The sequence below is a fragment of the Sphingomonas oleivorans genome (genome assembly GCF_003050615.1).
GTDB lineage: Bacteria > Pseudomonadota > Alphaproteobacteria > Sphingomonadales > Sphingomonadaceae > Sphingomonas_H > Sphingomonas_H oleivorans.
In genome coordinates this window covers 1-115,343 of record NZ_NWBU01000017.1, presented here as the reverse complement: position 1 = coordinate 115,343, position 115,343 = coordinate 1, and the positions used below count along the sequence as shown (strand labels likewise).

102 protein-coding genes, 1 tRNA gene and 5 pseudogenes (1 of these 108 running past the window's edge) are annotated in these 115,343 nt (G+C 64.5%); 45 read left to right on the top strand and 63 right to left on the bottom strand.

The window, feature by feature from the left end; all coding sequences use genetic code 11:
• On the top strand, positions 1-1,678 hold the 3' portion of the coding sequence (gene ptsP / locus CLG96_RS16955; RefSeq protein ID WP_107969756.1) for a phosphoenolpyruvate--protein phosphotransferase. The gene continues 812 nt to the left of window position 1, outside the view; 1,678 of the gene's 2,490 nt are visible here — the last part of the coding sequence; its start codon lies off the left edge, out of view; it ends in the stop codon at positions 1,676-1,678.
• The gene (nagE, locus tag CLG96_RS16950) at positions 1,678-3,399 is read left to right on the top strand and encodes an N-acetylglucosamine-specific PTS transporter subunit IIBC (protein ID WP_107969754.1); all 1,722 of its coding nucleotides are present in this window, start codon (positions 1,678-1,680) and stop codon (positions 3,397-3,399) included. Before ptsP ends, nagE begins: the two co-directional genes overlap by 1 nt.
• Before the next feature lie 64 nt (positions 3,400-3,463).
• Here the strand turns inward: nagE and CLG96_RS16945 are convergent, their stop codons facing one another.
• Positions 3,464-4,537 carry an aldo/keto reductase gene (locus CLG96_RS16945; RefSeq protein ID WP_107969879.1) on the bottom strand — a complete coding sequence of 358 codons (1,074 nt, stop codon included), beginning with the start codon at positions 4,535-4,537 and terminating at the stop codon, positions 3,464-3,466.
• A gap of 96 nt (positions 4,538-4,633) precedes the next feature.
• On the opposite strand from CLG96_RS16945, the gene CLG96_RS16940 reads away from it, so the two are divergent.
• Positions 4,634-5,536, top strand: coding sequence for a LysR family transcriptional regulator (locus CLG96_RS16940; RefSeq protein ID WP_107969752.1), 903 nt, complete (start codon positions 4,634-4,636; stop codon positions 5,534-5,536).
• A 363-nt stretch (positions 5,537-5,899) separates the two neighbouring features.
• Here the strand turns inward: CLG96_RS16940 and CLG96_RS16935 are convergent, their stop codons facing one another.
• From CLG96_RS16935 to CLG96_RS16925, 3 genes are all read right to left on the bottom strand, one after another.
• Positions 5,900-6,544 (bottom strand): response regulator transcription factor, encoded by a 645-nt coding sequence (locus tag CLG96_RS16935; RefSeq protein WP_107969750.1) that lies wholly within the window; start codon positions 6,542-6,544, stop codon positions 5,900-5,902.
• Between the two features lie 300 nt (positions 6,545-6,844).
• Complete coding sequence (locus CLG96_RS16930) at positions 6,845-8,218, bottom strand: glutamate--cysteine ligase (protein ID WP_107969748.1); 1,374 nt, start codon at positions 8,216-8,218, stop codon at positions 6,845-6,847.
• Positions 8,219-8,296: 78 nt separating this feature from the next.
• Positions 8,297-9,052, bottom strand: a complete 756-nt coding sequence (locus tag CLG96_RS16925; protein ID WP_107969746.1) for a 16S rRNA (uracil(1498)-N(3))-methyltransferase — start codon at positions 9,050-9,052, stop codon at positions 8,297-8,299.
• Positions 9,053-9,123: 71 nt separating this feature from the next.
• Between CLG96_RS16925 and ubiA the strand changes: the two genes are divergently transcribed.
• From ubiA to CLG96_RS16900, 5 genes are all read left to right on the top strand, one after another.
• The gene (gene ubiA, locus CLG96_RS16920) at positions 9,124-10,038 is read left to right on the top strand and encodes a 4-hydroxybenzoate octaprenyltransferase (RefSeq protein ID WP_107969744.1); all 915 of its coding nucleotides are present in this window, start codon (positions 9,124-9,126) and stop codon (positions 10,036-10,038) included.
• Positions 10,039-10,085: 47 nt separating this feature from the next.
• The gene (locus tag CLG96_RS16915; RefSeq protein ID WP_107969742.1) at positions 10,086-11,432 is read left to right on the top strand and encodes a TldD/PmbA family protein; all 1,347 of its coding nucleotides are present in this window, start codon (positions 10,086-10,088) and stop codon (positions 11,430-11,432) included.
• A complete protein-coding gene (locus tag CLG96_RS16910) occupies positions 11,425-12,210 on the top strand; it encodes a 3'(2'),5'-bisphosphate nucleotidase CysQ (RefSeq protein ID WP_107969740.1) in 786 nt (261 codons plus the stop codon). Before CLG96_RS16915 ends, CLG96_RS16910 begins: the two co-directional genes overlap by 8 nt.
• Positions 12,211-12,292: 82 nt before the next feature.
• Positions 12,293-12,676: a hypothetical protein gene (locus CLG96_RS16905; RefSeq protein WP_133175416.1), complete on the top strand. Its 384-nt coding sequence runs from the start codon at positions 12,293-12,295 to the stop codon at positions 12,674-12,676.
• Positions 12,677-12,909: 233 nt separating this feature from the next.
• A complete protein-coding gene (locus CLG96_RS16900; RefSeq protein WP_107969736.1) occupies positions 12,910-13,239 on the top strand; it encodes an HIRAN domain-containing protein in 330 nt (109 codons plus the stop codon).
• A 15-nt stretch (positions 13,240-13,254) separates the two neighbouring features.
• Here CLG96_RS16900 and CLG96_RS16895 read toward each other — a convergent pair whose 3' ends face one another.
• The 3 genes from CLG96_RS16895 to CLG96_RS16885 form a co-directional block, all read right to left on the bottom strand.
• Positions 13,255-13,671, bottom strand: a complete 417-nt coding sequence (locus CLG96_RS16895; RefSeq protein WP_107969734.1) for a protein tyrosine phosphatase family protein — start codon at positions 13,669-13,671, stop codon at positions 13,255-13,257.
• A gap of 101 nt (positions 13,672-13,772) precedes the next feature.
• Positions 13,773-15,533, bottom strand: a complete 1,761-nt coding sequence (gene recQ, locus CLG96_RS16890; RefSeq protein ID WP_107969732.1) for a DNA helicase RecQ — start codon at positions 15,531-15,533, stop codon at positions 13,773-13,775.
• 54 nt (positions 15,534-15,587) lie between these two features.
• Positions 15,588-17,396: an ABCB family ABC transporter ATP-binding protein/permease gene (locus CLG96_RS16885; protein WP_107969731.1), complete on the bottom strand. Its 1,809-nt coding sequence runs from the start codon at positions 17,394-17,396 to the stop codon at positions 15,588-15,590.
• A gap of 114 nt (positions 17,397-17,510) precedes the next feature.
• Between CLG96_RS16885 and CLG96_RS16880 the strand changes: the two genes are divergently transcribed.
• Positions 17,511-17,792, top strand: coding sequence for a hypothetical protein (locus CLG96_RS16880; protein WP_207796734.1), 282 nt, complete (start codon positions 17,511-17,513; stop codon positions 17,790-17,792).
• A gap of 52 nt (positions 17,793-17,844) precedes the next feature.
• Positions 17,845-18,705, top strand: coding sequence for an SDR family oxidoreductase (locus tag CLG96_RS16875; RefSeq protein ID WP_107969729.1), 861 nt, complete (start codon positions 17,845-17,847; stop codon positions 18,703-18,705).
• A gap of 34 nt (positions 18,706-18,739) precedes the next feature.
• On the opposite strand, the gene CLG96_RS16870 is transcribed toward CLG96_RS16875, so the two are convergent.
• The 6 genes from CLG96_RS16870 to argH are packed head-to-tail and all read right to left on the bottom strand — an operon-like array spanning position 18,740 to position 24,287.
• Positions 18,740-19,726: a zinc transporter ZntB gene (locus CLG96_RS16870; protein WP_107969727.1), complete on the bottom strand. Its 987-nt coding sequence runs from the start codon at positions 19,724-19,726 to the stop codon at positions 18,740-18,742.
• On the bottom strand, positions 19,723-20,487 hold the full coding sequence (locus CLG96_RS16865) for a precorrin-2 dehydrogenase/sirohydrochlorin ferrochelatase family protein (protein WP_243395843.1): 765 nt from the start codon (positions 20,485-20,487) through the stop codon (positions 19,723-19,725). Before CLG96_RS16865 ends, CLG96_RS16870 begins: the two co-directional genes overlap by 4 nt.
• Positions 20,488-20,521: 34 nt before the next feature.
• Positions 20,522-21,388, bottom strand: a complete 867-nt coding sequence (galU, locus tag CLG96_RS16860; protein WP_107969722.1) for a UTP--glucose-1-phosphate uridylyltransferase GalU — start codon at positions 21,386-21,388, stop codon at positions 20,522-20,524.
• Positions 21,385-22,659: a diaminopimelate decarboxylase gene (lysA, locus tag CLG96_RS16855; protein ID WP_107969720.1), complete on the bottom strand. Its 1,275-nt coding sequence runs from the start codon at positions 22,657-22,659 to the stop codon at positions 21,385-21,387. The genes galU and lysA overlap by 4 nt, the downstream gene beginning before the upstream one ends.
• A gap of 15 nt (positions 22,660-22,674) precedes the next feature.
• On the bottom strand, positions 22,675-22,914 hold the full coding sequence (locus CLG96_RS16850; protein ID WP_107969719.1) for a hypothetical protein: 240 nt from the start codon (positions 22,912-22,914) through the stop codon (positions 22,675-22,677).
• The gene (gene argH, locus CLG96_RS16845) at positions 22,911-24,287 is read right to left on the bottom strand and encodes an argininosuccinate lyase (protein WP_107969717.1); all 1,377 of its coding nucleotides are present in this window, start codon (positions 24,285-24,287) and stop codon (positions 22,911-22,913) included. Before argH ends, CLG96_RS16850 begins: the two co-directional genes overlap by 4 nt.
• A gap of 16 nt (positions 24,288-24,303) precedes the next feature.
• On the opposite strand from argH, the gene CLG96_RS16840 reads away from it, so the two are divergent.
• The 4 genes from CLG96_RS16840 to msrA are packed head-to-tail and all read left to right on the top strand — an operon-like array spanning position 24,304 to position 28,688.
• Positions 24,304-24,897 (top strand): TlpA family protein disulfide reductase, encoded by a 594-nt coding sequence (locus CLG96_RS16840; protein WP_243395842.1) that lies wholly within the window; start codon positions 24,304-24,306, stop codon positions 24,895-24,897.
• Positions 24,898-24,903: 6 nt separating this feature from the next.
• The gene (gene pabB, locus CLG96_RS16835; protein WP_107969715.1) at positions 24,904-26,691 is read left to right on the top strand and encodes an aminodeoxychorismate synthase component I; all 1,788 of its coding nucleotides are present in this window, start codon (positions 24,904-24,906) and stop codon (positions 26,689-26,691) included.
• Between the two features lie 37 nt (positions 26,692-26,728).
• The gene (locus CLG96_RS16830; protein ID WP_107969713.1) at positions 26,729-27,931 is read left to right on the top strand and encodes a pyridoxal phosphate-dependent aminotransferase; all 1,203 of its coding nucleotides are present in this window, start codon (positions 26,729-26,731) and stop codon (positions 27,929-27,931) included.
• 58 nt (positions 27,932-27,989) lie between these two features.
• On the top strand, positions 27,990-28,688 hold the full coding sequence (gene msrA, locus CLG96_RS16825) for a peptide-methionine (S)-S-oxide reductase MsrA (RefSeq protein WP_107969875.1): 699 nt from the start codon (positions 27,990-27,992) through the stop codon (positions 28,686-28,688).
• A 173-nt stretch (positions 28,689-28,861) separates the two neighbouring features.
• On the opposite strand, the gene CLG96_RS16820 is transcribed toward msrA, so the two are convergent.
• The 5 genes from CLG96_RS16820 to lptF form a co-directional block, all read right to left on the bottom strand.
• Complete coding sequence (locus CLG96_RS16820) at positions 28,862-30,022, bottom strand: N-acetyltransferase (protein WP_107969711.1); 1,161 nt, start codon at positions 30,020-30,022, stop codon at positions 28,862-28,864.
• A gap of 10 nt (positions 30,023-30,032) precedes the next feature.
• A complete protein-coding gene (locus CLG96_RS16815) occupies positions 30,033-30,740 on the bottom strand; it encodes a sterol desaturase family protein (protein WP_107969873.1) in 708 nt (235 codons plus the stop codon).
• A gap of 175 nt (positions 30,741-30,915) precedes the next feature.
• Positions 30,916-32,463: a polysaccharide biosynthesis protein gene (locus tag CLG96_RS16810; protein WP_243395841.1), complete on the bottom strand. Its 1,548-nt coding sequence runs from the start codon at positions 32,461-32,463 to the stop codon at positions 30,916-30,918.
• On the bottom strand, positions 32,460-33,554 hold the full coding sequence (gene lptG / locus CLG96_RS16805; protein WP_107969710.1) for an LPS export ABC transporter permease LptG: 1,095 nt from the start codon (positions 33,552-33,554) through the stop codon (positions 32,460-32,462). The genes CLG96_RS16810 and lptG overlap by 4 nt, the downstream gene beginning before the upstream one ends.
• A gap of 145 nt (positions 33,555-33,699) precedes the next feature.
• Positions 33,700-34,875, bottom strand: a complete 1,176-nt coding sequence (lptF, locus tag CLG96_RS16800) for an LPS export ABC transporter permease LptF (protein ID WP_243395840.1) — start codon at positions 34,873-34,875, stop codon at positions 33,700-33,702.
• Positions 34,876-35,025: 150 nt separating this feature from the next.
• On the opposite strand from lptF, the gene CLG96_RS16795 reads away from it, so the two are divergent.
• From CLG96_RS16795 to CLG96_RS16785, 3 genes are all read left to right on the top strand, one after another.
• Positions 35,026-35,553 carry a DUF2141 domain-containing protein gene (locus CLG96_RS16795; RefSeq protein WP_107969706.1) on the top strand — a complete coding sequence of 176 codons (528 nt, stop codon included), beginning with the start codon at positions 35,026-35,028 and terminating at the stop codon, positions 35,551-35,553.
• Positions 35,554-35,555: 2 nt separating this feature from the next.
• Positions 35,556-36,527, top strand: coding sequence for a diacylglycerol/lipid kinase family protein (locus CLG96_RS16790; RefSeq protein ID WP_107969704.1), 972 nt, complete (start codon positions 35,556-35,558; stop codon positions 36,525-36,527).
• Between the two features lie 113 nt (positions 36,528-36,640).
• Positions 36,641-37,576, top strand: a complete 936-nt coding sequence (locus CLG96_RS16785; protein ID WP_107969869.1) for a hypothetical protein — start codon at positions 36,641-36,643, stop codon at positions 37,574-37,576.
• A gap of 93 nt (positions 37,577-37,669) precedes the next feature.
• On the opposite strand, the gene CLG96_RS16780 is transcribed toward CLG96_RS16785, so the two are convergent.
• The 9 genes from CLG96_RS16780 to rplU all read right to left on the bottom strand — a co-directional run bounded on the left by CLG96_RS16780 (position 37,670) and on the right by rplU (position 45,823).
• Positions 37,670-39,637, bottom strand: coding sequence for an ATP-binding protein (locus tag CLG96_RS16780; protein WP_243395839.1), 1,968 nt, complete (start codon positions 39,635-39,637; stop codon positions 37,670-37,672).
• Positions 39,638-39,755: 118 nt separating this feature from the next.
• A complete protein-coding gene (gene spt / locus CLG96_RS16775) occupies positions 39,756-40,958 on the bottom strand; it encodes a serine palmitoyltransferase (protein ID WP_107969700.1) in 1,203 nt (400 codons plus the stop codon).
• Between the two features lie 9 nt (positions 40,959-40,967).
• The gene (locus CLG96_RS16770; protein WP_107969698.1) at positions 40,968-41,210 is read right to left on the bottom strand and encodes an acyl carrier protein; all 243 of its coding nucleotides are present in this window, start codon (positions 41,208-41,210) and stop codon (positions 40,968-40,970) included.
• 70 nt (positions 41,211-41,280) lie between these two features.
• The gene (locus tag CLG96_RS16765; protein ID WP_107969696.1) at positions 41,281-42,198 is read right to left on the bottom strand and encodes an NAD-dependent epimerase/dehydratase family protein; all 918 of its coding nucleotides are present in this window, start codon (positions 42,196-42,198) and stop codon (positions 41,281-41,283) included.
• 11 nt (positions 42,199-42,209) lie between these two features.
• On the bottom strand, positions 42,210-43,337 hold the full coding sequence (proB, locus tag CLG96_RS16760) for a glutamate 5-kinase (protein WP_107969867.1): 1,128 nt from the start codon (positions 43,335-43,337) through the stop codon (positions 42,210-42,212).
• Positions 43,338-43,365: 28 nt separating this feature from the next.
• On the bottom strand, positions 43,366-44,406 hold the full coding sequence (gene obgE / locus CLG96_RS16755) for a GTPase ObgE (RefSeq protein ID WP_107969694.1): 1,041 nt from the start codon (positions 44,404-44,406) through the stop codon (positions 43,366-43,368).
• Positions 44,407-44,467: 61 nt separating this feature from the next.
• Complete coding sequence (locus CLG96_RS16750; protein ID WP_107969692.1) at positions 44,468-45,025, bottom strand: GNAT family N-acetyltransferase; 558 nt, start codon at positions 45,023-45,025, stop codon at positions 44,468-44,470.
• 185 nt (positions 45,026-45,210) lie between these two features.
• Positions 45,211-45,480, bottom strand: coding sequence for a 50S ribosomal protein L27 (rpmA, locus tag CLG96_RS16745; protein ID WP_107969689.1), 270 nt, complete (start codon positions 45,478-45,480; stop codon positions 45,211-45,213).
• Between the two features lie 25 nt (positions 45,481-45,505).
• A complete protein-coding gene (gene rplU, locus CLG96_RS16740; protein ID WP_107969687.1) occupies positions 45,506-45,823 on the bottom strand; it encodes a 50S ribosomal protein L21 in 318 nt (105 codons plus the stop codon).
• Between the two features lie 531 nt (positions 45,824-46,354).
• Here rplU and CLG96_RS16735 point away from each other — a divergent pair.
• The 3 genes from CLG96_RS16735 (at position 46,355) to CLG96_RS16725 (ending at position 51,236) form a co-directional block, all read left to right on the top strand.
• On the top strand, positions 46,355-47,905 hold the full coding sequence (locus CLG96_RS16735) for a flavin monoamine oxidase family protein (RefSeq protein WP_279330731.1): 1,551 nt from the start codon (positions 46,355-46,357) through the stop codon (positions 47,903-47,905).
• Positions 47,906-48,024: 119 nt separating this feature from the next.
• Positions 48,025-50,643, top strand: a complete 2,619-nt coding sequence (locus CLG96_RS16730) for a TonB-dependent receptor plug domain-containing protein (RefSeq protein WP_107969685.1) — start codon at positions 48,025-48,027, stop codon at positions 50,641-50,643.
• An 80-nt stretch (positions 50,644-50,723) separates the two neighbouring features.
• Positions 50,724-51,236, top strand: coding sequence for a RidA family protein (locus CLG96_RS16725; RefSeq protein ID WP_107969683.1), 513 nt, complete (start codon positions 50,724-50,726; stop codon positions 51,234-51,236).
• Between the two features lie 144 nt (positions 51,237-51,380).
• Here the strand turns inward: CLG96_RS16725 and hspQ are convergent, their stop codons facing one another.
• Entirely contained in the window at positions 51,381-51,758 is a 378-nt protein-coding gene (gene hspQ, locus CLG96_RS16720) for a heat shock protein HspQ (RefSeq protein ID WP_107969681.1), read from the bottom strand.
• A 126-nt stretch (positions 51,759-51,884) separates the two neighbouring features.
• Here hspQ and CLG96_RS16715 point away from each other — a divergent pair.
• From CLG96_RS16715 to CLG96_RS16705, 3 genes and pseudogenes are all read left to right on the top strand, one after another.
• Positions 51,885-51,974: transfer RNA gene (locus CLG96_RS16715), tRNA-Ser, on the top strand.
• A gap of 10 nt (positions 51,975-51,984) precedes the next feature.
• Positions 51,985-52,389: pseudogene (locus CLG96_RS16710) on the top strand (cupin domain-containing protein); the annotation flags it as partial.
• A complete protein-coding gene (locus CLG96_RS16705; RefSeq protein ID WP_243395838.1) occupies positions 52,386-52,652 on the top strand; it encodes a helix-turn-helix domain-containing protein in 267 nt (88 codons plus the stop codon). The pseudogene CLG96_RS16710 and the gene CLG96_RS16705, both read left to right, overlap by 4 nt.
• Positions 52,653-52,891: 239 nt before the next feature.
• Here the strand turns inward: CLG96_RS16705 and CLG96_RS16700 are convergent, their stop codons facing one another.
• The gene (locus CLG96_RS16700; RefSeq protein WP_107969676.1) at positions 52,892-53,713 is read right to left on the bottom strand and encodes a GNAT family N-acetyltransferase; all 822 of its coding nucleotides are present in this window, start codon (positions 53,711-53,713) and stop codon (positions 52,892-52,894) included.
• Between the two features lie 308 nt (positions 53,714-54,021).
• On the opposite strand from CLG96_RS16700, the gene CLG96_RS16695 reads away from it, so the two are divergent.
• The 3 genes from CLG96_RS16695 to CLG96_RS19475 all read left to right on the top strand — a co-directional run bounded on the left by CLG96_RS16695 (position 54,022) and on the right by CLG96_RS19475 (position 56,483).
• On the top strand, positions 54,022-55,392 hold the full coding sequence (locus tag CLG96_RS16695; protein WP_165799689.1) for an aminotransferase-like domain-containing protein: 1,371 nt from the start codon (positions 54,022-54,024) through the stop codon (positions 55,390-55,392).
• Positions 55,393-55,660: 268 nt separating this feature from the next.
• The gene (locus CLG96_RS16690; protein ID WP_107969672.1) at positions 55,661-56,089 is read left to right on the top strand and encodes a hypothetical protein; all 429 of its coding nucleotides are present in this window, start codon (positions 55,661-55,663) and stop codon (positions 56,087-56,089) included.
• 208 nt (positions 56,090-56,297) lie between these two features.
• Positions 56,298-56,483 carry a carboxymuconolactone decarboxylase family protein gene (locus tag CLG96_RS19475; RefSeq protein ID WP_207796742.1) on the top strand — a complete coding sequence of 62 codons (186 nt, stop codon included), beginning with the start codon at positions 56,298-56,300 and terminating at the stop codon, positions 56,481-56,483.
• 177 nt (positions 56,484-56,660) lie between these two features.
• Here the strand turns inward: CLG96_RS19475 and CLG96_RS19470 are convergent.
• The 4 genes and pseudogenes from CLG96_RS19470 to CLG96_RS16670 form a co-directional block, all read right to left on the bottom strand.
• Positions 56,661-56,876, bottom strand: a pseudogene (locus CLG96_RS19470) (nuclear transport factor 2 family protein); the annotation flags it as partial.
• 242 nt (positions 56,877-57,118) lie between these two features.
• Complete coding sequence (locus CLG96_RS19465; RefSeq protein ID WP_423828213.1) at positions 57,119-57,454, bottom strand: HXXEE domain-containing protein; 336 nt, start codon at positions 57,452-57,454, stop codon at positions 57,119-57,121.
• Between the two features lie 53 nt (positions 57,455-57,507).
• Positions 57,508-58,587, bottom strand: a complete 1,080-nt coding sequence (locus tag CLG96_RS16675) for an Acg family FMN-binding oxidoreductase (RefSeq protein WP_107969668.1) — start codon at positions 58,585-58,587, stop codon at positions 57,508-57,510.
• Positions 58,588-58,722: 135 nt separating this feature from the next.
• The gene (locus CLG96_RS16670; protein ID WP_341476959.1) at positions 58,723-58,848 is read right to left on the bottom strand and encodes a ClbS/DfsB family four-helix bundle protein; all 126 of its coding nucleotides are present in this window, start codon (positions 58,846-58,848) and stop codon (positions 58,723-58,725) included.
• A 405-nt stretch (positions 58,849-59,253) separates the two neighbouring features.
• Between CLG96_RS16670 and CLG96_RS19345 the strand changes: the two genes are divergently transcribed.
• The gene (locus CLG96_RS19345; RefSeq protein WP_279330727.1) at positions 59,254-59,385 is read left to right on the top strand and encodes a hypothetical protein; all 132 of its coding nucleotides are present in this window, start codon (positions 59,254-59,256) and stop codon (positions 59,383-59,385) included.
• A gap of 131 nt (positions 59,386-59,516) precedes the next feature.
• Here the strand turns inward: CLG96_RS19345 and CLG96_RS16665 are convergent, their stop codons facing one another.
• The 4 genes from CLG96_RS16665 to CLG96_RS16650 form a co-directional block, all read right to left on the bottom strand.
• Positions 59,517-63,071 (bottom strand): molybdopterin cofactor-binding domain-containing protein, encoded by a 3,555-nt coding sequence (locus CLG96_RS16665; RefSeq protein ID WP_107969667.1) that lies wholly within the window; start codon positions 63,069-63,071, stop codon positions 59,517-59,519.
• Positions 63,068-63,565, bottom strand: a complete 498-nt coding sequence (locus CLG96_RS16660) for a (2Fe-2S)-binding protein (RefSeq protein WP_107969665.1) — start codon at positions 63,563-63,565, stop codon at positions 63,068-63,070. Before CLG96_RS16660 ends, CLG96_RS16665 begins: the two co-directional genes overlap by 4 nt.
• 102 nt (positions 63,566-63,667) lie before the next feature.
• Entirely contained in the window at positions 63,668-64,309 is a 642-nt protein-coding gene (locus CLG96_RS16655) for an isochorismatase family protein (protein ID WP_107969663.1), read from the bottom strand.
• Positions 64,306-65,352: a 2,5-dihydroxypyridine 5,6-dioxygenase NicX family protein gene (locus tag CLG96_RS16650; RefSeq protein ID WP_107969661.1), complete on the bottom strand. Its 1,047-nt coding sequence runs from the start codon at positions 65,350-65,352 to the stop codon at positions 64,306-64,308. The genes CLG96_RS16655 and CLG96_RS16650 overlap by 4 nt, the downstream gene beginning before the upstream one ends.
• Before the next feature lie 170 nt (positions 65,353-65,522).
• Between CLG96_RS16650 and CLG96_RS16645 the strand changes: the two genes are divergently transcribed.
• From CLG96_RS16645 to CLG96_RS16585, 13 genes are all read left to right on the top strand, one after another.
• A complete protein-coding gene (locus CLG96_RS16645) occupies positions 65,523-66,275 on the top strand; it encodes a maleate cis-trans isomerase family protein (RefSeq protein WP_107969659.1) in 753 nt (250 codons plus the stop codon).
• 14 nt (positions 66,276-66,289) lie between these two features.
• Complete coding sequence (locus CLG96_RS16640; RefSeq protein WP_107969657.1) at positions 66,290-67,090, top strand: alpha/beta fold hydrolase; 801 nt, start codon at positions 66,290-66,292, stop codon at positions 67,088-67,090.
• Between the two features lie 67 nt (positions 67,091-67,157).
• Complete coding sequence (locus CLG96_RS16635) at positions 67,158-68,294, top strand: FAD-dependent monooxygenase (protein ID WP_107969654.1); 1,137 nt, start codon at positions 67,158-67,160, stop codon at positions 68,292-68,294.
• A 177-nt stretch (positions 68,295-68,471) separates the two neighbouring features.
• Complete coding sequence (locus CLG96_RS16630; protein ID WP_207796731.1) at positions 68,472-68,885, top strand: MarR family winged helix-turn-helix transcriptional regulator; 414 nt, start codon at positions 68,472-68,474, stop codon at positions 68,883-68,885.
• A gap of 720 nt (positions 68,886-69,605) precedes the next feature.
• Positions 69,606-71,912 carry a TonB-dependent receptor gene (locus CLG96_RS16625; RefSeq protein WP_107969650.1) on the top strand — a complete coding sequence of 769 codons (2,307 nt, stop codon included), beginning with the start codon at positions 69,606-69,608 and terminating at the stop codon, positions 71,910-71,912.
• 111 nt (positions 71,913-72,023) lie between these two features.
• The gene (locus tag CLG96_RS16620) at positions 72,024-73,325 is read left to right on the top strand and encodes an MFS transporter (RefSeq protein ID WP_243395837.1); all 1,302 of its coding nucleotides are present in this window, start codon (positions 72,024-72,026) and stop codon (positions 73,323-73,325) included.
• Between the two features lie 11 nt (positions 73,326-73,336).
• Complete coding sequence (locus CLG96_RS16615; RefSeq protein ID WP_165799688.1) at positions 73,337-75,004, top strand: tannase/feruloyl esterase family alpha/beta hydrolase; 1,668 nt, start codon at positions 73,337-73,339, stop codon at positions 75,002-75,004.
• Between the two features lie 193 nt (positions 75,005-75,197).
• Positions 75,198-75,533: a hypothetical protein gene (locus CLG96_RS18855; RefSeq protein ID WP_165799687.1), complete on the top strand. Its 336-nt coding sequence runs from the start codon at positions 75,198-75,200 to the stop codon at positions 75,531-75,533.
• A gap of 265 nt (positions 75,534-75,798) precedes the next feature.
• On the top strand, positions 75,799-76,782 hold the full coding sequence (locus CLG96_RS16605) for an AraC family transcriptional regulator (protein ID WP_107969642.1): 984 nt from the start codon (positions 75,799-75,801) through the stop codon (positions 76,780-76,782).
• Positions 76,783-76,941: 159 nt separating this feature from the next.
• A complete protein-coding gene (locus tag CLG96_RS16600; RefSeq protein WP_107969863.1) occupies positions 76,942-79,314 on the top strand; it encodes a beta-glucosidase in 2,373 nt (790 codons plus the stop codon).
• 10 nt (positions 79,315-79,324) lie between these two features.
• The gene (locus tag CLG96_RS16595) at positions 79,325-80,692 is read left to right on the top strand and encodes an MFS transporter (RefSeq protein WP_107969640.1); all 1,368 of its coding nucleotides are present in this window, start codon (positions 79,325-79,327) and stop codon (positions 80,690-80,692) included.
• A 225-nt stretch (positions 80,693-80,917) separates the two neighbouring features.
• On the top strand, positions 80,918-83,098 hold the full coding sequence (locus CLG96_RS16590) for a TonB-dependent receptor (protein WP_165799686.1): 2,181 nt from the start codon (positions 80,918-80,920) through the stop codon (positions 83,096-83,098).
• A gap of 265 nt (positions 83,099-83,363) precedes the next feature.
• The gene (locus tag CLG96_RS16585; protein WP_133175414.1) at positions 83,364-83,633 is read left to right on the top strand and encodes a ParB N-terminal domain-containing protein; all 270 of its coding nucleotides are present in this window, start codon (positions 83,364-83,366) and stop codon (positions 83,631-83,633) included.
• A gap of 146 nt (positions 83,634-83,779) precedes the next feature.
• Here the strand turns inward: CLG96_RS16585 and CLG96_RS16580 are convergent, their stop codons facing one another.
• Entirely contained in the window at positions 83,780-84,394 is a 615-nt protein-coding gene (locus CLG96_RS16580; protein WP_107969634.1) for a hypothetical protein, read from the bottom strand.
• On the opposite strand from CLG96_RS16580, the gene CLG96_RS16575 reads away from it, so the two are divergent.
• Positions 84,393-84,608 (top strand): hypothetical protein, encoded by a 216-nt coding sequence (locus tag CLG96_RS16575; protein WP_107969632.1) that lies wholly within the window; start codon positions 84,393-84,395, stop codon positions 84,606-84,608. The two genes, CLG96_RS16580 and CLG96_RS16575, sit on opposite strands and share 2 nt — an antisense overlap.
• Positions 84,609-84,978: 370 nt before the next feature.
• Here CLG96_RS16575 and CLG96_RS16570 read toward each other — a convergent pair whose 3' ends face one another.
• The 13 genes and pseudogenes from CLG96_RS16570 to CLG96_RS16510 all read right to left on the bottom strand — a co-directional run.
• Positions 84,979-85,695 carry a class II aldolase/adducin family protein gene (locus tag CLG96_RS16570; protein WP_107969630.1) on the bottom strand — a complete coding sequence of 239 codons (717 nt, stop codon included), beginning with the start codon at positions 85,693-85,695 and terminating at the stop codon, positions 84,979-84,981.
• 26 nt (positions 85,696-85,721) lie between these two features.
• On the bottom strand, positions 85,722-86,879 hold the full coding sequence (locus tag CLG96_RS16565) for an LLM class flavin-dependent oxidoreductase (protein WP_107969628.1): 1,158 nt from the start codon (positions 86,877-86,879) through the stop codon (positions 85,722-85,724).
• Positions 86,880-86,893: 14 nt separating this feature from the next.
• Complete coding sequence (locus CLG96_RS16560; protein ID WP_107969625.1) at positions 86,894-87,835, bottom strand: LLM class flavin-dependent oxidoreductase; 942 nt, start codon at positions 87,833-87,835, stop codon at positions 86,894-86,896.
• Positions 87,832-88,440, bottom strand: a complete 609-nt coding sequence (locus CLG96_RS16555) for a nitroreductase family protein (RefSeq protein ID WP_107969623.1) — start codon at positions 88,438-88,440, stop codon at positions 87,832-87,834. Before CLG96_RS16555 ends, CLG96_RS16560 begins: the two co-directional genes overlap by 4 nt.
• Positions 88,440-89,288: an ABC transporter ATP-binding protein gene (locus CLG96_RS16550; RefSeq protein ID WP_107969621.1), complete on the bottom strand. Its 849-nt coding sequence runs from the start codon at positions 89,286-89,288 to the stop codon at positions 88,440-88,442. Before CLG96_RS16550 ends, CLG96_RS16555 begins: the two co-directional genes overlap by 1 nt.
• A 14-nt stretch (positions 89,289-89,302) precedes the next feature.
• Positions 89,303-90,082, bottom strand: coding sequence for an ABC transporter permease (locus tag CLG96_RS16545; RefSeq protein WP_107969862.1), 780 nt, complete (start codon positions 90,080-90,082; stop codon positions 89,303-89,305).
• The gene (locus tag CLG96_RS16540) at positions 90,079-90,840 is read right to left on the bottom strand and encodes an ABC transporter permease (protein ID WP_107969619.1); all 762 of its coding nucleotides are present in this window, start codon (positions 90,838-90,840) and stop codon (positions 90,079-90,081) included. Before CLG96_RS16540 ends, CLG96_RS16545 begins: the two co-directional genes overlap by 4 nt.
• Positions 90,837-92,015 (bottom strand): MFS transporter, encoded by a 1,179-nt coding sequence (locus tag CLG96_RS16535; protein WP_107969617.1) that lies wholly within the window; start codon positions 92,013-92,015, stop codon positions 90,837-90,839. The genes CLG96_RS16540 and CLG96_RS16535 overlap by 4 nt, the downstream gene beginning before the upstream one ends.
• Complete coding sequence (locus tag CLG96_RS16530) at positions 92,012-93,151, bottom strand: ABC transporter substrate-binding protein (protein WP_243395836.1); 1,140 nt, start codon at positions 93,149-93,151, stop codon at positions 92,012-92,014. The genes CLG96_RS16535 and CLG96_RS16530 overlap by 4 nt, the downstream gene beginning before the upstream one ends.
• 60 nt (positions 93,152-93,211) lie before the next feature.
• Entirely contained in the window at positions 93,212-94,261 is a 1,050-nt protein-coding gene (locus tag CLG96_RS16525) for an ABC transporter substrate-binding protein (RefSeq protein WP_107969613.1), read from the bottom strand.
• 11 nt (positions 94,262-94,272) lie between these two features.
• On the bottom strand, positions 94,273-96,702 hold the full coding sequence (locus CLG96_RS16520) for a TonB-dependent receptor (protein WP_107969611.1): 2,430 nt from the start codon (positions 96,700-96,702) through the stop codon (positions 94,273-94,275).
• An 88-nt stretch (positions 96,703-96,790) separates the two neighbouring features.
• Entirely contained in the window at positions 96,791-97,831 is a 1,041-nt protein-coding gene (locus CLG96_RS16515; RefSeq protein WP_107969609.1) for an ABC transporter substrate-binding protein, read from the bottom strand.
• A gap of 405 nt (positions 97,832-98,236) precedes the next feature.
• Positions 98,237-98,551 (bottom strand): annotated as a pseudogene (locus CLG96_RS16510) (IS481 family transposase); the annotation flags it as partial.
• Between the two features lie 159 nt (positions 98,552-98,710).
• On the opposite strand from CLG96_RS16510, the gene CLG96_RS16505 reads away from it, so the two are divergent.
• Complete coding sequence (locus tag CLG96_RS16505) at positions 98,711-100,009, top strand: Hsp70 family protein (protein ID WP_107969860.1); 1,299 nt, start codon at positions 98,711-98,713, stop codon at positions 100,007-100,009.
• 286 nt (positions 100,010-100,295) lie between these two features.
• Positions 100,296-101,081, top strand: a complete 786-nt coding sequence (locus CLG96_RS16500) for an energy transducer TonB (RefSeq protein WP_107969607.1) — start codon at positions 100,296-100,298, stop codon at positions 101,079-101,081.
• A 746-nt stretch (positions 101,082-101,827) separates the two neighbouring features.
• Here CLG96_RS16500 and CLG96_RS16495 read toward each other — a convergent pair.
• The 7 genes and pseudogenes from CLG96_RS16495 to CLG96_RS16465 all read right to left on the bottom strand — a co-directional run bounded on the left by CLG96_RS16495 (position 101,828) and on the right by CLG96_RS16465 (position 107,898).
• The gene (locus tag CLG96_RS16495; RefSeq protein WP_243395835.1) at positions 101,828-102,535 is read right to left on the bottom strand and encodes a hypothetical protein; all 708 of its coding nucleotides are present in this window, start codon (positions 102,533-102,535) and stop codon (positions 101,828-101,830) included.
• Between the two features lie 244 nt (positions 102,536-102,779).
• Positions 102,780-102,944, bottom strand: a pseudogene (locus tag CLG96_RS16490) (DDE-type integrase/transposase/recombinase); the annotation flags it as partial.
• Positions 102,945-103,035: 91 nt separating this feature from the next.
• Positions 103,036-103,413 (bottom strand): response regulator transcription factor, encoded by a 378-nt coding sequence (locus tag CLG96_RS16485; RefSeq protein WP_165799685.1) that lies wholly within the window; start codon positions 103,411-103,413, stop codon positions 103,036-103,038.
• A 53-nt stretch (positions 103,414-103,466) separates the two neighbouring features.
• Positions 103,467-104,105: a response regulator transcription factor gene (locus CLG96_RS16480; protein ID WP_243395834.1), complete on the bottom strand. Its 639-nt coding sequence runs from the start codon at positions 104,103-104,105 to the stop codon at positions 103,467-103,469.
• Between the two features lie 263 nt (positions 104,106-104,368).
• Positions 104,369-106,630 carry a TonB-dependent receptor gene (locus CLG96_RS16475; protein ID WP_107969602.1) on the bottom strand — a complete coding sequence of 754 codons (2,262 nt, stop codon included), beginning with the start codon at positions 106,628-106,630 and terminating at the stop codon, positions 104,369-104,371.
• A 196-nt stretch (positions 106,631-106,826) separates the two neighbouring features.
• Positions 106,827-107,183, bottom strand: a complete 357-nt coding sequence (locus tag CLG96_RS16470; RefSeq protein ID WP_133175413.1) for a hypothetical protein — start codon at positions 107,181-107,183, stop codon at positions 106,827-106,829.
• A gap of 385 nt (positions 107,184-107,568) precedes the next feature.
• Complete coding sequence (locus CLG96_RS16465; RefSeq protein ID WP_107969597.1) at positions 107,569-107,898, bottom strand: alpha/beta fold hydrolase; 330 nt, start codon at positions 107,896-107,898, stop codon at positions 107,569-107,571.
• 199 nt (positions 107,899-108,097) lie between these two features.
• Here CLG96_RS16465 and CLG96_RS16460 point away from each other — a divergent pair, with 199 nt between their 5' ends.
• Positions 108,098-109,552 carry a catalase gene (locus tag CLG96_RS16460; protein WP_107969596.1) on the top strand — a complete coding sequence of 485 codons (1,455 nt, stop codon included), beginning with the start codon at positions 108,098-108,100 and terminating at the stop codon, positions 109,550-109,552.
• A gap of 363 nt (positions 109,553-109,915) precedes the next feature.
• On the top strand, positions 109,916-110,611 hold the full coding sequence (locus CLG96_RS16455; RefSeq protein ID WP_107969593.1) for a dienelactone hydrolase family protein: 696 nt from the start codon (positions 109,916-109,918) through the stop codon (positions 110,609-110,611).
• Positions 110,612-110,806: 195 nt separating this feature from the next.
• On the opposite strand, the gene CLG96_RS16445 is transcribed toward CLG96_RS16455, so the two are convergent.
• The 5 genes and pseudogenes from CLG96_RS16445 to CLG96_RS16430 all read right to left on the bottom strand — a co-directional run.
• On the bottom strand, positions 110,807-113,308 hold the full coding sequence (locus CLG96_RS16445) for an ATP-binding protein (protein WP_165799684.1): 2,502 nt from the start codon (positions 113,306-113,308) through the stop codon (positions 110,807-110,809).
• A gap of 90 nt (positions 113,309-113,398) precedes the next feature.
• Positions 113,399-113,575, bottom strand: a complete 177-nt coding sequence (locus tag CLG96_RS18850; protein WP_165799683.1) for a response regulator — start codon at positions 113,573-113,575, stop codon at positions 113,399-113,401.
• Positions 113,576-113,674: 99 nt separating this feature from the next.
• Positions 113,675-113,913: pseudogene (locus CLG96_RS19240) on the bottom strand (IS3 family transposase); the annotation flags it as partial.
• A 290-nt stretch (positions 113,914-114,203) separates the two neighbouring features.
• On the bottom strand, positions 114,204-114,668 hold the full coding sequence (locus CLG96_RS16435; RefSeq protein WP_207796729.1) for a RidA family protein: 465 nt from the start codon (positions 114,666-114,668) through the stop codon (positions 114,204-114,206).
• Positions 114,669-114,730: 62 nt separating this feature from the next.
• Positions 114,731-115,343 (bottom strand): flavin monoamine oxidase family protein (locus CLG96_RS16430; RefSeq protein ID WP_207796728.1); only part of this gene is annotated, 613 nt, incomplete at its 5' end.

Genomic DNA, 115,343 nt, shown 5'->3' with positions numbered 1-115,343 from the left:
GTCGGCCGAAGGGCCGCGCTTCAAGGGTGTTCGCGCCGCACCGGGGCTGTCCGTAGGCCCGATCGTGCAGTTCCGCCCTGCCGATGCGGAAGTGCCCGAACAGGGCATGGGATTGACCGAGGAGACTGCCATATTGGACGCCGCAATAGCGGCGATTGGCGTGGAACTCGAAACGACCGGCGGCGGGGAAGCCGCATCGATCGCAGCCGCGCACCGGGCCTTGCTGGAAGATCCCGAACTGCGCGAGGCGGCTGCGGACTGGCTGGCCCAGGGCAAGAGCGCTGCTTTTGCGTGGCGGGCCGCGACGCGGGCGCATGCGGAAGCGATCCGCGCGACGGGCAACGCGCTTCTGATCGAGCGCATTGCCGATCTTCTCGATGTCGAGCAGCGCCTGATCGCAAGGATCTTGGGCGAGGAAGCGCCTCTCATTCCTGTCTTGCCCGAGGGCGCGATCCTGATCGCGGACGAACTTCTGCCCTCTCAATTCCTGCTGCTCGATATGTCACGGCTTGGCGGCATCGTCTCCGCACGCGGAGGGCCCACATCGCATGTCGCGATCCTTGCCGCGTCGGCCGGTGTGCCGATGCTGGTTGCGACGGGAATGGACGTGCTTCGCCTGCCGGAAGGCCGAATGGCGATCCTGGACGCGGACTCCGGCACGCTCGACGGCGATCCCGAGGCCGGGATGCTGGAACGCGCAACGGCGCAGCTTCGCGCCGATACTGCGCGCCGCGAAGCCGAGGCCGCCCGCGCGCATAGCGATTGCGTCATGGCGGACGGAAGGCGGATCGAAATCTTTGCGAACCTCGCATCCGCCGCCGACGCGGTGCGAGCCGTCGAAATGGGCGCGGAGGGCTGCGGTCTGCTGCGCACCGAATTCCTGTTCCTCGATCGAACCGAGGCGCCGTCCGAAGCGGAACAGGCCGCAGCCTATGGGAAGATCGCCGCGGCGCTCGAAGGCCGGCCGCTCATCGTCCGCACGCTCGATATCGGGGCCGACAAGCCTGTTCCCTATCTTCCCATCCATGGCGAGGAGAATCCGGCGCTCGGCCTTCGCGGCGTGCGCCTCAGCCTCCATCGGCCCGAGCTTCTCGCCGCGCAGTTCCGGGCGATCCTGTCGGCCGTGCCGATGCATCAGTGCCGGATCATGGTGCCGATGATCGTCGATCGTGACGAGTTGCGTGCCGTCCGCGCGATTTTCGACGATGCCGCGAAAGCGATGGGGATCAGCGCGAAAGTGCCGTTCGGCGTGATGATCGAGACGCCATCGGCGGCGCTTCTGGCGGATAGCATCGCTGCGGAGGCCGATTTCCTTTCCATCGGCACCAACGACCTGACCCAATATGCGCTTGCCGCCGACCGCGGCAATCCCGCCTTGGCGGCAAAGATCGATCCGCTGCACCCGGCGGTGCTCCGTCTGATCGCGCAGACGGGCATTGGTGCGGCGGCGCATGGCCGTTGGGTCGGCGTTTGCGGCGGACTGGCTTCGGATCCGGCGGCCGCTCCTGTCCTGATCGGGCTTGGCGTGACCGAATTGTCGGCCCCGCCCAGCGTCATCGCTTCGCTCAAGGCGAAGGTCCGGACCCTTAGGCTTGAACATTGCCGGGCCGTGGCCGAGCGCGCGCTCGCCGCCGCATCGGCGGATGAGGTTCGCGCGCTTCTGAAGGGGGATTTCTGATGCGCCTGCCGCTCGACAGGCTTCAGCCGCTCGGTCGCGCGCTGATGCTTCCCATTGCGGTGCTGCCCGTCGCGGCATTGCTGCTGCGGCTCGGCCAGCCGGATCTGCTGGGGCTTCCCTTCGTCGCCGCGGCGGGGGGCGCAATATTCTCGAATCTTGGAATCCTGTTCGCGATCGGGGTCGCCGTGGGCCTCGCCCGGGAAAATCATGGCGCAGCGGGGCTTGCCGGCGCGGTTGCCTATTTTGTCGCGATCGAAGGGGCCAAGGCGCTGATGACTGTGCCGGCGGAGGCGATTGACGGCTTCGCGGGCAAGGTGGCGCAGGATCTTGCAAGTTCGGCGTGGAAGGCACGGGAACTAGGCAAGCTGAGCGTCCCGTGCGGCATCCTGTCGGGGCTCGTTTCCGGCTGGCTCTATAATCGCTATGCGACGATCAAGGTGCCCGAATATCTCGCCTTCTTCGGCGGGCGGCGTTTCGTTCCCATTGCGGCGGGGTTCGCCGGCATTGGCGGTGCCCTGATTTTCGGTTTGGGCTTTCCTGTCCTCGAAACCGCAATCGATGGTCTCAGCCATTGGGTGGTGGAGGCCGGCAGCGTCGGATTGTTCCTCTATGGCGCGCTCAACCGGCTTTTGATCGTCACTGGGCTTCATCACATACTCAACAATATCGCATGGTTCATCCTGGGCGATTTTCATGGCGCGACCGGCGACCTCAACCGCTTCTTCGCCGGTGATCCTGCGGCAGGCGCGTTCATGTCGGGCTTCTTTCCGATCATGATGTTCGGCCTTCCCGCCGCATGTTTCGCGATCTACCGCACCGCACTGCCTGAGCGGCGCAAGGCCGTGGGCGGGCAGCTGCTCAGTCTGGCGCTGACCTCGTTCCTCACCGGCGTGACCGAGCCGATCGAGTTCGCCTTCATGTTCCTGGCGCCGTTGCTCTATGCCGTGCATGCGGCGCTGACCGGCCTGTCCATGGTAATCATGGATGCGCTGGGGGTGCGGCTCGGCTTTGGTTTTTCGGCGGGGCTGTTCGATTATCTGCTCAATTTCGGGCTGGCGACGCAGCCCTGGCTGCTGTTGCCGATCGGCGCCGCTTACTCCGCCCTTTATTATGCGGTCTTCAGATTCTGCATCGTTCGTTTCGATCTCAAGACACCCGGCCGCGAGACGGCCAGCCCGGCTTTTCCGGTCAAGTCGGCTGTCGCCGGCAATCGCGCGGATGGACTTGTCGCAGCCTTGGGCGGAGCCGCGAACATCAAGACCGTGGATGCGTGCACGACCAGGTTGCGACTGGAACTGGTCGACAATAAGGCTACCGACGATCTGGCGCTGAAGGAACTGGGCGCGCGGGGCATCGTCCGTCCCGGTCCCGGAAAATTGCAGGTCGTGCTCGGCCCGATCGCCGACCATGTGGCGGGCGAGATCCGACAGCGGCTTGCTGAGGGCAAGGCTGCAGCGCCATCGATCGACGATTCCATCCATGCGGTGCTGCGAGCGCTCGGGGGCGCGGACAATATCGGGGATTGGCACGTTCGGGCGGGCAGGCTCAGCGTCACGATAAAGGATCCCGCGCTTGGCGACCCGGGTTCGCTTGCAAAGGCAGCACCCCGCGGCGCGATCTTCTTGTCGCCAAGCCGAGCCCATCTGTTGGTCGGGCCATTGTCGGAACCCTTCGTTGCCTGCCTGTCGGCCCTGTGTGGCCACGCAGTGAAACAGGCTTGAAGGCAAGTAAAACCGAGCCTGTCAGCGCTGGCGGCTCCACGAGCCGCGTCATTCGGGAGGGCATTCAACGTCTCGCCGCGATCTTCATGTCGCCAAACATGACGTTTCGTGTCGTTGCCCGCGACAGGAATTCATGTGGAAAGCCGAGGTCGATCGCGCTCGCTTCAGAAAGGCGTGTACGCTGATCTTCGGTCAGGACCACATCAAGGGCGCAGAGATTATCCTCGAGCTGCTCCAACGTCCGCACCCCCATGATCGGGGCTACGACCGCATGGTCCAGGAGCGTCCAGGCGAGCGCCACTTGCGACGGCGTCCTGCCAAGTTCGGCAGCCACCTCCCTGACGACGTCCGCGATCGCGAGGCCCCGTTCGGTCAACGCGCCATTGGCGACGGCAAAATCCTTGCGGGTGCCTGCTCCGACGGGGGCGCTTCTGCCTTGATCGAGGTCTGCCTGCCTGTACTTGCCCGCCAACACACCGCTCGCGAGGGGCGACCAAGGGATCACGCCAAGCCCCAACTCGCGCGCCATGGGGATCAGGTCGCGCTCCACCGTGCGCTCGAGGAGGTTATATTCGATCTGGAGCGCGATCAGCGGCGACCAGCCGCGTAGCTCGGCGATCGCCTGCATGCGCGAAACCTGCCATGCGGGCGTGTCCGAGATGCCGACATAGAGCAGTTTGCCCCCACGCACGAGATCATCCATCGCGCGCAGCACTTCCTCGACCGGCGTCGTGAAGTCCCAGGCATGAAGATAGAGCAGATCAATATAGTCGGTCTTCAGCCGGGCGAGGCTCTCCTCGACCGAGCGGATCATGCTCTTGCGATGATTGCCGCCCGAATTGGGATCACCGGATCGGGAGGGGAGCGTGTATTTGGTCGCGAGTACAAGCTGCTCGCGCCGCCCCTCGGCGAACGCCCCGATGAACCGCTCGGACGTTCCATCCGTATAGCGGTTCGCCGTATCGATGAAGTTGCCGCCGCGATCGACATAGGCGTCGAAGATGCGGCGGGCCTCGCTTTTGTCCGCGCCCCAGCCCCAGTCGGTCCCGAAGGTCATCGTGCCGAGCGCCATGGGCGAGACTCGCAGGCCGGAGCGACCCAGAAGGCGGTAGGATTCCAGGGATAGGATATTGGTCATTGCCATCTCCTGCTGTCGTCGGCGGTAAGATGGCCTTCGTGATTTCATGTGATAATGCGATATTATCCAAATAATCTATTCAGGAAATAGGGCATAATGCGCGGGAGTGACTATGCGGAGCTCCGGGCCTTCGCGGCCATCGTCGAACATGGCAGTTTCGTGCGCGCCGCAGCGCATTTGGGCATTTCAGCATCCGCGCTCAGTCAGACGATCCGGGGGTTGGAGGAGCGCCTCGGGGTCAGGCTTCTCAACCGCACCACCCGCAGCGTAGCGCCAAGCGAGGCGGGCGCGAGATTCCTGACCCGCCTGTTGCCCGCGCTCGCCGATCTCGACGCGGCGGTTGCTGACGTCACCGCGCTGCGCGATACGCCTGCGGGGCTTCTGCGGATCAACGCCACGCGCCTTGCCGCCATCCACTATCTCGCGCCGCTGATCGGCCCGTTTCTCGAAGCCTATCCCGATATCACGTTCGACATCGTCGCCGACGACCGGCTGGTCGATATCGTGACCGGCGGCTTCGATGCTGGCGTGCGGCTGGGCGAGAGGCTCGAGAAGGATATGGTCGCCGTGAAGCTCAGCGGGGAGCTGGAGATGATGGTCGTGGCCGCACCTTCCTATCTGGAACGCTTCGGAACGCCCGGTTCGCCCCGTGACCTGCAGCACCATCAGTGCCTGAACTATCGCTGGCCCACCGATTTGAGCATCTACCGATGGGAGTTCGAGAGCGGCGGCGAGAGGCTGGAAGCCGCGGTGGAAGGGCCTCTGGTCGTCAACGAACCGGACATTCTGATCCGCGTCGCTCTGGATGGCGTCGGCATTGCCTATCTCTTCGAACATCAGGTCCGGGACCTGATCGCGGACGGCAAGCTGGTGCACCTGCTGAAAGACTGGTCGCCAGCCTTCCCCGGCTTCTATCTCTATTATCCGAGCCGCCGGCAGATGGCGCCGCCGTTGCGCGCCTTCCTGGACTTTATCGGGACGATGCCTGCCGGCCGATAGATGCCGGGAAGCGGCCAAGCCGTCGCCTCGTTTGCGGCTCATTCGATCTTTGGAAAGAAGAGCTGCTTCCGCCAGCATGGCCTGGAACGCGAAAGGGACGGAACCCATACCAAGATATGGGTATGTGCTACCCTCGTAGAATAGGAAGATGCGGATGGCGGGTGCATAAGGAAGGCACGGACGGATCGTTCCCCCCAACCGTCTGATCGATGCATTCTCCCCGCTGAATGCGTCATCGAGCGGGCCGGCACGCCCCCCCTGGCCGGCCCGCTCCCTTCCTATCGGCCTATGCCCATTTCGGATGGCTGGACTCCATCGAAAGCAACGTGGCGCCGGCTTGCACCTTCCGGGCGTATATTGGAATCATAGGGCTGCGTGACGATCGATGCTGCCGTCGGGCTTGAGCTTGAGCGCTTCGGCCATGCGGACGAGATCGGCGAGCGAGCGCGCGCCCATCTTGCGCATGGCATGGCCGCGATGGATCTTCACCGTGATCTCGCTGAGCGCCAGTTCGCCCGCGACCTGCTTGTTCATCCTGCCGGCCGTGACGAGCGCCATCACCTGCCGCTCGCGCGGGGACAGGGTTTCGAACAAGCCGATGAGATCGGCCGCACCGATCTCCGCCGCGCGGCGGATGCGATCGCGCTCGACCGCGGTGGCGACGGCATCGAGCATGTCCTGATCGCGGAAGGGCTTGGTGAGGAAATCGACTGCGCCGGCTTTCATGCCCCTGACCGTCATCGGAATATCGCCATGGCCAGTCATCAGGATGATCGGGATATGGATGCCGGCCGCGGCGAGTTGTGCCTGGAAATCGAGCCCGCTCATCCCGGGCAGGCGGATGTCGAGGACGAGGCAGCCCGGAAGCTCGGGGCGATCCGCATCGAGGAAGCTGCGCGCCGAACCGTGGAGCCGCGTGGCGAGACCCACCGAACGGAACAGGCTGTCGAGGGAGAGCCGCAGCGATTCGTCATCGTCGACGATGTGAACGATTGCCGTATCCGTCATATATTCCCTGCTTGCCCGATGCGGCCGTGCGATGCCGTGCAGGATAGGATAGTTACGGAACCAGCACGACGATATTTCGTAAGGCGTCGCCTATATTCGGCCTATATTCGGGATGTGCGCCCGCGATGCTGGCGTGGCCGAGGCGGCATGGACAGGGTTCCCGTCGATGCGAGCCAAAAAAAAGGCCGGTCTTGCTGGGCCGGCCGAAGGGTCAGGAGAGAATGCCTGAAAGGCCCATCCTTTTTGCACCTGCGAGATGATTTGTGCAAGTGCGAAATATGGCGGTGGGAGGATGGGCGATCAGAAACTCATCTCGTCATAGACGCGGCTCACATCGCCCTGCCATTCGCCATGATAGCGATCGAGCAGCCGTTGCGCCGGTACCTTGCCCGAGGCGACAATCTCCCGCAGCGGATCGAGGAAGCCGGTTTCATTCTCGCCCGCCGGATTGAGGCGGTTGCGCGCGGCGAGGCCGGCATGGGCGATATCGAGGATGCGCGCACCGAGCTGCTGCAGCGTCCGCCCGCGCGGTCCGCGTGCTTCCAGCCCTATGCGTGGCACCTCGGCGCGGATGCGTTCATGATCCTCGATCGTCCAGTGCTTCACCTCGTCCCACGCCGCGTCCAGCGCGGAGGAATCATAGAGCAGCCCGACCCAGAAGGCGGGCAGGGCGCAGATCCGGCTCCACGGGCCGCCGTCCGCGCCGCGCATCTCGAGGAAGCTCTTGAGCCGGACCTCGGGGAATGCCGTGGAGAGATGATCGGACCAGTCGCCGAGCCGCGGCGTCTCGCCGGGCAGGACGGGCAGGCGGCCGTCCAGGAAATCGCGGAAGCTGAGGCCCGCCGCGTCGATATATTTGCCGTCGCGAAAGACGAAATACATCGGCACGTCGAGCATATAGTCGGCATAGCGTTCGTAGCCGAAGCCATCCTCGAACACGAAGGGCAGCATGCCCGTGCGATGCGGATCCGTGTCCGTCCAGACATGGCTGCGATAGGAAAGATAGCCGTTGGGCTTGCCTTCCAAGAAGGGCGAGTTGGCGAAGAGCGCGGTCGCGAGCGGCTGCAGCGCCAGGCTCACGCGGAACTTCTTCACCATGTCCGCTTCGGAGGCATAATCGAGATTGGTCTGGATGGTGCAGGTGCGCAGCATCATGTCCAGCCCCATCGTGCCGACGCGCGGCATATGATCGAGCATGATCGCATAGCGCCCCTTGGGCATGACCGGCAGCTCGTCGCGCTTCTTGTCCGGCCACATGCCGAGGCCGAGGAAGCCCAGCCCCAGCCGCTCGCCAATCTCCTTCACCTGCCCGAGATGCCGGCCCGTCTCGATGCAGGTCTGGTGGAGATTTTCGAGCGGCGCGCCCGAAAGCTCGAGCTGTCCGGCGGGCTCCAGGCTGACATTCCCGTCCGGCCCCGAAAGCGCGATGATATTGTCGCCCTCATAAACGGGTTCCCAGCCGAATTTGGTGAGCCCGATCAGAAGTGCGTGAATTCCGCCCGGCTCCTCATAGGAAGGCGCGCGATGATCCTTCGTAGAATAGACGAATTTTTCATGCTCGGTGCCGATCCGCCAGCGTTCGGCCGGCTTCTCCCCGCCCGCGAATAGCGCGATGAGCTCATCGCGCGAGGTGATCAGGGGATCTTCGCCTTGGGCGGTCGTGCGCGTGCTCATAGCGCGCCCCTTAGCGACGTGCCCCTTACTTCGCCAGTCGCTAAGTTGCCAGTCACTGAGCTGAGTTACTGGGCTGAGTCACTGGGCTGAAGGCGCGCCCCAGTCGCCGGCCGCGGCCATCCACAGGCTGACGGCGGCCGCCATCGCCGTATCGGCGCGCAGGATGCGGGGCCCGAGCGAGACGCCGACCGCTTGAGGCAAGGCCCGGATCGCCGCGCGCTCCTCCGCCGTGAAGCCGCCTTCGGGGCCGATCAGGATCGCCGCAGGCCCCGGCTTCACCGCCTCGATGAAGGGCGCGCCGCCATTTTCATCGGCGAAGATCAGCGCGCGTCCGGCCGGCCAGTCACGCAGCGCCGCATCCAGCTTGATCGGCTCATGCAGCTCCGGCAGCGCAGTGCGCCCGCATTGTTCGGCCGCCTCGATCATATGCGCGCGCAGCCGTTCGAGATTGAGCCGGTCGACGATCGTGCGCTGCGTCAGCACCGGCATCAGCCGGGCGACGCCCAGCTCGCAGGACTTCTCCGCCACCCAGTCGATGCGCCCTTTCTTGATGGGTGCTGCAAGCAGCCACAGGTCCGGCACGGCCTCGCGAGGCCTGAGATGCGCGCTGATGCCGAGCGTCACGCTGCGCTTGGCGACGTCGCGGACCTCGGCCAGCCATTCGCCGCTCACATCGTCGAACAGCTTGACCGGGGCGCCCGGCTTGAGGCGCATCACGCCGGTGAGATAATGGGCGGCGGGGCCGTCGAGCAGGATGGTCGCATCGGGGCCGAGCGGCTGATCGACGAACAGGCGGGGTGTGCTGGCGGGCGGCCAGGCGGGTGTGGCGGGCATGGCCGCCCCCTAGCAAAGAATTGCGCGCCACCCTATCCGCTCCGAAGCCCGGCCAAGGAAAGTGGAAGCGCGTGACCAATCCCGATCAGATCGTTCCCGACAGCGAGGGCCGCAGCCTCGTCGCCGCGCTCCCCTCCGCCCTCCGCCCCTATGTGCAGCTCGCCCGCTTCGATCGGCCGATCGGCGCCTGGCTGCTCTTCTGGCCGGGCGCCTGGGCGATCGCGCTGGCGAATGGCGTGGCGGAGCGATGGGATCTGCTTCTGTGGTTCGCGCTCGGCGCCGTCGCGATGCGCGGGGCGGGCTGCGTCTATAATGACATCGTCGATCGCGACCTCGATGCGCAGGTGGCGCGCACGCGCGACCGGCCGATCGCCAGCGGGCGGGTGTCGCGCAAGGCGGCATGGATCTATCTCTTGGCGCTGTGCCTCGTCGGGCTGATCGTGCTGCTGCATCTGAACGGCGTGGCGCAGATCGTGGCGCTGGCGAGCCTTGCGCTGGTTGCCGCCTATCCCTTCATGAAGCGGATCACCTGGTGGCCGCAGGCATGGCTCGGCCTCGTCTTCTCCTGGGCGGCGCTGGTCGGCTGGCCGGCGGTGACGGGGCGGATCGAGCCGCCCGTGCTGCTGCTCTATGCCGGCGCGATCTTCTGGGTGATCGGCTATGACACGATCTACGCCTTGCAGGATGTGGAGGATGATGCGCTCGCCGGCGTCAAATCCTCGGCGCGGGCGCTGGGGCGACATGTGCGCGGCGGCGTTTCGGCCTTCTATCTGCTGGCGCTGATCCTCTGGGCGGGCGCGATCTGGCTGATCCGTCCGCAGGCGCTGGCGCTCGCGGCGCTGTTGCCTGTGGCGCTGCATCTCGGCTGGCAGGTGGCGACGCTGGCGCCCGCCGATCCTTATGATCCGCTCACGAAATTCCGCTCCAATCGCTTTGCCGGAATGCTGATGTTTCTCGCTTGCCTGGTGATTGGCGGCACATCCTGATTCATTCTCCCCTTTCCCTTTACCCCGCGCGATCCTAAGTCCTGCCGATGCTTTCCGTTTCCCAAGCCGAAGCCCGTGTCTCCGATCTGGTCGCCGCCGCGCGCAAGGCCGGCGCCGATGCCGCGGACGCGCTTTATGTGATGAACGCCTCGACGCAGGTGCAGGTGCGCCTCGGCGCGCTGGAGGATGTCGAGCGTTCGGATGGCGAGGAGATCGGCCTTCGATTCTTCGTCGGGCGCCGTTCCGCCAGCGTTTCGTCGTCCGATCTGTCGCCGCAGGCGCTCGCGGCGCTGGTCGAACGGGCCGCCGCCATGGCGCGCGAGGCGCCCGAGGATGCCTATGCGGGGCTCGCGCCGGAAGAGCTGCTGCTGCGCGGCGCCATTCCGGAGATAGACGCGGATGACGGCGCCGATCCCGCGCCAGCCGAGCTGCGCGCCCGCGCGCTCGAGGCGGAGGATGCGGCGCGCGCCGTTCACGGCATCACCAACAGCGAGGGCGCCGGCGCCAGCGCCAGCCGCTCGGTGATTGCGCTCGCCACCAGCCATGGTTTTGCGAACAGCTATATGACGAGCGGCTATGGCTGCTCGGCGAGCGTGATCGCGGGCGAGGGCGGGGGCATGCAGCGCGATTATGCCTATCACTCCGCCCGCCATTTCGCCGATCTGGAGCCTTCCGCGATCATCGGCCGGCGCGCGGCGGATCGGGCCGTGGCCCGCCTCGATCCGGGCAAGCTGGCGAGCGGCGCGATGCCGGTGGTCTTCGATCCGCGCGTGGGATCGAGCCTGCTCGGCCATCTCGTCAGCGCGATCACCGGATCGGCAATCGCGCGCCGCACCAGCTTCCTGCTCGACGCGCTGGGTGAACAGATATTCGCACCCGGGATCAGAGTGCGTGACGATCCGCTCCGCCCGCGCGGCCTGCGTTCCAAGCCGCATGACGGGGAGGGGCTGCCGACCCGGCCGCTCGATATCATCGACGATGGCGTGCTGACCGGCTGGCTGCTCGAATCGGCCTCGGCGAGGCAGCTCGGCCTCCAGCCCACGGGCCATGCCACGCGCGGGATCGGCGGCCCTCCCGGCGCGGGCGTGACCAACCTCTATATGGAGGCGGGCGCGCTTTCACCCGAGGAGCTAATGGCGGATATCGGGCTCGGCCTCTATGTCACCGAGCTGATCGGCCAGGGCGTCAATGGCGTGACGGGCGATTACAGCCGGGGCGCATCGGGCTTCGTGATCCGCGATGGCCAGATCGCCGAATCGGTTGCGGAGATCACCGTCGCGGGCAATCTCAAGGAGATGTTCCGCGCACTGACCCCCGCCAATGACCTGGAATTCCGCCGCGCGATTGATGCGCCGACGCTGCGGATCGACGGGATGACCGTCGCCGGTGCGTGAAGGGCTGCTCGACGCCGTCAGCGCCATCACCGCCGAAGTCGGCCGGATGGTGCATAAGCGGTGGCGGGGCAGCTACAAGCGCTGGGAGAAGCTGCCCGGCCAGCCGGTCTGCGACGTCGATCTGGAAGCCGATGCACTGCTCCGCGAGCGGCTCGGCACGCTCGATCCGGAAGCAGGCTGGCTTTCCGAGGAGACGGCGGACAGCGCCGAGCGGCTGACGCGGGTGCGCGTCTGGGTGGTCGACCCGATCGACGGCACGCGCGATTTCGTGCGCGGACGCGAGGGCTGGGCGGTGTCGGTCGCGCTCGTCGAGGGCGGACGCCCGATCATCGGCGTGCTCGATGCGCCCGCGCGCGGCGAACATTGGCGCGCGGCGGCGGGCTGTGGGGCGAGCCGCAACGGCATTCGCCTGCACGCCTCCAGCCGCACCAAGCTTCCCGGAGCGCGCGTGCCCGCCGATGTTCTGCCGAAGGGGGATGCCGATCTGATCGCAGTCGCGAAGCCCAATTCGATCGCGCTGCGCATCGCGATGGTGGCGGCGGACGAGGCGGATCTGCTCGCAACGCTGCGCTGGGGCCATGAATGGGACATTGCCGCCGCCGCGCTGATCGCCCAGGAGGCGGGTGCCTCCGTTACCGACGCGCTCGGCCGGCCGCTGCGTTACAACAGCACCAAAGGCGAGATGTTCGGCGTGCTCGCGGCCAGCCCCGCCATCCATGCTGCCGCCGTCGCGCGGCTGGCTTCGCTCGCCGAGGAGGCGTTCGTCCGCCGGGTATGAATATTACCGCCGGGAACCGTGGGATGGGCTGGGGGTTCCACGATTCATGTTCGTCCGTCCGTTCCTGATCGTCGGATGCATCATGACCGTCGCCTCTCCGGCGGCGGGAAAGACGCTGGTCGCGGATCGGAAGTTTGATCGGAAGGCACTGGCAGCCGTCATCCTGCCTCAGCGACAGGCCATTGCTCCATCCGCCGCCCGCTATCGCACATCGGTCGCCGATCTGCCGCAGGGCGAGGTCGACAGCGCCTGGCGTCTCGAATGGGCCCGCAAGGGCGCGCTGGCGAAATTGGCCCGCCCGATCGGCTATAAAGAGCTGGCCGAATTCTATTATCGGCTGCCTCTCGGCGAGCGGATCACCTTGCAGCCCGGCATCCGCCATATCCGCCAGCGCGCGGGCCTGCGCGGGGAAAATGACGGCCGGACGGTGTTCGGCCTGGGCGCCAATTTCCGGTTGGGGCGTTAGAGATTTTCACCTGACCATGCTCGGGCGAAAGGCGCTCCGGCCGTCTCGGCCCCAACGTGTCGATATCCATCGCTCTGCCCCCCTCTCCCTTCGGAGGGGTGGGTAATTATCCTATTCGATCGGCTGTGGAACAGCGGCTTTCGGGCTCTTCCCATGGCCCTGGAATTGCGCGAACATCTTGTGGCGCATGGGCGTTTGGAGTGGGTTCATATGCTCTGGACCAGGCATTGCCGATGACCGCTTACACCGTTCCCCTCGCTGCCGGCAGCGCCGGCTTTTCGGCGGAAGGCCTCGCCCCGGGCACGCCGGTGCTGCTGGAGCGCGATCCCGGCGATTCGCGTGCCATCCGGGTGCTGACGGCCAATGGGGAGCATGTCGGGCATATCCATCCGCAGAGCGCGAAATGGATCATCGCGCGGATGGAGAAGGGCAAATATCTGAGCGCTCGAATCGCCTCCCAGGCGGTGGCGGCAGGCGATCCGCGCCGGCGCGTGCAGATAGCGATCGATACCGAGCCCGATCTGGGCGAAGGGCGCCCGTGGTGGCGACGCTTGTTCGGCTGATCGTGCTGCCCTGTCTCAGGCGGCGCCCAGATAGGGCTGGACGGGGCTGATATCATATCCCGCGCCCCGCGCCTTGGCCTGCAAGGCGGCGGGATCATCGCCCATTCTCGATCGCGCCAGCGCCCAGACGAGCGTCGAGCGCGTGCCCGAGCGGCAGAAGGCGAGCACCGGGCCGGACGTCTCCTCCAGCGCCTCGCGCATCGCCTGGACCTGGTCTTCCGAAAAGCCGGCATGGCTGATCGGGATCGCGCGGTAGCTCAGGCCCGCGGCCTTGGCGGCCGTCTCGATCTCGGCGGAGGAGGGCTGGCCGGGCTGTTCGTCGTCCGGCCGGTTGTTGATGATGGAGGTGAAGCCCTGCGCCGCCGCTTCGGCCACGTCCTCGGGCATGATCTGGCCTGCGACGGAGATAGTGTCGTCGAGCTTGCGGAACATGGGATCGTCTCCTTCTTGCGCGCCTCCTCTAGCCTCATTCCCGCGAGGGCGGGAACTCCTTAAACGCAGCGGCGGGCGCCCGCGCCAGAGCGGCGGAAAAGTCAGAAATTACGGATCACGTCGAGAAATGCCTGGCCATAGGCTTCCAGCTTGCGCGCGCCGATGCCCGACACCTGCTTCATGCCGCCCAGCGTGCGGGGCTTGAGCTCCGCCATCTCGCGCAAGGTCGCGTCGTGGAAGATCACATAGGGCGGCACGCCCTGTTCCCGGGCGAGATCGCGGCGGACCGCGCGCAGCGCATCGAACAGCGGATCGTCGGGATAATCCTGTGCCGCGCGATCCTTGCGGCGGCGCTCGCGCTTGGGCGGCAGGATGAGCATCACCTGCTCCTCGCCCTTCAATATGGGGCGTGCGGCGGGCCCGAAGGAAAGCCCGCCATATTCGTCCGCGCGCAGCGCATCGCGCGCCAGCAGCGCACGGGCGACGGGCTTGATCAGCCGCTGCTCCTCCTCGTCCGCGATGCCGAACACGGACAGGCGGTCATGGCCGAAGGAGCGGATCTTCTCCGTGTCCCGGCCGGCGAGCACATCCGCCAGATGGGTGATGCCGAAGCGCATTTCGGTGCGGAAGGCGGCGGACAGCAGCTTCTGCGCGGCCTGGGTCGCGTCGATCGAGGCGGGCGGCGTCAGGCAATTGTCGCAATTGCCGCAGCGCGCCGGCGGTTCCTCGCCGAAATGGCGCAGCAATATGGCGCGGCGGCAGTCCGGCGCCTCGACCAAGGCCGCGAGCGCGTTCAGCCGCTGGCGTTCGCCCGGCCGGCGCGCTTCCTCCATCTCCGTCTCGATCCGCCGGCGTGCGCGGGAGAAATCCTCCGCACCCCAGAAGAGATGCGCGACTGCCGGATCGCCGTCGCGGCCGGCGCGGCCGGTTTCCTGATAATAGGCCTCGATCGATCGCGGCAGGCCGGCATGGGCGACGAAGCGGACGTCGGGCTTGTCGATGCCCATGCCGAAGGCGATGGTCGCCACCATCACCATATCCTCCGAGGCGACGAAGGCTTGCTGATTGGCGGCGCGGACGGATGGATCGAGCCCGGCATGATAGGCGCGCGTCGGCCGCCCCGTCTGGCGCAGCGTCTCGGCCAGCCGCTCGGTCGCATCGCGGCTCGGTGCATAGACGATGCCCGGGCCCGGCGTCTCCGCGACGAGCGCCGAAAGCTGTCGCGGCAGCCCGTCGCGCGGCGAGATGGCGTAGCGGATGTTCGGCCGGTCGAAGCCCGCGAGGATCAGCCCGTCCTCGGGAATGCCGAGCTGGGCGAGAATGTCGGCGCGCGTATGGCGATCGGCGGTTGCGGTGAGCGCGAGGCGCGGGACATCGGGATGCGCATCGACCAGGCTGCGGAGCTGGCGATAGTCCGGCCGGAAATCATGGCCCCATTCGGAAACGCAATGCGCCTCGTCGATCGCGATCAGGCTCAGCGGCACCCGATCGAGCTGCCGGCGGAACCCTTCCATATTCGCGCGTTCGGGCGCGACATAGAGCAGGTCCAACTCGCCGTCGCGGAAACGGCGGATCGTCTCGTCGCGATTGTCGTCGGCCGAGGTCAGCGTCGCGGCCCTGATGCCCGCCGCCTCTGCCGAGCGGACCTGATCGTGCATCAGCGCGATCAGCGGCGAGATGACGAGGCCCGTGCCCGGGCGGCAGAGCGCGGGGATCTGATAGGTGAGCGACTTGCCCGCACCGGTGGGCATCACGGCCAGGCTGTGCCGCCCGGCCATGACGCGATCGATCACATCGCCCTGCCGGCCCCGGAAGGCGGCGAAGCCGAAGGTCGTGTGGAGAGCCTCTAGGGGAGTCGGCATGGGCCCCTCCCTAGAGGGAGTTTCGCGTGAATTGAACTGCGGATGGGCGACGGTTCACGCCTCTTCCATCGCCTGATCGCGCTCGAAAAGCTGGCGCGCCCACATTTCGGCATAGAGGCCGTCGGCGGCGAGCAGCTCCGCATGCGTGCCGCGCTCGACCACCCGGCCGGCCTCGAGCACGGCGATCTCGTCGGCATGGACGACCGTGGAAAGGCGGTGCGCGATGACGATCGTCGTGCGCCGTTCGGAAACCGCCTCGAGCGTGGTCTGGATATCCGCTTCGGTGCGGCTGTCGAGCGCGCTGGTGGCTTCGTCGAGGATCAGCAGAGGCGGGTTCTTGAGGAGCGTGCGGGCGATGGCGACGCGCTGCTTCTCCCCGCCCGAAAGCTTCAGTCCCCGCTCGCCCACGCGCGTGCGATAGCCTTCGGGCAGCGACATGATGAAATCATGGATCGCGGCCCCGCGCGCCGCGGCCTCTATTTCCTCCTGCGTCGCGCCGTCGCGGCCATAGCCGATATTGTAGCCGATCGTGTCGTTGAACAGCACCGTATCCTGCGGAACGATGCCGATCGCGCGCCTGAGCGAGCCCTGCGTCACCCGCCTGATATCCTGGCCGTCGATCGTGATGCGGCCGCCCGTCACTTCGTAGAAGCGGAAGAGGAGGCGTGCGAGGGTGGACTTGCCCGCGCCCGATGGCCCCACGACCGCGAGCGTCGCGCCAGCGGGAATTTCGAGATCCACGCCCTTCAATATCGGCCGTTCCGGATCATAGGCGAATTCGACATTTTCGAAGCGCACCGCGCCGCCCGCCACGGCGAGCGGCCTGGCATCGGGCGCGTCGACGACCTCGGCCTGGGTATCGACCAGCCCGAACATCGCCTCCATGTCGATCAGGCCCTGGCGGATCTCGCGATAGACCATGCCGAGAAAGTCGAGCGGCCGGAAAAGCTGGGCGAGCAGCGTGTTGACCAGCACCACGTCGCCGATCGAGAACATGCCCCGGCTCCAGCCCCATATGGTGAACGCCATCGTGCCACCCATCATCAGGTTGGTGATTAGCGACTGGCCGATGTTCATCATCGCCAGCGACGTCTCCACCTTGGTCGTGGTGTCGACCAGCCGTTCGACGGCATGGGAATAGCGCCGCTGTTCCACCTCCTCGGCGCTGAAATATTTGACCGTTTCGTAGTTCAACAGCGAATCGACGGCACGCTGGGTCGCCTCGCTATCATGTTTCGTCCAGTCGCGGCGGAGCCCAATGCGCCATTCGGTCATCCGCCGGGTGAAGGCGATATAGGCGGTCACCATCAGCACGGTCGCTGCGACCAGACCCCAGCCGAACTTCACGAAGAAGATGATGCAGACCGCCGACAGCTCGATGATCGTCGGGCCGATGTTGAAAAGGATGAAATAGAGCATCGAATCGATGCTCTTGGTGCCGCGCTCGACGATCTTGGTCAGCGCGCCCGTGCGGCGTTCCAGATGGTAGCGCAGCGACAGCGCATGGAGATGGCGGAACACCTCGACCGAGAGGCGGCGCGCCGCATCCTGCCCCACCCGTTCGAAAATGGCGTTGCGGACATTGTCGAAGAAGACGCCGCCGAAACGCGCGCCGGCATAGGCGATCACCAGCGCCATCGCGAGCAGCGCCGCCGGCTCCGCGCCGGGCGTCATCCGGTCGATCGCGCCTTTGTAGGCGAAGGGCATTGCGAGCGTCGCCGCCTTGGCCGCCACCACCAGCAGCAGCGCGATCACCACGCGCGCGCGCAACGCCGGATTGTCGGCCGGCCAGAGATAGGGAAGGAAGCGGCGGAGCGCGGTAAAGCCGGCCTTGGGCTTGGCGGGAGCAGTTTCAGGAGGCATTGCACGCCAACATAGGCGATCCCCGCTTCAGAACCAGAGCCGGAATCGCGCAGGCGCCGGAACAGGGCGCTCCATCGCACGTTGCACGCCGGACCGAACGAAAGGCTGGGGGCAATGGGGGCTGCCTTTTACGTCATGGTGATACTCGGCTGCAGCGATGCGGGCACCGCATGCCGCGATGTGCGTACGCTCGCCACGCGCTATGCGAGCCTCGATGCCTGCAAGATTGCAACATCGGCGATGCTCCTCGATCATAGCGACATCGATTATCCGGTGGTGATGGCGGAATGCCGCCCCGCTTCCGAAAGGCTGACAAGGGCCGCGCCGCGCGGATCGGCAGCGGTTTCGCGCCTCTCTTCCGTCGCACGTCCGCAACCGGCCGTCCCGCCCGGCTGAACCCCGGGGCATGAGCCGGCGTTGACCGGGCTCCAGCCACCGGGAGAGCATCATGATCGAGACCCATGCACCGGAACCGATGATCCGCGAGGATCGCCTGCCCGGCCATGAGAGCCGGCTGGAGCCGAAGCCCGAATGGATGCCACGCTATCCGGGGTCGGGGCGGCTGACAGGCAAGATCGCGATCGTCACGGGCGCGGACAGCGGCATAGGACGCGCCGTTGCGGCCCTGTTCGCGCGCGAAGGCGCGGACGTCGCCATCCTCTATCTATGCGAGCATGATGATGCGGCGGAAACCGCGCGGATCGTCGCGCTCGAAGGCCGGCGCGCAATCGCCATTGCCGGCGATGTCGGCGACAAGGCCTTTTGCGAGCGCGCCGTGGCCGAAGTGGTGCAGAAGCTCGGCGGGGTAGATATTGTCGTCAACAATGCCGGCGAGCAGCATCCCGACAAGGATATCGTCGATATCACGGAGGAGCAGCTTCGCCGGACCTTCCAGACCAACATATTCGGCATGTTCTTCATGGTGCAGGCGGCGCGGCCGTATCTGAAATCGGGTGCCGTCATCATCAATTGCACCAGCGTGACGAGCTATCAGGGCGAGAAGGAACTGCTCGATTATTCGAGCACCAAGGGCGCGATCACGGCCTTCACCCGTTCGCTCAGCCAGCAGCTGGTGGGGAAGGGCATTCGCGTCAATGCGGTCGCGCCCGGGCCCATCTGGACGCCGCTCAATCCCAGCGGCGGCGCCTCGCCCGAAAAGCTGGAAAGCTTCGGCAAGCATGTGCCGATGGGGCGTCCCGGCCAGCCCAATGAGGTGGCGCCTTCCTTCCTGTTCCTCGCCTGCGAGGATTCGAGCTATATGTCGGGGCAGGTGCTGCACCCGAACGGCGGCACGGTTGTCAACGGATGAGGCGTCAATGGATGAGGCGGCGCGGGCCCGAGCGTCAGTGCTTCACCCAGTGGGAGCGGATGAAATAGGCCGATATGGCCAGCGCGATCCCGGCGCAGAGTATCACGACGCCCCAGAAGGCCCAGCGCGCATGGGCGAAGGGAATGCCCTCCACATTCATGCCGAGCAGGCCGGTGAGGAAGGTCAGCGGCAGGAAGACCAGTGCCACGATCGCGATCAGCAGCGTGCGCGTCTCCGTCTGCTCGGCGCGCAGGTCGGTAAGCTGTTCGTGAAGGAGGGCGGATCGCTCGCGCACCGCCTCCAGCTCCTCGGCCATGCGGGCGAAGCGATCGGCTGCCTCGCGCAGATGCAGCCGATCGCCTTCCTCCAGCCAGTCGAGATTGAATTCCGCCATCCGCTCGAGCGCCTGCCGCTGTGGCGCCACGAATCGCCGATAGGCGATCGCGCGGGATCTGGCGCGGGTGATGAGCCGGCGCATTTCAAAGGCATGGCCGGGATCCAGCGACACTTCGCATTCGTCGATCAGGTCGCCCAGATCCGCCACTACGGGATCGAACCTGGCGGTGATGATCATTGCGAGATTGGCGATCAGGTCGCCGGGATCACGGATCCGGCTCGCCTCCATCCGCTCGCGCAGCTCCTCCAACCCGCCCAGCTTGCGGAAGCTGACCGAAATCGCCCGGCCCTGATCGGCCCAGAGGCGGATCGAAACGAGCGGGTCGCCGCCATTGAAGTCGAGCTCGGCCTCCCCATTCGCGGCTTCCTCCTTCAGCCCACGCAGGTTCACGAGTGCGCCCGGGCCGATATGCTCGCTGCGCGGGCGGGTCTCCGTCGCGGTCAGCGCGGAAAGCACCGTTTCGGGAAGCCGGGTATGCGCCTGCAACCAGGCGAGCGCATCTTCGCGCCGGCCATGAAAATGAAACCAGCTGAACAAAGCGGGGGCGCTGCTCCTGTCGGCCGCGCGTGCGCTGCCGGTCTGTACCCGTCCCTGTTCGTCCAGCACCAGCGTCCAGCCGGTCATGTCCGATCCCAGGCCCGATCCCAGGCGATGTCGAGCGTCAGGCCGGGGCCTGGATCGCAAGACGGCATTTCGCCTGTTATGCGTTCCGCATCGGCGCGTGCCCGGCTCAGGATCGTGCCCGGCACGTCGGCGCGATGATAGAGGCGATCGGCGCGCCCGAGTAGGCGCGCATCGCGTAGCGTAAGGTCATCCGGATCGGCGGAGCGGATGCGGATCAGCGCCCGTTCCTGTGCCGCTCCGCAACTGCCGGAGGCGATCCAGCCCGCCACATCCTCCGTCCCATGTTCCGTCAGGGGATCGAGCAGGCCGCCGGGATCGAGCGCGGCGTCGATCGCGCGGCGGCGGGCGTCCGGCTCCGGCCAGCGCGCCCGGATCGCGGCGCGCGCGGCATGGAGTGCCGCGGCGAGCCGGCCCAGCCCTGCCGGAAGCATCGCTTCGATCCGCTGGCGCAGCGCCTTGGCCAGCCCCGCCGAAGCGCCGCCCGTGCCGATCGCGATCAGCACGGGATCGCGATCGACTATCGCCGGAAGGGTGAAGTCGCAAAGCGCGGGACGATCGACCGCGTTGATCAATATGCCCCGCGCGCGCAGCCGTGCGACGGCGGCCTTTGCCGCATCCTCCTCCTCGATTGCGACGATGGCGAGCGGCGCTTCGGCTGCCTCGCCGACGATCCGCGCGCCTGCCCGCTCCAGCAGCCGCCGCTTCGCCGCCGCTGCCGTCCCGTCGCCCAGCAGGATGACGGGACGGTCGCATAATGTCACGAATATGGGCAGGCTGTGCGTGGCATCCTCCGGATCAGAGCGTCTTGATGAAGTCCCGGATCGAATCGGCGATATCGGCCCGTTCGAGCGCGAGCGCGATATTGGCCTGGATGAAGCCCGCCTTGTCGCCGCAATCATGGCGATCGCCATGGAATGTCCGCGCATGGAAGGGCTGCTCGCCGATCAGCTTGGCCATCGCGTCGGTGAGCTGGATTTCGCCGCCCGCGCCCTTTTCCTGCGAGGTGAGGATATCGAGCACCTCCGGCTGGAGGATATAGCGCCCGACGACGGCGAGCCGCGACGGGGCGGTGCCTGCCTTGGGCTTCTCGATCAGGCCCTTCACCTCGGTCACGGCGCCTTCGCTCGTGCCCGGATCGACGATGCCGTAGCGATTGGTATGTTCCTCGGGCACTTCCAGCACCGCGACGACATTCCCGCCCTTGGCCTGATGCGTCTCGACCATCTGGGCGAGGCAGGGCGAGGCGGGGTTCCAGAGCAGTTCGTCGGGCAGCAGCACCGCGAAGGGCTCGTCGCCGATCAGGTGGCGCGCGCACCATACGGCATGGCCCAGGCCCGCCATTTCCTGCTGGCGGACGAACGCCGCCTGGCCGGGCGCAAGGCGCGTTTCCGACAAGGTCGCCAATATGTCCTTCTTCGATTTTGCGACCAGATCGGTCTCGATCTCGAAGGCGCGGTCGAAATAATCCTCGATCGCGCCCTTATTGCGGCCGGTTACGAAGATCATCTTTTCGATGCCGGCCGCGAGCGCCTCATCGACGGCATATTGGATCAGCGGCCTGTCGACGACGGGCAGCATCTCCTTGGGTATGGCCTTGGTAGCTGGAAGAAATCTTGTGCCGAAACCTGCGACTGGGAAAACCGCCTTGCGTACCGGCTTCATGCTGCCTCCTCGTCTAGCCATGGCGGAAGATCGTCCGCCGCGATCAGCATTTCGATGGGTTGCCGATTACGTACTATCGCCCAATTTGTTTCAGATACCATCACTTCCGGTGTCAAGGGACGCGAATTGTACGTATTGGCCATGGTCGCGCCATAGGCGCCTGCAGTCATGAAGGCGACGAGGTCGCCCGGTTCGACTTGATCCATTGGGCGCTTCTTGGCGAAGGTGTCGCCGCTCTCGCATATGGGGCCGACTATATTGGCGGTGAAGCTGGGCCCGCGCGGCACGACCGCGCGGATATGATGCCATGCGTCATAAAGGCTGGGGCGCAGAAGATCGTTCATCGCCGCATCGACGATCACGAAGGGATCGGCGCTGCCCTGCTTCACGCGCACGACGCGGGACAAGAGGATGCCGGCATTGCCGACGATCACCCGGCCCGGCTCGAAGACGAGGCGGACATTCCATCCCGCCGTCACGTCGCGCACCATCTCGCCATAGGCGGCGGGGCTCGGCGGCAGGGGGAGGGAAGGGTCATAGGGCACGCCCAGTCCGCCGCCCAGATCGGCGGTGGTGATTTCATGCCCGTTCGCACGCAATTCGGCGATCAGCAGCCCGACCTTCTCGAACGCCGCGCGGGAAGGGGCGAGATCGGTGAGCTGGCTGCCGATATGGACCGCCACGCCCTGCACCCGCAGCCCTGGCAGGTTCCGCGCCAGTTCATAGGCAGCAAGCGCGCGATCATAGGCGACGCCGAACTTGTCCTCGGACTTGCCCGTCGAAATCTTCGCATGGGTGCCGGCATCGACATTGGGATTGATGCGGAAGGCGACGGGCGCCGTCACGCCCAGCGATGTGGCGACGGCCGACAGCATCTCCGCCTCGGGCTCGGATTCCAGATTGAACTGGCCGATGCCTTCGCGCAGCGCCAGCGCCATCTCGTCGGCGGTCTTGCCGACGCCGGAAAAGACGATCTTTTCGGCCGCAAGGCCGGCGGCCCGTGCGCGGAGCAGCTCGCCGCCCGAGACGACGTCGGCGCCCAGGCCCAGCCGGGCCAGTGTCGCCAGCACGGCGCGATTGGGATTGGCCTTCACCGCGAAGGCGATCCAGGGATCGGCCACGCCCGCAAGCGCCTCGCGAAAGACGTGGACATGGCGCTCGATCGTCGCGGTCGAATAGACGTAGACGGGGGTGCCGACTTCTTCGGCGATGAGGCTGAGCGGCACATCCTCGGCATGGAGAACGCCGTCACGAAGATCGAAATGGTCCATCTATGGTCTTGCTCGTCAGCCCGGTGGGGGAAGGTCGAAGCGGTCGTCCGGCCGCTCCTGCGATTTGGTGAGAAGTTCCTCGCTCCGCCCCGGCCGCTGGTCGGTGGGGGAGGTGAGAAGCTGGTCCACGCTCGGCGCCTGGCTGGCCATTGCCGGTTTCGGCGGAAGCGACTTGCCGGCCACGGGTTTCAGCGTCTCGCGGCTGCCACAGGCGGCGAGCAGCAAGAGCAAGGCGGCAGGGGCGAGCTTCCTCATCCATCCATCCCCAGGGCTTTGCGCGCGTCGGCGATGCGGGCGCGGACCTGTTGCGGCGCGGTGCCGCCATGGCTGCTGCGGCTGGCGACCGACGCATCGATCGAGAGCGCCTCGAACACGCGACCATCGATGCGTTCGTCTATCTCGCGCAGCTTTTCCAGCGGCAGGTCGACCAGCGCGCTATTGTGGCGCTCGGCGAGGCGGACGACGGTGCCGGTGATGTGATGCGCCTCGCGGAAGGGGATGCCGGCGACGCGGACGAGCCAGTCGGCCAGATCGGTCGCGGTGGAGAAGCCCGCCTCGGCGGCGGCGCGCATCTTCGCGGTCACGAAGCTCGTCGTCTCGACCATGCCGGTCATCGCGGCGATGGACAGGGCGAGCAGGTCATGCGCCTCGAAGACGGGGGGCTTATCGTCCTGCATGTCCTTCGAATAAGCGAGCGGCAGGCCCTTCATCGTCATGGTGAGCGAGATCATCGCGCCGGCGATCCGCCCCGAATGGCCGCGCACCAACTCGGCGGCGTCGGGATTGCGCTTCTGCGGCATGATCGACGAGCCGGTGGAATAGGCATCGGGCAGCGAGACGAAGCCATAGGGCTGGCTCGCCCAGATCACGAATTCCTCGGCGAGGCGCGACAGGTGCAGGCTGCACTGGGTAGCCGCCATCAGATAATCGAGCGCGAAATCCCGATCCGAGACGGAATCGAGCGAATTGTCCGTCGGCCGGGCGAAGCCGAGTTCGGCGGCGGTCGCATGGCGGTCGATCGGGAAGCCCGTGCCGGCAAGCGCGGCGGAACCCAGCGGGCATTCGTTGAGCCGCGCCCGGGCGTCCTGGAAACGGGAGCGGTCGCGGCGGATCATCTCATAATAGGCCATGAGATGATGGCCGAGCGTGACCGGCTGGGCGACCTGAAGATGGGTGAAGCCGGGCATGACGGCATCGGCATGATCGCCCGCGCGGGCGACGAGCGCCTTCTGGAGCGAGGCGAGGCCGGCATCGACCGCGTCGATCGCGTCGCGGACCCAGAGGCGGAAGTCGGTCGCCACCTGATCGTTGCGCGACCGGGCGGTGTGGAGACGGCCGGCGGCGGGGCCGATCAGCTCGGCGAGGCGATGTTCGGTCGCCATATGGATGTCTTCGAGGGCGAGATCCTCATTTACACCATTGGCAATATATTCGCCCTCGATCCGGTCGAGCCCGGCGAGGATGGCGGATGAGTCCGGGCCCGTCACGATCCCCTGCTTGGCGAGCATCCGGACATGCGCGCGCGAGCCGGCGAGATCCTGCTGCCAAAGTCGCTTGTCGAAGGGGATGGACGCGTTAATTTCGCGCATCACCGCAGCCGGGCCTTCAGCGAAGCGCCCGCCCCACATCGAATTGGAGTCTTCCGTGCGCGCGCTAATCCTACTTCTCCTGCCTTTGTCGCTCGTGTCGCTCGCCGCATGCGATAGGCAAAAGGCCGAACAGCCGCAAGCGCAGCCGGGCGCGGAAAAGGCACCTAAGGTAGAGAGCGGCAAGGTCGATCATGCGAAGAAGGGCGAGGCCGCGCCCGACGCCGCCTTTGCCGACGGGGACGAGGCGCCGGTGACGATCGCGAGCTTCAAGGGCAAGCCGCTGCTCGTCAATTTGTGGGCCACATGGTGCGCGCCCTGCGTCGCGGAAATGCCGACGCTCGATGCGCTGGCAGAACGCGAGGCGGGGCGCATGGGCCTGATCGTGGTCAGCCAGGACATGGAGGGTCGCCGCGCCGTGTCGCCCTTCTTCGCCAAGGCGAAGTTCCGGAATTTGAAGCCCTATCTCGACAAGGAGAATGGGCTGATGCTGGCGCTGAAGGCGGACACGTTGCCGATGACGATCCTCTATGACGCCGAGGGCCGCGAGATCTGGCGCGTGACGGGGGCGATGGACTGGACGAGCGCCAAGGCCAAGGCGCTGATCGATCAGGGGCTGGCAGGAGGGGCAGCCGCCGCGCCGGGCGTCTGACCGCCGATGATCCCGCGCGATCGCCCTTTCGTCCTGCTCGACGACGCCCGCGTCACGGCGGCGGCGCCCGCGCGGCTGTTCGTTGATCCGGCGGGAATCGTCGTGGCCCGTGCCCCCGGGGAGGTGGCGCCCGCGCTGGAGCGGCTGCGCGAGACCATAAGAGGCGGACGTCATGCCGCCGGCTGGATCGGCTATGAGGCCGGCCATGCGCTGGAGCCGAAGCTGGGCGCGCGCGCGGATGGCACGGCGGCGGACGGCGCGCCCTTATTGTGGTTCGGCTTGTTCGACCGGGTAGAGACGATCGCGGCGGACGCCGTGCCGGCGCTGCTGCCCGATCCGGCCGGGGCCTGGGCCGGGACTCCCCGTCCGCTCGTCAGCCGGACGGACTATGAGGCGGCGGTCGCCCGCATCCTGGCCTTCATCGCGGCGGGGGATATTTATCAGGCGAATCTGAGCTTCCGCGCGACGGTGCGCATCGCCGGCCACCCGCTGGCGCTCTATGCGCGCCTTCGGGCCGCGTCGCGCGCGGGATGGGGCGGGCTGATCTTCACCGGCGATCATTGGCTGCTCTCGCTTTCGCCCGAGCTGTTCTTCACGCTGGACGGCGGGCGGCTGACGACCCGGCCGATGAAGGGCACGGCGCCGCGCCTGATGGATCCGGCGGCGGATGCGGCCGCCGTCGCGGCGCTCGCCGCCGATCCCAAGCAGCGCGCCGAAAATCTGATGATCGTCGATCTGCTGCGCAACGATCTCGCCCGGGTCGCGGCGCCCGGCAGCGTATCCGTGCCGGCGCTGTTCGAGATCGAAACCTATCCGACCGTGCATCAGATGACCTCGACCGTAACGGCCGAGCTGGCCGAGGGGCATGACGCGGTGGACGTGCTGGCGGCGCTGTTTCCCTGCGGATCGGTGACGGGCGCGCCCAAGATCAGGGCGATGGAGATCATCGCCGAGACGGAAAGCTCGCCGCGCGGGGCCTATACCGGATCGATCGGCTGGCTTGCGCCGGAGGGAGGGGCGGCATTCAATGTGGCGATCCGCACGATCATGCTGCGACAGGGGGAGGATCATGGACTTATCGGTCTCGGTTCGGGAATCGTCGCCGATTCGACCGCCGCTGCGGAATGGGACGAATGCCGCGCAAAAGGGGCATTCGTGACGGCGGGGGCGCGGCCGTTCGACCTGATCGAGACGATGCGTTTCGACGCGCATGACGGGATCGTAGATCTGGAACGGCATATCGCGCGGATGAAGGCAAGCGCCTGCGCACTGGGCTTCCGCTTCGATCATCATGCGCTACGCAATGAATTGCAGGCGGCAACCTTCCGCCTGCAGGAGGATATGCGGCTGAGGATGCGCCTGTCGCCCAGCGGGGCGGTAGCGATCGAGGCGAGCCGGCTGCCCGAGCCGCCGATGGAGGAAGGGCGCGTGGCGGTGGCGATTGCGTCGCTGCCGGTCGATCGCGCCGATTTCCGGCTGCGCCACAAGACGAGCGACCGAAGCTTCTACGACGCTGCGCGGGCGGCCGGGGGCGCGTTCGAGACGTTGTTCGTCTGTCCCGAAGGCTATGTGACCGAGGGCAGCTTCACCAATGTGTTCGTCGAGCGGCGAGGGAGGCTCGTCACGCCGCCGCTGTCGCGCGGGCTGCTGCCCGGAATATTGCGCGCGCGGCTGATCGAGGAGGGGCGCGCGGTGGAAGGAGACGTCCGTCCCGATGATCTCCGTAAAGGATTCTTGCTCGGCAACGCGCTGCGCGGACTGATCCTTGCCCGGCTGGCGCAAGCGGGGCTATAGCGCGCGCCCGTAACCCATTACGGAAAGCCCTGTCCCCATGAGCCTGATCTCGGCGGCCCTGAACCGCATCTCGCCCTCGCCCACGCTTGCCATGACCAGCCGCGTGCTGGAGTTGAAGGCCAAGGGCATCGACGTGATCGGCCTTTCGGCAGGCGAGCCCGATTTCGACACGCCCGATTTCGTGAAGGAAGCGGCGATCGAGGCGATCCGGGCGGGCAAGACCAAATATACCAATGTCGACGGCACGGCCGAGCTGAAGGCGGCGGTGGCCACCAAGTTCGCGCGCGACAATGGCCTGAGCTATGCGCCGGACCAGATCAGCGTGAATGTCGGCGGCAAGCACACTTTGTTCAACGCGCTGGTGGCGACGGTCGACCCGGGCGACGAGGTGGTGATCCCCGCGCCTTATTGGGTGAGCTATCCCGACATCGTCCAGTTCGCGGGCGGCACGCCCGTGATCGTGAAGGCGGGCGCGGACCAGAATTACAAGATCCTGCCCGAGCAGCTCGACGCGGCGATCACGCCGAAGACCAAGTGGGTGCTGCTCAATTCGCCGTCCAACCCCTCGGGCGCGGCCTATACGGCAGCGGAACTGAAGGCGCTGGGCGAGGTGCTGCTGCGTCACCCGCATGTCTGGGTGATGGCGGACGATATGTATGAGCATATCGTCTATGACGATTTCGAATTCGCCACCATCGCGCAGGTGACGCCCGAGCTTTACGAACGGACGCTGACGGTGAACGGCTGTTCCAAGGCCTATTCGATGACGGGCTGGCGGATCGGCTTCGCGGGCGGGCCGACCAAGCTGATCAAGGCGATGGCCAAGCTCCAGTCGCAATCCACCTCCAATCCCTGCTCGATCGCGCAGGCGGCGGCGGTGGCGGCGCTGAGCGGTCCGCAGGATCATCTGAAGGAGCGGGCAGCGGCCTTCCAGAAGCGGCGCGACCTGGTCGTCTCGATGCTCAACCAGGTGAACGGCATTTCCTGTCCGCGTCCCGAAGGCGCCTTCTACGTCTATCCGGACGTGTCGGGGCTGATCGGCAAGACCACGCCGGGCGGAAAGCGGATCGAAAATGATGCGGACCTGATCGACTATTATCTCGACGAGGCGCGCGTGGCGGCGGTGCATGGCGCAGCCTTCGGGCTCGAGCCGGCCTTCCGGGTGAGCTATGCCACGTCGGAGGCGATCCTGACCGAAGCCTGCACCCGCATCCAGACGGCGTCGGCGGCGCTGCGCTGAACTTTCGGGCCACTGAACTTTCGGGACCCTGCCGCGCGTCCATGATAGGATGCGCGGCATGATCCGACTCCCGATACGCCTGTTCGCCGGCGGCGCGGCCATCGCGCTGTCGGCGGCTTTCTTTTTGTCCCCGTCGGTCGTTTCCGCCGAGACGGCGGTTGAGGCTCCGGCGCCGCTCGTCACCGTGTCGGCGACCGCGACGCGCGAGACGGCGATATTCGCGGGCGGCTGCTTCTGGGGCGTGCAGGGTGTCTTCCAGCATGTGAAGGGCATCACGAGCGCGGTTTCCGGCTATGCCGGCGGCACGCGGCAGGATGCATCCTATGATCGGGTGTCGGACGGCGACACCGGCCATGCCGAGGCGGTGCGCGTGACATTCGATCCGCGCGTCGTGAACTATGCCGATCTGCTGCGCATCTTCTTCTCGGTGGTGGCCGATCCGACGACGCTCAACGCGCAGGGGCCGGATCGCGGCACCCAATATCGCTCCGCTCTGTTTCCGACGAGCGCCGCGCAGGAGAAGGTGGCACGCGCCTATATCGATCAGCTCGGCAAGGCCCGGCTATGGCAGCGCCCGATCGTGACGCGGATCGAGCCGGCCCGGCCCTTCTATCCGGCCGAGGATTATCATCAGGATTATCTGACGCGCCATCCGGACGCGCCCTATATCCGGATCAACGATATGCCCAAGCTGGCGGCGCTGAAGCGGCTCTATCCGCAAAGCTGGCGGGCGGCGCCGGTATTGGTGCGGGGTTAGGGCTTTTCACCTGACCGTGCTCGCCCTGAGCCTGTCGAAGGGTGCCGAGATGCGTGTGGTCTGACGGACTCGATGCGGGCTTCGACAAGCCTGAGCGCGGTGGTGAAAGACGTTCTGGACTTTCGATCCACGCCCGTCGCCCCTGCCGAGGCAGGGGCGACGATGCGCTGGATCTACAGCGGCTTGGAATAGATGCGGTAGGTGCGGTTGATATGGCTGTCGATCGTCTCGGCGATCGAGCGCATCCCCTGATTGTCATCGAGGATCCAGCCGATCTCGCCCCGGCTCGCGCCATAATGAGCGACCGCGTCGCGGCGGATATATTCGATCATCATGAAGGCGAGCTGGCTGGCCAGCCGGCTCGCCTGGAGCCGCTTCACCACGCCCATCAGCGGCACGCGCATCGTGCGGACCTTGGGCCGGCCGGACAGGCCGCCGCGCAGCCGCCAGAGCAGCTTGACGAAGCCGAAGGGGAAGAGGCGGCCATTCAGGTCCGCCGTCATCTCGTTCAGATCCGGCAGCGTCATCATGAAGGCGACAGGCTCGCCGTCCAGCTCGGCCACGCGGATCAGATCCTCGAAGACGATCGGCTTCAGCTTCTTGCCGGCATAGGCGATTTCCGCGTCGGTGAGCGGCACATAGCCCCAATTATTGCCCCAGGCATCGTTGAGGATGCCGAGGATCAGCGCCGCTTCCGCGTCGAAGCGGCTCTTGTCCACCTTGCGGATGCGGATGCGCGCATTGCGCTCGCCCGAGGTGACGATGCGCTGGACGAGCGGCGGGAATTCGCGGCCGATGTCGAGCTCATAGGTATGGAGATCCTTGATCCCCCTATAGCCCGCGGCCTCGATCCAGGCTTCGTGGCGGGCGTCATGATGGCCCATCATCACGGTTGGCTTGTGATCATGGCCGAGCACGAGCAGGCCGGGCTCGTCCCAAATGGACAGGCTGACCGGGCCGATCGCGCGCGTCATGCCCCGGGTGCGCAGCCAATCTTCTGCGACCGCGAGCAGGGCCGCGACGGTCTCGCCATCCTCCGCCTCCAGCATGCCCCAATTGCCCGTGCCGGGGCCGCCGCCCTGCGCCTCGGGCATGTCCTGGACGAGCCGATCGACCTGCGCGGAGATGCGGCCGACGGTGCGGCCGTCCCGGCTGGCGAGGAAGAAGGCGGCCTCGGCATGGCCGAACCAGGGGTTCTTTCTCGGATCGATCAGGCCATGGACCTCGTCCTTGAGCGGCGGCACCCAGTTCGGGTCCTTCGCATTCAGGCGATAGGCGAGGTTGACGAACTCGCGACGATCGGCCCCGGATTCGACCGGGCGGACGAGGATCATGACGGCTCCGTCAGCGGCGGATGCGGGTGACGGGATGGCCGGTGGCGACGCCCCCGGACAGCCGCGCGACATGCGGATAACGCTCGGCCACCTCCGGCGTATAGCCGAGATTGAACACGGTCGGGCTCTTCTTCCGCTCGCTCACCTTCTCGTAGAGCGTGCCGAACAGCCGATCCCAGAAATAGTTGGTGATGCCGAAATTGCCCGTCTCATCATGGAAATGATGCGCCATGTGGCGGGTCTTCATCGCCAGCAGAAGCTTGTTCTTTGGCTTGTAGGAGAGATGCTGGATGCAGTGGCAGAATTCGTAGAGGCAGGTGGAGACAAGGCCCGTCGCGAAGGCCGCGCAGGCGCCGCCGAAGCCGCCGATCAGATAACCGAGCGGGGCCGTCACCAGCGCGATCGTCGGCAGCGTGGTGTGCAGCGCGCCGAACAGCACCTCGAGATGGTTCGGATCCTGATGATGATCATAATGGATGCGCTTCCACGTCGCGGCGAGGAAGGGCACCTTGAACATCCAGCGGCTGTGCAGCACCCAGCGGTGGATGCAGTACCAGGCGAGCGGATAGAAGAGGATCGCCACGCCGATCGCAGCCGCCGTATTGAGCAACGGCGCCGGGCGCCAGACATAAAAGCCGACCGAGACTGCCGCGGCGAGCAGATAGGCGATGATCGCCGGATATTGGAAATAGGCGACCACCAATTCCCTGAGCGTCATCCTGTCCAGATGATGCGAGCGGTTCCAGAAGCCGGTCTTGGCCTGCGTCGTCACGGGTAACAATCCTCAGAAAGCTCTACGGGCAATCGGTGCCCAACATATCAGCGCGCCGATATGGCACAGTGACATGAATGTGCAATGAGGCTGTTTTGGGGCCAGTTTCCGGCGGAGGCGGTCAGGCGGGGCCAAGACGGAGTTTGCGGGCCGACTTTCCGAGCGCCGCCTTGTCCTGTGGCGCGAGGCCGAGACGGGCCGAAATCCAGAGGATTATGGGCCAGGCGGCGAGCATGACGAGCCCCTCGATCCAGCGCGGCAGGGACGTGGTGGCGAGCGCCAGAAGGGCGAAGGCGGCGCAGCTCGCGAGTGCCACCAGGAACGACCGGGTGAAGGGAGCTTGAAAGGCGAACAGCCCTTCCTGCGCGCGCAACTGGGCGACCGAGAGGGCCGCGACGCTGATCTGGCCGACCGCGACGCTGAGCGCGATTCCCGTGACGGCCAATATGTCCTTGGTGAGGAGCAGCGTGGCGGCGGAGGCGGCGAGCGCGATCGCGCTGTTGAGCATGGGCAACGAGCGGCGGCCGATCACCTGCTGGATCGCGGTGGCGGGGCCGAGTGTCGCCTCGATCGCGCGCGCCGCCGTCAATATCGCCATGATCGGCAGCGCCGCCTCGCTGCCATGGGCGAAGGTGGCAAGCAACGCCGCCCCGCCGGCGACGAGTGCTGCGGCCGTGGGCGTCGCGAGCAGCATCGAGATGCGGACCGAAAAGCCGTAAAGCGCCTGGATCGTCTCCCGCTCGCCGCGCGCGGCGGCGGATGCGATGGGGGCGAGGACATAGCCCATCGTCTGGCGGACGATCTGCGGGATGCTCGCCACCTTGCGGGCAATGGCATAGAGGCCCGCCGCCGCCGCGCCCGCGGCACCGGGCGCGAGCATATTGGCGATGATGGTGGGTAGATCGCTGAATATCCGGGCGAGGATGTTTGCGGGAAGCACCGAGATGCCCGACCAGAAGAGATCGGCATAGGCGGGGCGATCGAGGCGCACGCCCATCACCTCCCTCAGATCGATGAACCGGCCGAGCAGGCGCAGCGACAGTGCGGCGGTGATCGCCAGGCTGGCGAGATGCGCGACGAGCAGGCCGAGCGTGTCGACGCCCGCCGCCCACAGGCCCCCCGCGACGATCAGCCGGGCAATCTGTTCCCAGAGCAGGCGGAGGCGGATTTCCGGGCCGAAGGCGTGGAGCGCGCGCAGCGCCGAGGTGGCGATCTCGATCGTCGCCCAGAGGGGGAGTGCCCAGGCGAACAGGCGGATCGCCGTTTCCAGCCGGGGCAGATCGCTTGCCGCGACATTGAGCAGCGGCGCGACCCGATGCGCGAGGAGCGAGGCGAGGAGCGCCGCGATCAGATTGGGCAGCACGCCGAGGATGAAGGCGCCGCGCACCGCCGCCGCGCGGGCGCGGGCATTGGCGGCCTGGGGCAGGACGCGCTGGAGCCCGCTCGTCATGCCGAGATCGAGGATATTCTCGATAAGGTTCACCAGCGACCAGAGCACCATATAGAGCCCATAGGTCGGCAGGCCGAACATCCAGGTATAGGCCGGCTGGGCGACGACCTCGATCACCGCGCCGAGCCGCGCCGCGAGCACCGAGCCGGCGCCCTTCACCGCCCGGCGGCGGGTGGCGACCGATTCGGCGCTTTCCCCGATCGCGCCTCGGCCCGTCATTCCTCGGTGCGGATCAGCACCGTCTCCCCGATCAGCAGGAACAGGCAGAAGGGCGCCCAGGCGGCGAGCAGCGGCGGATAGGCGCCGAGATTGCCCATGGCGAGCGCGAAATTATCCGCCACGAAATAGGCGAAGCCGAGCGCCATGCCGATCACCGCGCGGACGAACAACCGGCCCGAACGGGCAAGGCCGAAGCCGGCGACACCGGCGAGCAGCGGCATCAGCACCGATGAAAGCGGGCCCGACAGCTTGTGCCACAGCACGGTTTCGAGCGCACCGGTAGGCCGGCCGGCGGCCTTGAGATCGGCGATCGCGTTTCTGAGCCCGCCGAAGGAGCGGCCGTCGCCATTGACGTTGGAGAGCGTGAAGCGATCGGGCGTGACGTTGCTGGCAACGATCCGCATGGGCATCAGCGTTTCCACCCCGCGCGCGACATCGAAGCGGCGGACATTTTCGAGGCGCCAGCCACCCGGAACCTGCGTCGCCCGGTCCGAACGGACGATCGCTTCCAGCCGGCCGCCGCTGCGATCGAAATAGGTGATGCCGGCAAGCCGTGTGGCGGCTCCGCGCCCGCTGGCGGCATCGACATGGATCAGATCGTCCCCGTCGCGTACCCAGACATTGGTCTCGATCCCGCGATCGCGGGGCAGGGGGCCGTAATTGGCGTCCTGCCAGGCACTGAGCGTCGCGGTGGCGCGGCTGACGATCCGATCGTTGAAGCAGAAGGACGCGACCGCGATGCCCATGCTGGCGACGATCAGCGGGGCGAGGATCTGATGGGCGGAAATGCCCGCCGCCTTCATCGAGATGACCTCGCTATTCTGATTGAGCGTGGCAAGCGTGATGAGCGTGCCGAGCAGCACCGCGAAGGGCAGGAAGCGGGCGACGATCTGCGGCGTGCGCAGCGAGACATATTGCCAGAGCTGGGCGTCGCCATTGCCGGGAAAAGCGAGGATGTTGCCCGATTCGCCGAGCAGATCGAGCGTCATCAGCACGATGACGAGCGCCGCGAGCACGGCTGCCGTGCGGACGAGGAACATGCGCGCCATGTAGAAGGTGATGGTGCGCGAGGCGAAGAATTCGATGTTCATCGGGCGACAGACCCTGATCCGTCCTGATTGGACCGGCGCTGCTGCGGAGGCAAGGGGCCGTCGCTCTCGCGATGCGCGGTTCCGCCGGCGGAGGGAGAGAGGGGCTCCTGCCTGCGCAGGGGCAACGAAATGGAGGGGAGGTGGATCATGAGGCCTTCCGCCTGAAGCCGAGGCGGAACCAGCGGCGGATCGCCGCGCCGGCCTTGGCGGCCTGCCGTTCCAGGGCGCCGATCGGCTGGCCGCCCGGCACATGGGCGATCGTGCGGTACATCCACCAGACGAGCGCGGCGAAGGCGAAGAAGGGGACCCATAGCGCGATCAGCGGATCGACGCGGCCGAGCGCGCCGAGCGCCGCGGCATATTCGTTGATCTTGTGCTGCGTCACGATCATTACGATCGAGAGGAACACGCCGAGTGCGGAGGTGGAGCGTTTCGGCGGCACGGCGAGCGCAAGCGCGAGCAGCGGCAGCAGCAGCATCGTCGCCACCTCCACCAGCCGGAAATGGAATTCGGCGCGCAGCTCGTTGCGGAGCTTCGGCGCGGTCGATTCGCTATGGCCGGAGCGGACCAGCTCGGGGATCGTCATTTCCCGATCGGCGCCGCCACGTTCGCGGAACGCCTCCATCCGCGGCAGGTCGATCGGAAGATCATGGCCCTCGAAGCTCAGCACGCGCGGCACCTTGAAGCCCGGCGCATTATGCACCAGCACGCCATGGGTGAGGCGGAAGATGATCGTGTTGGGATCGTCCGTCGCCAGAAACTGGCCATGTTCAGCGGTGACGGCGAGCGATCTGCCGTTCGCGCGTTCGGCCATCACGAAGATGCCGGAAAGCTCGCGCCCCCGGTCGCGGCTTTCCTCCACGCGCAGCGTCATCCGCCGGCCGAGGCGGGTGAATTCGCCGACCTTGATCGAGGCGCCGAGCGCCCCCGAGCGCAGCTCGTAACGCAAACCTTCATAGGCGTAGCGCGCATAGGGCTGGACGAAGCCGACGATGGCGAGATTGAGGAGCGCGAAGCCGACCGCATAATAATAAGGCACGCGCAGCAGCCGCCGATAGCCGACGCCCACCGCCAGGAACACGTCCAGCTCGGACGAGGTGGCGAGCTTGCGGAAGGCGAGCAGGATGCCGAGCATCAGCCCGATCGGGATGCCGAGCGACAGATATTCCGGAATCAGGCTGGCGAGCATGCGCCAGACGACGCTGACCGGCCCGCCTTCGCTCGCCACGAAATCGAACAGGCGCAGCATCTTGTCCAGAATCAGCAGCATGGCTGCGATAATCAGCGTCGCCAGCAGCGGCACGGCAATCAGCCGGGCCATGTAGCGATCCGTCAGCGTGCCGAATTTCAAAATGCCGACGCCCCATGACCATGTTCTGGCCGCAATCGCGGCCGATTTAACAACGCATGGGGGAAGGTAACCGTCCGGCCATGCTGTGGCTGGGCTATAGCTTCCAGGAGTTGTCAGGTCATGTCGAAACTGATGGGTGCCCTCGCTGCCGTCCTCGCCGCGCTCGCCGCGCCGGCGGGTGCCGCGCGTGGCGCCATATTCGGGCCGCATGTGGCGGATTGCTCTCCCGAAGCGGGCAGGCCCGCCATGCTGGTGCAGGTGACGGGCTTCAAATCGCGCACCGGGCTGGTGCGGGTTCAGTCCTATGGCAATCCGAAGCGATTCTTCGAGAAGGGCGCCTGGCTGGAACGGGTCGAGATCCCGACTCCGGCGAACGGATCGGTCGAGATCTGCATGCCCGTACCGTCGAGCGGCACCTATGCCGTATCCGTCCGGCATGACGTGAATGGCAGCGGCAAATCCGACATGAAGGATGGCGGCGGCCTTTCCGGCAATCCGTCAGTGTCGCTCACCGACCTCATCTTCAAGCGCAAGCCCGATCCCGAGGAGGTGGCGGTGCATGTGGGCTCCGGCGTCGTCACCGTGCCGGTGGTGCTGAAATATGTCCAGGGCGGCTCGGTGAAGCCCATCAGAACGGCGTTTAGATAATCATGGCCAAGGTCGCGCTTCTCTCCAATCCCCGCTCCACCGGCAACCGCGCGCTGCTGCCGCGCGTGCGGAGTTTCTGCGCGGCCCATAGCGACATCTTCCATTATGAGGTGGAGAGCGTCGACCAGATCGGCACCGCGCTGAAGACGATCGCGCGGGTCAAGCCCAAGGTGCTCGTCATCAACGGCGGCGACGGCACGGTGCAGACGACCTTGACCGAAATCTATCATGGCGGCCATTTCGGCGACAATCCGCCGCCCGTGGCGGTGCTGCCCAACGGCAAGACCAACCTGATCGCGCTCGACCTGGGCGCGTCGGGCGATCCGATCGCCGCGCTCGAGCGGGTAATGGAGCTCGCCCGCAAGGGGCTTTCGGACCATATCGTGGCGCGCGAGCTGATTTCGCTGTCCAACGGCGATGCGGGCTCCAGGCCGGTGCTGGGCATGTTCCTGGGCGGCGCAGGACTGGCCGATTCGATCCTATATTGCCGGCACAAAATCTATCCGCTGGGCCTGCCCAACGGCTTTTCGCACGTGCTGACCGCGCTCGCGGTGCTGCTGTCGCTGATCTTCGGCATCCGCGCGGCCTTCCTGCCGCCGCGCCCGTCTCCGGTGAAGGTGTCGCTGATCCGCAAGGGGCAGATACAGGGGCGTTTCTCGCTGCTGATCGTGACGACGCTGCAGCGGATGCTGCTCGGATCGAGCACGGCGGCGAACGCGGCGCCCGGCGCGCTGCAGCTCATGGTGGTGGAACAGAGCCCACTGGCGCTGCTCCGCGCGCTTTTCGCAGGCCTGTTCGGCAGGCTGGGGCGGCAGAAGGTGACGGGCGTGCATGTCGCGCATGGCGACGAGATCCGCATCGAGGGCGAGCGTTCCAGCGTGATCCTGGACGGCGAGATATTCGAGGCCGGGGCGGGGCGGCCGATCGTGCTGAGACATACGCCGCCCGTGCCCTTTCTGCGGCTCGCGGCCTGACGGTCCATCCGGAAAAACCCCCAGTCCGAACCTTTTTGCGGCCACCAGACGGCTCTCCCCATTGGCGCGGGCCATGGCGGATGCTGAAACGGGCTCGGCATTATGAGCGGAATATGAGCAGCAACCCCCTCATCCCCCTGGTCGCCGAGGAACTGGCGCTACCTGTCGATCCCCGCGTGACGGAGATGGCGGCGGCGATCGCGCAGGCGCATGGGGCGGCGGCGAGCGGCGTGCTGTTCTACGGCTCCTGCCTGCGCCAGGCGGAGCTCGACGGGCTGATGCTCGATTTCTACCTGATCGTGTCGGATTATGGGCGGGCCTATAAGCGGATGTGGATGGCGGCGGCGAACCGGCTGATCCCGCCTAACGTCTTTCCCTTCGAGCATGGTGGGCTGGCAGCCAAATATGCGGTGCTGAGCGAGGCGGATTTCGCGCGGCTGGCTTCCTCGGCGACGCGCAACGTCTCGGTCTGGGCACGCTTTGCCCAGCCTTCGCGGCTCGTCTGGGCGGCGAACGAGCTGTCGCGGCGGCGGATCGTGGCAACGGTGGCCGAGGCGGCGCCGGCGCTGCTCCGCGCGGCGCGGCCCTGCCTGCCGGAAAGCGGCCGGGCGCTCGACATGTGGCGTACCGCCTTCGCACTTACCTATGGCGCGGAGCTGCGCGCGGAACGGGGCGGCCGGGCGGCCTCGATGGTCGATGCCGAGCCTGAGCGCTATGTCGCCTTCACCGCTCCCGCGCTCGCCGCCGCCGGGCTGCCGGCGCGGCTGACGCGCGACGGCATGATCCATTTCGTCGATCCGCTGAGCGACGCGCAGCGCCGCCGGGGCGCGCGGGCATGGGCGCGGCGGCGGGTGGAGGGCAAGCTGCTGACCGTGCTGCGGCTGGCCAAGGCCAGCGCGACCTTCGCCGGCGGGATCGATTATCTCGCCTGGAAGATCAACCGCCATGCCGGCACGGGCATCGCCATCCGCCCCTGGCAGCGGCGCTTTCCGCTGATCGGCGCGATCAGCCTGCTGCCGCGCCTGCTGGCGCGGGGCTCGGTGCGCTAAATTGAGGCATCGCGCTCGGGCCGAGCTTGTCGGGGGGAGCCCCAGCACCCTTCGACACGCTCAAGGGGAGCGTGGTCGGGGGCGGCTGAGGGGTCAGGCGGCACGTTCCTTGGCGGGCGCGGCGCGGGAGAGGGCGCTTGCCACGGCGGTGGCGAGCGCGTTCACGGTGAAGGGCTTGCGCAGCACGCCATGGCCGGCGAACCGCTCGGCATCGGCCGCATCGCCGACATAGCCGGTGACGAACAGCACGGAGAGGTCCGGATAGGCGGGGCCGATCGTCTGGATCAGCTCCGGGCCGGTCATGCCGGGCATCACGACGTCGGTGACGATCAGGCGGATATCGTCGCGCTCGTCGAGCATGCGGATCGCCTCTTCGGCCGAGCTGCAGGCGATGACGCGATAGCCCAGCTCCTCCAGCGCATCGCTGGTCGCCGAACGGACGCGGACATCATCCTCGACGAGCAATATGGTCTGGCCGGCGGCGGACTGGACCGCGGGGCGCGGGAGCGTGACGGGCGCGGAGGGGGTGGCCTCCTCTCCGGCATCGGCCTCGCCCCGATGGCGCGGCAGATGGATCGAGACGGTGGTGCCCTCGCCGGGTTCCGAGCGGATGAGGACATCGCCGCCCGACTGGCGCGCGAAGCCGAAAATCTGGCTGAGGCCGAGGCCCGTGCCCTTGCCGACCGGCTTGGTGGTGAAGAAGGGCTCGAACACGCGTTCCAGCACGGCAGGCGTCATGCCGCTGCCATTGTCGGTGACGGAGATGCGGACATAGTCGCCCGGCGCGAGCTCGCCTACCTTGCCGGCGCCGATCGTCTCGTTGCTCGCCTCGATAAGGAGCAGTCCTTCGCCCTCCATCGCGTCGCGCGCGTTGACGGCGAGGTTCAATATCGCATTTTCAAGCTGATAGGCATCGACCCAGACCTGCCAAAGATTGGCGGCGCGGCTGATCCGCACCTCGATCCGCTCGCCGATCGAACGGTCGATGAGGTCGGACATGCCCGCTATCAACTGGCCGGGATCGACGCCCTGGGGCAGCAGCGGCTCGGCGCGCGCGAAGGAGAGTAGCCGGCGGGTAAGCGCGGCGGCGCGGTTGGCGCCTTCCATCGCATTATCGATATGGCGGCTGACCTCCGCTGCCTCCTGCGCGACGCGCCGCTTGGCGAGATCCAGTCCGCCGAGAATGACGGCGAGCATATTGTTGAAATCATGAGCGATTCCGCCGGTAAGCTGGCCCACCGCCTCCATTTTCTGGACCTGGCGGAGCTGCTGTTCGGCCTGGGCGCGGCGCTCCTCCGCCTCGATACGGACCTTCGCCTCGGCGCGCAGCCGGGCATTCGCCTCGATCAGCTCGCTGGTGCGCGCGGCGACCGCCCATTCGAGCGTCTCGGCGCGGTCCGCCTCGGCCTGGGCGGCATCGCGCGCGGCGCGGCGGGCGGTGAGCGCCTGGGCGGTGAGCCAGCCCAGGCCGATGGCGCAGGCGACAAGGATGATGCCGAGCACCGAAAGCGTGGTCGAAAGCTTGTTGGAGCGGGCGACCGAGAAGGTGGCGACGGTCGACCGCTGGCCGAGCAGCGCGCGCTCATTATCCGCTATGTCGTGCAATATATTGTTGATGCGCGGGATGGTCTCCGACTCTCCAGCCTTGGCGAAGAGCGACAGGGCCGGCCAGCCCTGTCGGAAATTGGCGCGTGTTGCCGGCTCCGCCAGCTCCTCGCCGCGCCGGTCGTAAAGCGTCTGGAGCTGGCGAACGAGCGCGCGCTGGCCGGGATTGTCCGCAGTCAGGCTGGCGAGCCGCTCAAGCTGGCGGCCGGCGCGCTTCCATTCGTCATAATAGAGCGTGCCGGTGCGCCGATCCCCATTGATGACGAAGCGGCCGAGCGCCGCCTCCGCGCGCGCCATCGAGGAATCGAGCGCGCGCGTTATCACCATTATGTCATAGCTGTGCCGCTCGCGCGCGAGCGCATCGTCGCGCTCCCGATTGGAGAGGCCGACGAGAATGACGAGCGCGACCAGCATGATCGTGACGACAAAGGCGCCCACCGCGGCGAGAGCACGCAAGCGTGCTTCCGACCAAGGATCCCTTTCGGGCATGCCGGTGGCGTAATCCGTCATCGGAGGCGAGCTTATCCGCAAGTGAGCCGGCGGGGAAGCGCGCCTTGCCGCCCCTGCCAAGCCGTTAGGCGATGCAGCCCACGGCCTTTCCGGCCTGCTCGAACATGCCGAGTATCTCGCCGACCTGATCGTCGCTATGCTCCGCGCAAAGCGAACAGCGCAGCAGGAAGGTTCCGGCGGGCGTCGCGGGCGGGCGGGCCATGTTCACATAAAGGCCAAGCTCGAGCAGCGCCTGCCACATGCGGACCGTGGTCTCCATGTCCGGCAGCATGACCGCGATGATCGCCGATTGCGCGTTTTCGGTGCCGAGCGTAAAGCCCAGATCGCGCAGGCCCTGGTGCAGGCGCTTGCTGTTCTTCCAGAGATGCGCGCGCTTGTCGGCGGCATGCATCAGCTTGCGGATCGAGGTGGCGGCGGTCGCGACCACGCTCGGCGGCAGCGAGGCGGTGAAGACATAGGGCCGGCAGACGAGGCGCAGCACATCGAATTTCGGATGGTTGGAGACGCAGAAGCCGCCGACCGTGCCGACCGATTTGGAGAAGGTGCCGACGACGAAATCGACATCGTCCGCAACGCCCGCTTCCTCGAACACGCCCCGGCCATTCTCGCCGAAGAAGCCCATGCCATGCGCTTCGTCCACCAGCACCATCGCGCCATATTTCTTGGCGACGGCAACCATTTCCTTGAGTGGCGCGATATCGCCCAGCATCGAATAGACGCCTTCGAGCACGACCAGCTTGCCGGCATCGGCGGGCAGGCGGGCGAGGCGCTTTTCCAGATCCTCGACCGAATTGTGGCGGAAACGGACGATCTCCGCATTGCCCAGCCAGCAGCCGTCATAGATTGACGCATGGCTGTCGGCATCGAGGATGATATAGTCGCCCTTGCCGGCGATGGTGGAGATCATGCCGAGATTGGCCTGATATCCGGTCGAGAAGACCATCGCATGGTCCGTCCCGTAAAATTCCTTCAGCGCCTCCTCGCACTCCTTATGGCCCTGATAGGTACCGTTGAGGACGCGGCTGCCCGTGGTGCCGGAGCCATATTCATCGAGCGCCTTCTTGCCGGCGGCGATCACGTCCGGATCGAAGGTCATGCCCATATAATTATAGGTGCCGAGCAGGATGGTGCGCCGGCCCTGGATGACCGCTTCCGTGGGCGATGTCACCTTGTCCATGACGATCGCGAAGGGATCGCGCACGCCGGTATCGAGCAGCGCCTTGCGCTCGGCGATGAGCGCGTCGAATTTGGAGAAGAGATCGGTCATTTCAGGGATTTACGCCTTAAGCTTGGCCACGGCATCGACGAGCTGGCCGACCGTTTCGATCTCGGCCTGCATGTTCATGGTGATGAGGATATCGAATTCATCCTCGATCGCGGCGACGAAATCCATCACCGTCAGGCTGTCCCATTCCAGGTCGCCGGCGAAGGTGGTGCTGTCCGTGAGCGTGATCCCCTTCTTGTTGAAGGGTTCGACCTGCTCGGCCACCTTGGTGAAAATCTCGTCGCGTTCGCTCATAGAGGAGTTCCTTAAAAGGGCTGTACGCCGCTTGCCAAGCGATTGCGGCGGGATGGGGGCAGGAAGCGGATCAAAGCCAGCCTTCGCGGCGATACCAGTCCGCCGTGGCCTTGAGGCCATCGGGGGTGGCGATCTCCGCCCGCCATAAGGAGGCGGGCGGGCGGGCGGCATGGGTGGAAACCCAGTCGGGGTGGCAGAAATAACGTACCCGGTCGCGCGTCAGCTTGGCGCGGCCGCGGCGGACGAGCCCGTCGGCGAACGAGGCGGCGTGGAGCAGCCGCGCGGGCATGGAGAGCGGGCGCACCCGGCGGCCGATCGCTTGCCCCAGCGCAAGCGCGAAATCGCGATGGTCCCAGCCCTCGATCGTGCCGTCGTCGGGCTCATAGCTATGTCCATGGCTGGCGGGCGCGTCGATGAGATCGAGCAGCAGGCGGCAGAGATCCTCCGCCGCGATCACCGAAAAGCGGCCGGCGGGCGGGAGCGCGACGAAACCGCGCCGCGCCATGCGGAACAGCTCCAGCATCTCGCGATCGCCCGGGCCATAGACGGCGGGCGGGCGGATGATCGTCCAGTCGAGCGATCGACCGCCGCCATGTTTCAGCAATTCCTCCGAGCGCAGCTTGGACCAGCCATAGTCGGACAGGCCGGGTTCGCGCGCGGCGAGCGAGGAGACATGGATGAAGCGGCGGACGCCGGCCCCTTCGGCGGCAGCGATCATCGCTTCCGTGCCGGCGATGTTGCCGGCGGCGAATCCATGCCGGCTGGCGGCGTTGATCACGCCGGCGACATGGATCACCGCATCGGCGCCCTCAACCAGGCGGGCGAGGCTATCCGGCCGGTCGAGCGCGCCGGATATCCAGTCGAGATGGGGGGCAGGGGGCTGATCCCGGCGGGTGAGCGCGCGGATATGGTGGCCGCGCCCGATTCCCATGCGGATCAGGTGCCGGCCGACGAATCCGGTGCCGCCGGTGATGGCGATCATGGCCATTTATCGGGCCATCACAGCATGACGAGATGATCGCGATGGACCATCGCGGCGCGCGGCGCATAGCCGAGCAGATCGGCGAGCGCGTCGCTGCGCCGGCCGACGATCCTCGCGGCGTCCGCGGCATCATATTCGGACAGGCCGCGCGCGAGCAGCGTGCCGTCCGGCCCGGCAATCTCCACCACGTCGCCGCGCGCGAAGCGGCCGTCGACCGAGACCGCGCCGGCGGCGAGCAGGCTGCGCCCCTGTTCGAGCGCATGCGCGGCGCCGGCATCGACATGGATGCGGCCCTTTGCGGTGAGCCGGCCGGCGAGCCAGGCCTTGCGCGCCGAGGCGCGGCCCGAGGCGACGAAGACGGTGCTGCGCCCGCCATCGGCAAAGGCGGTAAGCGGCCGATCCTGCTTGCCCGAGACGATGGCGAGATGCGCGCCGGCCGACTGGGCGATGCGCGCAGCCTCGAGCTTCGAGACCATGCCGCCCGATCCCATGCCCGAGGCCGACCCGCCATCCGCCATGGCGCGGATGCGCGCGTCGATCCGGGTGACTTCGGGAATCAACGTAGCGGTGGGATCGGTACCGGGATTGGCGGTGTAGAGCCCATCCACGTCGGACAGCAGGATCACGCCTTGCGCGCCCGCCGCCTGCGCGATGCGTGCGGCAAGGCGATCATTGTCGCCGAAACGGATCTCCTCGGTCGCGACCGAATCATTCTCATTGATGACGGGCACGACGCCGAGCGCCAGCAGCCGATCGAGCGTGGAGGAGGCGTTGAGATAGCGACGGCGATCCTCGAGATCGTCGAGCGTCACCAATATCTGCGCGGCGGTGAGCCCCACATCGGCGAGGAGCTCGGCCCAGCAATGGGAAAGCGCGATCTGGCCGGTGGCGGCGGCGGCCTGCGCATCCTCCAGGCTTGCGCGGCCGCCCTTGGGCAGCCCCAGCCGGCGCGCGCCGAGCGCGATCGCGCCCGAGGAGACGATCGCGATCTGCTGCCCCGTGCTCACGCGCGCGGCGACATCGGCGACGACGCTCTTCAGCCAATCGCGGCGGACCTTGCCCGTCGGATCGACGAGCAACGCCGAGCCGATCTTGACGATCAGCCGATGGCAGGCGGCGGGGGCGAAGCGGGCGGATGCGGTCATGCGCGGGGCCATCCGGGTGACGGGAAGGTCAGATGGGCGACCATGGCGCTTCCTTCTCGGCCTCTGTCTCGCTTTCCTCCTCGGCCGAGCCGATCGCGTCGAGCAGCCGGTCGAGCACGGCGTCGACACCCTCGCCGGTCGCGCCGGAGAGGATCATCACCTCCGCGCCGCTCTCCTTGGCGAGCTTCTTGCGGAGCTTTTCCAGCTCCTTGGGATCGATCGCATCGGCCTTGTTGAGGCCGAGCACCTCGGGCTTTTCGACGAGGTCCGCGCCATAGGCGTCGAGCTCCTCGCGGACGATGCGATAGGCCTCGATCGGATCCTCGCCCGTCGCGTCGATCAGGTGGAGGAGGACGCGGCAGCGCTCGATATGGCCGAGGAAGCGGTCGCCGATGCCCGCGCCGTCCGCCGCACCCTCGATCAGGCCGGGAATGTCGGCGATCACGAATTCGCGACCGTGCCGGCTGGCGACGCCGAGCTGGGGACGCACGGTGGTGAAGGGATAGTCGCCGACCTTGGCCTGGGCGTTGGTGACGGCATTGATGAAGGTGGACTTGCCGGCATTGGGCAGGCCGACGAGGCCGGCGTCGGCGAGCAGCTTGAGCCGCAGCCAGACCCACATTTCCTCGGATGGCCAGCCCGTGCCATGCTGGCGGGGCGCGCGGTTGGTGGAGGTTTTGTAGCTGGCATTGCCGCGCCCGCCGTCGCCGCCGCGCAGCAGCACGATGCGCTGGCCCGGCGCGGTGAAGTCCGCCAGCACCTCCTCCTTGTCGTCGGACAGGATCTGGGTGCCGACCGGCACCTTGATGACAAGATCCTCGCCGCCCGCGCCCGTGCGGTTGGAGCCTGCGCCGCCCTTGCCGCGCGGCGCGCGGAAATGCTGGGTGTAGCGGAAGTCGATCAGCGTGTTGAGGCCGGGCACGGCCTCGAACACGATGTCGCCGCCCTTGCCGCCATTGCCGCCGTCGGGGCCGCCATATTCGATGAACTTCTCGCGCCGGAAGCTGACCGCTCCCGGGCCGCCCGCGCCGGAGCGGATGAAGATCTTTGCCTGGTCCAGAAAATGCATGGGGCGGCCCTTTAGCGGAACCGCCCCGAAAACGGAACCTGCTCGCGGAAGAGCAGGGGCCTCAGGCCGCGAGCGTCGCGCGCGCCTCCAGATTCATCGCCCGGCGCTCATAGCGCAGGCTAGGCGCGATCGCGCCGCGCGCCGTGCTATAGAGGCCGGTGGTGCGCCCGGTCGGCTGGAAGCCGAGCTTCTGCAGGACGCGGCCGGAGGCGGGATTGTCGACGAAATGGCCTGCCTCGAGCGTCGGCAGGCGCAGGCTTTCGTCTGCGAGTGCCACCACCGCGCGCGCCGCTTCGGTCGCGAATCCCAGGCCCCAATAGTCGCGCACGATCCAGTAGCCGAGTTCGGCGCCGGTTTCGGTGCGCTGCAGGCCGATTCCGCCGATCAGCTTCGGCGCGCCGTGCGTGCGCAGCCAGATCAGGAAGCGCGGAAGATCGTTCGCGGATGCGTCCGCCGGCTGGGACGCGCCGAGAAACGCCTCCGCATCCTCCAGCCGATAGGGCCAGGGCACGCGGGACAGCTTGGTGACGATCGCTTCGTCGGCGATGGCGGCCGCGAGCGCGGGTGCATCCTCGATCCAGCCGGGCCGCAGCAGCAGCCTTTCGGTTCTCGCAAACATCGGTAATCCCTCCCTCGGTTCGCGCTCGTAGCCCTTTGAATGAAAAGGGTTACAGGCGCGCGACAGAAAAATTCCGAGGGAGATTCCAAATAAAAAGGGAGCCGGGTTGCGACCCGTCTCCCTCATGATCCGCCGTGACGGATCTTCGGGTCGCCCCCTGGGCGACCCGAAAATGGGTTCGCCCGTTATTCGGCCGCTTCGGCCATAATATCGACGGACACATATTTGCGGCCGAGCTTGCCGTCGTGGAACGCCACGCGGCCGTCGACGAGCGCGAACAGCGTATGATCCTTGCCGATGCCGACATTGCGGCCCGGATAGACCTTGGTGCCGCGCTGGCGCACGATGATGTTGCCGCCGACGACGGTTTCGCCGCCGAACTTCTTGACGCCGAGGCGCCGGCCGGCCGAGTCGCGGCCGTTGCGGGATGAACCGCCTGCTTTCTTATGTGCCATGGTCCGTTACTCCTCTACGTCGCGCTCAGGCCTCGACGGCCTTCTGGTCGCCGATCGCGGTGATCTTCAGGATCGTGTGCTGCTGGCGATGGCCGTTGCGGCGGCGATAATTGTGGCGGCGGCGCTTCTTGAAGACGATGACCTTCTCGCCCTTCGCCTGCGCGATGATCTCGGCGGAGACGGTGAGGCCGGCGACCGGCTTCAGCTCCGAACCCTCGCCCGCGAGCAGCACGTCGCCCAGCGACACGGTCGAGCCCGCATCTCCGGCGATCTTCTCAACGACGATCTTGTCTCCTGCGGCAACGCGATACTGCTTGCCGCCCGTGCGCACGATAGCGAACATGGCCCTCATCACTTCTGCAAAACTGTTTTGCGCAAGGCAACAGGGCCACGGCCTCAATACCCCCGCGCGGGAAAGCCGGGCTGCTACTAGCGCCGGCTGAGTCTGTCAACCGATATGGCGGCGCGAAATGGCCGGCTTGCGGGGCCTGTGCGGGCCGATGATGCAGTCGTGCAACGATGCGGATCAATATCGCACATGCCCCGCGCCGTCCCGGCGCAGTAACAAATACGTCTTGCGCACCCGCCTCAGCGGTGTACCGTGAGCCGCATAAATGAATCGAACCCACGCAGCAGCGACGATCCAAGGGTCATCGCCGCCATGGCGCGGAAAAAGATGGTCACACGGAATATCGTAGACAGGACTGAAGAGGAGCTCCGCAGATAGTCGTCTGAAACCGTGTTGTTGAACCCATAAGCCAGATCGCTTCGAAAAGAGAGCGGCGGCAGTCACGCAGGGGGAAGTAGGTAGCCGCAATTGCGGCCATGCTTTTCGTGACGGGGGTATTGCGTGTCGGTTAGCAGAAGGCAGTTATTGAGCTTCGCAGGCGCGGTCGGCGGCTATGGGGCCGTCGTGGGCGCAATGAGCGCGATGGGCATGGATCCCATTCCGGCGGCGGCCAATGCCGAGGCGCCTTCGCTCGCGCCGGGCAGCGGAAAGGGGCGGCGCGTCGCCATATTGGGCGCGGGCATCGCCGGGCTCGTTTCCGCCTATGAACTGCGCAAGGCCGGCTATGAGGTGATCGTCCTGGAATCGCGCGACCGGGTGGGCGGGCGCAACTGGACGGTGCGGCGCGGCACGCGGATCGACTTTGCCGATGGCAGCAGCCAGAGCTGCGAATGGGACGAGGGGCTTTATTTCAACGCCGGCCCCGGCCGGATCCCCAGCCACCACAAGATCATGCACGGCTATATCCGCGAGCTGGGCGTGCCGCTCGAGGTGGAGATCAACAGCAGCCGCTCGGCCTATGTGCTGCCCAAGGATGGTGGCCCGATCCAGCTCCGCCGCCTGTTCAACGACACGCGCGGCCATGTCGCCGAGCTTTTGTCCAAATGCACCAGCCAGGGCGCGCTCGATCAGGCGCTGTCGGCGGACGACCGCAAGGCGCTGATCGACTTCATGCGCATATATGGCGATCTGGGCGCGGACGGCCGTTACACGGGCAGCTCGCGTTCGGGGTACAAGGTGCGTCCGGGGGCGGGCGATTTCGCGGGCACCAAGGTCGATCCGCTCGACCTGAAGACGCTGCTCAATCCCGTGCTCTGGGCGCCGCTGGCGTTCGAGGAAGCCGTCTTGATGCAGCCGACGATGTTCCAGCCGGTCGGCGGCATGGATCGCATCCCGCTCGCTTTCTACGAGCGGCTGAAGCCGGTGGTGCGGCTGGGCGCCCAGGTGCAGGAGATACGAAACCACTCCAATGGCGTCGAGATCGCCTATCGCGACGCGAAGAACGGCGCGGTGCAGACGATCCGTGCGGATTATGCCGTCGCCACCATCCCGCTGCCCGTGCTGCGTGCCATTCCGAACAATTTCTCCAAGCCCTTCGCGCAGGCGATGGCGGCGATCGAATATGATCATGCCGAGAAGATCGCCTGGCAGGCACCGCGCTTCTGGGAGACCGAATCCGAAGTCTATGGCGGCCTCTCCTTCATCGAGGGCGATACGTCGATCGTCTGGTATCCCAGCAGCGGCTTTAACGAGCCGCAGGGCGTGCTCGTCGGCGCATATAGCAGCGGCAAGGCCGCCGAGCGGCTGACCGCCAAGCCGCTGGCGGCGCAGTTCGCCGAATCCCGTGACGTGATCGAGCGGCTCCATCCCGGCTGCGGCAAGCTGCTCGGCCGGCCGCTTTCGGTGCAGTGGAAGAAGATACCCCATAATCTGGGGCCCTGGGCGCACATCGAGGAGGCGCAGGCCGCGCAATATGCCGCGCTCGGCCGGCCGGAGGGCCGCGTCTACCTCGCCGGCGACTATCTGAGCCATATTTCGGGCTGGCAGGAAGGCGCCGCTTCTTCGGCGCTGCGCGCGGTGTCGATGATCGGCGAGCGCGTGGCGAGCGCGGCAACGCCGCTCAGGAAAGCAGGATAAGCAGCCGCCCGTCCGCCGGGGGCGGGCGGAGCGGCACAGAAGCCCGAGGCCGCCATAATCGAGCGGCCGAAGGGACCCGACCGGGAGAGGTTTCGAGACACTCGATAAAGGGGGCAAGAATGCGATTGCGACATTATATCTCCTACGCCGCGCTGGCGGCCGCGACCTTCGCGGCAGGTCCGGCCTGGGCTCAGGCGGCCGATGCGCCGGCGAGCCCGGCAGCGAGCGAGGAAGCGCCGGCCGGCGAGATCATCGTCACGGGTACGCGTCGTACCGACCGCACCGTCACGGAATCCGCCGTGCCGATCGACGTGTTCAGCGGCGCTGCGCTCGAAACGCAGGCGTCTGGGGACATGAACCAGATTCTCAAGAATCTCGTTCCGTCCTTCAACGTCGGTCGCTTCGGTATCGCCGACGGCTCGACTTTCGTTCGTCCGCCGACGCTGCGCGGCCTGCCGCCAGATCAGACGCTCGTCCTCGTCAACGGCAAGCGCCGTCATCGCTCGGCGCTCGTGCAGCTCGGCGGCGGTTCGCTGGCTGCCGGTGCGCAGGGCCCCGACCTTGCCCAGATTCCGTCTGCCGCGATCGAGCGTATCGAGGTGCTGCGCGACGGCGCGGCCGCCCAATATGGTTCGGACGCTATTGCGGGCGTCATCAACTATGGCCTCAAGCGCAATCGCGACGGGCTTTCGCTCAATGCGCGCTTCGGCCAATATTATGAGGGCGATGGCGAGGACTATCAGCTCTCCGGCAATCTCGGCCTGCCGCTCGGCCCCGAAGGCTTTTTCAATGTCAGCGGCGAATATCTGAAGACCCGCCAGACGATCCGCAGCACGCAGCGCCCGGACGCGCTGGTGCTCGAAAACATGGGTTATGACGTCAAGGAGCCGGCGCAGATCTACGGCAATCCCGCCAGCGAGGCCTTCCGCTTCTTCGTCAACGCGGCCGTGCCGTTCGGCGAGGACGAGCTTTACTTCTTCGGCAACTATGGCGAGAGCGATCAGGCTGGCGACTTCAACTATCGCCGCCCGATTTCCGTGACCGTGCCGCAAGGGCCGGCCGGTAAGCCGGTGCCCTTTGGCAAGTCGGTCGCGACCACCTATCTCCAGCGCATCACCGCGATCGATCCGCGGACGGACAGCAAGACCTTCGGCCAGCCCGTCTCCTTCTGGAATGCCAATGGCTCTACGTTCGAGACGTCGCAATTTTTCCCCAACGGCTTCACGCCGCGCTTCATGGGCAATGTTTCCGATGTCTCGGCCGTGTTGGGCTATAAAGGCGAATTCGAGTTCGGCCTGAAATATGATCTCAGCGGATCCTATGGCCAGAGCCGGATCAAATATACGATGGGCCAGACGCTCAACCCGTCGATGGGCCCGGAGTCACCGACCTTCTTCTACATGGGCAAGCTCGAGCAGCAGGAAAACAACTTCAACCTCGACCTCAGCTATCCGCTCGAAGTCGGCCTGGCGAGCCCGCTGAACATCGCCGGCGGTCTCGAATATCGGCGTGAGACCTACATCATCGGCCTGGGCGACGTCGCTTCCTATCAGGTTGGGCAATATGCCTATCAGGAGGTCTATAACCCGACCACGAACCAGGTCTCGATCGTGACCCATGCGGTCGGTTCGAACGGCTTCCCTGGCTATGGTCCGGATTCGACCACCGATCAGTCGCGCCGGAGCTATGCGGCCTATCTCGACCTCGAAGTGGATGTCACCGATGCGTTCACGCTCGGCGTCGCTGGTCGCTATGAAGACTTTTCGGACTTCGGCAGCACGACCAACGGCAAGGTGACGGCACGCTATGAGTTCACGCCGGCGATTGCGGTGCGCGGTGCGGCCAGCACCGGCTTCCGCGCGCCGACGCCGGGCCAGCTGTTCACCCGGAACGTGGCGACGGTGTTCACCGCCGGCAGCCCGCTGCCAATCGCGCAGGCGACGCTGCCGGTGACGAGCGCCGCGGCTCAGTTCTATGGCGCTACGCCGCTGAGCCCCGAAAAGTCGGTGAACTTCAGCGGCGGTGTCGTGCTCACGCCCGGCAGCGGGCTGAATGTGACGCTCGATTACTATAATATCCGCGTGAAGGACCGTATCGGTCTGACGGGCCAGATTCCGGTGCTGGATAGCGAGCGTCCGACGCTCCAGGCGCTGGGCGTCGCCGATTGGTCCTCGCTTGGTCAGGTCGTCTACTTCACCAACGGGTTCAAGACGCGGACCCAGGGCGTCGATTTCGTCGCCACGCATAATCTGACGAGCGATATCGGCCATTTCGCGAGCTCGCTTGCGGTCAACTACAACAAGACGAAGCTGCTTTCGCGTAAGACGACCGTTACCCAGACCAAGCGCGAGTTCGCGCTGATCAGCAATGACCGCCTGGGCGACATCGAAAATCTGAATCCGAAATGGCGCGTCAATCTCGCTGAAACCTGGTCCTATCAGGGCTTCAGCGTGACGGGACGTGGAAGCTATTACGGCAAGATCACCGACTATGACGTTGGTGGGGACCAGTCGTTCGGCAGCGAGATACTCTTCGATCTGGAGGTGAGCTACACCTTCAACGAGAAGTACAAGCTGGCTGTCGGTGCCGAGAATATCTTCGACAACTATCCCGATCGTGACCGTCGTGGCGTCTATCCGTCCACGGGGGCGCTGGCCAACGGACGAATCTATCTCGATGACTCTCCGATCGGCTTCAACGGCGGCTTCTGGTACGTGCGTGCGGGCGTGAACTTCTAAGTTCCGGCTCGTGTAGGCCTGCCGGCGATCCTGCGCGATCGCCGGCAGGCTTTTTCTTTGGGTGAAGAGAGGTTGAGACGATGAAGACCAAGCTTGCGATGACGATGCTCGCGGCGGCGCTGCTGCCTGCCGCGAGCCCCGCGCAGATCGTGAAACATGCCAATACGCCGCCGGCCTTGATCCTGCAGGGCGTGACGGTGCCTGCGGGTGCCGAGACGCTCTATCTTTCGGGTCAGCTCGCCTCGCCGATCGATCCCACCAAGAAGTCCTCGGACATTAAGAGCTTCGAGGATCTCGGCGACACCAAGACGCAGACGATCAGCACGCTCAACAAGATCAAGGGGATCCTGGCCTCCAAGGGCTATACGATGGCGGACATCATCAAGATGACCGTGTTCGTCGCCGCTGCGCCGGGTTTCGACGGCAAGATGGATTTCAAGGGCATGAACGAGGGATTCTCGCAATTCTTCAACACGGCCGAGAATCCGACGACGGTGGCGCGTTCGACCGTGCAGGTGGCGAACCTTGCCGGTCCCTATTTCCTCGTCGAGATCGAGGTGACTGCCGCCAAAACGCCTTCCAAGAAGAAGTGAGCCGAGCCTGACGCTCTCCCGTCATCCCCGGAAAGCGGGGATGGCGGGATGGATCCCATCGCTGCGGCCGGGCCGACGCGAGACAGGTCCCAAGTCAGGCCGAACAGGCGAGGGGAGCCGGCGCGGATAGTCCCGCGCGGGCGCTCAGTGGCGATGTTCGCGCCTCAGCGCGTAGCGGCCGTCGCTAAAGCCTTCGAATATGCCGGCGATCGCCGGATGGTCGACGGGCTCGTCGCTGATATCGGGCTCCAGATTCTGCTGGCTGACATAGGCGACATAATTGCTCTCGCTGTTCTCGGCGAGCAGATGGTAGAAGGGTTGGTCCTTCGCCGGGCGGATATCCTCGGGGATCGATTGATACCATTCCTCGCTATTGGCGAAGACCGGATCGACATCGAAGACCACGCCGCGAAATTCAAGCAGCCGATGGCGCACGACATCGCCGATCGCGAAGCGGGCGTGAATCACGGGCGGCAGGGAAATCGGCGCACCGCCCGGAGGCAGGGGAAATTGTCTTGTCATGTGCCATCCAATTTAGGCGGTGGTTCGTTTCATGCAAGCGTAACGCTTGGCAAGCCTGAAAGCTTCCGCTAAGGCCCGCCCCTCATCGACCGGTTCGCGCCTTCGGGCACGGGCCAGACCTCGAGCGGAGAGGTGCCAGAGAGGTCGATTGGGACGGTCTCGAAAACCGTTGTGCGGGTAACCGTACCGTGGGTTCGAATCCCACCCTCTCCGCCATCACGACGCGACGGTGACGCTGATCACTGGCTGGTTCAGCTACGATGTCGCCTCCAGCCACCTCCTGACGCAGATGCTCCCCGCGCTCCTGTTTTTCAGGATGGATGCCGCCCGCACCAGCGCCTTTCAGGCAACGCTCGATCTTCTGGCGCGGGAGACCGAGATGGATGCCCCCGGCGCAAATGCCGCGATCCGAAGCCTGGCGAACATCCTGTTCATCCAGGCGCTGCGAGCACGGATCGACGCGAGCGATGGCCAGCAGCAGCGCGGCCTTCTCGCGGGTCTTGCCCATGCGCGATTGCGCCATGCGATCGAACGGATGTACAACCAGATCGACCACCCTGGACCCTTGCGGAACTGGCCGCCGCCGCTGGCATGTCTCGCGCGTCTTTCTCGTTTTACTTCCGCAACATGATGGGACAGGCGTCGCTCGATTACCTGACCGAATTCAGGATGCAGCAGGCGGCGCAGCTTCTGCGGGAACAGTCCGTCTCGTTGTCGGAAATCGCGGCCATCGTCGGCTATGACAGCTACAACGCTTTCGCCAAAGCCTTTCGCAAGCGCCGGGCTTGTACGCCGAACCACTATCGCAAGCTCGAGCCGAATCGCACCCGGTTGGGCAACATGCACGCAGATGAAAGGCATCTTCGGCGTTCGACGCCGGCCTATACGACGTAAGCAATCTCGCCGTCGGCCCGAAGCAGGTCGGCCATCTGCGCGGGCGCCGGCTACACGGTGACTTTCGGCGCTGACCGCCATTTGGATTGCGACTCGATTGATCCCGGCCATGGCGGTGCGCGCCGAACTAACCTATGCCGCCGTTCCCGCTATGCAGGTGCGCGTTATTGGCATCGTTGAATGCCGTTCGCAGAGGTCTCCTGCTGGCCTGCTCCATCAAGCGTGCAACAACGGCGTTCTCACGCTGCCTCATTGCGAGGAGAGAGCCGATAGTACGGGAGATTGCGCAGCGGCAGGAAACCCAGCTTATGCGCCAAGGCGCAGGACGCGGTGTTCTCCAAACGGCAGGACCACACCGGCCTGAAGCCGGCCTGCAGCACATGCACGATCATGCGTGCGGCCACTGCGTGGCCGAGCCCTTGCCGGCGCGCATGCTCGAAGGTCTCGATCCCTATCTCGACTTCGCCGCCCCAACGATAGGAAGCGAACGCGATGGCTCCTACGTTTCCGGCCTGTTCGGCGCACCAGCCGCTTCCTGCGGCGAGAAACTGCTCGGCGTCATGCCAGAAGCAGTTGGGTACGACCTGACCAGGCAATTCAAAGTCTCCGGCATCGGCTTGTCGCAATCGCCAGCCATCGGGCAAGGCGTGTCCTCGCACGAGCTGCTGGAAGCGTTCCGCGTCGAAACCAAAGTTCACTCGCGTGTGACGGCTGCACGAAGTGGAATCGGAGGCCGTCGCCGCGTCCGTCGCGTCCAGGCGTTGGTCCCAGTCCAGTGCCTTCCAGCGCGGATCGATCTGAAGCCATTCGTCCCTCGTGCGGTATTCCCCGTCTCGGAGATGGTTGATGATCTGCTCGAATCCGTCGGCGACAGCATCGCCCCAGACCAGCGACATGCCATAGGGGTGCAGCGCATGCAGCACGCGTGGCGAGTCAAAGCGGTCTATCCACAACCTGCCTTCCACTTGGCCTTCGAGGACGACGCGGGCAAAGCCGGTATTCAGGAGGACCGACTCTAGCGAGCGAAGCGCCCACGTGGCGGGAGCATCCACCCGGATCATGGCCGCCTCGCCGAGGTGGCGCGGGGGACCAATTGCATGGCCGGACGGGACAAGTCGACCAGCGGATCGAACGCGATAGGGCGCACCCCATTCCGGCCAGAAGCGGAGGGGGATATCTTGCCGGCAAGATCGCGTCTTGGGAAGAACGTGCCGATGCCGGCATGGGGACAACTGCGGGAAGAGGATGTCATGGAAGAAGGTCCTACCCCAGTCGCGATGAATGCTCGTCTCATTGCATATTGCAATGACTTATTGCTTCGAAGTGCGTCAATATTTATATTGCAATCATGGCAATATGGATTCCCTCATTGGCTGAGCGACAAGGAACGCGCGCCTCCGCTCTGGTCGACGCGATACGCGAGGACATAGCCGCAGGGCTTCTGAAGGCGGGAGATCGTCTTCCGCCGCAGCGCCAACTGGCCGATGCGCTCGGGCTGGCGCCTCAGACGGTCATGCGCGCTTATGCCGAGGCGACCCGGCGGGGCTACGTGCGGGGCGAAGTCGGACGAGGCACCTATGTCTGCCCATCGGGCAATCAGGTTTCGCAACATGGCGAAGCGACTCTTTCACGGTCTGAGCAAGGCCCCATCGACTTTTCGCAGAACCTGCCGCTGCCGGGTGAGTCTGCACAGGCACTGGTGGAGACACTGGCGGATCTCGCACGTGCCGGGGGATGCTCGGACTATCTGGACCATCAGCAAACCGATGCCGGATTGCGACACCGACAGGCTGCCGCGAACTGGATCAGCACTCTGGGCTTGCGGGCGGACGCGCAGAATGTGGTGCTGACCAATGGCGCGCAGCAGGGAATCTTTGCCGCCTTGCTTGCCCTGCTGCGGCCCGGCGATGTGCTGCTGACCGAAGCGATGACCTACGCGCCGCTCCCGATGTTGGCGCAGCACCTGGGGGTGCGCTTGGTTGGGCTGCCGATGGATGAGGAAGGCATCGTGCCCGATGCCTTGGAGTCCGCCTGCCGACAATACAAGCCGAAGGCGCTATATCTCACGCCAACATTGCAGACCCCCACCACAGCCACCATGGGCGAAGACCGGCGAAAGCGGATTGCGTGCGCTGCGCAGACCCACGACTTGGTGATCGTGGAGGACGATGTGTTTGGCTTCCTGCCGCCGGCGCGTCCCCTTCCTCTTGCGGCCTTTGCTTCGGAACGCACAATCTTCGTCACCAGCTTGTCCAAGTCCGTCGCGCCAGGGCTGAGGGTCGGCTTCGTGCTCGCTCCGAATGAGCGGATATCTGCAGTCCGCTCGGCGGTTAACCTGTCTTCATGGATGCCTCCACCACTGATGATGGAGATCGCGGCCCGATGGATTGAGGGTGGCGTGGCATCCGCTCTCAACGCGAGTCAACGCGTTCACGCGGCCAGACGCCAATCGATTGCGCGAAATGCGCTGGAAGGATTGGACTATCGCGCGGACCCGCACGGCCTGCATCTCTGGGTGTCCTTACCGGATCATTGGGAAGCCGATACTTTCGTGGCGGAGGCTGAGCACAAGGGAGTCCTGCTTCGCCCCGCGCGCGCCTTCCTGACGCTTGGCACACGGGCTCCGTCAGCAGTGCGTCTCAGCCTCAGCCATGAAGCTTCCGACGCACGCGCAGCGCACGGTTTGCGCGTGATCTCTGATCTGATCAAAACCTCCGCGCGTGACGACTTCGTTGTTTAAGATTCATTGCCAGCGCCCTGTCTAAGACCCCGCGCCTCGTCTGTTGGCAAACTGTGACCGGACCGACGGGCGATTAAGCCGGCTATGCCGCGCATTACGCCAAGAGCTGCCGCGCGACCCGAAGCTGCGCTCCCATCCGCCATGCGACGCGCCATAGCCTGAAGGAAGAGTTGCACCCGTTAAGGGGGCATAGACGCCGCGACCGGGCAGATTTTCTTCCGGAGATGCAGGAGGCTTGTTTGCTTTTCACCGAGCCCGACGAAATGAGATGGGCATTCAATTTGCAATGATGGCGTGCGGGCTCGGGATGATCTCGGGCCTTGCGATATTCGTTCTCAGCCTGATCTACGTCGTTGTCGTCTGTCTTGATCTTCTGTCACTCGGCTCCCCGGACCAGTCCATCGGCGAGCCATGGTTTTCCGTTCTGGAGCTTCTCATCATCGCCGTGACGCCGGCCATGGTGGCATTGATGGCGACGGTGCATGCCTGGGTGCCCATGCGCACAAAAATGCTGAGCCTGACCTCGTTGATCTTCATGAGCATGACGGCGACTCTGACGTGCAGCGTTCACTTTTCGACCCTGATCTTGAGCCGGACGCCGCAGTTTCGCGATGAACCATGGGCGCCGCTGTTGCTATCATTTCAATGGCCATCCCTGGGCTATGCCGGCGTCTTCCCGATCATCGCCGCATACTGATGCTGCCGACTTCGCGCTTGCCAACACAGGTGCTTTGTTGGTGCTCGAAATCCGGATCGCCAAGCCGTTTGGACGAGGTGAATTGAATGGCCGAGGTCAGCAGTGCGTTTCAGGCCTTCCTACAGGAGGCGCCCGCGCACAGTCAGGCGTGGCTCGAAGCCGTGCAGAAGATCGGGGCGGCTTCCGCGCTCGATCGGAAACCTAGGCGCTGGTCTATATCGGCATCCTCGCGGCGGTCCGTCTCGAAAGCGAAATCCCATTTCACGTCGCCGAGGCCAAGGCGCATGGCGCGAGTCGCGACGAGGTGATCAGCTCCATCCTCGCCGGCTTGCCTGCCGTAGGCAACGCCGTGATCCAAGCCCTTCCGGCAGCCCTCGCGGCATACGACCGATAACGGCCCCGCCGGCAACCAGCGCGGATTAGGCGGGACGGGGCTGCCGCCGACCGCCCGGTTTGCAGTGCCTGATCCTCGCAAAATAGCCCTCCGCCGTGCACGACAAGAGCGTCTGGACCATCTGCCGCATCTCTGCGGTGCGTCGATGATCCTCCGTGCAGTTCCAGCGTATTTCCGTGCCTTCGCTGCCGCTGTAGGATTGAAACGGAAGGTGAGGACGGCCGCATCGCCGATCTCCTGCACGTGGGGCGCGATCATTTGGTATTTCGGCGCGAAGATCTTGCCCCGGGTGCTTTCATAATAGGCCGTCAGATTGTCGAGGCCGTCCAGGCGTTCCGCCAGGAACGGATCGAAGTAGACGACGTCCGGAGCGGAAATCTCCAGAAAACCCGAGGGGTCGCCGTTGCCCCCGTGCGAGGGCCTTCTGTTCGAACTCTATGACGGGATAAGTGATCATGATCGGTCATTCTACTTGTTTGGACCGGGCAGATTTCAGCTCGGGCGTCAGTTCCTCGGATATGACTTCCCTCACTGCACGGCTCCGACGATCAATGCACCGACTGACAGAGCCGCAAGCATGGCGAGAGCCGCCCAGAGAATCGTCCATCCGGCCCGCTGACCCGCCGGGACGGAGGCTAGCACGAAGGTCGATACCGGCAGGAGCAGCAGGAGCGCCGTGACGAGACCCGGCGCAAGCTCCAGGCGACAAGAGAGAGGATGATATGGGAACAGGCGTTGAGGATCAGAATCCATGCGAACAGCGCCAGCCACGCCGTCTTCCTGCGCGGCGCAAAACGGCGGACCATGAGCGCCGCGAAGAGCGGCAGGATGGTGACGAGAAGAAGCGCGATGCCGAACCCGCCTTGGACGTGAATTCGCGCCATCCAGCCCCATGGCCCGTTTTGCGCGGACCAATCCGGCAGGTCGCAAACCCATTCTTCGAGATTGTGCAGCGCCAGCGCCGCGTTCAGCAGCAGCTACAGGCGCAAATTTCTATTGAGGGCATCGATCGTCTCCACGTTCATTACCTTGTCACCGCCGAAACGGGGCGCCGCGGCGAAAAGGGCAGCGTCGGTCCATAGCCGAAACGCATGACGATGTCGGGCCTGAGGCCGGCCTCTCCGGCGAGCGCGGCGAGCTCGGACCGCAGGCCGGCCACCTCCACGGGTTGGTTGACGAAGGCGAGCTTGAGCCCCAACGCGGTGGCGGTGAGCGCGAAGCGCTGGCAGGCGCGGCCCACCTTCACCCAATGCGCCCTGTCCGCGCGCTCGGCGAGAAAGATCGCGATCCCGGCAGAGGAATCGATATGCCGAGCATACTTATCGTTCTCGGACGCGGGTGTGACGAAGAGGTCGAAGGCGCGAGGCCCTAACCAGTCCGGGAGCGTCGGATTGCCGCTCGCCGCAGCGTAAAGCCCGTCGCCCATCCGTATTGCGCTTTGCGGATTAAAGCGCAGCCATTGCTTCAGTTCGGCAAGAAAGGCCGGATCGCGCATCTGCGCGTCATTGCCGGCCACGACGAGGTCGCGAAGCCGGTCGATCCGGGACCGTTCGGTCAGGATCACGAGGCGCACACCCTCGACCTCTCCGGCGCGCTGCAATGCCTCAATGTCGCCGGCCGGAACCGGACGTCGGTCATAGGCGGCGCGGGTGGACTGGCGCTTTGCGATTGCGGCAAGAAGCGGGGTCGGCTGCGGTTCGGCCGGGGAAAAGGAATAGCGAAGGCTTCCGTCCGCGTTCGTCTTCAGGACACCCGGCCTCCCGGTCGCGGCCCCGGCAATCGCCAGGTTCTCCGCAGCGCAGCCGAGGCTGACGAACAGATGATGATCGTCCGGATCGACCACCGGCGTGGCGCGGGCCGGATCGGGCAGGATATCGATCGCTCCTTCCCCCGCATGGAAGCGCCAGGGCTGGGTGTTGTGGCCGTTGGCGGCCAGCGTCGCGCAACGGATGAGATCGGCGATTTCAGGACCGGGCGGCGCCCGTAGGGCAGCAGCGTAGCGCGCATAATCATCAGTCGAACAGACCGCTGAGCGCCAGCCAAACAGTCCGACACCCAGCACGGTGACTCCGCCAGCGCCTATGAGCATCGTTCGCCTGTTCATCGTGCCTCCTAGAGTCCGATGATACATCGCCCGGGCGACGAGCCCTTGACCCTGATCAATGTTCCACGACTGTATTCGCCTGGGCGAGAAAAGCGGGGCGATCCCGCGCGGCCGCAGCGCGTGGTTTCCCTGCCGTCAGACCGCGTGCGCCTTCTTCCACTTGCGCAGCCTGCCCCCGGCATTGTCGTAAGGAGAGGACGTGTTGAACTGGATCATCCGTTCCATCGTCCATTTCCCGTACCACCCCGGTGAGCTCAACATGTTTGACCGAAGGCCCTGAGAGAAAAGGGCCATCGAGACACTCCACTCTTTTGCCACCTATGGCTACCGACCTACCGCTGTTGCCGCCGAAAGCCGCAGAAAGCCGCAGAAATAGAAGAATATGGCAATATTTCATATTCTTACGATGAATTCGTAGTGCTCATCTTCGTCGGTCGTTGCCCGCCATTCAATCGTAAGTTCCTGACAAGGACATATAACTCTCGGCGGAGCGGCGCACGTCCGCTACCTCGGCACTAAGAGAGCCATCAAAATCGGCTCGCACGTCGCGCCGAAGCGCTTCCCGCCGCGTGCCGAGGATTATGCCGAGCTGGAGGCCGCAGCCGCCAGTGGCTCATATGAGGCCTGGGAAGAGGCGATGGCGCGGTTCATCGCAGGCCTTCGAGCATGGCAGATCTGAGCGACCGCCAGTTGGCCGCAAGCCTCGCCCGGGCGCAAGCCGGCAAGTTGCCGGATTGGCCTGCGGAGATGAAAGAGCGCATTTTTGGCCTGATCGAGATCCTCAATCGCGCCAATTAGGGTGACATCCAGCCTCATAAAGGCAATTTCACAATGTCCAAGATGAACGCTCCCTATTGAGAAAGGCCGATATTTCGTGCCCTTCGGCCCTCGGGAGGGCAGCTCAGTTGCCAGCATCATGGCAGTGGTCATCAATGCGCCCGGTGAGGCGCTTGCGCCCGCAATTCTCCCACACGCGTTTCCAGATTGGTCCATGCGGGGCGCTCGCTGGCGAAGCGTGTGCGGACATAGCGGATCAGTTCGGCGATCTGCCGATCCGACATGTTGGCGCGAAAACCCGGCATCGTCCCGTTCGCCATCGCGGCTTCGCCCTGAATGCCGTCCAGAATGACGCGGATCAGATTGTCTGGCCGCTCGGCATTGACGGTGCCGTTGACAGCTAGGGACGGGCGAATGGCAAAGTTCTCGCCTACGCCCGACATGCTGTGGCATGCGGCGCAAGCGCCGTCGAAGATGCGCGCGCCCCATCCGCTCAATGCGCTCATTTGTTGGTTCGCCCTTTGCTCGGCAGCGGCTGCCAGTTCCGCCTGCAGGGCAGATGTTACGGACGGGTCGCCAAAGGACGCCAGATATGTCGCCATCGCGCGAATGTCGGCGTCCGGCAACTGGCGCATTTCATCGATGACAGGTGCCATCGGGCCGGCGGCAGTGCCGTGCAAGGGCGAATGGCCGGTCCGCAGATAGGCGTAGAAATCCTCCGCGCGCCACGGCACGACGCTGTTTGACGTGCGTGTGAGCGACGGCGCATACCAGCCATCGATATAGGCGCCGCCCAGATGTGCCGCGCCCTTGCGTTCCGCGCCCATCAGGTTGCGCGGGCTGTGGCAGGCAGCGCAGTGGCCCAGCCCCTCGATCAGATAGCCGCCGCGATTCCATTCCGCCGATTTGGTCGGGTCATCGCGCCAGGCACTGGGTTTCAGAAAAAGGCTGTTCCACCCGGCCATTAGCGGGCGCATGCCGAACGGGAAGGCAAGCTTTGTCTTCAGCGGCTGTGATTGTACCGGCACCTGCGCCATCAGATAGGCGTAGAGCGCCTGCATGTCGGCATCGCTGATCTTGGCGAAGGCGGTGTAGGGAAAGGCGGGATAGAGATGCCGCCCATCGCGCGATATGCCTTGCCGCATCGCTCGCTCGAATGCGGGATAGGACCAGGCGCCGATGCCGGTTTCAGGATCGGGCGTGATATTGGTGCTGTATACCGTGCCGAAAGGCGTTTCCATTGCCAGCCCGCCGGCATTGGTGATGCCGCCCGGTGCCGTGTGGCACACGGCGCAATCGCCTGCAGCCGCGAGGAGACGGCCCCGCTCGATCGTTTGGGCAGAATAAAGGCCTGCGGATGGCCGCTCGATGGGCGCGATCGAGGGACGCCAAGGCGACGCGATCGCCAGCAACGCAGCGGCACCCGCCCCTAGGGCGGTGAGCCGTGCCCATAGTCCGGCCCGACGCGGCGGGGGCAGCGCCTGCGGGTCCAGCGGACCCGTGAGCAGGCCCGCCTGGTGCAAGGCAGCGCGGACCTTTTCAGGCGTGAAGGGCGGCTCGCGGAAACGGATGCCGGTAGCGTCGTACAGTGCGTTGGCGATGGCGGCAGCGCTCGGTACCGAAGCGGATTCTCCCGCGCCCAGGGGCGGCTGATCCGGCCGCGGCAGCATCAGCACGTCGATTTCCGGCACTTCGGGGAAGGTGATGATCGGATAACCGCCCCATTCGGACGCGACAACGCCGACATCGTCGAATGTCACCTGTTCCTTGAGGGCGCGTGAGGTCGACTGGATCACATTGCCATGGATCTGGTGCCTCACCCCTTCGGGATTGACCATCAGGCCTGCATCATGGCCGACCGTTACCTTGGTCACGGCGACTTCGCCGGTTCGCCGATTGACGGTGACGTCGGCGACCCAGGCTGCCCAGGCTGCGCCATAGCCGGGAAACTTGCTGTGAACGTAAAGAGCATAGGCAAAGCCGCGCCCATGCAGCAAATCACCTTCGCCGCCCAAGGTCTGGGGACGTGTGTGCGCCGTCCAGCCGGCGCGTTCGGCCGTTGCTTCCACAACGGCGATGCCGCGCTGGTCGCGCAAATAGCGTAGTCGATATTCGACCGGATCGACGCCCGCCATCGCGGCCGCCTCGTCGATCCAGCTTTCATGCGCAAAACTGTTGGGCAAGGCGGAAACGCCGCGGATCCACGATGCGCGCACGATGGGCGGCATGTCGTGGATCGTCACGCGCATGTTGGGATAGTCATAGGGTGCGATCGACGTGCGATCGCCCATTTCGAACACGGCTGGAATCGGAGGGATCTTGCCCGTCAGGAGCAGCGCGAGCGTCGGGGCTCCGTTGGAAGGATAGCGCGACTGATAATCATAGGCGAGCGCATTGCCTGCGGCATCCAGCGCGCCTGCCACCTGCATCAGCTGGCCGGTACCCTTGGGTTCCCAAAGATGTTCCTGCTCGCGGCTCAATTGAACGCGAACCGGCGCGCCGACCGCGCGCGACAGCAGGGCGGCGTCAGCCGCCACGTCGTCGGCGCAATTGCGGCCGTAACAGCCCGCGGCCTCCATCCGCACGACATCGATCCGTTCCGGCGGCAGGTCGAGCAGGCGCGCGAGATCGGCGCGCAGCGGGTGGGGATTTTGGGTGCCCGTCCAGACCCGCAGTCCTTCCGGGTGGTAGTCGGCGACGGCACAGGACGGGCCGATCGACCCGTGCATCTGATAAGGCCAGACATAAGTGCCATCGAGACGCGATGCCGCGCCGTCCAGCGCGCCTTCGACATCGCCCTTGTCCTGCAGGCGCCGCGCCGTCGAAGGATTGGCGCTGATCGCGGTGGCGAGGTCGCCGAGGTCGGGAATGGAGGGCGTCGGTTTCCATTCGGCACGCAGGCTCTGCATCGCGGCCACGGCCCATTCCTCGCGCGTGGCGACAATGCCGATGAAATCGCCAATGACGACGAGCTTAATGATGCCAGGAATGTGGGCGATGGAACCTTCGTCCACTGCAATCAGACTGTTGCCGACGAAGTCGCCAGCATCGACGCCAGCGTAAGGAGGGCGCACTACGCGCCCGTGCAGCATGCCAGGGACGCGCATGTCGTGAACGAAAGTCAGGTCCCCGGCCGCTTTCGCGGGAATATCGACGCGGCGGGTGGACGTGCCGACCAGCCGATAGGCGCTGGCGGGCTTTACCGGCGTTTCGCGATCAAGCACCAGGCGCGCACGATGCCCCTCCACGAGCTCGCCAAACGACAGACGGCGATTGTCGCCCGCAATTCCCACCAGCCCTTCATCGAAGCGCAATTGGTCGGCGGGCACGTCCAGCCGTTCGGCGGCCGCCGCGGCCAGCCAGGCACGGGCCTGCGCGGCGGCCGCGCGCAACGGCACCGCCGTGGTCTGGATGGTGTCGCTGGCGATAGTGGCGCTCTGGTCCGGCGTGCGCGCGGTATCGCCCAATATCATGCTGACGCGCGATGGCGGCAGATCGAGTTCCTCCGCGACGATCTGCGTCAGCGCGGTGCGGATGCCGGTGCCGAGATCCACATGCCCATTGAAGCCGAATATGCGTCCGGCTCCGTCGATCAGAAGGAAAGGCATGTCCGCCCCGTCCGCGCCCGACGGGCCATGAACGATCAGCGTATCATCCAGCGCATAAAGCGCCTGGCGGTCGAGCTGGGCGGGATCGAAAATGCTCATGCCCGCCCAACCTCGCCGCGCATTGTGGCCGCCGCACGCAGCACCGATCGCATGATCTCCACATGCGTGCCGCACCGGCAGAGATTGTGCCGCAGCGCCTGCGCGATCTCCGCCTCGTCCGGATCCGGATTGCGGCTGAGCAGTGCATGGGCCGTGATGATCATCCCGTTCAGGCAATAGCCGCACTGGGCGCCCTGCTCGGCAATGAAGGCAGCCTGCACCGGACCGGGATTGTCGCGCGTGCCCAGTCCCTCCAGCGTCACCACCTCGCGTCCTTCCACTGCCGCCATGGAGACGACACAGGCGCGTGCCAGCTTTCCATCCACCAGCACGGAGCACGCACCGCATTCGCCGAGGCCGCAGCCGAATTTCGGGCCATTCAGCTTCAGATCATTACGCAATATGTAGAGCAGCGCGGTTGCCGGCCCGACCGTCAACCGATGGTCGGCGCCATTCACCCGGAACGCGATTTCCCTTTCTCTGGGACCGTGCATGCTCCACTCCTCTGACGGACCGCGCGCTGCGGTCCGGTCGGGCGCAAGTCATTTGCCTACGCACGATCTGCATAGGGGTCAATTATGTGGGAGCCAGCGCTCTCAGCCCGAACCCTGGGTCGCATCCAGCCGCTGCAGCACGGCTGCCAATGGCAGTACGTCTCCGCACTTCTGACGCATGTCAAAAAGATTGGCCTCATGGGGAGCAATGGCGCGGTCGCCCACACAATCCTCAACGACCACAGGGCGGAAGCCATGACACATTGCGTCGATCACGCTGGCACGCACGCATCCGCTGGTGACGCAGCCCCCGACCAACAACGTGCTGACGCTTTTCGCGGTCAGCCAGGGAGCAAGGCCCGTTCCGAAGAAAGCCGACGGCGTCGTCTTGCGCACGATCAACTCGCCTTCGACGGGCGCAAGCGCGTCGACGATCTGGCTACCATGCGAGGTTTCGGTGAGGCCGAGCAGGCTTGGCACCTTCAGGCTGAAGATGTTCGCATCGGCGCCATCGTCGGCATAGACGATGCGGCTGTGTGCGACCGGAAATCCGCGCTGTCGCGCCTGCGCCAGCAATTCGCGGCTATTCTCGATGGCGGGCCCGATATTGCCGCCACCGAAGGCAGCGGGGTCGGCAAAGCCATTGACGAAGTCGATGAGCAGCAGGCCGACCTGTCCGACGATGCCCAGTTCAGCGCCGAAGCCTTGGCGGGCATAAATCTCCTCTTCATGATGGAGGCTCATTGGGCGGCCTCCAGGTCGATCAGCCTGCCTTCCCGCACGACTTCCCGCCCATCGAGCGCGACGGTGCAGCGACGCAGCGGAATGTCGATGTGGCAGGCCGTGTTGCGCTCGCCACCGACTTCGGTATTGGGACCCAGCGAGAAGAGGAAATTACCGGCAAAGGCGCGAGCATCCATGCCGATGGTCTGCTCCCGATCATAGAGACCCAGCGTCGACCATCGCGCGCGATCCTGCAATCCCCAGCCGATATGCGACATGGCGAAGCCTTCGGGATCGTTGAAGGCTTCCATATAATCCCACAGCAGCTCGGCATCGACGCCGCCTTCCATCCGCGTCACATATCCGTCCTTGACGGTCATGACGATCGGCTCTGCCACATAGGATTTCATCGGCAGCAGAATGTCGCCCCGATCGACGATGATCGTGCCGTTGCACGCGCCTTCATCGGGCCAGGTCAGGGCGAAGCCACTGGGCCAATGATCCCATCGTCCCGGTTCGTCGACAAAGCCATATTCCAACACGGCGGGATATTGGCCCAGCGCGCAAATGAGATCCGTCCCGGCGGCGGACGTGACACGCATTTCCGTTGAGGCGGCAATCAGCCGTCCCGCCGCCTGCACGCGTGCCTTGTCTTCCTCCGTTGGCACCAGGCGGGCAAGGATTTCCGGCGGCTCGACCGCCAGCAATATCTTGGTGCCCGATTCCAATATTTCGGCCTGCTCGGGCGAAAAGAGCAGCAGCATCAGGTCGAGTACCAGGTCGCTGGCCTTGCACATCGCCATGGCGGCCGCATTGCCGGTGAGGGGGGTCGAGCCGACATAAGCCAGCGGATCGCGGCTATGTGCCCGCGCGCCGTTCACAGGCAGCATGTCGAGCCGGTTGACGATGGCGCCGGCTGCCTGCGCCGCGACAATGGCCGTCGACAGCGTCTGCGGATGCGTATTGGGGCCAGTGAGGATCGTTACCGTCTGTTCCGGCTCCAGGCGGGAGAGCGCAAGGACCGTTTTCCACGCCTCCGTCAATTCATGATCGCTGATCGCCATGCGTCATATCCCTTCGCCGCGTGGCGCCTCCCCTGAAATCGAAGCGCCAGGTTTCTCTCACAAAGGCTGTGGACACCCACAATTTGTATATCATATGTACGCATATGATCTATTGATTCGCAAGCCTGCCTCGACGGCTCACGCCGAGGAAGCGAGCGTGGGAGGGCAGAATGCATAAAAGCTTCAAAATCGGACAGATTGTTCCCAGTTCCAACACGACCATGGAAACTGAAATTCCCGCGATGCTGCGCGCTCGGGAAGCCATCCGGCTCGAAAAGTTCACTTTTCATTCCAGTCGTATGCGTATGAAAAAGGTCACGGCAGACGAGCTGGCCGCGATGGACGGGGAATCGGATCGCTGCGCCATCGAGCTCAGCGACGCTCGCGTCGACCTGTTGGGCTATGCCTGCCTGGTCGCGATCATGGCGATGGGCCATGGCTATCACCGCACCTCGCAGCAGCGCCTGCGCGGGCGCACGCAGGAAAATGGAACGGACATTCCCGTCATCACCAGCGCGGGTGCGCTCGTGGACAGCCTGCACCATATGGGCGTCAGGAAAGTCGCGCTGGTGGCCCCCTATATGAAGCCGCTCACAGGCCTTGTCGTGGATTACATCCGGGCCGAGGGGATCGAGGTGGCCGATCATGTCGCCCTCGAAATTCCCGATAATCTGGAGGTTGGCCGCCACGATCCTGCGCGCCTGCCGGAGATTGTCGCAAGGCTGGACACCAGCGACGTCGACGCGGTGGTGCTGTCCGCCTGCGTCCAGATGCCTTCCCTGCCGGTGGTGCCGCGCGTCGAAGCGATGACGGGAAAGCCCGTCGTCACAGCCGCGATCGCGACGACTTTCCAGATGCTGCGTGCGCTTGAGCTGGAGCCGGTGGTGCCCGGCGCCGGCGCGCTTCTGTCCGGCGCTTATTGAGGAGCCTGTTTCCGATGATCTCCCGTTTCATTGCCGGCGCCAACGTTCACGCCAATGGGATTCGCCAGCATTATCTGCGCTATGGCGGTGCGGGTCGGCCGCTCGTCCTGGTTCCGGGCATTACCAGCCCAGCGATCACCTGGGGCTTCGTCGCGGAAGAGTTGGCGCGCGATTTTGACGTCTATGTCCTCGACGTTCGCGGCCGCGGCTTGTCGGAGGCAGGCAATCATCTGGATTATGGGCTGGACGCCTGCGCCGCGGACATCGTGGCTTTCGTGGATGCGCTCGACCTGCGAGGCAGTTTGCTCCTCGGCCACTCGATGGGCGCGCGCCATGCCATTCGTGCCTGCCGCTTGGCACCCGGCCGCTTTTCGCGTCTGGCGCTGATCGATCCGCCGGTTTCGGGTCCGGGCCGCCGGCCTTATCCGGCCAATCTCGACTGGTATGTGGACTCGATGGCCCTGGCGCGGCGTGGCGCCGGCATCGAGGCGCTTCGCCGCTTCACGCCCAGTTGGACCGACGAGCAGATCGCGCTGCGTGCCGAGTGGCTGCACACATGTGACCAGGCGGCAATTCTGTCCTCTTATGCCGGATTTCACGATGACGACATCCATGTCGACATCCCGCATCTGAGCCTGCCGACGCTGTTGGTCGCCGCCGGGCGCGGCGGCGTGATCCTGGACGAGGACGTGGAGGAAATCCGCGCGCTTCTGCCGAGCATCGAGACATGCCGTGTGGCCGATGCGGGGCACATGATTCCCTGGGACGACCTGCCGGGCTTCCTCGCAGCCGTGCGGCCCTTTCTGACCGCCTGACCTCCATACCATCGTCCAGCTTACGGGCGTCCAGCTCATGGGGCGTAAGAGCCAAAGGATATCGAAGATGAAACAGGGTGAGATTGCGATTGTCGGCGCCGGTCTCGGCGGCCTCGTTGCGGGGCTTTTGCTGGTGAAGGACGGATATGACGTCCATATTTACGAACAAGCGCCCAGTTTCTCCCGGCTTGGCGCAGGGATCCAGCTGGGCCCCAACGTCCTCAAGATCATGCGTCGCCTGGGCCTGGAGCAGCAGGTGGAAGCGATGGGGTCGAAGCCACCCTCATGGATCAGCCGCAACGGACCGGACGCGGCCGTCATGGCGGATATTCCGCTCAACCGTCGGCGTGATGAATATGGCGCGGCCTATGTCACCATCCATCGCGGCGATTTCCATCGGCTGCTGACGGCGGAGTTCCCTGCGGATCGGCTGCACTTCGGACGCAAGCTGACAAGCGCGGTCGAAGGAGATCGCACGGTCACGCTGACCTTCGACGATGGTACCAGCGTTGACGCAGCCATCGTTATCGGGGCGGACGGCGTCAATTCGGTGGTCCGCGAAACCCTGCTGGGCGAGGAGCCGCCGCTTTATACGGGCTTTATCGGCCACCGCGCGATTTTCCCCACCGCGCGCCTGAAGGATTCCGGCTTCGATTTCGACCCTTGCGTCAAATGGTGGTCGGAGGATCGCCACATCATGGTCTATTATCTCGATGACCGGCAGGAGGAGATGTATTACGTCACCGGCGCGCCCGAGCCGGAATGGAAGAACGGCACCTCCTTCCTCCCCAGCAGCAAGGAGGAGATGTTCGCGGCGTTCGGCGATTATCACCCCATGGTCCATGCGATGATCGAGGCATCGACCGAGATCACGAAATGGCCGCTTCTCACCCGGCCGCCATTGGCGCTCTGGAGCCAGGGGCGCATGGTGCTGCTGGGCGATGCATGCCACCCGATGAAGCCTCATATGGCGCAGGGCGCGGCCATGGCGATCGAGGATGCGGCCATGCTGGCCCGCTGCATTGGCGAAGTGGGGGGCATTGGCGATTATGAATCGGCCTTCGCGCTCTATCGCGCCAATCGCATGGAGCGCGCATCGCGCGTGCAGGAAGTGTCGAACGCGAACAGCTGGCTGCGGACGCAGGAAAATCCCGACTGGGTCTATGGCTATGATGTGTTCAATATTCCCCTTCGGGCGGCGTAGTGGCCTCGATGAGCGATAGCGGCATCACCGTAAGAAAGGGGGCTGGAAACTGCCTATCCGGCCCCTTTTTGCCTCGCAATCGTCATAGAATTCAGCCATTAGCACCATATGTCCACCAACAACCATGTCCTCGTCGAGTTTGCCGACACCCATGACGGGAAGGAAGCCGAGGGGCTGGTGGACTATCGGCTGGAGGACCAGGTCGGCTTCCTGCTGCGCCGGGCCCATCAACGGGCAAGCGGCATCTTTTCGGAGCATTTCCGCGATTCCAGCGTGAGCCCGGTCCAGTTCGCGGCGTTGGTGAAGATCCGCGACGAAGGCCGTGTTTCACAAAATCAGCTCGGTCGCCTGACCCATATGGATCCGGCGACGATCATGGGCGTGATCAAGCGCCTCGCCGCGCGCGACCTCATTCGCCGCTATCCCGATGCCGGCGACAGGCGCAGGATGATGCTGGGCATTACCTCGAGCGGCCTCAAGCTGGTCGAGGAACATGTGGAAATGGGCCGCCGCGTAACCGAAGATACGTTGGCTCCCCTGGATCCCGGCGAACGGGCAACATTCCTTGAGCTTCTCGCAAAGCTGACTTGATCGTTCGCGCGGGCCATTTTTGCCCGTGCTATGCGGGATAGCCGGGCGCATGGCCGTCTGCCCGTCTCACACCATGCCATATTCCCTTTGAGACGGGCGAGCGTGCGCGCCGCCAGCCGTCGCTTGGCATATTAGTGGCAAGTGTCTGCTCAACCGGCGCTCAGAAGGGCATCTTCGAATAACTATTTGTATACAAACGACATTCGAGTCGCCTTCGTCTGGATTGATCGCGCATTTCCGGCCTTCGCATCGCAGATCCTCTCGGGGGACGCCATCCTCAATAGGGGGCTTTTCGGAGCTGAGCGCAACATTCCACCTCCGCTGACGTCAAATCGAAATATTGTAGGCTTACAAACAATTCTTCTCGACTTTGATTCCGATCAATGTATGGTCTGATTCGTGTGATGCGGAATTGATGTTGAGGAGATTGCCCAGACATTCAGACCGTTGACATTTCTCCTCGCAATCTCCTGCATGGCCGCAATTTTTGAAATTGCATCTGCGCCCAAGTCGCTGCAGCAGCTCTGGGCACTATCATATGTGTACATATGAAATGGACGGCTCGTCCTTGATTTAACGGAAAAGCAAGGCCCCAGCCGCGCTGAACCGCCGCCCCTGCGTGCGGTGCGCTGGCGAACCAAGCAGAACCTGCAATTCCGAGCGGAGAGTGTGCCTGTGATCGCAATCACGGTCCTACGCGGCTTTCCTAAAGGGGGTTCTATGAGGGTAATTTCCAAGAGTTTCAGCCTTCTGCTGATGTCCGGCGGCAGCTTTTTGGCAGCTGCGCCGGCCCTGGCGCAGGCCACGGGCAGCGCGCCGGTCCTCCTGGCCGCGGCCGATGCTGCCGCGAATGCCCCAACGGAAAGCGATGGCGATACTGCTGGAATTGTCGTCGTCGGCCGGACGCTGGAGGCGCAGACGCAAAAGACGCCCGTGTCCATCACGTCCTTCGGGGCCGAGGATTTGCGGACCAAGAATATTTCCGAGCCGCAGGATCTGAACCGCACTGTTCCGGGTCTCAGCATCTCTGAAATCGGGACGACCCGAAACAGCGCCCGATATAGCTTGCGCGGCCAGAGCCAGGAAACGGGGGCTGATCCCAGCGTGATGACCTATTTCGGGGGCGTTGCAACCGCCTCGCCGGGGCCGGGCTTCCTGTTCGACTTGTCCGGCGTGGATGTGTTCAAGGGGCCGCAGGGGACCGCGTTCGGCCGCAACACGACCGGCGGCGCGGTCGTGCTGACGCCGGAGGCACCTACGGATGAATTTGGCGGTTATGTCGATGCAAGCGTGGGCGGCTATGATTTTCAGCGCATCCAGGCGGCTGTGAACGTGCCGATCGCGGGCGACGCGCTCAGCGCCCGCTTCGCCATTGACGCCAATCATCGCCGCGGCTTCACCCGGGACGTCAAGACCGGCAAATGGTATGACGGGCGGGATTACAAGGCCTATCGCGGCTATATTGTCGCCAAGCCGTTCGAGGGCTTCGAAAACCGGCTGCTCATCAACTTCGCCTATGGCAAGGCGAGTGATCCGGGCGCCTCGGTCGTCGCCGTCGATCCCACGGGAATCGGTGCAAAAATCTTCCCCGGCCTGCCGCAGGCGCTGATCGATCAGCAGAAGCGCGGCGTAAGGCGCGTCGACCATGATGTCGACAACGGCTTTTCCAGCTTTCGCTCGCTGGCAGTCAGCAATGTGAGCTCCTACCAGATCACGCCGACCATCACGATCAAGAATATCTTCGGTTACAATGACAACCGGGTGGCCAATTATGACGATACGGACGGGTCGCCTTTCCCGATCCTGGGCTATCTGCCCACCAAATATCCGGCGAGCTATCCCGAACCGGATTCGCCTTATAAATCGGTATCAGATGAAATTCAGCTGAGCGGCGACAGCCTTGACGGGAAGCTGCAGTGGAATGGCGGCGTCTATTATGAGCATCACTATCCCGTATCCAGCAACCAGCAGGACCGTTTCTATGTCTTTGGCAATCTGCGCTTCTCTCAGGCGTTGACGCGGACCTGGTCGCGGGCCGTCTATGCCCAGGCCAGCTATGAAATTCTGCCGGGGCTGAAGCTGACCGGCGGTGGACGTTACACCTGGGACCGGCGCAAGCAAACGACCACCGCTTATGCGCTGGCAACGCCCTGCTACACGCCCGCCAGCGTTCCGGGCAATCTGTGCGGCGTGAAGCAGAAAGCGAATTTCTCTGCCCCCACATGGAATGCCAGCCTGCAATATGAAATCGCCAATCTCGGCATGGTCTATGCCACGGTCCGCCGCGGCTACAAGAGCGGCGGTTTCAACAACTCGGCGCCGACGCCTGATATGCTCACCTACAGGCCCGAATATGTGACGGATTATGAAATCGGCGGAAAGACGCACTTTGACCTGCTGGGTCAGCCGGCCCATCTGAACATCGATCTTTACAAGAGCGACTTCACGAGCAAGCAGACGACGGGCACGGTGATCGCGAACGGCCAGTCCTATGGCCTGATCACCAATGCGGGCACCGGCAGCATCAAGGGCGTGGAAGTCGATACCGCTATCGAGCTGTTCAGGAAGCTGACGCTTTCGGCCCTTTATGCCTATACGGATGCCAAGTCGGACTCGCTTGTCTTCAACGGCATATTGCGGCCAGGCGCGCCGCTAGCTGGCGTATCCAAGCACAAGCTGTCGGCAACGGCGCAATATGCGGTGCTGAATTCCGACGATATTGGGGATGTATCGGCGACCCTTTCCTACAGCTATCAAAGCGCTTTCCAGACCAATACCTCGCTGGACATTTTGACCAGCAAGGATCCGTTCAAGCGCAGGACGCCCGGTTACGGCCTGCTGGACGCGCGCGTCGACTGGAACAATTTCCTGGGCCGGCCGATCGACCTTGCGGTCTATGTCACCAACGTCACCGACAAAGCGGCGATGCAGCAGCTCAACAGCATCTATGACGGGCTGGGCTATAACACCGCAATGTATGTTCCCCCCCGCATGGTCGCGGCGAGCCTGCGCTACCGCTTCAAATAACCATGCCTAAGGTTTCCCGGCGGCGCCATGTGCGTGCGCCGGGAAATCGCGGCGATTGACGACCCGCCCGATCCCTGCCGTCTTCAATATCCTGCCAGTCCGGAGGCAATTGTGGCCGCTTTGTCCCTTGATGCCAGCGCTGAAAACGATGCGCTTTCCAGCGTGTATCGGCGAATTACGATCCGCCTGATCCCGCTTCTGGCCCTGTGCTATTTCGCGGCCTATCTGGACCGCATCAACGTCGGCTTTGCCAAGTTGACCATGCTGGCTGATCTTCGCCTGACGGAAGCCGATTTCGGGCTCGGCGCCGGGCTGTTCTTCCTCGGATATGTTTTGTTCGAAACACCAAGCAATCTGTTGCTGGCGAAGATCGGTGCACGCGTGTGGATCGCGCGGATCATGGTGACCTGGGGTCTTCTGTCGGCGCTTTGCATGGTTGCGACCACCGCGCCGCAGTTTCACGTGCTCCGTTTTCTTCTGGGTGTTGCGGAGGCCGGCTTCCTTCCGGGTGTTCTATTCTATCTTTCCTGCTGGTTTCCTTCGCACCGGCGCGGAAGGATATTCAGCCTGTTCCTGTTGGGCCTGCCGCTTTCGGGTGTCGTCGGTGCGCCGCTGTCCGGATGGATCATGCGCCACCTCGACGCGCAATGGGCTCTTGCCGGCTGGCAATGGCTGTTCCTGCTGGAAGCCCTGCCGAGCATCATTCTTGGCATATTGGTTTTCGTCCTGCTGCCCGCCAGCCCGGATCAGGCCAAGTGGCTGACTAGTGGAGAAAAGCAGTTGCTGCGCGAGGCATTGGCCGCCGATGAGCCGGCCGGCGCGGCGTCGCATTTTGCCGCGGGCCTGCGCGACTGGCGGATATGGCTGCTGGGCGGTGTCGATTTCGCCATTCTACTGACGACCTATGCGCTGGGCTTCTGGCTGCCGACCTTGATCAAGGGAGCGGGCGTTGCCGACCCGCTGATGATCGGCCTCTATGCATCGGTGCCGAATTTCATGACGCTGATTGCCATGATCCTCATCAGCCGCAGTTCCGACCGGCACCGCGAACGCCGCTTGCATATCATGATCCCCTTCGCGATCGGTGCCACGGCAATGGCGCTGCTGCCCTTTTTCCCGCACAGCCTGTCAGGGTCGCTCATCCTGCTGTCGGTCGCTTCGGCGATGGTGACGGGTGTCGTTCCGGTCTATTTCAGCATTCCGGCCACTTTCCTGCGCGGGCCGGCGGCGGCGGCGGGCTTCGCGCTTGCCTGCTCGCTGGCGAATATTGCCGGCCTTGTCAGCAATTCGCTGATCGGCTTCGCGGTCAGTTCGACCGGCAGCGCCGGATCGGCGCTATGGCTCTTCTCCGCCTTTCTGGTGATCGGCATCTTCCTCGTGAAACAGCTGCCGCCGCAACTGGTGAACCGGTAGGGAGGATCACAATGAAAGCCATATTTGCTCCGCTCTCCCGCTTGTTTTCGACGGCGCTGTTCATCGCCGCGATCAGTCAGGGCGCGCCGGCGAAAACGGTCGCCACGCCTGTGGCGCAATCCGAAGCCCGCTGCGCGGAGCTTGGCGCCGTGCGCCTGCAGGGTGGCCGAGTCACCAGCGCGACGTTCGAGTCTGCGGCGGCAGCCAAGGCGGGGTCGCCCGAAGCTCCGGCCCGCCCCGCCAATTGCGTGGTGCAGGGATCGATCAACCAGCGCATCGGCATTGACGGCCGACCTTATGCGATCCGCTTCGAGTTGCGCCTCCCAGCCGCGTGGAGCGGCCGCTTCTATTATCAGGGTGGTGCCGGCGTCGACGGTGTGGTGCCGCCTGCCGACGGCGTCTATCCCAGCGGCGAGCATGGGCAGAGCGCGCTGCTTTCCGGCATGGCGGTAGTGACGACCGATTCGGGCCATGAAGCCGTTTCCGGTGTCGGCAACGGTGCCTTTCTGTTCGGCGCCGACCCCCAGGCGCGCGACGAATATGGCGACCAGCAACTGCCCCTGGTTACAGACGCTGCCAAGCGCCTTATCGCGCAATATTATGGTCGCGCGCCCGAATGGTCCTATTTCTACGGCTGCTCCAATGGCGGGCGCCAGGCGATGGCCGCCGCGCAGAAATGGCCCTATCTCTTCGACGGCATCATTGCCTGCTCGCCCGGCTTTCGACTGGCGCAGGCCTCCATTCAGGGCAGCATCGTGCGGGCGCAGTTGGCGGCCACGATCGCGCCTAAAAAGGCAGATGGTACGCCCGACATCTCTCATGCGCTCACCGCGGCTCAGCAGGATGTGATAAAGGCGCTGATCCTCCGATCCTGCGATGCGCTCGATGGTGTGGCGGACGGGATGGTGAGCCATCCGTCCCAATGCCGGGTTGAACCTTTGAAATGGGTATGCGCGGCCGATCAGTCGCAAAACTGCCTCAGCCCCGAAGTGGCACGCTATGTCCGGGCATTCCTGGCGGGCGGCACGCTGCGCGACGGCAGAGTGATCTATTCGTCCATCCCGGCAGATCCTCAAATCGTGCAATATATGGGATCAGAACCGGAGATGTATGTAGGCCTGTTCGCTGGGGAAGCGTCGCACGTCTATACGACGCCGCCGACGATGACGCCGGACCTCATCGGCTATGCATTGAAGGCAGACGCCGACACGGAATATCGCAAGCTGTTCGCGAGCTCAGCTGTGTTCACCAGGTCGGGCGCTGACTTCACCAATGCGGACTCCCCGAACATGGACGCCTTTCAGCGGCATGGCGGAAAGATCATCATCTATTCGGGCAGCGCGGACTGGGCGTTTCCTTCGCCTGACGTCGAGGCCTATTATCAGAGCGTGCAGAAGCGATATGGCAAGGCCGGCACCGACAGCTTTGCCCGCCTCTATATCGTGCCCGGCATGCTGCATGGCCCAAGCCCCTATGCCACCGACCGGTTCGACGTCATGGGCGCCATGATCGACTGGGTTGAACGGGGCGCCGCGCCCGATACGCTGCTGGCGAAAGCCGCGCCCGATGCCGCCTGGCCGGGGCGGACGCGGCCTTTGTGCGCCTTTCCGAAGGAATCCACCTATAATGGTAGTGGCAGCATCGAACAGGCGACCAGCTTCCATTGCCATGCCCCATGAGGAGTGATGTCGCAGCCGCCGCGATACTCTATTTTCTCCAACGCTGTAGGCTCGAGGCTGGCAATCGTCGGATGCTAGCGAAATGCCTCTGTGATCATTGGTCGTCGCAGGCATCATAATCGCCGGCCTGACAGGCTGAGACCCGACGGCGCCAGATCGCCATCGCCCGCTCATATCGCGCCTGAGCCGCATCATGATCTGCTCGCCTGCGACCATTTCCGCGATCGCGTCTGGCGACTGCGATGGCGGCCTGGCGGTTGAGCTGCTGTGTGCGCAGGCGATCCGCCCTGTGTTCGGCATCTTCGATAGCCTGGGCGTGGGCGGCAGGCGCAATAGCGATGAGCAACACGGCATAAAAGGATTTCATCAACGAAGGATGGGGTCGGGATACTGTCGCGGCGCTGAACGCGTAGCCGCCGCAGGCTTTCGCTCGGATGACCGCGCAGCCGGCCAGCCAACAAAATTCGGCCACAGCTATCTTTCAGAGAGCGATTACCAGCGCCGAGCTTCCGGTGCGCCCATCCGTTGAGCGCGTTTGATCGACGACTTCGATCTCAACTATGGATTTGCACTGGGGAACGCTTCGGCCGCCTGGCAGCAATCGGATGCTGATCGAGATCGGCGAAACGATCAGGGTCGTGCTGCCCGCGTCACTTGAGGATCTGCTGGACCTCGACAGCAAGACGGCCGACTTTGCCCGCTAGGGATCCTCGCCGACCTCTCGGCTTCCCGGGCGATTGACCAGTTTCAATTTGTATGCATACAAATTGTCACATTGATGTCGGAGCCTGAGCATGGATTATGGCTTTGAGGATCTCGGATCGCTGAGCGGCGGCGTGAAGGCGTTCGTTCATGGGGCGCTGGAAGTTCCGTTTCACTGGCACGACCATCTCGAAATCCTGATGGTCGTGCGCGGCTCGGTCCGCATGATCATCGATGGCCAGGAATGTCTGATGGGTTCGGACGACCTCGTCATCATCAATGCCCATAGCGCCCATAATTCCGTCAGCCTCGATCCCGGAACGGTGCTGTGCGGGGTCCATATCGATGTCGCCCATGCCGAGCGTCAGGGACTGGTCGATTTCAGCAAGCGCTATCTTCAGTGCAAGAGCTTCCTGACGGCGAAACATTTCTGCGACGATGTGGTGGCGCCGATGCGCGGGCTGATCGCCCGGCTGATCCTGTCGAGCGGCAATGTCGAGGACGGCCTGCTGCGCACCTGCCTCGCCGGGCTGCTATGCTGCCACATCTATCGCCATGTCCCCTATGTCCCGCGCCGGGAGGCACCGTCGGTGAATGGGGATGGGCGGGAGCGCGTGATGCGCATCATGGAACGAATGCGCGCGGAGCGCGACGGGCGCCTTTCGCTCGAATATTTCGCCGAGATGGAAGGTCTGTCGATTCCGCATCTGTCCCGCTTGTTTCGCCGGCATGTCGGCATCTGTTTCCGCGATTATGCGCAGAACATCCGGCTCGACCGAGCCGTGAGCCAACTGGTGGAATCCGGGCAGAGCATCGTCGACATCGCGCTCGACGAGGGCTTTTCCAGCGGCAGCCTCTTCTACGCGAAGTTCCGCGAGCGCTTCGGCTGCACGCCGGCCGAATATCGGCGACGCCGCGCCGAGCCGCAGGGCGAGGCGGGAAGCGCACATCCCTATCGCCACCTATTGATGGAACTGGCGGAGCGGGATGACGGCCTATCGCGGCAGCTGATGCGCCTGCCTGAAAGCCGCGAGCTGGTGGCGGTCTGCGCGCTGCATGCCAGTGGCATGGGATGATCGGGCCGACCTGATGGCGGGTCGTCGCGCCGGACGGAAGCAAGAAATGACCATGCCAGGCGGCGCGATCGCCATATCAACGGCAGCAGCGATCCAGCCTACTATCTCCTTCAAGCCCGATCGGCCCTCTGCGACGACGGGCGGGGGAAAGGCGTGCGCATGGGATGGACGATTTCGGATCGCGAGCTGGAGCAGCTGCTCGCGCAGATGACCACGGAGGAGAAGGTCGCGCTCGTCAATGGCCGGCATCTCTGGAAGACGGCGATGAACTATCGCCTCAACATCCCCGAAATCGTGATGACCGACGGCACCTATGGCGTGCGCTATTCGACCGACCAGATCGAGGGGCTGACCGACGAGCGGGACGGGCTCGATCAGTTCCTCGCAGTCGTCAACCGGCGGCAGGATGATCAGGATGATCAGGATGCGATGGTGGGCGGCTCGAAACCGGCGACATGCTTTCCCAATGGCTCCGCCTTCGGCTGTTCCTGGGATGTGGATCTGGCGCGGGAGTTCGGCGCGGCGCTGGCGCTGGAATGCCAGGAATTCGGCGTCCATCTGCTGCTGGGTCCTGGAATCAACATCCGCCGCACGCCGCTCGCCGGTCGTGCCTATGAATATTATTCGGAAGATCCGCTGCTTTCCGGTGACCTTGCCGCCGCGCTGATCGACGGGCTCCAGTCGGGCGGGGTCGGCGCCTCGCTGAAGCATTTCGCCTGCAACAATTCGGAGATCGAGCGGACGACGATGAGCTCCGAGGTGGATGAGCGTGCCTTGCGCGAAATCTACCTCAAGGGCTTCGAGCGGGCGATCGTCAAGTCGCGTCCATGGACCGTGATGAGCGCCTATAACCGCCTCAACGGCGTGCAGACCGCCGAGAATCACTGGCTGCTCACCACCGTGTTGCGCGAGGAATGGGGCTATGATGGTGCGGTCGTGTCCGACTGGCATGGCATCAAGGACCGTCCCGCCTCGCTTGCGGCCGGCAATGACCTCGACATGCCGGAGAGCGCGTCGCGTCGGGCCGAACTGCTCGCCGCGCTCGCCGAAGGCCGCGTCGAGCAGGCCGCGCTCGATCAGTCCTGCCGGCGTGTTCTTCGGCTGATCCGGCGTGCGCGGCAGGGCGAGCGTCGCAACGCCCGCTTCGATCGCGAGACGCACCATGCGCTCGCCCGCCGTATCGCCTCTGAATCGATTGTTCTGCTGCGCAACGAGGGCGATGTCCTGCCGATCGATCCGGCTGCCGACCTGACGGTGGCGGTGATCGGCGCGGGCGCGGTGAGGCCCATCATCCAGGGTTCGGGATCGGCGACGACGCGGCCCACTAGCCTTGATCGCCCGCTCGACGAGCTGCGCGCCCTGGCGGGCGAGCATGTCCGCATCGAGCATCATCTGGCCGAGGATGCGGAGGGGGAGGAGGCTGCCGCCGCGGCAGCGCGCACGGCCGATATCGTCATCGTCTTCGCCAACAGCGATGTCAGCGCTGATGGCGAGCGGGCCGATCGCCGCACGCTGGCCCTGGCGGCAGGGCAGGACGCGCTGATCCACCGCCTTGCGAAAGCGAACCCGCGCACGATCGTCGTGCTCGCGACGCCGGATGCCGTGACCATGCCGTGGGCGGACGAGGTCGCCGCGATCGTCGAGACCTTCTATGCCGGCCAGGGTATGGGGCACGCGCTGGCGCGCATCCTGTTCGGCTTGGCCAATCCCTCCGGTAAGCTCACCACCAGCTTCCCGCGGCGCGAGCAGGACATTCCGGGCTTCCTGACCTATCCGGGCGAGAATGGCCGCCATGCCTATAGCGAGGGCCTGTTCGTCGGCTATCGCTATTATGACCGGCGTGAGATCGAGCCGCTGTTCCCGTTCGGGTTCGGGCTGAGCTACACGCGCTTCCGTTATTCGGGGCTGAGGCTCGACCGTAGCGACATCGCCCCCGGCGAGCGGCTGACCGCCAGTTTCGAGATCAGCAATGTCGGCACGCGCGCCGGCGCCGAGGTGGCGCAGCTCTACGCTCGGCCGCTATCGTCCCGGCTCCACCGGCCGGTGCGCGAGCTGAAGGGCTTCGCCAAGGTGCATCTCGAGCCGGGTGAGACGCGGACGGTCACGATCGAATGCGAGGGCGATGACCTGCGCTACTTTGATCCGGCGCGTGGCGAATGGGCGATGGATCCCGGCGAGATCCTGATCGAGATCGGCGCTTCCTCTCGTGACATCCGGCTTTCCGCGCCGCTCGTCGCGGCGCCCGGCGACGTTCGCCTGCCGCCCTTCGATCTCGATACCCAGCCGACGATCCTGTTCGAGCGGCCGGGCGTGCGCGATGCGCTTGTCGCCTTTCTCGCCGAGCGGCTGTCGATCGGGGGCGAGGCCGCCGATCAGCTCGTGGCGCGCACCGAAAGCTCCTTCCTGGGTATCTACAAGACGATCTGCTGGTTCATCGGCGATCGCCTCCCGGCGGAGGATCTGCGCCGTTTCCTGATCGATCTCTCGGCAGGCACGACGGCCGCGCCGACGACCTACGACACCGTCCATTGAGGGGGCAGGCATGAAAGCGACTTCGCTCACGATCCATGCCGGAAGAGCATCCCACATGGTCGGCCTGCGCGAGAAGATCGGCTACGGCCTGGGCGATTTCGCCTCCAACCTGATCTGGGCGACGACGCTTACCTATATCGTCTTCTTCTATACCGACATCTACCGGATCCCTCCGGCCTATGTGGCGGCCATCCTGCTCGTCTGCCGCATCGCCAATGCGGTGATCGATCCGGTGATCGGGCTGGCGATCGATCGCCGGCATGGGCGCGAGAAGGCGCGGCCCTTCCTGAAATGGGGTGCGGCTCCGCTTGCGGTCGCCACGCTGCTGGTGTTCGTGCCGGTGGGGGAGGCGGTGGGCGTGAAGGTCGCCTGGGCGATCGGTACCTTCCTGCTGCTCAGCATCACCTACAGCTTCGTCAACACCGCTTATGGCATGCTGACCAACCTGATGACGACGGACACGGTGGGGCGGCTGAAACTCGCCTCGGCGCGGATCATCGGCGCCAATGTCGGATCGGTGCTGATCGGCTGGATCACGCTATCGGGCGTGGCGCTGCTCGGCCAGGGCGACCAGCGCCAGGGCTTCATGCTCTTCATGGGAGCGACCGGTGTCACCGCGGCGCTCTGCTTTCTGATCACCCATCGCATGTGTCGCGAAACCGTGCATTATGACGCGGTCCCAGTCACCGGCGGCAGCGGCGCCCTGGCGCGCGCGCTGCTGCGCAACCGGCCGTGGCTGGTGCTGACGCTCATCAAGTTCCTGAACAGCACGGCGAATACGCTTTCGCTGGGTAGCGCCACCTTCGCCGCCGTTCATGTGCTCGGGCTTGGCGCCGGCTTCGGCGGAACGCTGATCGCCGTGCTGACGGCATCGAGCTTCGCCGGCTGCTGGCTGGCGACGCCGGTGGGGCGGCGGCTCGGCAGCCGCGCGGCGGTGCGTGTGACCAATCTCGCCCAGGCGGCCTGCTTCTTCGCGCTCGCCTTCGTGCCACAGACCGAGGTGCCGGTGCTGGCCCTGGTCGCGATGATCGGGCTGCTGATCGGGATGCGTGATCCTGTAACCTATACCATGCTGTCCGATACGCTCGACTATGGCATGGCACGGACGGGCGTGAATGCGATGGGCCTGGGCTATTCGATCGCCTCGGCTGCCTACAAGGTGGCGGCCGGCATCGGCGGGGCCTTGTCGGCGGGGTTGCTGGCCAGCAGCGGCTATGTCGCGGGAGCGGCGGTGCAGCCGGATTCGGCGAAGGCGGCGATCGTCATGGGCTTTGCGCTGCTGCCGGGCGCATTGCTGCTCTGCTCCTGCCTCGTCACCTGGGCCTATCCGCCCGACGCGGAAATCGAGCACAGAAAGTCTTTTGTTGCGAGAGAGTGAAACGCTTGGTTTGCTTTGCAGAAGGTGATGAAGTCGCTCTATGCAAAAAATGACCTATGGCAAGGGCAAGAGCAAATCTATCTACTCTCTCTGAGCTGTATATAGCTTGCATTGTCGCAAATAAGACCAAATTCCTATGGCGCTTCATGGATGATGTAGTGCGCTGAAAAGGATATTTGGTACGCGGACTCTGCCTAGCCAACAATAGATATGGGGGAAATCTTGATGCAGACCCGGTGGTTGAAGATGGCGGCCAGCATGCTGGCGCTCGTTTCCGGAAGCGCGGCCTGGGCCCAGACGGCCGAGCCGGCCGGGGCGTCGGCATCGGAAGGGTTCGGCGACATCGTCGTCACCGCTTCCAAGCGCCCGGAAACCCAGCAGCGTACCGCACTCGCCCTTTCCGTGCTGACGCCAGAGGTGCTGCAGAAATCGGGCACGACCGACGTGCTCCAGCTTTCCAAGATCGCACCGGGGCTCAACCTCAGCCAGAACGCCAATTCGACGCTCATCGCGATCCGCGGCGTTTCCAGCCGCGACTATTCGGAAGTGGGCGATCCGGCGGTCTCGATCAGCATCGACGGCACCTATATCCAGCGCGCTGCCACGCTCAACGCGGCGCTGTTCGATATCGCGCGAGTCGAGGTGCTGCGCGGTCCGCAGGGAACCCTTTATGGCCGCAACGCCACCGGCGGCGCGATCAACATCATCACCGCCAAGGCCGCTCACAAGCTCGCCGCGGCCGGCTCGATCGATTATGGCAATTATGACGCGCTGCGGGCAGAGGCGATGGTCAACCTGCCCGTTACCGATACGCTCGCGGTGCGTGTCAGTGGCCTGCGGTCGCGGCATGACGGATATCGCGACAATGCGCCCGCCAAGCGTGGCGATGACGAGAATATCTGGGCCGGCCGCATCAGCGCTCAATATGATCCGACCGCCCAGCTGAGCGCGACACTGACCGGCGAATATATCCGCCAGCGCGGTGTCGGTTCGGTGCGCCAGGGCGTGGCCTATCCGACCGATGCCGGCTTCATCGCCGATCTTCCGGCCCGTATCCCGAGTGACAGGAAATGGGCGCTCGATAAGACCGGCTTCAACGACATCGACATCTACAGCGTGCGTGGCGCGCTGAGCTATGACTTCGGCTTCGCGACGCTGGCCTATACCGGCGGCTATCGTCATGCCCGCGTCGATCATGACGAGGATTATGAGGGCACCGCCGCGCCGGGCTTCGGCTTTCCGCAGGATTCGCGGATCGCCACCAACAGCCATGAACTCCGGCTGACCTCGAACGGCAGCGAGCGCTTCAGCTACCAGCTCGGCGGCTTCTTTTTCCGCGAGCGCGAGCGTCTGGACAGCGCCTTCACTGAAGGCCCGTTCGGCTATTATCCGGACCAGCTCTACGATTATCATTCGCAGGATGGCTATAAGATCCAGACGACGTCCAAGGCCGCGTTCGCGCAGCTCGGATATGAGATCATCGATGATCTGAAGATCGAGGGGGGCATCCGCTTTACGCGGGACAACAAGAAGCGGATCGGGCAGGTCGTCAACATCGATCCCGCCCTTTCGCAGGCCAGCGGCACCTATGTCGTCACCAGCGTCGTTCCGCAGGACAGCGACACCAGCTTCAACCAGACGACCTATCATGTCGGTGCCAACTATCAGCTGACGCCGGCCAACATGATCTATGCCAAGTTCGACACCGGCTACAAAGCGGGCGGCTTCACGGAAATCCAGAGCTACAGGCCGGAAAAGATCAAGGCCTATGAGGTCGGATCGAAGAACCGCTTCGTGGGCAACAAGATCCAGGCCAATATTTCTCTCTTTTATTATGATTATCGTGACCAGCAGATCTCTCAATTCCTCAACAACCAGCTGATCGTCGCCAATGCGGGCAAGTCGACCATGTATGGCGGCGAGCTTGAAACCGACTTCATGATAACGCTACGGGACCGGTTCAACCTTTCGGTTGCCTATCTCGATGCCAAATTCGACGATTTCCTCGTCCGGACCTATTTCATTCCCTCTACGGACGGGCTCGGCAATGCGCAGCTTGCCGGCAACACCCCGATCCAGGCGCCGAAGATTTCGCTCAATGTCGGCTATGAGCATGACTTCGCCGTTGGCGACGGCACGCTCAATGCGCGGGTGCAGACCCAGCTTCAGTCGGAATCGCACCTCTCAATCTATAATTTCGAGGCCGATCGGCAGGCGCCCTACAGCCGCAGCGACGTGGTGCTGACCTATACGCCGGCCAACAGCCCGTTCAGCATCCAGGCCTATGTCCGCAACCTGGAGGACAGCAGGGTGCTGACGGCCGCCACACCGAACTTCACCGGCAACTGGCTCTATCAGTTCGCTCCGCCGCGCACCTATGGCGGCCGGGTGAGCGTGAAGTTCTGATCCTTTGGCGGGCTTTCGCCCGCGCCTTGCGAGGAGCTCCCGGACACCAGTCCGGGCGCTCCCTTGTGCTGCCGGGCGGCCATCGGCTCGACCAATACGCGGGGACGGGCACCGAACGAGCGTGGTGTGTTGTCGATTCTAAACTCTTTGGGGAGCATGCTGGAATTACCGCTGCCTATCCCCCGCTGCGGCGGCGCAGAGAAGTTTGCTTTCCTGCCGCATCGTCGCCGGCCATGTCCGGCTGGCGGCGGCGAAGCTGCTCAAGATGCGCGAGGTGCCGGTGATCCCGATCGAGCATGTCAGCAAGGCCGAGCTCAAGGCCTATGCGTTCGCCGACAACAAGATCGCGAGCAATGTCGGCTGGGATGAGGAGACGCTCAAGATCGAGTTCGCCGAACTCTCTGCGCGTGACACCGGCTTCGACCTCGAAGTGACCGGCTTCTCGACGACCGAGATCGACCGCGGAGATGAAAGAGCGCATTTTCGGCCTGATCGAGATCCTCGATCGCGCCAATTAGGGCGTGATCCAACCTGATAAAGGCAATTTAACAATGCCCGAAATGAAGGCACTCTATCGAGAAAAACGCTGACATTCCGGACCCTTCGGCGCTTGAGAGGGCGGATGAGTGCCCTCGGCGACAGCTGAAAAATCTCAAAACAGGTAATTTATGGGGAGACGGGTTAGCCCTGGACTACGATCACCGCCACACACAGCCAAGTCATTGATATTATGCGACATGGCCGCGCATTCCGCGCCCGGTCCTGCGCGCTTCCGTGGCGATGCCCGTCGCCAGAGAAAGCGGATTCGGCGGCCCTTTTCTCTGACGCCTTTTTGCGAAGTACGGGATTTGGTGAATTCGGCGGCGGTCGCGGGTGCTCGGACCGGAGCGGTCGTCCGGATGATCGCCGGATCGGCGCTGAGGATCTTGAGCGATAGCCGCGATCAGCGGCGAGGTGGGATGCCCAGCGGGCGGCGATCGCATCCGTCTGGACCAGGCGCTTGAGGTCGATATACGCGGGCGCCTTGCCGTTGACGATCTTGGTCGCGATTGCCGGATCGAGGAAGGCGAGACGGAGGATCCGGGTGACATAGGAGGAGGTGACGCCCTCGGCGCGCGCAAGGTCAGTGATCGTCGTGCGGGGGTCCTCCAGAAGCCGCTGCCACCAGCGATGCGCCTTGGCGATCGTGCCGATCAGCCGGACATCGGGCGCCCCGGCGGTCGCCGCACGGCCCGTGTCGAGGATCATGCGGACCGCGAGCCCCGAGCGCTTCACGGTCGCGGGTACCATGAGCATGAAGGTAGGGATCCGCGTCCAGCGTCCTGCCGAGGTGACGGCCGAGCCCGGCCGGATCCAGGCCGATCCGCACCTCCGCGGGGGCGATCTCGATAGGGTGGACCAGATCGCCCAGGAGGGCCTGGACGAGACCGCCCCGGCCATCGCGCAAGCGCGATGCGAGCGCCCTGGCCCTGGCGGCCAGGGCTGGAAGATCGCTTCCGGCGATAGATAATAGACGCCTCCGACATTCGCCTGATGTCTCAAGCTGGCCATCACCGCTCCGTCCGCTAACGGATGAGCGACTCGAGTAAGCGGACGTCGATCTCGATCATTAACCGGAGTAGTTGGCTTCGTTCTCCAAACGGACGCAAAGGAGAGCATCCGTCTCAACGTCGCGGACGAGGCCACCGATTGCGGTGGCTATACGCTCACTAGCATGAGGCCGAGATGCTGCGCGGATCAGCTACGGCGAGCCCAACCGCGTGATCAGTGAGATCTCGAGCATTTCGAACAGATATTCGAGAAGCTGGAAGCGGAAACCCGCGCCCCTGCCTCGCAGTCCCTACGAGCGGCAATTGAGCGCGGGTTCCCGTCGCTCCATTCTATTCGGCGGCGATCGTTTCCGGCACGTCGAAGCGATCGGTGTCTCGGATCAGACCGGACATCTTCCACTGCTGCTCGAGCACGCCGGGACCAAAGGGCTTGGAACCGCCTAGCGTCTCCGCGATCGCCTGGAATCGGGCGCCCTCTTCGAGCAACACGATATAGTTGGCGAGGTTGAGCAGTCCCTTGCGCCCCCAGGCGGTCGATCCGCCATTGGCCTCAAGGATTGCCGGCACATCCGGGTCTTTGGCCAGCACGTCGAGGATGAAGTTCGCCTCGCCCTGGCGGCGATCGATATAGATCGGCAGCTCGCGCGCCCTGGTCCAGCGCTGGACCGGCACATAGCGGATCGGCAGCGACCGATGGCTCTGCGACCAGGCGCCGAGAAAGACGGTGTGGACGTGACTGACGGTGGTGATGTCGTCATGCGCGCGGAAAATCGGCAGGTAGCGGTTGCCGCCCAGATTGCCCTTGGGATCGCCGCCCAGCACCTCACCGTCGAACGCGAAGATCGTCGGCTTCAACTGGGCGTCGGGCGCGAACGGCCCCGGATAGCCGATCGAGACAACCGCCTGCTCGCCGGGAACGCGCTCGACGAAGTTGACGGTGCCCGACGGCGAGATGGTGCCGGTCTCGCGCAGGCCCCGAAAAGCGATGGCGGCGTCGCGCGTCGCCTGAGCGGTGAAATCGGAAATGGTCGAATTGAGCGTGGTCATGGGTCAAGCTCCTGGACAGAGAGGGATTATTCGGCGGCCTGCTGCAAGGCCGAGGCGGAGCGGCCGAGCAGCGGCAGCACCTCCTCGCCGATGCGATAGGCCTCCTCGAGATGCGGGGTGCCGGCGAGGATGAAAGCGTCGGCGCCGCGGCCGATCAGCTCGTCGAGCTTTGCCGCGCATTGTTCGTAGTTGCCGACGATGCCAAGCGCAGGCCCGCCCCGCAGCAGGTTGAACCCGCCCCACAAATTGGGGCCGACAATCAACTCGTCATAGCGCTTCGCTTCGGTGGGCCTGAGCGCCGCCTGCCGGGCTGCGCCGACCGAGTCCGTCGCCTGGCCGCGCCAGCGCGCACGCGTCTCGTCGGTTACGTTCTCGAAGCCGATGCGGACGTCGCGCCACGCTTCCTCCTCGGTTGCCCGCGCGACCAGATCGAGGCGCACCGCGCATTTCTGCTGGCGGCCGAGTGCCGCAGTGCGCTCCTTCACCCGCGCGAACTTGTCGGTCAGCGCATCGAAAGGTTCGAGCCAGGAAAGATAATAATCAGCATGTTTCGCAGCCGACTTGAGCGCCGCGTCGGACGATCCGGAGAACCAGATTTCCGGAATTTTCTCTTTGGCGAGGAGTGGTGACAGACCGCCGTCCTCGACCTGATAGAAGCGTCCCTTGTAGCTGAAGTCACCGCCCTTCCAAACGCCCTTCAACACATCGAGGAACTCGGTGGTGCGGCCGTAGCGGTCATCATGCTCGAAGCTGTCGCCCCACCAGAGCTGGGCCGGCCCGCCGCCGCCGGTGATGATGTTGTAGACCGTCCGGCCACCGGTTGCGCGCTGCAGGCTCGCCGAAAGCCGCGCGGCCTGGACGGGATTGAGGAAGCCCGGCTGGAAGGCGATCATGAACCGGAAGGTCTTGGTCTCGCGCGCCAGCAAGGGCGAGATCACCCACGGATCGTCGGTGTTGGGGAAGGACGGGATGAGCCCGCCGACGAAGCCTGAAATCTCCGCTGCCTTGGCGATCTCAGCCAGATGATCGATGTAGCGGAAACCATCGTCGCGTCCCTCGCGGCCGAGACCGGGCGACTGGTTGTATGGCCCGATCGGCGACCAGTCGCCTCGATCGTAGGAGCCGCGGCGGATGGTGCTGTGGCAGCCATGGGTAGGCAGGCGCCAGTAGAAGTCGATCGACATGGGATGCTCTCCTGTCAGGCGGCACGTGCGGGCGCGGTGGCCGCGCGGAAGCGGGGAAGGACGAACTGGCCGATGCGATAGACCTCCTCGAAGGAGGGCGAGGCGGACAGCACGAAATGGCGGATGCCGATCGCGGCAAGCTCGGCGAGGCGGCCGGCGACGCTGTCGTAGCTGCCGGTGAGGTTCGGGCCACCGACCTCGCGAGCTTCCGCCTCGCTTTCGCGCGCCGCGATGGACAGAAGGAGGCCGAACTCGACCGAGCGCCCCGCGCTCAGCGCCTGCCGGTCCAGCGCCTCGATCGCGTGGCGCAGCGCATCGATCGGTGCGGCGTCGAAGAGGTGGACGTCAGCCTGCCGCGCGGACAGCGCCACCGCCTCCTCGCTGTTCCCGCGCAGGAAGACTTTGGGAAAGGCGACACGGTTCAACGGTTCCTCGAAACCGCCCCGTTCGACTTCGAAGAAGCGGCCCTTGAAGGTGAAGGGGTGCCGCCCGTGAACGCCACGCGCGACGGTCAGGAACTCCTCGGTGCGGGCGACCAGCTCTTCGTCGGGCACATGATCGCCGCCACGCGCCCGCGCCTTCGCGTCGACATCGGGCGCGATCGCCCAGCCGAGCCGCACATGCGCCAGCCGCTGAAAGCTCACTGCCTGCTTGGCGGCATAGACGGCCGAACCGACGGATGCCGGAAATTCCGGGATCAGCGCCAGCCGGGGCGTGCTTCGAGCCACGACCGCGGCGATGATCTGGCTGTCGTCATGCGCATCGCGATGCGGGATGAAGAGACCGTCGAATCCTGTGATCGCCGCCCCGCGCGCTATTTGCGCATAATGGTCGTAGCGGTTGATAGACGCGTTGCGGACATCGCGGATCACCGGCTGCCAGCGCGGCCGGTCGGCGGGCTCCGAGCGGCTATGTTCGGCTGCGGGATCGAGCTGCCAATAGGTGCGGATGGTCATGCGGCGCTCCTTTGCGGGTTGAAGGCGGCCGCCCCGAAGCGGCCGGAAAAGACGGTCTCGACAAGCGGACGGCGGCCGTTGGGGCTTTCCGCCTCATGGAAATCCGCATGGAGGCCGGCGAGATCGCCACGCTTGCCCAGTGCAATCATCGCCTCCACGGCGAAATCGTTCGGGATCGCCAGCCGCTCGCGCGCGGCGGCGCGATCGAAGCCACCGATGCCATGGGTGTGCCAGCCGAGCAGCAGCGCCTGATGTGCGAAGTTCGCCCAGGCGGCGCCCGCATCGAAGCTGTGACTGACATTGGGCACGACCTCGCCCCGCCGTTCCACCTCCAGCGCCGAGACGATGAGGATCAGCGCCGACGCCCGCTCCGCCCACAACTGGTTACGCGGCATGAGCAGGCTGATGAAATCTTCCCATGCCGGCTCGCCCGGCCGCGCGAGGACGAAGCGCCATGGCTGGGCGTTGGACGCAGAAGGCGCCCAGCGCGCGGCCTCGAACGCGCTTTGCAGCACCGCGTCCGGCACCGGCTCGCCGGAGAAGCTGCGTGGCGACCAACGATCGACGAATAGCGGATCGACGGGATGATCTGGCTGGCGGGACATCAGCGCTCCTCCGTTCCGGGAAAGCGAACGAGATTTGCTGGGTCGGGCGCGCCGGTCAGCTCGGTCAGGATCTCGTCGCGCAGGCGGTGGAGAACGGGCGAGCTGCGGTCGCGCGGATGCGGCAGATCAACCTCGACGATCCGGCGGATGCGGCCCGGATTGGGGCTCATGACGATCACCCGGTCGCCGAGATAGAGCGCTTCCTCCACGTCATGCGTCACCATCAGCATGGTCGATCGCTGCGCCATCCAGATGCGTTGCAATTCCTTCTGGACGTGGACGCGGGTGAGGGCATCGAGCGCGCCCAGCGGCTCGTCGAGCAGCAGTAGCTTGGGTTCGGTGACGAGCGCGCGGGCGATGGCGGCGCGCTGCGCCATGCCGCCGGAAAGCTGATGCGGATAGGCCTTCTCGAACCCGGAGAGGTTCACGAGCGCGATATGATCGGCGACGATCTGGGCCCGGCGATCCTTTGGGATATCGGTGTTGAGGAGCGCCAGGCCGACATTCTCCTCCAGCGTCATCCACGGAAACAGGCGATGATCCTGGAAGACGATGCCGCGATCGAGACTGGTGGTGGCGATGCGCTGTCCGTCCAGCCGGATCTCGCCCGAATAATCGGTGTCGAGCCCGACGATGAGCCGCAGCAAGGTTGATTTGCCGCAGCCGCTGGCGCCGACGATGCTGACGAACTCGCCGGGACGTAGCGTGAGATCGATTCCATCGAGCACCGGCAGCGGCTTGCCGTCGATCGTGAAACTCTTGGAAAGGCTGCTGATCGTCAGCGCGCCCGAGGCCGATCGCGGAGCGGCGGGCGGAGGGGTGGGGCTGATCCGGCTCTGGGCGGTCATGGCGGGTCTCCTTTTCACGCGGACGCGCCCTGCCAGCGCAGCAGATGGCCGCGCAGCCGGGCGAAGAGGTCGTTGAGGGTGAAGCCGAGCAGCGCGGTGACGAGGATCGCAACGAGGATCACGTCCATGCGCTGCTGCGCCTGCGCGAGCCCCATTGCGGCACCGAGCCCGCTGCCCGAGCCCAACAGGATCTCGGTGCCGATCGTCGCGATCCAGGCGAAGGCGAGCGCCTGGGTGACCCCGGTCAGGATCAATGGCAGCGCTGCCGGCAGCAGGATGAGACGGAAGCGCTGCACGGACGTGAAACCGTAGATCCGGCCGACGTCCAGATAGCGCTTCTCGACATGGGTGATGCCCTCATAACTGTTGAGCACCGTGGGATAGAAGGCGGCCAGGCTGACGATCAGCAGCTTCGCGCCGTCACCATTGCCCAGCCACAGGCCGATCAATGGCAGCCAGCCGAGCAGCGGCACCTGGCGGATGGCGTGGTAGAGCGGTCCCACGAGCCGGTCGACCAGCCGCGAGGTCGCCATCACGACGCCCAGCGTGACGCCCGCGATGCCGCCGAGCAACAACCCGGTGACGGCGCGCGACAATGTAGCCAGTGCGTCGTCGAGCAACTGGCCGCTGCCCGCCAGTTCCGCGAATGCCGTCGCCACCGAGCCCAGCGGCACGAAGGCGAGCGCGCGGGCGCCACCCGCCTGCGACTGCGCCTGCCACCAGAAAAGGATCAACACCGGCACGACGAGCCCGATCGCGATCCGCGCTGGCGGGCGTTTCAGAAGCATGCTCATGCTGTCCTCCAGCGCGTGGCGCGGCGCTCGATCCATTTGGCGCCGCGATCGAGCGCGAAGCCGATGAGGCCGCTGACGATCACGCCGGCCAGCACCACGTCGATGCGGAACATCTGCCGGCCCATCTCCATCATTTGGCCGATGCCGCTGTCGGCCGCGAGCAACTCGGCTGCGACCAGCACCAGCCAGGCGCGCGTCAGCGCGATGCGCAGGCCCGTCAGCACCGGCGGCACGGTGGCAGGCACGAGGATGCGCGCGACGAAGGGGACGAGCGGGGTGCGATAAACGCGCGCCACCTCAAACCACGCCTTGGGCACACCCCGCACGCCATCGAATGTCGCCAGGGCCACAGGGAAGAAGGCTGCGACCGCGACGATGGTGATCTTGAAGCCCTCTTCGATACCGAGCAGCAGCACCAGCACGGGCACGAAGGCCAAGACCGGCACTTGGCGCACCGCCAGGAACAAGGGCGAGAACAGCGCCTCAATCCACTTCGACAAGGCCAGCGCCGCCCCGAAGGCGAGGCCCGCGGTCGCGCCGATGGCAAAACCGAAGACCAACCGGAACAGGCTCTGGCCGAGGTGCGCGCTAAGCTCGCCATTGACGGCAAGCGAAGCCAGCGTGCGCATGACCTCGCTGGGCGGCACCAGCACCTGCGCCGGGAACAAGCCAGTGGCGGACGCCGCCTGCCATGCACCGATCAACAATAGCGGCGGGGCGAGCGCGGGGATGAAGGCGGGGATCGGACGGGCCATCATCGGGCCTCCGTTACAAGCGCGCCGATGCCGGACCGGCGTTGATGGATGGTCTGGACCGCCAGCGCGGCCACGCCGAGGATCGGCAGCCAGATCAGATAGATCGACTGCAGCGGCACGATCCTGGTCGCAAGCCCGCCGGCAATCGCCCCGAAGGACGATCCGAGCATTGATGCCAGATTGTAGAGGCCGGCGACCTTGCTCTTGCCGCCGGGCAGCGCCGCCAGCATCCGTACGTTGACGAGATGGACGACAGCCGATCCAGCGCTGAGCAGCACCGCGCCAAATGCCAGCCCGGCAAAGCCACCCGCCAAGCCGAAGGTCAGCAGCGCGCCCGATGCCAGCGCCAGCCCGAGAGCATAAGCGGCTCGCGTCGCGAAGCGCTCAACCAGGGCGCCGCCCAGGAGCAGCATCGCCACCGCGGTCACGCCCTGGAAGAGCATCACATGGATGCCGTCCTGCTCGGTCAGTGGCGGGAGCGCGATCGCCAGCAGGATGATGAAGGTGCCGAACAACGCATTGGTCGCGCTGCTCAGAAACTCGATCAGGCAGCTTTCGGCGATGTCGTCGTTCGAAAGGATCAGCCGCAGTTCGGCGAGGAAGCCAGGCGCGCCTTCCGTCTGCACCTGCCGCACCGGCATGAACGAGAGGCTGAACAGGCCCATCAGCCCGAAGAGTGCGGCCACCAGCAGGAAGCAGGCGAACATGGTCAGTCGCTGGGTGAGGAGCGTCGCTGCCGCCGGGCCGACGATCGCCATGCCGCCCGTCAGCGTGCCGCGGTACCAGCCGGCCTTGGCCTGACCGAGCGACTTCAGCCGTTCGAGGAAGGCGCTGTTCATCGATACGATGCGGAAAGGGATGCACAGCCCGATCAGGCCGCGTCCGACCGCCAGCGCCACCCAGGACGCACTGAACGGCAGTGCCAGATTGACCAGCAGGGGCCCCAGGCTGGCCACGAAATAGACACTGCGCATCCCATAGCGCGCAATGATGAAGCCGGCCGGCACGGTGACGATGACCATGCCGATCGATTCCATCGCCGATACCATGCCGATCTGGAACGGCGTCGCCCCGAGCGACAGCGCGTAGAGCGTGGTGACGATCTTGCCGAGGCCGATCGTCAGCCCGCTGACCAGTGACAGCAGGATGAAGTTGGCGAGGAAACGGTTGTCGCTCATGAACGAGGCGCTCCGTTGACCGCCGTGATCGCCGGCGCCGCCTCGGTCTGCACGCGCGTCGGCTGCCAATAGTCGTCGAAGCCGAGATTCTTCAGCGCTTGCGTGGCGAAGCGGCGGTCGAGCAGCGCATCAACATCGACCTTCCGGCGGACGAGGCCCTGCGCGAACGTATAGTCGGCGACCGATTGGTAGTGGCGGACCATGAAGTCGTCGAACAAAGGGGAGAAGCGGTCGCGCCAGGCGACGCGCGGCTCATCATAATCGGTCTCGACAACGCTGACCGGCGTGTCGCCCCGTGCGGCTTCCTCGATCACCGCCTTGCGGTTCTCCGGCAGCGAGGACCAGTGCGCCGCGCGGACATAGGCGTCGGCGACGATCTGAGTGAGTTCGGGATAGCGATCGACGAAGTCGCCGCGAGCGAACAGCTCGGCGCGCATTTTCCAGTCGGCGGGCGCGGTCTTGGTAGACCAGATGATCCGGCCCGCGCCCTTCTGTTCGAGCAGGATCGCGTCCGACAGCAGGAACACGGCGTCGATGTCGCCCGAGGCGAGCGCTGCACGGCTGGCCGGCGGATTGATGTTGAGGATCTTGAAGTCGCTCAGTTCAAGACCATTGGCATCGAGCAGCTTCGAGAAAGGCAGCTCCCACGGTCGTCCGCGGTGGAGCGCGATGCGTTTGCCCTTCAGGTCAGCGATGCTGTTCGCCGCCAGCCCCTTGCGGACGATCAGATAGGCGTTCTGTCCGCGCCCGACCGGCACGACCAGCTTCAACGGCACGCCGCCCGATGCGGCGATGATCGCGGGAAAATCGCCGTAGCTCGCAAAATCGATCCGCTTGCCGGCAAAGCCTTCGTTGATTAGCGGCCCGCCGACAGCGGTGGGCACGGGGAAGAAGACGAGCTCGACGCCCTTCTTCGCGAGCCGATCCTTGAGCCAGCCCTGCGCGATGATCGTCTGGGTCAGGCCCGCATAGGTCTGCTGGCCCTTATAGGGATAAGCGATGCTGGCGATGGTCAGCGTCTTCGGCAGTGCGCCGTCCGCTGCCACGGCCGCGTCCCGCCCGCGCAATTGATAAGCGAGCAGCCCCCCCAGGGCCAGCAGCGCGAGCACGCCGATAATCGCCTTCTTCAACGCCATCGCTACCATCTCCTGGTCGCGAACGGCCGGACGAGCGCTGCCCGGCCGCCCGCGTCTCGTTCAGGCCGCGTCGCGGGCCCGGTTGTTGCTGATCGCTTCGAACGGACGGCGATCGATCCATGCGCCGACATCGACATGGTCGGGCAGGAAGCCGCGTTCGAAGAGGAAAGTGGTGAATTCGCCGAGCGCCTCGAACGACGCTTCCGACAGATCGGTCTTGAGCCGCCGGTGGAGCGTGTCGCCGCCATAGGCCGCGCGGACGAACTGCTCGGGCGATCCGGTTTCGCTGGTGAGATAGGTCAATGTCTCGGCCGGATTGCGCTCTGCCCATTCGCCTGCCGCGATCACGTTGGCGAGCAGTCGTTCGGCGACCTTCGGATATTGCTCCAGTGTCGCCGCATCGACGGTCAGCGGGCGTGGCGCGCCATTGTTGACGCGGATCTTGGGATCAGGGTGGAAGCCAGTGTCGATCACGACATGCGCGCCGCCCAGGAAGGCATATTCCTGCCCCAGCGAGCCCTTGACGTGGATCGCGTCCACCTCACCCCGCACCAGTGCCTGGAATTCGGCGGTGTAGAGTGGGCGGCCCGTCCAGCCACGACGGGCGGCGGCGCCGACCGGCGTTGCGCCCGCCGGTTCGGTAGCGTCCACGTCCACCCATTCGACCTCGTTTTCGCCGATGCCACCGAGCGACAAGCCCGCGAGCAGCGCGCGCAAGGCCGTCGCGCGGAAGATGTCGATACGCTGATCCTTGCGGACAGGCAGGGCTATCCGCCGCCCCTTAAGATCCTTCACCTCGCGGATGCCGGAGCCGGGCAGCGCGATGATCGCCTGACTCTCGTCAACCCAGGAGAGGCCGATGACGCGCGTGTCCGCCCCCGCCGCCCGCGCCCAGATTGCCGGCACGCTGCCGCCCTGGCGGAAGCTGTGTGCGAGATGATGATCGATGTGGCTTGCTCGCTTCTCGGGATCACTGCTGTCCTGAATCGATCGGACCTGAATTCCCAGTGGCGCCAGATCACGCTCGATCAGCCCCAGATTGATGGCGATGCCCAGTGGCGTCGGCACCGGGCAGCGCGTGTACCAGATCTCGGATGGATAAGCCGTCATCGCTGGTCCTTTCAGAACTTGGCCGTGACCGACGCGCCATAGGTGCGCCGTTCGCCGAGCGTGGTGAGGCGGGCGCCCTGCTGGGTGCCGAAGGTCAGGATCTTGAAGGTCTTGTTGGTGAGGTTGCGGACAAAGAGCTGGAATTCGAGCCGATCGTCGGCGTCCGAGAGCGCGATGCGGGCATTGCCGATCGCGTAGCCGGTCTGCCGCTGGTAACGGCTGACATTATAGTCGTTGGCGCTCGGATCGGTCTCCTGCGCGTTCACCGTGAAATATTGCGCCGTGCGGTAGCTCCAATCGCTGCCGAAGCTCAAATTCCAATCGCCGATCGGCGCCGTATATTCGGTGTCGATATTGCCGGTAAAATGGGGCGCTCGAGTGAACTGGTTGCCGTCGCCGAACAACTGTCCGGTATTGGGATTATTGGGAATGAAGTCCTCGGTATATTTGGTATCGAGCAAGCCGATGCTGCCGTTGATACGCAAGCCTGCAATCGGCCGTGCCGAGACGTCGAGCTCCAGCCCTTCCGACCAGCCCTTGGCGTTGATCAGCCGCGCGGTGAACACGGTGGTGCCACCGGCCTGGACCGGCACGCCCTGCACCAGCACCTGGATCTTCTTATAGTCGTAATAGAAAGCTGCGAGGTTGGCCGTCAGCTTGCCGCCGAACCAGCTCGTCTTCACGCCGGCCTCGTAGGAATAGAGATCCTCGGGCGCGATGCCGTTGGGATCGAACTGGGCGGCGGCAGTGGCGCTCGCCTGGAACGTCCCCGATCGAAAACCGCGGGCAAAGCGTCCGTAGAGCAAGGCCTCGTCGCTCAGTTTCCACTGCGGCGTGATGTCCCAGGTGAAGCGGTTCCACGTCTTGGACGGTGACGAGATGAAGGGCGTGAGCGGCGTGCTGGACGTCACTGAGCTGCGCAGCCACCAAGTCGTGGGATCGATAAAGGTGATGAGCGGTCGCGCGGCCGTGGGCGGGGTCGTCGGATCGACCGTGTTGAGCCGCCGCGCCGCATCGCCATTGGGATTGTAGATATTGATCGTCGCGGAGCGCTTTTCGGAGGTGAAGCGGGCGCCCGCCGTCAGGCTCAGGGCATCGGTGAGGTTGAACGTGCCGCTGCCGAACAGCGCATAGCTCTTGGCCGTCTGATCGTAGACGACATTCTGATAATATGCGTGCCGCCAGCGCTGCGGGCCCGTGCCGCGATCAAGATAGGCAGTGGTGCCGACGGTCGCGGTGGAGGCATCCGAATAGAAATCCTCCCAAAAATAATGGGCGCCGAGGATCCAGTTGAAGCGGTTCTCGCGCGGGGAAGTCAGCCGCAATTCCTGAGTGAACTGCTCGCTCGACAGGTCGGTGCGCGAACGCGATCCCTCGAAATCGGTATAGTCGGCGTCGCCGAGACTCAGATTGTCGCCCTTGTCCCACGCCGTGATCGAAGTGACCGTATAGTCTCCCGGCGTCCAGTTGACCGTCAGTGTCGTGCCGCGCTGCTTGGTCTTGGACGTGCCCGGCACGTTGGCCTCATAGACCTTGTCGCTGCCGGTGGGCGTATTGCCATAATCGTCGGCCGGCGCCGATGCCCCCTTCCGCACGGCATTGTCCGGAAAGGCCGGCGCGATGAAGCGGGGGATCGGCGTGCCGTCAAAGTTGCGCACGCGGCCGGACAGCAGGATCTCTAGATCGTCCACCGGCGTGAACAGCAACTGGACGCGACCGGCATAGTCGTCGAACCGCCCGGTCCCGCTCTCGCCGCTGCCCGCATTGGTGTAGATGTTGCCGCGCCGCTCGTAGAAGAAGGAGCCGCGTGCGGCCACCTTGTCCGGGATCACCGCGCCGCCGAAGCCGCCCTGGGTAAAGACCGACCCGAAATTGCCGATCCCGGCGCGGACATAACCCGACGGATCGAAGCTCGGCTTCTTCGAAATATAGTGGATTGCGCCACCTACCGTGTTCTTGCCCCAGAGCGTTCCCTGGGGACCGCGCAGCACCTCCACCCGTTCCAGGTCGAATACCGGGAAGGCCTGGAAGAAGGGCGAGTTGACGTAGACCTCGTCGAAATAGACGCCGATCGGGTTGACGACGTTCGCCGCGGGATCGTTTGATCCGACGCCGCGGATGAACCAGCGCGGGCGCGAGCGGCTTTCGGTCTGCGCGGCGGATGCGTTGGGGATAAGCCGCACGATCTCGGCGGCCGAACGGATCTCCTGGCGCGCCAGCGTTTCGCCGCCAACGGCGGTGATCGCGGCGGGCACATCCTGAATGCTTTCCTCGCGCTTGCTGGCGGTGACGATGATGACATCGCCTCCGGCGGCAAGCGTCGAGGCGTCGGCGGCTGGCGCATCGGCTGCGGGTGCCTCGGCGAATGCGGCATTAGCCTGCAACGCGACGAGCGAAACCGCGGCAGACAACAGGAACGTGCGATTGGAAACGAAAGCCAAAATCTATCCCCCTTTTGTGGATTGCCCGCCGCCGCACCCGTTTCCGGGGCGCTCTGCGGCGGCGGGCCGATGAATATGGTGGTGATCGTCAGGCGACCTTGCGGGCGTAGAGCTCGATCGCTTCGAGCGGGCGCGGATCGATCCAGCCGCCGACGTCGAAATCGTTGGGCAGGAAGTCGTGCTCGAACAGGAAATCCTTGAAGTCGCCGAGCGCCGCAATCGCCTCGTCGGTCAGGAAGGTGCCCAGCCTCTCATGCGCCTTTTCGCCATAAGCGGCGCGAACCCAATCGACCGACGACCCCGCCTCCCGGGCGATGTAGGCGAAGGTTTCCTGCGGGTGCGTCCGCGCCCATGCTCCGGCATCGACGACGCGGGCGAGGAAGCGGGCGACGAGATCGGGATGCTCCTCGATCAGCCCCGCGTCCACCGTCAGCGTGCGCGGCGTGCCATTGTTGATCCGCACCTTGGGGTCGGGATGGAAGCCGATGTCGACGATGATCGACGCACCGATCAGCCGGGCCGTTTCAAGCCCCAGCGCGCCCTTGACGTAGATCGCGTCCACGTCGCCGCGGATCAGCGCCAGCGCCTCGGCGCGATAGCCGTGACGCCGGCGGCGGCGGACTCCTTCGCCGGACGCGATGCCAATCGCACCCTCGCCGTCGTTGATGGCATCGACATGTTCCACCTCGTGCAGCGCGATGCCGTCGAGTTCGAGCGCCTTGGCGAAGCCGCGCAGCGCCGTGGCGCGATTGAAATCGATGGAGATCGGATTGACCGGGAGCGCGATGCGCCGCCCCCTGAGATCGCGCGTCCGCTCGATCCCGCGGCCCGGAAGCGCCAGGATCGCCTGGAATTCGTCCGTCCATGACAGGCCGATAACCCGGGTGTCGGCGCCGCGCGACCGCGCCCAGATCGCCGGGATGTTACCGCCCTGACGGAAGCTCGCCGGCAGGTTGTGATCGAAATGCGATTCCTGCGCGTTGGGATCGTTGCTTTCCTGGATCGATCTGAGTTCGATCCCTTCGGCCCCGAACTCGTCGGCGAACCAGCCGAGTTGGACGGCGATGCCGAGTGGCGTAGGAACGGGGCAGCGCGTGTACCAAAGCGCGTCGATTGAGGAAGCAGTCATAGTCTCTCCTTGGGCGCCTCATGCCCGTGCTTCGGGCGCGCGCCTCCCATCGCCGTCGCTCAGCGGGACGGCGTCGGTCGGTCGGAAAAATCGGATTAGGCTTAAGTCCGCGTCGCGGCGTGACAGCTGAGATGGGGCGGTGTCATTTCGTTCGTTCCTTCCGTTCAGGAAACACGAAGCCGGATCACCGACCAGGCATCGTGCGCTTTAGCCTTTGGTGACGCGGGGCAAGCTGCATTCCGTCAAAAGCCGCGGGCCGATCGCCGGCGCGGACTGCTCCTTGCCTCGTCTCGATCCATAATCTCTATTGGTATGGTAGAGATTGTGTCGTCAATCAAACAAGGCTTTGCGAGCGTGAAGGTCGCCTATTCCGTCGGCCGGAAGAGCCATGGCTGTAACCGGAGTGCGGCCTTGGCCCCTGCTCGACTGGGCAGAAGGTTCGGCGGGCCGGCGGTTGAGGCCGGCGGCCTTGAGGACATGATAGATGCTGTCGCGATTGAGGTGCGGCAGAAAGTGGCGCAGCAACAAGGTGAGGTCATCGAGCGCAAAGCCGGTGGCCTTGCGCAGCGCACGGATGACGGCGCGGTCTTCCTCGCTTATACGCCAGGCGAGGTGCTTGGGCCGGCTCGAGCGATCGAGGCAGTCCTGGGCGCCCCGCTTGCGCCATTTGCGCACCGTTTCATCGCTGATGCCGTAGCGCTGGGCGAGCATGCTTGCCGGCCACTATTGTCCAGGAAGACTATTCCTTAGGGTTCCGCCTGATGACTTCCAGCCCCGGTTGTGCGGCGGATTGGTGAATCCGCTGCTTGTATGAAGGGGAGCTACTCGGCAAAGGGGCCGGCCCGAACGACCCAAGCATCGATGATTATGGAAGGCGTCATGAACGAGACTGCCGCCGGCACAACGCTCGGCCTGGATTTCGGTACGACCAACACGGTCGCCGCGCTGGCCGGCGACCATGCGCCCGAACTGCTCGGCTTCGACGGACCGCACGGGCATGACGAAGTCTTTCGCTCGGCGCTCTGCTTCTGGCACGATGAGGCCGTTCGTGGCGGCCTGGCGTCCGATGCCGGCCCGTGGGCGATTTCCGAATATCTCGCTTACCCGGAGGACAGCCGCTTTCTGCAGTCGTTCAAGTCCGTCGCGGCGAGCGCAAGTTTCGAACAGGCATCGGTCTTCGAGAAGCGCTATCGCTTCGAGGATCTCGGACGACTCTTCCTCGACAAGCTGGTCCACCATGCCGGCGGTCGCCTGGATCGCCGGCCGGCCCGCATCGTGGTGGGGCGGCCGGTCGAATATGCCGGCGGCCAGCCCGATCCGGGGCTCGCGCGGCAGCGCTATGACGCGATGTTCGCCGGATTCGGCGCCGAAGTGCACTATGTCTACGAGCCGCTTGCCGCCGCCTTCAGCTATGCTTCGCGCCTGACGAGCTCCGCGACCATCCTCGTTGCCGACTTTGGCGGCGGTACCAGCGATTTCTCGGTGGTGCGGGTGGCGGAGCCGGGTGTCTCTCCCCGCTGCACGCCGCTCGGGCATGCCGGCATCGGGATTGCCGGCGACCGTTTCGACTATCGCATCGTCGACCGCCTGGTGCTGCCGATGCTCGGCAAGGGCGGCCATTATCGATCCTTCGACAAGACGCTCGAGATCCCCCGCAGCTGGTTCAACGATTTCGCGGACTGGTCCAAGCTCGCATTGATGCGCAACAAGCGGACGCTGACGGAGCTGGAGCGCCTGCGTCGTGCCGCTCTCGACTCGGCCGCGATCGGCCGGATGATCACCGTCATCGAGAATGAGCTCGGCTATCCGCTCTACGCTGCCGTGGGACAGACCAAGCGGGCGCTGTCCAGCGCGGAGACTACTCATTTTCGCTTCGCGAGCGCTGGCCTTGAGATCGAAGCAGCAGTTTCTCGCGAGGAGTTCGAGATGTGGATCGCCGAGGATGTGGCGCGCATGGAGGCGACCATCGACCAGGCGCTGGTGGCGGCCGGCGTGCAACTCGGCGACATCGACCGCGTGTTCCTGACGGGCGGCACGTCGCTAATCCCTCGCGTGCGCCGGATGTTCATCGATCGCTTCGGTGCTGCCGCTATCGAGAGTGGCGGCGAGCTCACCTCGATCGCACATGGTCTGGCGCTGATCGGACAGGAGGAGGACGTCGCCACCTGGGCGGTATAGTGCTCGGCTTGATCGCATCTGGAGACGACATCCGACCGCCAGTATCACGCGACGGTAGGTGACCGCGCTGTCCTTTGCATGGACGCGGATGTCTTTCGACCGACCTCCTCGTCGAGGCGGTTCGCAGCGCCATGGTTGTGAAGGCGACCGCCGAGATCCGTCGGCGAGCAGGCGTTGCCGGCCGATGGCTGCCGAGCGCCGAGAGACGTAGCTGCGAACCCCGGATGTCTGGATCACAGGCCGATCGAGTTGTGAAGTGCTGCGGCTCCGTCTAGGTGGGGCAGCGATGCGCCTGGTGTCCTCTCAGCCCTGGTCGGACCCACGCGATGCTCCCGCCCGCCGTCGTGCCGCCACCCTGGCGCTCGTCGTGGCAGTGCATGTCCTGATGCTGATCATGCTGCTGCGGCTGGCCCCGTCGCCCGCGCCACCCCCTCCGGCACCGCGGGCCCCGATCACGTTCGAGATCATGCCGGAGGCGCGCGTCGCACCGGCGCGCACCCGCGCCGCCAAGGCCCGGCGCGCGCAAGGTGGCGCGGCGCGGCGGGCAGCGGTGCCGTCGCTCGCGCCTGTTCCCCCCGTCGCGCCGCCGATGCCGACTTCGTCGGCGATCTGGTCGCAGGTGATCCCGATCACATCGGAGCAGTTCGCCGCCGCCGACATCGCCAGAATGCCGTCGCGCCCCGCGGCACAGGATGGCGAGGGCACGGGCGAAAGCGGCACCGCTGCCGGCCAGGGCAGCGGCGACACCGACGGCCCCGGCGAGGGGCCGAATGGCGAACCGCTCTACAACGCCCAATGGTATCGCCAGCCGACCCGTGCGGAGCTCGACGCCTATCTCCCGCCCGGCACCGCGCAGAGCGGCTGGGGGATGATCGCCTGCCAGACCGTGCCCGACTATCGCGTCGAGAATTGCCGGGAGATTGCGCAATCTCCCGCCGGCTCCGGCCTGGCGCGGGCGGTGCGCCAGGCGGCATGGCAGTTCCGCGTCTTGCCGCCGCGGGCCGGCGGCAAGACGCTGGTCGGCGCCTGGGTCCGCATCCGGATCGACTATACGATAAGCAGGCCGGAGTGATTTGACGGCTTCGAACGAAGGGACGGATTGCAGCGAGTATTCCCAATGCTTCGGCGATGCCTTGCCAGCCCCTCGCAGGGTAAGAGCATCTTTCAAGTTCAACAGCGGCGACGTGACGAAGGTCCGCTAAGGGGGCGGCCCGGCCGCTCATGTGCATAGCCGCTCAACGTCGGCTTTTCTGCTCCGTCGGCTTCCTGGACAAGGGCAGCAATCGATGCGGATGTTGCGCTCAGCATAGCTACAACCATGTCTGCGAACATTTACCTCATCTACGAGCCTTCTGCAGCTGCGGCTCCCCCGCCTCGCCCTGCTGATCTTGCCGGCCGGCAGGGTGCCGCGCCCCTTCGCCAAGCGGAGGCTCATAATCGGTTCGTTGCTCAGAGCCCGTTTGAGAATGGCTGCGGGTCGGTCTGGCGGATCTTTTCCGCGCCGGATGCGTCGCGATCTTGCCACGATGTTTCGACATCGCGGCTGCGACCGCTCCTGTCCGGCACGAAAAATCTCTCGCCAGCCCTCAGCCGCCCCATTCTCAAACGGGCTCTCACCGATTGGACGAGCAGCCCGACGGCCAGGAGGTACTCCAGTCGTGAGGCTGTTCCCGCTCGGTCTCAGCCGCATCGATAACCGGATCGCGGTCTGGCCTCGAAGGCCAGCTGCGCGCGCGATCGAAGTCGCACGTGCAGCTGGCGCATCGTTTTCAGATATAGTGAAATTCGGGAAGCCGGGTGAGAGCGGCCTCGCAAGTCTCACTTCGTGATCTTGCCTGGCAGGCTTAGGTTGCCGGACGCCACATCGAAGATGTCGGAGATGCAGAGCAGCGGCGAATGAAGATTGGCATTCACCTTCAGGGCCGAGGTAACGCCGTCAAATTTGATCCCTTCGACCGCGCCGATCACAGATGCCGGCACGCGCACCTCCACCATGTTAGTCGCAAGCGATGTCGGATAGCTGGGGCTGTCGATCAGGAGAGGGACGCCGGGCCATGTCGGCGGAACCTTCGGCTTGGTGCCTTCCGGAATGTCCCGGACCTTCAGCGAGCCCTTGCCACAGGCGTCGTCGGGCGTGAGGACGACCCAGTGTGGGTGCCACACGTGCCGATTAATGCCGCCGTTCGCCCCGTCATCGAAATCGGGATGGAATGTGACGGCAAGAGCGAGAATGCCTTGATCGGCATCGAATCCGACGCTCGAACTGTCCATCGATGTCGGCCAGACATAGCTGTAGACGGCGCTGCCGGCGAACTGGCCAATTGCTTTTGGCCGGATCTTGCCCGCTTGGCCGCGGACCTGCACGCGAAACACAATATCGGGACCGACGCTCGTCACGTCGGTATGCACTATGTCGAATGCGGCGACAGTAGCGGCGTTCTCGTGCGAATGGATCGGTTGCCCGATGGCCGCTGGGGCGGAGATGATTAGTGCTGCCGCTGCGAGAGATAGACCAGAAACACGCATGCTCTCCTCCAGGAAATCGCGGATGGGATCGGTCGATACGGTCGTACCGACATCACATGTGGAGGTTAGCGAAGCGCTCGATCATCGGTCGATCAGACGGAGACATGGTCTGCCTAACATCATTGTATGATCCGGCTCTCTGCTACGATGAGTGGCCTAACCGGTCGCATGTCCTTGCTGGCTTTCCAACGATGCTGCGCATCGCCGGAACCTTTGCCAGCTTCGTCCAGACATTGCCTGATCAGGTGATGCCGTGTTCCGCCATCGGTCTCTGGACTTGCTCGCTGGTGTACTGGCTCCTCTGATCCGAGTGATGCGGCAGCGCATCGGGCTTTCCCCGCCGGCAGATCGCCATCATCGGTGCGTCGATGACAAGGCTCGCTGTCAATGCCGTGGACATCGACCAGCCGTGCCCGATACCCCCCGCGGCTAAGCGGGCTCGTTCAAAAGCGGATTGAAGCGGGGCAAATCGAGGACTTGGGTCCAAGGCTGATTATGGATCAGGCAGCCGCGTCTCCAACACAATCCGCGATACATTCCATCAATTGGTCGGCCTCGAAGGGTTTCCGCAGGAAGCATGCAGCGCCCATTGCGCGAGAGCGCTCCTCAAGGTCCGAGTCCTCTCGCGCCGTGATCATGATGATCGGAGCAAGATTACCGACGCTACGCATGTGCCTGGCTAAATCCAGACCGGATACCCCTGGCATATTGATGTCCGTGACGAGGCAGAGCGTCGATGCGAAATCCGGGCTATCCATATAGTTGATGGCCGACTCGAATCCCTTCGCCTCATATCCGTAAGACCGCACGAGCCCTACGATCGCGTCACAGAGTGAAGCATCGTCATCAACAACGACAATCAGATTTTCATCGAGCAATGATTGGCTTTCACGTTCGCGGGCACCCCTGGTGCACAGGGTTACGTTACGGTTCAGGCAGGAATGCTGGAGCGTCGGATTGCCTCCTCCATCCGCACAAGTTCCGGAAGGGACCGAGCGCCCATCTTGCGCATCGCGGCCCCTCGGTGGATCTTCACCGTGATCTCACTCAGGTTGAGATCGCCCGCGACCTGCTTGTTGAGCCGCCCAGCGGTGACGAGAGTCATGACCTCGCGCTCACGGGGGCTCAACGTCGCGTACCGTGTTACCACCCGAGCAGCATCGTCGGCCACCGCGCGTTCGAGTTTATTGCGGGCAAAAGCGTGCGCGACCGCATCAAGCATGTCCTGATCGCGAAACGGCTTGGGCAGGAAATCCACCGCTCCGGCCTTCATTCCACGAACGGTCATCGGGATGTCGCCATGCCCGCTCATGAGGATGACGGGTAGAGTGATACCATGCTCCGCGAGCTTGCCCTGGAAATCGAGACCATTGATGCCCGGAAGGCGAATGTCGAGGACCAGACATCCTGCGGCATTTTCAGGCACTCTGCTCAGGAAATCCTGGACGGACGCATAGGTCGCCGCTTCGATACTAACCGAAAGGAAGAGATTCTCGAGCGCTTCTCTCAATGGTTTGTCGTCGTCGATGATATGGACAACTGCCTGATCGGACATGTCGTCGTTCGTCATTGTCCTCCTCCCTGGCCTTCGGATCGAAGATTGCTCGGAGCAGCCCCGCACCGATGACGTCGCATCAGAGATATCATCATCCAAGCGTTCAGCGACATCATACGATGATATGATCGGCTGGCGAGGGTGCCTGCGGCTATCCCTGCACTTCGGATCTGCGATCCGCCGGCTCTCACAAGGCGACGCAGAGATATTCAACGCATCGGCCTGCCGCGCGCCCGCGCAAAATCTCATGACCACAAGCGATCGTCGATACTCAGGGCTCAGTAGCTATAGGAAAGCCTCAGTCCATAGGTTCTGGGCCGCCCTGTCAGGCGGATCGCTACATCGGGGCTCGCGGTGCTGACATAGGTCAGATAAGTCTCGTCGCCGACATTGCGCACGAAAGCGGTCGCCGTCCATCGGCCATCAGCGGCAGCAAGGCCAGCCCGAAGATCCACGAGAAGATAGTCAGGAATAGCTAGCAGCGGCACTTCGCCCAGTGCGGCGTTGGTGCTTCCTCGATAGCTATAGCGAACACCGGCGAATGCGGTCAGGTCTGCCGAGAAGGATGCGCGATATTCCGCGTCTCCATTGAGCTGCCACTTGGGAGTAAGTGGCAGCTCTTCTCCCCCGAGCGAGGCTCCGCGGCCGAGGCCGTCATAATTGATGAAGGTTCCTTTGATTTTGGAGTGGATGTAGGTGGCGCCGCCCGTCAGCGTGAGACTTTCGACCGGCCGCCAGAGCAGTTCTGCTTCTGCGCCCCAAATCGAGGAGCGGGGCACATTGATAAAGGCGTTGAGCGGTCCCAGCACCGGATCGATCCGCTTTCCGCGCAACTGCTTGTCCTGATAGTCATAGTGGAAGGCGGCACCCTTCAGCTGGAAGCGGAGCGGATCCGGCACGAACTTGAAGCCAGTCTCGAAAGCCAGGACGGACTCGGGTCTCGCCAGCTCAAATTGGCGAACCGAGCTCGCGCCGATGGTCGGAAACGCGCCGCTCTTATGCCCCTTGCTGGCATTGGCGTAGAGCAGGAGCGTTTCCATCGCCGACCAGCTTATATTCAGACGCCAGGATAGATTATCCTCGTTGGACGTGCCGCGAATCTCGGTCGGCAGGAAATCGAGCCCCAGCGTCGAGCACCCTCCAGGCGCCACCGAGACCGGTCGGCGAGCCAGCATCGTCGCGACGATCGAGATGTACCTGGCCGCTTGGCCGCTACCATCATCATAGGTGCATCCGACATATCGGCGGCGTTCGTCGGTATATCGAAGGCTGCCTTGAACCTTCAGCTGCGAAGTGACGTCATAGTCAAGGCTGCCGAAGCCGGCCCATGTCCTGACATGCTGGATCGTTCGCGGATCCACGCCGTCGAAGGGGAAGCTGCTCTCGACGACATCCGACCGAGCCGCGTCACGAATTTCCTCTCGCTGGTAATTGGCTCCGACCATCCAACGGACAGCATGCTGATCACCAGCTAGTCTGACCTCCTGCGAGAATATGCCGAGTTCGGCAGGGTTGGCCGTTTCGAACGTGATGAGCGCAGTTCCGTCACCGTCGGTCAAGCTTCTGCGGCTCAGCTCCTGATAGCTCGTGATCGACGTGAGATTGGCGAACTTTAGATCGGCATCTGCGCGACCAACGAGTTGGAAGAAATCCGAGCGCCGGCGGAAGTCGCGGCCCGGCGTCCAATCCGCAGCACGATTGCCTCGCGGACTCAGGGGATAGGCAATGAGTGCGGCCGGCAGACGCGATGGCGTATTGATGATCGCCGCGAGCTGCCCCGCCTGGTTGTCAGAGCGGTCGCGCCAGCCATTGACGTTGAGCTCGATCTTGATCCGATCGGACGGCGTCCAATCAAGCAGGACGCGGCCAACGCTGAAATTGCGCGATCCCAGGCCATCGGAGCGGGTGTAGCTCCGCTGCCAGTCATCACTTCGCTCATGCCTCACTGCCACGCGACCACGCAGCTCGCCCGACAGCGCACCGGTCAAATAGGCTTCGCCATCGACTTCGCCAAAGCGGCCGACGGTAAGCTGGCCACCGGCGCCGAGGGCATCGGTCGGCTTTGCGGCGATATAATTGATGGCTCCACCGGTCGTATTCTGGCCGAACAGCGTTCCCTGTGGGCCCTTGAGAACCTCGACCCGTTCCACGTCCAGCGCTGCTCCCAGCGTCGTCGCGGAATAGGGCAGTGGCGCCTCGTCGATGTAAACCACGACACCGGGAGCCGCGCCGAGGCCGGTATCGTAAAAGCCGATGCCTCGCATCGTATAGACCGGGTGGCCATAGCTGGAGAGCGTATAGTTGAACCCAGGCACAAGTCGAACGAGGTCCGATACATCATTCACGCCTGCATCACGAAGCGTATCGGCGCGGAAGGCCTGGACGGACATCCCGACCTTATTGATGCTCACCTGCGTCTTTTCCGCCGTGACGATGATATCGTCGGGTTGAAGCGGTGCACTTTTTTCGGCCCCTGCCTGGGACGGCAGACACGCGATGAAACTCAATAAGCGCGTACTGAGTGATCGTGCTCCCGACATCCGTGCCCCCCGTCCACGTCCGCGCAACGCCCAGCACGCAAATGCTAGCACAAGGGGAGGGAGGCTGCTGATTATACGGTGGTATTAATGTAGATAGCCGCCGGATCCGCTTTCTCGGCGCATCTCGGCAATCGCCCAACTTACTCGCGCCTCTTTGCCTATTCGCGCCCGAAGCCGCGTACACGCTAGATTCGTGCTAAGCTTGGTTGAGGCGCGCCAATAGGCCGATCGCGGCGAGCGCCACGGTGATCGCAGCGGGAATGAGCAGGATCTGCAGGATGGCTTCGCAGCCTCCGATCCGGCCGGTCCAGGTGGAAAGTCCGTCCCGCAGGAATTCCCGCAGCGGCATCTGCCCGGATCGCCCCTCAACGCGCAGAAACGATGAGGGAACCGAGAAATAGATGGCTGTGTAGATGACGCTAATCGCGACCATCATGGTGGCCTCGACCCCGTCGGTGAAGAAGGCGACGAGTGCCGCCATCATCAATCCATAGACGGCGAGGATCATGTAGCCGATGGCAGCCGGCATATCGGCTGCCGCAGCTTCGCCCATGATCGGCTGCCTGGTCGCGGACGTCATGGCCATGCTGCTTTGGTCCAAGAAGGCGGACCCTTCCTTCACCTGGCCGGTGGGACGTGATGCGAATATGTCGGGGCGATAGTTCAATCCTATCTCCAATACATGATCGATGAGGGTGATCGCGGGCTCGGAATGGAGAGGAGTCTATGCTGCGCTCTGATGGACGGTCGATCAGACGGAAACATGGTCCAGATCATATCTTGATATGATCCGCGGCCTTGCGGCCAGAAACGTCTCGCGAAACGGCGTTGGAGCGTTCGGTGGCTTCGGACAGAAAATCTCCAGCATCAGCCTTTTCGATTTCACCATCTGTCGCCGCAAGGAATGCTTCCCTTATCTGTAAGCTGGGACAGCTATGTCAGGCAGCCGCGCGCAGCGAGGGGAGCGGCGGACGTGCGGGGGCTGCAGCAGGCAGATCCAGCTGGGCAAGCCATTCCTGAACGACCGCAGCGACATCTTCCCAGCCGGGCTCGCCGATAAGCAGGTGCGACAGGCCAGGGAAGAACGCATAGTCCGTCCGCGCGGCCGAACGACGCTGGATACGGAACGCCGATCTTGTGACATAGGGCGAGACGAGCAGGTCTTTCTCGCTGCCGGTGTAGGCTGCATTTTCGAATGGCTTGCGGAAGCTGTCCCAGCATGCCGGCGTCACCCAGGCTCCGTGGATGAATATGATGGTCTTGCTCATGACTTGCCTCCGTTCCGAGGCCATCAACATCCACCTGTCGGTCCTGCCCTCTCAATCAGACGACCAGCAGGCCGCAGTCATACACAAGTATAGCGCCGCTCTTCCCACAGTCTGATCGACCGCTCGTCTGAGCTTCCATAGCGTCGACCCGCAGCCGATGCGGCTCGGCGCATATCGACACGGTCGAGGAGCTTCTGCGATGTCCAGCACCGATAAACTGACTCATGCCACCGGCGCTCCCGTCGCCGACAACCTCAACATCATGACCGCTGGCGCGCGCGGGCCCGCGCTGCTCCAGGATGTGTGGTTGATCGAGAAGCTGGCTCACTTCGACCGGGAGGTCATTCCCGAGCGTCGCATGCATGCGAAAGGATCGGGGGCCTATGGCACGTTCACGGTGACTAACGACATCAGCCGGTACACCAAGGCCAAGCTGTTCTCGGAGATCGGCAAGAAAACGGACCTGTTCGTGCGTTTCTCCACCGTGGCAGGCGAGCGCGGCGCGGCCGACGCCGAGCGCGACATCCGCGGTTTCGCCGTCAAATTCTATACCGAGGAAGGCAATTGGGACATTGTCGGCAACAACACCCCGGTCTTCTTCTTCCGCGATCCCTTGCGCTTTCCGGACTTGAACCATGCCGTGAAGCGCGATCCGCGCACCGGATTGCGGAGCGCTGAGAACAACTGGGATTTTTGGACGCTTCTGCCGGAAGCCCTCCATCAGGTCACCATCCTAATGTCCGAGCGCGGAATTCCGCGAAGCTATCGGTACATGCACGGCTTCGGAAGCCACAGCTTCAGCATGATCAACGCCGCCAATGAGCGCGTCTGGGTCAAGTTTCATTTCCGCTGCCAGCAGGGGATCGAGAATCTGAGCGACGCTGAGGCGGAAGCCGTGATCGGCCGCGACCGTGAAAGCCATGGGCGAGATCTTCTCGAAGCGATCGATGCCGGCGATTTCCCGCGCTGGACGCTCTGTATCCAGGTCATGACCGAGGAGCAGGCACGAAACCATCAGCACAATCCATTCGACCTCACCAAAACCTGGCCAAAGGCGGACTATCCGCTGATCGAGGTTGGCGTGATGGAGCTCAATCGCAATCCGGAAAATTATTTCGCCGAGGTCGAGCAGGCGGCCTTTTCGCCGGCGAATGTCATTCCCGGCATCGGCTTCTCGCCCGACCGCATGTTGCAGGCCCGTCTATTCTCCTATGGCGATACCCAACGCTATCGGCTCGGCGTCAATTTTAACCATATTCCGGTGAATGCGCCGCGATGCCCATTCCACAGCTATCACCGTGACGGTGCGATGCGTACCGACGGCAATTTGGGCGCTGCAACGCCCTATTTTCCCAACAGCAAGGGGCTCTGGGAAGATCGCCCCGAGCTGCGCGAGCCGCCACTGGCAGCGGGCGATGCCGACCATTGGGACCATCGCGTCGATGACGATCACTGGGAGCAGCCTGGTATCCTCTTCCGGAGCATGTCGGCGGAGCAGCAGGCGCTTCTCTTCGCCAACACCGCTCGCCAGGTTGGCGGAGCCTCGATCGAGGTGCAATTGCAGCATATCGCGAACTGCGAGCGCGCAGATCCGGCCTATGGTGCCGGCGTTGCTGTGGCCCTTGGCCTGGCGGCGGCGCAGGCTGCGGAATAGCCGCGAGCGAAGGCTATCCTTCTACGGCATGGCGACATCGCCGCCGTGCTTTCGCCCTCTACTTACTTGATCCATGCATGTTCATCGATTGCGGTCTCGGGATTACCGACGCGGCGACCGTTTCGTTGAAGCGGTCATCGCCAGCCCGACGACACCGACTTCCCGGCTTAGCCCAGCGTCGCGGCTGGCCGCCTCTTGCAGCTTTATCTATCAGACCCGCCCCGAATTCTTCCAGTTTTAGTATAGCAATATACGAAGCATGTGAAATGTCATACCAATGTATGGCTCGGATTTCCCATTGGCTGATGGGACGCTCGCCCCGATTAGATCAGGTTGCGCCAGTTAATCGAAAGGAAATCCGAAATGGGAGATTATATCTCGATCAACGTGGCGGACGGCGAGTTTCGCGCATATGTGGCGCGCCCAAGCGTCGCGAGCGCGCCCGCCGTGGTGGTCCTCCACGAGATCTTCGGCGTGAACAGCGACATGCGCGAGAGCTGTCAGGAGTTGGCCGACCGCGGCTTCATTGCGGTCTGCCCAGATCTCTTCTGGCGGCAAGAGCCCGGTCTCGACCTCTCGCATTGGACGGAGTCGGAGTGGCAGAAGGGGCTTGCACTCTACACGGCATATGATCGCGACAAAGGCGTCGGTGATATCGCCGACACCCTGGCATTCGCGGCAAAGATTCCTGGCTCGTCCGGCAAGGTCGGTGTCATGGGATATTGCCTCGGTGGGCTGATGACCTTCTTGACTGCTGGCCGTCGAGGAGCCGATGCGGCCGTCGCTTATTACCCCGGCTCGGCGCAGGATTATGCGGACGAGGCGGACAAGGTGCATAGCCCGCTGATGATCCATCTCGCCGAGGAGGATGAGTTCATCTCCAAAGAAGCGCAGGCGACAATCCGCGCGGCGATTGCGGGGAATCCCAGAGTGGAGCTCTTCTCCTATCCCGGTTGCAGCCATGCCTTCGCGCGGCATACGGGTGTCCACTATGATGCGGACGCCGCAGCGCTCGCCAACGGCCGAACCTGGGATTTCCTTGGGCGACACCTCCGTTGAGCCAAGGCCGGCAGTTCGCTCACCATTCCCGCCTTGCTCCTCCACGGCGGCGACGATCAGATCGTTCCGATTGATGCTTCGGGTCTAATGTCGGCCAAGATCGCGCCCGGGCGATTCAACACGGATCTGCTCGCCTTCATAAGGCCTGATCGTCCGGCAAGCTCAGGCGCGGCGCCAAATTCGGGCGTCGCGCCTTCACGCATTCGCGGGCGGCAATATAAAAGTGAATCGGGCGCCGCCGTCCACGTGGTTGCTAGCGCCGATGCTCCCCCCATGCGCCTCGATGATCGACTGGCAGATCGCAAGGCCTATGCCCATTCCACCGTCCTTCGTGCTGAAGAAGCCGGTGAAAACATGATCGATATGCTCCGCCGCTATGCCGGGGCCGGTGTCGCGAACCGAGATTGCGAGTTGGCCATCGTCTGCGATCCTGGTCGCGACATTGATCTGTCGCTTGATGCAGCCGGCTTGATCGATGGCCTGCACGCTGTTGATGATCAGGTTCACGATGACCTGCTGCAATTGTACGCGGTCACCGCGAACAGCCGGAAGCTCGAAGCCGAGATCTGCCGCAAGCTCGACCTCCTTCGTCTGCATGTCATGCCGGACGAAGAGCAGCGCTTCCTGCACGACCTCGTTCAGGTCCAGCAGCAGATGCTCGGGTTCGCGTTTGGCGGCCATCCCGCGAATACGGCGAATGATGTCGCTCGCTCGCCGGGCGTCGGCCACCATCTTTGCCGCTAGGTCACTCGCTTGCTGAACATTCGGCTCCTTGCGGGACAGCCAACGGAGGCTCGCCTGGCCATTGGTCGTGATCGCAGCAAGCGGTTGATTGACCTCGTGAGCGATGGAAGCGGTCAGTTCGCCCAGCGTCGAAACGCGCGCGGCGTGCGCGAAATCGGCTTGGATCTGCTGAAGTTTCGCTTCGGCTCGCACGCGATCGCCGATGTCGAGCGTGCCGATCAGGCTCATGCCCACTTCCTGTAGCGGTGGTGGGAAAGCGATCGAGAAAAGGACGTCGATGGTCCGACCATCGAGCGTTCTGATCTTGGTCTCCTCCGTGTACGTTAGCTTGCCCTCCCAGCGCGCGGTGAGCGAGCGGCGAAATGTCTCCGGCGCGTCAGGCCAATATCTTGCAACCGATCCGATGAAATCCGCGGGGCTGTTGCCCCCGAACATGGAGACGGTGTGCTGGTTGACCTCGGCGACTGAGATGATCTCCATGGCATGCGCGAGGAAGTCCGGATTCTCATCGATATAGGCGGTGAGGTCAGTGACGCCTTGTTCTCGCAGCTCTCGAAAGATCTGCATCGTTCCTCGAGCGTCGATCTGCCACAGCGATATCGGCATGTGATGGAAAAGATTGCGATAGCGTTCTTCGCTGCGCTGAAGGTCTGAATGTGCACGCTTCTTGTCGGTGATATCGATGAAGCCGACGACGTTGATTCCTCGCTCCATGAGCTCCGGGGGAAAGGCGATCGTGTACAGGACATCGACGATGCGCCCGTCATAGGTGTTGATGCGCGTTTCCTCGGAGTAGCTTTGCGCTCCCTTCAGTCTGGCGACGAGCGAGCGCCGGATCGTCTCCGGATTCTCCTGCCAAGCTTTCGCGATCGGGACGAAAAGCTCTTCCTTCTGGACCACTCCGAACAGCCGGACCGCCTGTGCATTGGCGTCGTTGCCGCGCACCCGCTGAAGAACCTCGTCCAGAAAGCCTTTATTGGATTCAACATAGCCCACGAGATCGACGATACCGGCGGCGCGCAGTTCAGTTAAGCGGTCGAACAGGCGGCTCATGTCCAACTGGACGAGGGCGATCGGCATATGTTCGAACAGCCCGCGATAGCGGAACTCGCTCTTCTCCAGCTCCGAAAAGGCACGCTTGTTGTCGGTCGTGTCGATCACACCGACCAGCACCGTTCCGGCGCCCTTATGACCTTCCGGCCAGCATACGGTGAACAGCACGTCGAGGAGGCGGCCATCGAGCGTCTGAAGCCGTGTGTCTGCGATAAAGCTGTCGCGCCGCTCAGCCGCCGCGAACAGGGCCTGGGCAAAGACGTGCTGGCTCTCCGCCGGCCAGAATGGCGATGCGCTCAACCCAATCATTTGCTCACGGCTTTCGCCTGCGAACAAGGCGACGGTCTTCTCGTTGACGTCGATCACCTTCACCACGTCGATCAACTCGCGCACGAAAGTCGGGTGCTCTTCGAAATAGGCCGGGAGGCTCGAGACCCCGGACATCATCAAAGCACCGAGCTTTGCCCGCACCACGGAAAAGTCGAGCTCCCAGAAAGATGCCGCCATCGCGTGGAACAGGTTCCGATACCGGTGCGACGCCAGCCTGTTTTCAATTTCCAAGGCCGATAGCGAGATAATGTTTCGCCCACACTCAACAATGTCCTGCGGAAGCCCGCTTTCGTCGTAGCGCACGGTCCATCGGACATCGGCCTGGATGGTCTCCCCGGATGCGGTCGTTCGTGTGAGCTCGCCAGACCACGACCCGTCGCGGAGAAGCTGCGCTTCCATCTCAGATCCGACATAAGGCAAGTGGCATTTCAATAGACCATGCAGGTCTCGGCCAAGGGCGGCATGCGGCGGCCATCCATAGAGGGCGGTAGACGCGCTGTTCCAGAACGTGATGGCACCGTCCATTCCGCGGACGATGATGCTCTCGCTCGCGAAGTCGGCGAGATCCATTTGGACATTTGGCCTCAGCTCTTCAAACGAGGCATGCGTGGCTGGTGAGATCCCCTCTGTCATGTGAGCAGGAACATCCGCCAATGAGGATCAATTGTCGAGCGTGCGTTCGATGCAACCGATCAAGTCGTTCGCTTCGAACGGCTTCCTCAGCAGACAATAGGCGCCACTTTCGCGCACGAAAGAGAGAAGGGGATCCTCCTCACATGCGGTGAGCATAATCAGCGGCATCTCGGCCCACTCGTCGGTAACTGCAATATACCGCATTTGCCACTGGCGCCCTCGACCCATGACCTATCATTGGGATGGGCTGCAGCTTTCACAGATAACGGCCGCGGGGGGAATTATACGGACGTGTTAGGTAGTTGACTCACGCTCCAGCGCCTTGAGCTTCCCGGCTACATCCGTCGGCACATCAGCGCGCTTGCCGCTGTCAATCTCGGCCCTCTTCACCCATTCATGCAGGGTTTGCGGCGCGCAACCGATCTTCTCCGCGATCGAAACCACCGCCACCCAGCGGGACGGATGTCCCCTTGATGATCCAGCACCATCCGGACCGCCCGATCGCGAGCCTCAGGCAAATATTTGTTCGTCGCCTCCCTCATACGAGACCTTCCCTCTCAGGAGCTCAGGCTTCCGGCAATCCCGGGGCGGTTCAGGCTCAAGCCGTCAAACCAGTGCTTGTGGCCGATAATCTTCTTTAACGGGCCAAGGGCTGGCTGCTCGGTGCTGGGCTGGAACGATAGTCTCCCCGATCTCTTTCTCGGTGCCGACATCACCGTCTCGATGCAGCCAAGTCGCAGCATAGCCAGCATAGACCTGCTGAGACGCTTCCATATGGATCGCGTAAGAAAGCAGATGCAGGGTGAATGCACCTGCTCTCCGAGTGCATCGCCTATTTGGACTTCACCGCGATGCCCATCACCTCGAAATGCGCGCCGCCGAGCAGGCTGCCCGAGCCGATGAAGGCGCGCGCGGGCAGGGGGCCCTTGAAATAGGTGCGATAGACCTCGTTGAACGCGGCATAATAGTCGAGGTCGGAAGCGAAGACCTGCACCCAGACCAGATCGTCCATGGTCAGGCCGGCGCCTTCCACGGTGCGCTTGATGTTGTCGAGCACGAGCTTGGCGCCGGCCTTCGGATCGGCCGGGGGCTTGCCGGTCGCGCGGTCCATGTCGGTCGTGCCCGAGACGTAGAGGGTGTCACCCGCCAGGACCGCGCCGCTGAACGCCGGCCCGGTGCCGGGGGCGGCCGCGCCTGCGGGCACCGCGCCACCCGCCGGGAAGTGCTTCACCGGCGTGGCGGCCCAGCCGGCTGCCGGGATCATGAGTGCGGCCGTGGCGGCAAGGATATATTTCATAGGAACTCCCCCTGTTGGCTGAAGGATGGCGCAGCCTTGCTCTCGCAGGCTGCGCATCGATCCTATGCCTCCTGCGCTGCCTTATGGAGGCGTGTGATGGCATCGAGCGAGGAGAGCAGCGAACCCTCCATCCAGCCGCCATAATAAGAGGCATGCTCGCCCGCCAGCACCAGCCGGCCGTCCATCGCAACGAGGTTCTGATAATGCTGGGCGCGGTTCTCATCGGTCCAGCGGGAGGTGCAGCCCATCATCCACGGCACGCGGCTCCAGGCGACCGCGACGCCGTTCATGAACTCCTTGCGATATTGCGGGTGGAATACCTCGCCCTGCGCCAGCGCCGTCTCGATCCGCTGCTCGGGCGTCATGCCCGAAAGCTGCAACCCTGCCGCGTCGCTCGCGAAGGCGCCGAGCAGCACCGCGGGTCCCTTACCGAACATATTGTTGTTGGGATAGGAGACGAGGCCGATGGTCTGCGAGGTGAAGCTGTGCCCGCCATAGATATGGTCGTCCTCCTCCCAGAAGCGGCGCTTGAACTCGAGCCCGATCTTGACCTGAGTCGAATAGCCGACCGCCCGGATCGCAGCTTTCATCGTGTCCGACACTTGGACGTCGAGCTGGCTGAGGATGGAGGCGGGGATGGTGCAGACGCACCAATCGGCCTTGACCTCGCGCACG

Coding starts and splice junctions, on each gene's coding strand:
- galU (WP_107969722.1), bottom strand. CDS start 21,388: ATGAAGCCGGTACGCAAGGCGGTTTTCCCAGTCGCAGGTTTCGGCACA.
- CLG96_RS16665 (WP_107969667.1), bottom strand. CDS start 63,071: ATGAGCATTTTCGATCCCGCCCAGCTCGACCGCCAGGCGCTTTATGCG.
- CLG96_RS16635 (WP_107969654.1), top strand. CDS start 67,158: ATGAAACAGGGTGAGATTGCGATTGTCGGCGCCGGTCTCGGCGGCCTC.
- CLG96_RS16915 (WP_107969742.1), top strand. CDS start 10,086: ATGCTTTCCGTTTCCCAAGCCGAAGCCCGTGTCTCCGATCTGGTCGCC.
- CLG96_RS16730 (WP_107969685.1), top strand. CDS start 48,025: ATGCGATTGCGACATTATATCTCCTACGCCGCGCTGGCGGCCGCGACC.
- lysA (WP_107969720.1), bottom strand. CDS start 22,659: ATGGACCATTTCGATCTTCGTGACGGCGTTCTCCATGCCGAGGATGTG.
- CLG96_RS16750 (WP_107969692.1), bottom strand. CDS start 45,025: ATGTTTGCGAGAACCGAAAGGCTGCTGCTGCGGCCCGGCTGGATCGAG.
- CLG96_RS16590 (WP_165799686.1), top strand. CDS start 80,918: ATGCAGACCCGGTGGTTGAAGATGGCGGCCAGCATGCTGGCGCTCGTT.
- CLG96_RS16905 (WP_133175416.1), top strand. CDS start 12,293: ATGACCGTCGCCTCTCCGGCGGCGGGAAAGACGCTGGTCGCGGATCGG.
- CLG96_RS16830 (WP_107969713.1), top strand. CDS start 26,729: ATGAGCCTGATCTCGGCGGCCCTGAACCGCATCTCGCCCTCGCCCACG.
- CLG96_RS16540 (WP_107969619.1), bottom strand. CDS start 90,840: ATGATGGCCCGTCCGATCCCCGCCTTCATCCCCGCGCTCGCCCCGCCG.
- CLG96_RS16795 (WP_107969706.1), top strand. CDS start 35,026: ATGTCGAAACTGATGGGTGCCCTCGCTGCCGTCCTCGCCGCGCTCGCC.
- CLG96_RS16880 (WP_207796734.1), top strand. CDS start 17,511: ATGGGGGCTGCCTTTTACGTCATGGTGATACTCGGCTGCAGCGATGCG.
- CLG96_RS16435 (WP_207796729.1), bottom strand. CDS start 114,668: ATGAAATATATCCTTGCCGCCACGGCCGCACTCATGATCCCGGCAGCC.
- CLG96_RS16850 (WP_107969719.1), bottom strand. CDS start 22,914: ATGAGGAAGCTCGCCCCTGCCGCCTTGCTCTTGCTGCTCGCCGCCTGT.
- CLG96_RS16870 (WP_107969727.1), bottom strand. CDS start 19,726: ATGACCGGCTGGACGCTGGTGCTGGACGAACAGGGACGGGTACAGACC.
- CLG96_RS16565 (WP_107969628.1), bottom strand. CDS start 86,879: ATGTCGATCGACTTCTACTGGCGCCTGCCTACCCATGGCTGCCACAGC.
- CLG96_RS16670 (WP_341476959.1), bottom strand. CDS start 58,848: ATGTTGAGCTCACCGGGGTGGTACGGGAAATGGACGATGGAACGGATG.
- CLG96_RS16555 (WP_107969623.1), bottom strand. CDS start 88,440: ATGTCCCGCCAGCCAGATCATCCCGTCGATCCGCTATTCGTCGATCGT.
- pabB (WP_107969715.1), top strand. CDS start 24,904: ATGATCCCGCGCGATCGCCCTTTCGTCCTGCTCGACGACGCCCGCGTC.
- lptG (WP_107969710.1), bottom strand. CDS start 33,554: ATGAACATCGAATTCTTCGCCTCGCGCACCATCACCTTCTACATGGCG.
- CLG96_RS16770 (WP_107969698.1), bottom strand. CDS start 41,210: ATGAGCGAACGCGACGAGATTTTCACCAAGGTGGCCGAGCAGGTCGAA.
- CLG96_RS16605 (WP_107969642.1), top strand. CDS start 75,799: ATGGATTATGGCTTTGAGGATCTCGGATCGCTGAGCGGCGGCGTGAAG.
- CLG96_RS16925 (WP_107969746.1), bottom strand. CDS start 9,052: ATGCCCGCCACACCCGCCTGGCCGCCCGCCAGCACACCCCGCCTGTTC.
- CLG96_RS16790 (WP_107969704.1), top strand. CDS start 35,556: ATGGCCAAGGTCGCGCTTCTCTCCAATCCCCGCTCCACCGGCAACCGC.
- CLG96_RS16580 (WP_107969634.1), bottom strand. CDS start 84,394: ATGCTCATGGTACCCGCGACCGTGAAGCGCTCGGGGCTCGCGGTCCGC.
- CLG96_RS16460 (WP_107969596.1), top strand. CDS start 108,098: ATGTCCAGCACCGATAAACTGACTCATGCCACCGGCGCTCCCGTCGCC.
- CLG96_RS16615 (WP_165799688.1), top strand. CDS start 73,337: ATGAAAGCCATATTTGCTCCGCTCTCCCGCTTGTTTTCGACGGCGCTG.
- argH (WP_107969717.1), bottom strand. CDS start 24,287: ATGTGGGGCGGGCGCTTCGCTGAAGGCCCGGCTGCGGTGATGCGCGAA.
- CLG96_RS16690 (WP_107969672.1), top strand. CDS start 55,661: ATGGGCATTCAATTTGCAATGATGGCGTGCGGGCTCGGGATGATCTCG.
- CLG96_RS16930 (WP_107969748.1), bottom strand. CDS start 8,218: ATGAGCACGCGCACGACCGCCCAAGGCGAAGATCCCCTGATCACCTCG.
- CLG96_RS16700 (WP_107969676.1), bottom strand. CDS start 53,713: ATGATCCGGGTGGATGCTCCCGCCACGTGGGCGCTTCGCTCGCTAGAG.
- hspQ (WP_107969681.1), bottom strand. CDS start 51,758: ATGACAAGACAATTTCCCCTGCCTCCGGGCGGTGCGCCGATTTCCCTG.
- lptF (WP_243395840.1), bottom strand. CDS start 34,875: ATGGCCCGGCTGATTGCCGTGCCGCTGCTGGCGACGCTGATTATCGCA.
- CLG96_RS16640 (WP_107969657.1), top strand. CDS start 66,290: ATGATCTCCCGTTTCATTGCCGGCGCCAACGTTCACGCCAATGGGATT.
- CLG96_RS16495 (WP_243395835.1), bottom strand. CDS start 102,535: ATGCGTGTTTCTGGTCTATCTCTCGCAGCGGCAGCACTAATCATCTCC.
- CLG96_RS16815 (WP_107969873.1), bottom strand. CDS start 30,740: ATGACGCTCAGGGAATTGGTGGTCGCCTATTTCCAATATCCGGCGATC.
- rplU (WP_107969687.1), bottom strand. CDS start 45,823: ATGTTCGCTATCGTGCGCACGGGCGGCAAGCAGTATCGCGTTGCCGCA.
- CLG96_RS16595 (WP_107969640.1), top strand. CDS start 79,325: ATGAAAGCGACTTCGCTCACGATCCATGCCGGAAGAGCATCCCACATG.
- CLG96_RS16725 (WP_107969683.1), top strand. CDS start 50,724: ATGAAGACCAAGCTTGCGATGACGATGCTCGCGGCGGCGCTGCTGCCT.
- CLG96_RS16585 (WP_133175414.1), top strand. CDS start 83,364: ATGCGCGAGGTGCCGGTGATCCCGATCGAGCATGTCAGCAAGGCCGAG.
- proB (WP_107969867.1), bottom strand. CDS start 43,337: ATGACCGCATCCGCCCGCTTCGCCCCCGCCGCCTGCCATCGGCTGATC.
- CLG96_RS16765 (WP_107969696.1), bottom strand. CDS start 42,198: ATGGCCATGATCGCCATCACCGGCGGCACCGGATTCGTCGGCCGGCAC.
- CLG96_RS16475 (WP_107969602.1), bottom strand. CDS start 106,630: ATGTCGGGAGCACGATCACTCAGTACGCGCTTATTGAGTTTCATCGCG.
- CLG96_RS16515 (WP_107969609.1), bottom strand. CDS start 97,831: ATGACTGCTTCCTCAATCGACGCGCTTTGGTACACGCGCTGCCCCGTT.
- CLG96_RS16500 (WP_107969607.1), top strand. CDS start 100,296: ATGCGCCTGGTGTCCTCTCAGCCCTGGTCGGACCCACGCGATGCTCCC.
- CLG96_RS16550 (WP_107969621.1), bottom strand. CDS start 89,288: ATGACCGCCCAGAGCCGGATCAGCCCCACCCCTCCGCCCGCCGCTCCG.
- CLG96_RS16535 (WP_107969617.1), bottom strand. CDS start 92,015: ATGAGCGACAACCGTTTCCTCGCCAACTTCATCCTGCTGTCACTGGTC.
- CLG96_RS16645 (WP_107969659.1), top strand. CDS start 65,523: ATGCATAAAAGCTTCAAAATCGGACAGATTGTTCCCAGTTCCAACACG.
- CLG96_RS16560 (WP_107969625.1), bottom strand. CDS start 87,835: ATGACCATCCGCACCTATTGGCAGCTCGATCCCGCAGCCGAACATAGC.
- CLG96_RS16900 (WP_107969736.1), top strand. CDS start 12,910: ATGACCGCTTACACCGTTCCCCTCGCTGCCGGCAGCGCCGGCTTTTCG.
- CLG96_RS16465 (WP_107969597.1), bottom strand. CDS start 107,898: ATGAGCAAGACCATCATATTCATCCACGGAGCCTGGGTGACGCCGGCA.
- nagE (WP_107969754.1), top strand. CDS start 1,678: ATGCGCCTGCCGCTCGACAGGCTTCAGCCGCTCGGTCGCGCGCTGATG.
- CLG96_RS16650 (WP_107969661.1), bottom strand. CDS start 65,352: ATGGCGATCAGCGATCATGAATTGACGGAGGCGTGGAAAACGGTCCTT.
- CLG96_RS16570 (WP_107969630.1), bottom strand. CDS start 85,695: ATGACCACGCTCAATTCGACCATTTCCGATTTCACCGCTCAGGCGACG.
- CLG96_RS16810 (WP_243395841.1), bottom strand. CDS start 32,463: ATGACGGGCCGAGGCGCGATCGGGGAAAGCGCCGAATCGGTCGCCACC.
- CLG96_RS18850 (WP_165799683.1), bottom strand. CDS start 113,575: ATGCGGTATATTGCAGTTACCGACGAGTGGGCCGAGATGCCGCTGATT.
- CLG96_RS16895 (WP_107969734.1), bottom strand. CDS start 13,671: ATGTTCCGCAAGCTCGACGACACTATCTCCGTCGCAGGCCAGATCATG.
- CLG96_RS16885 (WP_107969731.1), bottom strand. CDS start 17,396: ATGCCTCCTGAAACTGCTCCCGCCAAGCCCAAGGCCGGCTTTACCGCG.
- CLG96_RS16505 (WP_107969860.1), top strand. CDS start 98,711: ATGAACGAGACTGCCGCCGGCACAACGCTCGGCCTGGATTTCGGTACG.
- CLG96_RS16875 (WP_107969729.1), top strand. CDS start 17,845: ATGATCGAGACCCATGCACCGGAACCGATGATCCGCGAGGATCGCCTG.
- CLG96_RS16820 (WP_107969711.1), bottom strand. CDS start 30,022: ATGATCCTCGTCCGCCCGGTCGAATCCGGGGCCGATCGTCGCGAGTTC.
- CLG96_RS16575 (WP_107969632.1), top strand. CDS start 84,393: ATGAAGGTAGGGATCCGCGTCCAGCGTCCTGCCGAGGTGACGGCCGAG.
- CLG96_RS16945 (WP_107969879.1), bottom strand. CDS start 4,537: ATGACCAATATCCTATCCCTGGAATCCTACCGCCTTCTGGGTCGCTCC.
- CLG96_RS19345 (WP_279330727.1), top strand. CDS start 59,254: ATGGCAGATCTGAGCGACCGCCAGTTGGCCGCAAGCCTCGCCCGGGCG.
- CLG96_RS16785 (WP_107969869.1), top strand. CDS start 36,641: ATGAGCAGCAACCCCCTCATCCCCCTGGTCGCCGAGGAACTGGCGCTA.
- CLG96_RS16655 (WP_107969663.1), bottom strand. CDS start 64,309: ATGAGCCTCCATCATGAAGAGGAGATTTATGCCCGCCAAGGCTTCGGC.
- msrA (WP_107969875.1), top strand. CDS start 27,990: ATGATCCGACTCCCGATACGCCTGTTCGCCGGCGGCGCGGCCATCGCG.
- CLG96_RS18855 (WP_165799687.1), top strand. CDS start 75,198: ATGATCTGCTCGCCTGCGACCATTTCCGCGATCGCGTCTGGCGACTGC.
- CLG96_RS16480 (WP_243395834.1), bottom strand. CDS start 104,105: ATGACGAACGACGACATGTCCGATCAGGCAGTTGTCCATATCATCGAC.
- rpmA (WP_107969689.1), bottom strand. CDS start 45,480: ATGGCACATAAGAAAGCAGGCGGTTCATCCCGCAACGGCCGCGACTCG.
- CLG96_RS16705 (WP_243395838.1), top strand. CDS start 52,386: ATGATGGGACAGGCGTCGCTCGATTACCTGACCGAATTCAGGATGCAG.
- CLG96_RS16455 (WP_107969593.1), top strand. CDS start 109,916: ATGGGAGATTATATCTCGATCAACGTGGCGGACGGCGAGTTTCGCGCA.
- CLG96_RS16935 (WP_107969750.1), bottom strand. CDS start 6,544: ATGACGGATACGGCAATCGTTCACATCGTCGACGATGACGAATCGCTG.
- CLG96_RS16600 (WP_107969863.1), top strand. CDS start 76,942: ATGGGATGGACGATTTCGGATCGCGAGCTGGAGCAGCTGCTCGCGCAG.
- CLG96_RS16445 (WP_165799684.1), bottom strand. CDS start 113,308: ATGGATCTCGCCGACTTCGCGAGCGAGAGCATCATCGTCCGCGGAATG.
- obgE (WP_107969694.1), bottom strand. CDS start 44,406: ATGCATTTTCTGGACCAGGCAAAGATCTTCATCCGCTCCGGCGCGGGC.
- CLG96_RS16940 (WP_107969752.1), top strand. CDS start 4,634: ATGCGCGGGAGTGACTATGCGGAGCTCCGGGCCTTCGCGGCCATCGTC.
- CLG96_RS16545 (WP_107969862.1), bottom strand. CDS start 90,082: ATGAGCATGCTTCTGAAACGCCCGCCAGCGCGGATCGCGATCGGGCTC.
- CLG96_RS16660 (WP_107969665.1), bottom strand. CDS start 63,565: ATGCACGGTCCCAGAGAAAGGGAAATCGCGTTCCGGGTGAATGGCGCC.
- CLG96_RS16470 (WP_133175413.1), bottom strand. CDS start 107,183: ATGGGCGAAGCTGCGGCAGCCGATATGCCGGCTGCCATCGGCTACATG.
- CLG96_RS16530 (WP_243395836.1), bottom strand. CDS start 93,151: ATGGCGTTGAAGAAGGCGATTATCGGCGTGCTCGCGCTGCTGGCCCTG.
- spt (WP_107969700.1), bottom strand. CDS start 40,958: ATGACCGATCTCTTCTCCAAATTCGACGCGCTCATCGCCGAGCGCAAG.
- CLG96_RS16525 (WP_107969613.1), bottom strand. CDS start 94,261: ATGACGGCTTATCCATCCGAGATCTGGTACACGCGCTGCCCGGTGCCG.
- recQ (WP_107969732.1), bottom strand. CDS start 15,533: ATGCCGACTCCCCTAGAGGCTCTCCACACGACCTTCGGCTTCGCCGCC.
- CLG96_RS16675 (WP_107969668.1), bottom strand. CDS start 58,587: ATGAACAGGCGAACGATGCTCATAGGCGCTGGCGGAGTCACCGTGCTG.
- CLG96_RS16625 (WP_107969650.1), top strand. CDS start 69,606: ATGAGGGTAATTTCCAAGAGTTTCAGCCTTCTGCTGATGTCCGGCGGC.